Annotated in this window: 107 protein-coding genes and 4 tRNA genes; 24 read left to right on the top strand and 87 right to left on the bottom strand. The window is 60.4% G+C overall.

What is annotated here, in order from left to right; translation table 11 throughout:
- The first annotated feature begins 219 nt into the window (after positions 1–219).
- A complete protein-coding gene (locus AC1RME_RS22485) occupies positions 220–1,146 on the top strand; it encodes a GGDEF domain-containing protein (protein ID WP_096821014.1) in 927 nt (308 codons plus the stop codon).
- A 65-nt stretch (positions 1,147–1,211) separates the two neighbouring features.
- Here the strand turns inward: AC1RME_RS22485 and AC1RME_RS22480 are convergent, their stop codons facing one another.
- Complete coding sequence (locus AC1RME_RS22480; RefSeq protein WP_493073093.1) at positions 1,212–1,973, bottom strand: iron-containing redox enzyme family protein; 762 nt, start codon at positions 1,971–1,973, stop codon at positions 1,212–1,214.
- Positions 1,974–2,052: 79 nt separating this feature from the next.
- A complete protein-coding gene (locus AC1RME_RS22475; protein ID WP_096821012.1) occupies positions 2,053–4,515 on the bottom strand; it encodes an EAL domain-containing protein in 2,463 nt (820 codons plus the stop codon).
- A gap of 218 nt (positions 4,516–4,733) precedes the next feature.
- On the opposite strand from AC1RME_RS22475, the gene AC1RME_RS22470 reads away from it, so the two are divergent.
- Positions 4,734–8,885: a hypothetical protein gene (locus tag AC1RME_RS22470; RefSeq protein ID WP_493091757.1), complete on the top strand. Its 4,152-nt coding sequence runs from the start codon at positions 4,734–4,736 to the stop codon at positions 8,883–8,885.
- Position 8,886: 1 nt separating this feature from the next.
- Here the strand turns inward: AC1RME_RS22470 and AC1RME_RS22465 are convergent, their stop codons facing one another.
- The 5 genes from AC1RME_RS22465 to AC1RME_RS22445 all read right to left on the bottom strand — a co-directional run bounded on the left by AC1RME_RS22465 (position 8,887) and on the right by AC1RME_RS22445 (position 13,209).
- The gene (locus AC1RME_RS22465) at positions 8,887–10,704 is read right to left on the bottom strand and encodes an ABC transporter ATP-binding protein (RefSeq protein ID WP_096821011.1); all 1,818 of its coding nucleotides are present in this window, start codon (positions 10,702–10,704) and stop codon (positions 8,887–8,889) included.
- Positions 10,697–11,299 (bottom strand): DsbA family protein, encoded by a 603-nt coding sequence (locus tag AC1RME_RS22460; protein ID WP_176504858.1) that lies wholly within the window; start codon positions 11,297–11,299, stop codon positions 10,697–10,699. The genes AC1RME_RS22465 and AC1RME_RS22460 overlap by 8 nt, the downstream gene beginning before the upstream one ends.
- Positions 11,300–11,334: 35 nt before the next feature.
- Positions 11,335–12,276, bottom strand: a complete 942-nt coding sequence (trhO, locus tag AC1RME_RS22455; protein WP_096821010.1) for an oxygen-dependent tRNA uridine(34) hydroxylase TrhO — start codon at positions 12,274–12,276, stop codon at positions 11,335–11,337.
- 102 nt (positions 12,277–12,378) lie between these two features.
- Positions 12,379–12,678, bottom strand: coding sequence for a BolA family protein (locus tag AC1RME_RS22450; protein ID WP_096821009.1), 300 nt, complete (start codon positions 12,676–12,678; stop codon positions 12,379–12,381).
- A gap of 12 nt (positions 12,679–12,690) precedes the next feature.
- The gene (locus AC1RME_RS22445; protein WP_096821008.1) at positions 12,691–13,209 is read right to left on the bottom strand and encodes a DUF2059 domain-containing protein; all 519 of its coding nucleotides are present in this window, start codon (positions 13,207–13,209) and stop codon (positions 12,691–12,693) included.
- Positions 13,210–13,402: 193 nt separating this feature from the next.
- On the opposite strand from AC1RME_RS22445, the gene AC1RME_RS22440 reads away from it, so the two are divergent.
- Complete coding sequence (locus AC1RME_RS22440) at positions 13,403–14,797, top strand: class II fumarate hydratase (protein ID WP_096821007.1); 1,395 nt, start codon at positions 13,403–13,405, stop codon at positions 14,795–14,797.
- 37 nt (positions 14,798–14,834) lie between these two features.
- Here the strand turns inward: AC1RME_RS22440 and AC1RME_RS22435 are convergent, their stop codons facing one another.
- Positions 14,835–15,794: a DMT family transporter gene (locus AC1RME_RS22435; protein WP_096821006.1), complete on the bottom strand. Its 960-nt coding sequence runs from the start codon at positions 15,792–15,794 to the stop codon at positions 14,835–14,837.
- Between the two features lie 210 nt (positions 15,795–16,004).
- Between AC1RME_RS22435 and AC1RME_RS22430 the strand changes: the two genes are divergently transcribed.
- Positions 16,005–16,205 (top strand): DUF6316 family protein, encoded by a 201-nt coding sequence (locus AC1RME_RS22430; RefSeq protein WP_096821005.1) that lies wholly within the window; start codon positions 16,005–16,007, stop codon positions 16,203–16,205.
- Here AC1RME_RS22430 and AC1RME_RS22425 read toward each other — a convergent pair.
- Positions 16,202–17,386 carry a thiolase family protein gene (locus AC1RME_RS22425; protein ID WP_096821004.1) on the bottom strand — a complete coding sequence of 395 codons (1,185 nt, stop codon included), beginning with the start codon at positions 17,384–17,386 and terminating at the stop codon, positions 16,202–16,204. The two genes, AC1RME_RS22430 and AC1RME_RS22425, sit on opposite strands and share 4 nt — an antisense overlap.
- A gap of 101 nt (positions 17,387–17,487) precedes the next feature.
- Positions 17,488–19,002, bottom strand: coding sequence for a polyphosphate:AMP phosphotransferase (gene pap / locus AC1RME_RS22420; protein ID WP_096821003.1), 1,515 nt, complete (start codon positions 19,000–19,002; stop codon positions 17,488–17,490).
- Positions 19,003–19,175: 173 nt separating this feature from the next.
- Between pap and mnmC the strand changes: the two genes are divergently transcribed.
- Positions 19,176–21,155, top strand: coding sequence for a bifunctional tRNA (5-methylaminomethyl-2-thiouridine)(34)-methyltransferase MnmC2/FAD-dependent 5-carboxymethylaminomethyl-2-thiouridine(34) oxidoreductase MnmC1 (mnmC, locus tag AC1RME_RS22415; RefSeq protein WP_096821002.1), 1,980 nt, complete (start codon positions 19,176–19,178; stop codon positions 21,153–21,155).
- Positions 21,156–21,173: 18 nt separating this feature from the next.
- On the opposite strand, the gene AC1RME_RS22410 is transcribed toward mnmC, so the two are convergent.
- A complete protein-coding gene (locus tag AC1RME_RS22410; protein ID WP_493091756.1) occupies positions 21,174–26,006 on the bottom strand; it encodes an NEL-type E3 ubiquitin ligase domain-containing protein in 4,833 nt (1,610 codons plus the stop codon).
- Between the two features lie 296 nt (positions 26,007–26,302).
- On the opposite strand from AC1RME_RS22410, the gene AC1RME_RS22405 reads away from it, so the two are divergent.
- The 4 genes from AC1RME_RS22405 to AC1RME_RS22390 all read left to right on the top strand — a co-directional run bounded on the left by AC1RME_RS22405 (position 26,303) and on the right by AC1RME_RS22390 (position 31,363).
- On the top strand, positions 26,303–28,075 hold the full coding sequence (locus AC1RME_RS22405; RefSeq protein WP_096821000.1) for an N-acetylglutaminylglutamine amidotransferase: 1,773 nt from the start codon (positions 26,303–26,305) through the stop codon (positions 28,073–28,075).
- Between the two features lie 3 nt (positions 28,076–28,078).
- Positions 28,079–29,824 carry an N-acetylglutaminylglutamine synthetase gene (ngg, locus tag AC1RME_RS22400; RefSeq protein WP_096820999.1) on the top strand — a complete coding sequence of 582 codons (1,746 nt, stop codon included), beginning with the start codon at positions 28,079–28,081 and terminating at the stop codon, positions 29,822–29,824.
- A 61-nt stretch (positions 29,825–29,885) separates the two neighbouring features.
- Positions 29,886–31,076 (top strand): osmoprotectant NAGGN system M42 family peptidase, encoded by a 1,191-nt coding sequence (locus AC1RME_RS22395; RefSeq protein ID WP_096820998.1) that lies wholly within the window; start codon positions 29,886–29,888, stop codon positions 31,074–31,076.
- Positions 31,077–31,135: 59 nt separating this feature from the next.
- Positions 31,136–31,363, top strand: a complete 228-nt coding sequence (locus AC1RME_RS22390) for a YheU family protein (RefSeq protein WP_003236706.1) — start codon at positions 31,136–31,138, stop codon at positions 31,361–31,363.
- A gap of 5 nt (positions 31,364–31,368) precedes the next feature.
- On the opposite strand, the gene csrA is transcribed toward AC1RME_RS22390, so the two are convergent.
- The 3 genes from csrA to AC1RME_RS22375 all read right to left on the bottom strand — a co-directional run bounded on the left by csrA (position 31,369) and on the right by AC1RME_RS22375 (position 32,902).
- Positions 31,369–31,554, bottom strand: a complete 186-nt coding sequence (gene csrA, locus AC1RME_RS22385) for a carbon storage regulator CsrA (RefSeq protein ID WP_096820997.1) — start codon at positions 31,552–31,554, stop codon at positions 31,369–31,371.
- 136 nt (positions 31,555–31,690) lie between these two features.
- Positions 31,691–32,023 carry a YnfA family protein gene (locus AC1RME_RS22380; RefSeq protein WP_085710895.1) on the bottom strand — a complete coding sequence of 111 codons (333 nt, stop codon included), beginning with the start codon at positions 32,021–32,023 and terminating at the stop codon, positions 31,691–31,693.
- Between the two features lie 63 nt (positions 32,024–32,086).
- Positions 32,087–32,902, bottom strand: a complete 816-nt coding sequence (locus AC1RME_RS22375; protein WP_096820996.1) for an SDR family oxidoreductase — start codon at positions 32,900–32,902, stop codon at positions 32,087–32,089.
- A 256-nt stretch (positions 32,903–33,158) separates the two neighbouring features.
- On the opposite strand from AC1RME_RS22375, the gene AC1RME_RS22370 reads away from it, so the two are divergent.
- Positions 33,159–33,317: a DUF3309 family protein gene (locus AC1RME_RS22370; RefSeq protein ID WP_169432680.1), complete on the top strand. Its 159-nt coding sequence runs from the start codon at positions 33,159–33,161 to the stop codon at positions 33,315–33,317.
- Positions 33,318–33,376: 59 nt separating this feature from the next.
- On the opposite strand, the gene AC1RME_RS22365 is transcribed toward AC1RME_RS22370, so the two are convergent.
- The 10 genes from AC1RME_RS22365 to AC1RME_RS22320 all read right to left on the bottom strand — a co-directional run bounded on the left by AC1RME_RS22365 (position 33,377) and on the right by AC1RME_RS22320 (position 42,819).
- A complete protein-coding gene (locus AC1RME_RS22365) occupies positions 33,377–35,470 on the bottom strand; it encodes an LTA synthase family protein (protein ID WP_096820995.1) in 2,094 nt (697 codons plus the stop codon).
- Between the two features lie 314 nt (positions 35,471–35,784).
- Positions 35,785–36,390, bottom strand: coding sequence for an START domain-containing protein (locus AC1RME_RS22360; RefSeq protein ID WP_085704686.1), 606 nt, complete (start codon positions 36,388–36,390; stop codon positions 35,785–35,787).
- A gap of 41 nt (positions 36,391–36,431) precedes the next feature.
- The gene (locus tag AC1RME_RS22355) at positions 36,432–36,686 is read right to left on the bottom strand and encodes a YkgJ family cysteine cluster protein (protein ID WP_102620504.1); all 255 of its coding nucleotides are present in this window, start codon (positions 36,684–36,686) and stop codon (positions 36,432–36,434) included.
- 166 nt (positions 36,687–36,852) lie between these two features.
- A complete protein-coding gene (locus AC1RME_RS22350; protein ID WP_096820993.1) occupies positions 36,853–37,329 on the bottom strand; it encodes a translation initiation factor 2 in 477 nt (158 codons plus the stop codon).
- A gap of 78 nt (positions 37,330–37,407) precedes the next feature.
- Positions 37,408–38,847 carry an aminotransferase-like domain-containing protein gene (locus tag AC1RME_RS22345; protein ID WP_096820992.1) on the bottom strand — a complete coding sequence of 480 codons (1,440 nt, stop codon included), beginning with the start codon at positions 38,845–38,847 and terminating at the stop codon, positions 37,408–37,410.
- A 200-nt stretch (positions 38,848–39,047) separates the two neighbouring features.
- Positions 39,048–39,860, bottom strand: coding sequence for an OmpA family protein (locus AC1RME_RS22340; RefSeq protein WP_192558680.1), 813 nt, complete (start codon positions 39,858–39,860; stop codon positions 39,048–39,050).
- Complete coding sequence (locus tag AC1RME_RS22335) at positions 39,857–40,213, bottom strand: DUF4398 domain-containing protein (RefSeq protein WP_096820990.1); 357 nt, start codon at positions 40,211–40,213, stop codon at positions 39,857–39,859. The genes AC1RME_RS22340 and AC1RME_RS22335 overlap by 4 nt, the downstream gene beginning before the upstream one ends.
- Before the next feature lie 9 nt (positions 40,214–40,222).
- The gene (locus tag AC1RME_RS22330; RefSeq protein WP_096820989.1) at positions 40,223–41,059 is read right to left on the bottom strand and encodes a substrate-binding periplasmic protein; all 837 of its coding nucleotides are present in this window, start codon (positions 41,057–41,059) and stop codon (positions 40,223–40,225) included.
- Between the two features lie 80 nt (positions 41,060–41,139).
- Positions 41,140–42,069, bottom strand: a complete 930-nt coding sequence (locus AC1RME_RS22325; RefSeq protein ID WP_085710904.1) for an electron transfer flavoprotein subunit alpha/FixB family protein — start codon at positions 42,067–42,069, stop codon at positions 41,140–41,142.
- Positions 42,070–42,819 carry an electron transfer flavoprotein subunit beta/FixA family protein gene (locus AC1RME_RS22320; protein WP_003226982.1) on the bottom strand — a complete coding sequence of 250 codons (750 nt, stop codon included), beginning with the start codon at positions 42,817–42,819 and terminating at the stop codon, positions 42,070–42,072.
- 525 nt (positions 42,820–43,344) lie between these two features.
- Between AC1RME_RS22320 and AC1RME_RS22315 the strand changes: the two genes are divergently transcribed.
- Complete coding sequence (locus AC1RME_RS22315; RefSeq protein WP_096820988.1) at positions 43,345–45,009, top strand: electron transfer flavoprotein-ubiquinone oxidoreductase; 1,665 nt, start codon at positions 43,345–43,347, stop codon at positions 45,007–45,009.
- Positions 45,010–45,075: 66 nt separating this feature from the next.
- On the opposite strand, the gene AC1RME_RS22310 is transcribed toward AC1RME_RS22315, so the two are convergent.
- Positions 45,076–45,966, bottom strand: coding sequence for an AraC family transcriptional regulator (locus tag AC1RME_RS22310; protein WP_096820987.1), 891 nt, complete (start codon positions 45,964–45,966; stop codon positions 45,076–45,078).
- 191 nt (positions 45,967–46,157) lie between these two features.
- On the opposite strand from AC1RME_RS22310, the gene AC1RME_RS22305 reads away from it, so the two are divergent.
- A complete protein-coding gene (locus AC1RME_RS22305) occupies positions 46,158–47,210 on the top strand; it encodes an NAD(P)-dependent alcohol dehydrogenase (protein ID WP_096820986.1) in 1,053 nt (350 codons plus the stop codon).
- Here AC1RME_RS22305 and AC1RME_RS22300 read toward each other — a convergent pair.
- The 11 genes from AC1RME_RS22300 to AC1RME_RS22250 all read right to left on the bottom strand — a co-directional run bounded on the left by AC1RME_RS22300 (position 47,207) and on the right by AC1RME_RS22250 (position 55,858).
- On the bottom strand, positions 47,207–48,010 hold the full coding sequence (locus AC1RME_RS22300) for an IclR family transcriptional regulator (protein WP_493091754.1): 804 nt from the start codon (positions 48,008–48,010) through the stop codon (positions 47,207–47,209). The two genes, AC1RME_RS22305 and AC1RME_RS22300, sit on opposite strands and share 4 nt — an antisense overlap.
- Positions 48,011–48,070: 60 nt before the next feature.
- Complete coding sequence (locus AC1RME_RS22295) at positions 48,071–49,381, bottom strand: MFS transporter (protein ID WP_096820984.1); 1,311 nt, start codon at positions 49,379–49,381, stop codon at positions 48,071–48,073.
- Positions 49,382–49,478: 97 nt separating this feature from the next.
- Positions 49,479–50,627: a galactonate dehydratase gene (gene dgoD, locus AC1RME_RS22290; RefSeq protein WP_007908327.1), complete on the bottom strand. Its 1,149-nt coding sequence runs from the start codon at positions 50,625–50,627 to the stop codon at positions 49,479–49,481.
- Between the two features lie 46 nt (positions 50,628–50,673).
- Complete coding sequence (locus tag AC1RME_RS22285; protein ID WP_096820983.1) at positions 50,674–51,294, bottom strand: 2-dehydro-3-deoxy-6-phosphogalactonate aldolase; 621 nt, start codon at positions 51,292–51,294, stop codon at positions 50,674–50,676.
- A 19-nt stretch (positions 51,295–51,313) separates the two neighbouring features.
- Positions 51,314–52,303, bottom strand: coding sequence for a 2-dehydro-3-deoxygalactonokinase (locus tag AC1RME_RS22280; protein ID WP_096820982.1), 990 nt, complete (start codon positions 52,301–52,303; stop codon positions 51,314–51,316).
- 116 nt (positions 52,304–52,419) lie between these two features.
- A complete protein-coding gene (locus tag AC1RME_RS22275; protein WP_096820981.1) occupies positions 52,420–53,319 on the bottom strand; it encodes a hypothetical protein in 900 nt (299 codons plus the stop codon).
- On the bottom strand, positions 53,316–53,846 hold the full coding sequence (locus AC1RME_RS22270; RefSeq protein ID WP_096820980.1) for a hypothetical protein: 531 nt from the start codon (positions 53,844–53,846) through the stop codon (positions 53,316–53,318). Before AC1RME_RS22270 ends, AC1RME_RS22275 begins: the two co-directional genes overlap by 4 nt.
- 22 nt (positions 53,847–53,868) lie before the next feature.
- The gene (locus tag AC1RME_RS22265) at positions 53,869–54,363 is read right to left on the bottom strand and encodes a hypothetical protein (RefSeq protein WP_493073072.1); all 495 of its coding nucleotides are present in this window, start codon (positions 54,361–54,363) and stop codon (positions 53,869–53,871) included.
- A gap of 138 nt (positions 54,364–54,501) precedes the next feature.
- A complete protein-coding gene (locus AC1RME_RS22260; RefSeq protein ID WP_096820979.1) occupies positions 54,502–55,002 on the bottom strand; it encodes a hypothetical protein in 501 nt (166 codons plus the stop codon).
- Positions 54,999–55,220 carry a hypothetical protein gene (locus tag AC1RME_RS22255; protein ID WP_096820978.1) on the bottom strand — a complete coding sequence of 74 codons (222 nt, stop codon included), beginning with the start codon at positions 55,218–55,220 and terminating at the stop codon, positions 54,999–55,001. The genes AC1RME_RS22260 and AC1RME_RS22255 overlap by 4 nt, the downstream gene beginning before the upstream one ends.
- A 158-nt stretch (positions 55,221–55,378) precedes the next feature.
- A complete protein-coding gene (locus AC1RME_RS22250) occupies positions 55,379–55,858 on the bottom strand; it encodes a GNAT family N-acetyltransferase (protein WP_041475599.1) in 480 nt (159 codons plus the stop codon).
- 111 nt (positions 55,859–55,969) lie between these two features.
- Between AC1RME_RS22250 and AC1RME_RS22245 the strand changes: the two genes are divergently transcribed.
- The 3 genes from AC1RME_RS22245 to AC1RME_RS22235 all read left to right on the top strand — a co-directional run bounded on the left by AC1RME_RS22245 (position 55,970) and on the right by AC1RME_RS22235 (position 58,343).
- The gene (locus AC1RME_RS22245; protein ID WP_096820977.1) at positions 55,970–56,623 is read left to right on the top strand and encodes an HD domain-containing protein; all 654 of its coding nucleotides are present in this window, start codon (positions 55,970–55,972) and stop codon (positions 56,621–56,623) included.
- 111 nt (positions 56,624–56,734) lie between these two features.
- Complete coding sequence (locus AC1RME_RS22240; RefSeq protein WP_096820976.1) at positions 56,735–57,931, top strand: MFS transporter; 1,197 nt, start codon at positions 56,735–56,737, stop codon at positions 57,929–57,931.
- 82 nt (positions 57,932–58,013) lie between these two features.
- Complete coding sequence (locus AC1RME_RS22235) at positions 58,014–58,343, top strand: hypothetical protein (RefSeq protein ID WP_096820975.1); 330 nt, start codon at positions 58,014–58,016, stop codon at positions 58,341–58,343.
- On the opposite strand, the gene AC1RME_RS22230 is transcribed toward AC1RME_RS22235, so the two are convergent.
- The 27 genes from AC1RME_RS22230 to AC1RME_RS22100 form a co-directional block, all read right to left on the bottom strand.
- Positions 58,337–59,266, bottom strand: coding sequence for a PfkB family carbohydrate kinase (locus tag AC1RME_RS22230; protein ID WP_493091752.1), 930 nt, complete (start codon positions 59,264–59,266; stop codon positions 58,337–58,339). The genes AC1RME_RS22235 and AC1RME_RS22230 overlap by 7 nt on opposite strands.
- Positions 59,259–60,725 (bottom strand): purine-cytosine permease family protein, encoded by a 1,467-nt coding sequence (locus AC1RME_RS22225; protein WP_096820973.1) that lies wholly within the window; start codon positions 60,723–60,725, stop codon positions 59,259–59,261. Before AC1RME_RS22225 ends, AC1RME_RS22230 begins: the two co-directional genes overlap by 8 nt.
- A gap of 70 nt (positions 60,726–60,795) precedes the next feature.
- Positions 60,796–61,794 carry an ADP-ribosylglycohydrolase family protein gene (locus AC1RME_RS22220; RefSeq protein ID WP_273536325.1) on the bottom strand — a complete coding sequence of 333 codons (999 nt, stop codon included), beginning with the start codon at positions 61,792–61,794 and terminating at the stop codon, positions 60,796–60,798.
- Positions 61,791–62,504, bottom strand: coding sequence for a GntR family transcriptional regulator (locus tag AC1RME_RS22215; RefSeq protein WP_096820971.1), 714 nt, complete (start codon positions 62,502–62,504; stop codon positions 61,791–61,793). Before AC1RME_RS22215 ends, AC1RME_RS22220 begins: the two co-directional genes overlap by 4 nt.
- A 118-nt stretch (positions 62,505–62,622) precedes the next feature.
- Positions 62,623–63,591 carry an L-arabinose ABC transporter permease AraH gene (araH, locus tag AC1RME_RS22210; protein WP_085697229.1) on the bottom strand — a complete coding sequence of 323 codons (969 nt, stop codon included), beginning with the start codon at positions 63,589–63,591 and terminating at the stop codon, positions 62,623–62,625.
- A 12-nt stretch (positions 63,592–63,603) separates the two neighbouring features.
- Positions 63,604–65,145 carry an L-arabinose ABC transporter ATP-binding protein AraG gene (araG, locus tag AC1RME_RS22205; protein ID WP_096820970.1) on the bottom strand — a complete coding sequence of 514 codons (1,542 nt, stop codon included), beginning with the start codon at positions 65,143–65,145 and terminating at the stop codon, positions 63,604–63,606.
- A gap of 54 nt (positions 65,146–65,199) precedes the next feature.
- Positions 65,200–66,204 carry a substrate-binding domain-containing protein gene (locus AC1RME_RS22200; protein WP_096820969.1) on the bottom strand — a complete coding sequence of 335 codons (1,005 nt, stop codon included), beginning with the start codon at positions 66,202–66,204 and terminating at the stop codon, positions 65,200–65,202.
- A 144-nt stretch (positions 66,205–66,348) separates the two neighbouring features.
- Complete coding sequence (locus tag AC1RME_RS22195) at positions 66,349–67,167, bottom strand: SDR family oxidoreductase (RefSeq protein WP_096820968.1); 819 nt, start codon at positions 67,165–67,167, stop codon at positions 66,349–66,351.
- A gap of 270 nt (positions 67,168–67,437) precedes the next feature.
- Positions 67,438–68,313 (bottom strand): SMP-30/gluconolactonase/LRE family protein, encoded by an 876-nt coding sequence (locus AC1RME_RS22190; RefSeq protein WP_096820967.1) that lies wholly within the window; start codon positions 68,311–68,313, stop codon positions 67,438–67,440.
- A gap of 25 nt (positions 68,314–68,338) precedes the next feature.
- On the bottom strand, positions 68,339–69,055 hold the full coding sequence (locus AC1RME_RS22185; RefSeq protein WP_096820966.1) for a FadR/GntR family transcriptional regulator: 717 nt from the start codon (positions 69,053–69,055) through the stop codon (positions 68,339–68,341).
- 103 nt (positions 69,056–69,158) lie between these two features.
- Positions 69,159–69,719 (bottom strand): DUF1285 domain-containing protein, encoded by a 561-nt coding sequence (locus AC1RME_RS22180; protein WP_096820965.1) that lies wholly within the window; start codon positions 69,717–69,719, stop codon positions 69,159–69,161.
- Between the two features lie 15 nt (positions 69,720–69,734).
- Positions 69,735–70,340: a DUF4823 domain-containing protein gene (locus AC1RME_RS22175; RefSeq protein ID WP_007950810.1), complete on the bottom strand. Its 606-nt coding sequence runs from the start codon at positions 70,338–70,340 to the stop codon at positions 69,735–69,737.
- 120 nt (positions 70,341–70,460) lie between these two features.
- Positions 70,461–71,429: a GTP 3',8-cyclase MoaA gene (locus tag AC1RME_RS22170; RefSeq protein ID WP_096820964.1), complete on the bottom strand. Its 969-nt coding sequence runs from the start codon at positions 71,427–71,429 to the stop codon at positions 70,461–70,463.
- Between the two features lie 138 nt (positions 71,430–71,567).
- A complete protein-coding gene (locus AC1RME_RS22165; RefSeq protein WP_007950805.1) occupies positions 71,568–72,206 on the bottom strand; it encodes a TetR/AcrR family transcriptional regulator in 639 nt (212 codons plus the stop codon).
- Between the two features lie 341 nt (positions 72,207–72,547).
- Positions 72,548–73,333: a TatD family hydrolase gene (locus AC1RME_RS22160; protein WP_085730469.1), complete on the bottom strand. Its 786-nt coding sequence runs from the start codon at positions 73,331–73,333 to the stop codon at positions 72,548–72,550.
- A 15-nt stretch (positions 73,334–73,348) separates the two neighbouring features.
- Positions 73,349–73,705 (bottom strand): PilZ domain-containing protein, encoded by a 357-nt coding sequence (locus AC1RME_RS22155; protein ID WP_085710925.1) that lies wholly within the window; start codon positions 73,703–73,705, stop codon positions 73,349–73,351.
- Positions 73,706–73,747: 42 nt separating this feature from the next.
- Complete coding sequence (locus AC1RME_RS22150) at positions 73,748–74,731, bottom strand: DNA polymerase III subunit delta' (RefSeq protein WP_096820963.1); 984 nt, start codon at positions 74,729–74,731, stop codon at positions 73,748–73,750.
- A complete protein-coding gene (gene tmk, locus AC1RME_RS22145; protein WP_096820962.1) occupies positions 74,724–75,356 on the bottom strand; it encodes a dTMP kinase in 633 nt (210 codons plus the stop codon). The genes AC1RME_RS22150 and tmk overlap by 8 nt, the downstream gene beginning before the upstream one ends.
- A 19-nt stretch (positions 75,357–75,375) precedes the next feature.
- Positions 75,376–76,557, bottom strand: coding sequence for an endolytic transglycosylase MltG (mltG, locus tag AC1RME_RS22140; protein ID WP_096820961.1), 1,182 nt, complete (start codon positions 76,555–76,557; stop codon positions 75,376–75,378).
- 3 nt (positions 76,558–76,560) lie between these two features.
- Positions 76,561–77,376, bottom strand: coding sequence for an aminodeoxychorismate lyase (gene pabC, locus AC1RME_RS22135; protein ID WP_096820960.1), 816 nt, complete (start codon positions 77,374–77,376; stop codon positions 76,561–76,563).
- Entirely contained in the window at positions 77,376–78,620 is a 1,245-nt protein-coding gene (gene fabF / locus AC1RME_RS22130) for a beta-ketoacyl-ACP synthase II (RefSeq protein ID WP_007908259.1), read from the bottom strand. The genes pabC and fabF overlap by 1 nt, the downstream gene beginning before the upstream one ends.
- A 108-nt stretch (positions 78,621–78,728) precedes the next feature.
- A complete protein-coding gene (gene acpP, locus AC1RME_RS22125) occupies positions 78,729–78,965 on the bottom strand; it encodes an acyl carrier protein (RefSeq protein WP_003175607.1) in 237 nt (78 codons plus the stop codon).
- 196 nt (positions 78,966–79,161) lie between these two features.
- The gene (gene fabG, locus AC1RME_RS22120) at positions 79,162–79,905 is read right to left on the bottom strand and encodes a 3-oxoacyl-ACP reductase FabG (RefSeq protein WP_096820959.1); all 744 of its coding nucleotides are present in this window, start codon (positions 79,903–79,905) and stop codon (positions 79,162–79,164) included.
- A 16-nt stretch (positions 79,906–79,921) separates the two neighbouring features.
- Complete coding sequence (gene fabD, locus AC1RME_RS22115) at positions 79,922–80,860, bottom strand: ACP S-malonyltransferase (protein ID WP_096820958.1); 939 nt, start codon at positions 80,858–80,860, stop codon at positions 79,922–79,924.
- A 125-nt stretch (positions 80,861–80,985) separates the two neighbouring features.
- Positions 80,986–81,996 (bottom strand): phosphate acyltransferase PlsX, encoded by a 1,011-nt coding sequence (plsX, locus tag AC1RME_RS22110; RefSeq protein WP_096820957.1) that lies wholly within the window; start codon positions 81,994–81,996, stop codon positions 80,986–80,988.
- Positions 81,997–82,000: 4 nt separating this feature from the next.
- Positions 82,001–82,183 (bottom strand): 50S ribosomal protein L32, encoded by a 183-nt coding sequence (gene rpmF / locus AC1RME_RS22105; protein WP_003179396.1) that lies wholly within the window; start codon positions 82,181–82,183, stop codon positions 82,001–82,003.
- 13 nt (positions 82,184–82,196) lie between these two features.
- A complete protein-coding gene (locus tag AC1RME_RS22100; protein WP_003204262.1) occupies positions 82,197–82,724 on the bottom strand; it encodes a YceD family protein in 528 nt (175 codons plus the stop codon).
- 106 nt (positions 82,725–82,830) lie between these two features.
- Here AC1RME_RS22100 and AC1RME_RS22095 point away from each other — a divergent pair, with 106 nt between their 5' ends.
- Positions 82,831–83,409 (top strand): Maf family protein, encoded by a 579-nt coding sequence (locus tag AC1RME_RS22095; protein ID WP_096820956.1) that lies wholly within the window; start codon positions 82,831–82,833, stop codon positions 83,407–83,409.
- A gap of 48 nt (positions 83,410–83,457) precedes the next feature.
- Here the strand turns inward: AC1RME_RS22095 and sppA are convergent, their stop codons facing one another.
- From sppA to rluC, 3 genes are read right to left on the bottom strand one after another with little or no spacing between them, the layout of a single operon-like run.
- The gene (sppA, locus tag AC1RME_RS22090; protein WP_096820955.1) at positions 83,458–84,447 is read right to left on the bottom strand and encodes a signal peptide peptidase SppA; all 990 of its coding nucleotides are present in this window, start codon (positions 84,445–84,447) and stop codon (positions 83,458–83,460) included.
- Positions 84,448–84,471: 24 nt separating this feature from the next.
- Positions 84,472–85,134 carry an HAD-IA family hydrolase gene (locus AC1RME_RS22085; RefSeq protein WP_096820954.1) on the bottom strand — a complete coding sequence of 221 codons (663 nt, stop codon included), beginning with the start codon at positions 85,132–85,134 and terminating at the stop codon, positions 84,472–84,474.
- Positions 85,121–86,083, bottom strand: coding sequence for a 23S rRNA pseudouridine(955/2504/2580) synthase RluC (gene rluC / locus AC1RME_RS22080; RefSeq protein WP_025113008.1), 963 nt, complete (start codon positions 86,081–86,083; stop codon positions 85,121–85,123). Before rluC ends, AC1RME_RS22085 begins: the two co-directional genes overlap by 14 nt.
- A 697-nt stretch (positions 86,084–86,780) precedes the next feature.
- Here rluC and rne point away from each other — a divergent pair.
- The gene (gene rne / locus AC1RME_RS22075; protein WP_096820953.1) at positions 86,781–90,020 is read left to right on the top strand and encodes a ribonuclease E; all 3,240 of its coding nucleotides are present in this window, start codon (positions 86,781–86,783) and stop codon (positions 90,018–90,020) included.
- 68 nt (positions 90,021–90,088) lie between these two features.
- On the opposite strand, the gene AC1RME_RS22070 is transcribed toward rne, so the two are convergent.
- The 12 genes from AC1RME_RS22070 to AC1RME_RS22015 form a co-directional block, all read right to left on the bottom strand.
- Complete coding sequence (locus AC1RME_RS22070) at positions 90,089–90,685, bottom strand: nucleotidyltransferase family protein (RefSeq protein ID WP_096820952.1); 597 nt, start codon at positions 90,683–90,685, stop codon at positions 90,089–90,091.
- A complete protein-coding gene (locus tag AC1RME_RS22065) occupies positions 90,682–91,659 on the bottom strand; it encodes an XdhC family protein (RefSeq protein WP_096820951.1) in 978 nt (325 codons plus the stop codon). The genes AC1RME_RS22070 and AC1RME_RS22065 overlap by 4 nt, the downstream gene beginning before the upstream one ends.
- A complete protein-coding gene (locus tag AC1RME_RS22060; RefSeq protein ID WP_192558709.1) occupies positions 91,659–93,980 on the bottom strand; it encodes a xanthine dehydrogenase family protein molybdopterin-binding subunit in 2,322 nt (773 codons plus the stop codon). The genes AC1RME_RS22065 and AC1RME_RS22060 overlap by 1 nt, the downstream gene beginning before the upstream one ends.
- Positions 93,977–94,447 carry a (2Fe-2S)-binding protein gene (locus AC1RME_RS22055; protein WP_096820949.1) on the bottom strand — a complete coding sequence of 157 codons (471 nt, stop codon included), beginning with the start codon at positions 94,445–94,447 and terminating at the stop codon, positions 93,977–93,979. The genes AC1RME_RS22060 and AC1RME_RS22055 overlap by 4 nt, the downstream gene beginning before the upstream one ends.
- Positions 94,448–94,693: 246 nt before the next feature.
- Positions 94,694–95,713 carry a UDP-N-acetylmuramate dehydrogenase gene (gene murB, locus AC1RME_RS22050; protein ID WP_096820948.1) on the bottom strand — a complete coding sequence of 340 codons (1,020 nt, stop codon included), beginning with the start codon at positions 95,711–95,713 and terminating at the stop codon, positions 94,694–94,696.
- Positions 95,710–96,174: a low molecular weight protein-tyrosine-phosphatase gene (locus AC1RME_RS22045; protein WP_096820947.1), complete on the bottom strand. Its 465-nt coding sequence runs from the start codon at positions 96,172–96,174 to the stop codon at positions 95,710–95,712. Before AC1RME_RS22045 ends, murB begins: the two co-directional genes overlap by 4 nt.
- A complete protein-coding gene (kdsB, locus tag AC1RME_RS22040) occupies positions 96,174–96,938 on the bottom strand; it encodes a 3-deoxy-manno-octulosonate cytidylyltransferase (RefSeq protein ID WP_096820946.1) in 765 nt (254 codons plus the stop codon). The genes AC1RME_RS22045 and kdsB overlap by 1 nt, the downstream gene beginning before the upstream one ends.
- Positions 96,935–97,120: a Trm112 family protein gene (locus AC1RME_RS22035; RefSeq protein ID WP_003174668.1), complete on the bottom strand. Its 186-nt coding sequence runs from the start codon at positions 97,118–97,120 to the stop codon at positions 96,935–96,937. Before AC1RME_RS22035 ends, kdsB begins: the two co-directional genes overlap by 4 nt.
- Before the next feature lie 24 nt (positions 97,121–97,144).
- Positions 97,145–98,155, bottom strand: coding sequence for a tetraacyldisaccharide 4'-kinase (gene lpxK, locus AC1RME_RS22030; RefSeq protein WP_096820945.1), 1,011 nt, complete (start codon positions 98,153–98,155; stop codon positions 97,145–97,147).
- Positions 98,155–98,583 carry an ExbD/TolR family protein gene (locus tag AC1RME_RS22025; protein WP_007950767.1) on the bottom strand — a complete coding sequence of 143 codons (429 nt, stop codon included), beginning with the start codon at positions 98,581–98,583 and terminating at the stop codon, positions 98,155–98,157. The genes lpxK and AC1RME_RS22025 overlap by 1 nt, the downstream gene beginning before the upstream one ends.
- Entirely contained in the window at positions 98,580–99,215 is a 636-nt protein-coding gene (locus tag AC1RME_RS22020) for a MotA/TolQ/ExbB proton channel family protein (protein ID WP_162803506.1), read from the bottom strand. The genes AC1RME_RS22025 and AC1RME_RS22020 overlap by 4 nt, the downstream gene beginning before the upstream one ends.
- A gap of 78 nt (positions 99,216–99,293) precedes the next feature.
- The gene (locus AC1RME_RS22015) at positions 99,294–101,537 is read right to left on the bottom strand and encodes a DNA internalization-related competence protein ComEC/Rec2 (RefSeq protein WP_493091750.1); all 2,244 of its coding nucleotides are present in this window, start codon (positions 101,535–101,537) and stop codon (positions 99,294–99,296) included.
- 154 nt (positions 101,538–101,691) lie between these two features.
- On the opposite strand from AC1RME_RS22015, the gene AC1RME_RS22010 reads away from it, so the two are divergent.
- A complete protein-coding gene (locus tag AC1RME_RS22010) occupies positions 101,692–102,210 on the top strand; it encodes a DUF2062 domain-containing protein (protein ID WP_096820943.1) in 519 nt (172 codons plus the stop codon).
- A 55-nt stretch (positions 102,211–102,265) separates the two neighbouring features.
- Here the strand turns inward: AC1RME_RS22010 and AC1RME_RS22005 are convergent, their stop codons facing one another.
- The 4 genes from AC1RME_RS22005 to AC1RME_RS21990 all read right to left on the bottom strand — a co-directional run bounded on the left by AC1RME_RS22005 (position 102,266) and on the right by AC1RME_RS21990 (position 105,433).
- The gene (locus AC1RME_RS22005; protein WP_096820942.1) at positions 102,266–103,045 is read right to left on the bottom strand and encodes an ABC transporter permease; all 780 of its coding nucleotides are present in this window, start codon (positions 103,043–103,045) and stop codon (positions 102,266–102,268) included.
- Positions 103,042–103,974: an ABC transporter ATP-binding protein gene (locus AC1RME_RS22000; protein ID WP_085612257.1), complete on the bottom strand. Its 933-nt coding sequence runs from the start codon at positions 103,972–103,974 to the stop codon at positions 103,042–103,044. The genes AC1RME_RS22005 and AC1RME_RS22000 overlap by 4 nt, the downstream gene beginning before the upstream one ends.
- 132 nt (positions 103,975–104,106) lie before the next feature.
- Positions 104,107–104,730, bottom strand: coding sequence for a glutathione S-transferase family protein (locus tag AC1RME_RS21995; RefSeq protein WP_096820941.1), 624 nt, complete (start codon positions 104,728–104,730; stop codon positions 104,107–104,109).
- Positions 104,731–104,773: 43 nt separating this feature from the next.
- Positions 104,774–105,433, bottom strand: coding sequence for a transglutaminase-like domain-containing protein (locus tag AC1RME_RS21990; RefSeq protein WP_096820940.1), 660 nt, complete (start codon positions 105,431–105,433; stop codon positions 104,774–104,776).
- A gap of 247 nt (positions 105,434–105,680) precedes the next feature.
- On the opposite strand from AC1RME_RS21990, the gene AC1RME_RS21985 reads away from it, so the two are divergent.
- A complete protein-coding gene (locus AC1RME_RS21985; RefSeq protein ID WP_096820939.1) occupies positions 105,681–108,128 on the top strand; it encodes an acyl-CoA dehydrogenase in 2,448 nt (815 codons plus the stop codon).
- Between the two features lie 74 nt (positions 108,129–108,202).
- Positions 108,203–108,610 (top strand): PA2817 family protein, encoded by a 408-nt coding sequence (locus tag AC1RME_RS21980; protein WP_007950758.1) that lies wholly within the window; start codon positions 108,203–108,205, stop codon positions 108,608–108,610.
- Between the two features lie 59 nt (positions 108,611–108,669).
- On the opposite strand, the gene AC1RME_RS21975 is transcribed toward AC1RME_RS21980, so the two are convergent.
- A complete protein-coding gene (locus AC1RME_RS21975; RefSeq protein WP_096820938.1) occupies positions 108,670–109,665 on the bottom strand; it encodes a LysR family transcriptional regulator in 996 nt (331 codons plus the stop codon).
- A 90-nt stretch (positions 109,666–109,755) separates the two neighbouring features.
- Between AC1RME_RS21975 and AC1RME_RS21970 the strand changes: the two genes are divergently transcribed.
- The 4 genes from AC1RME_RS21970 (at position 109,756) to AC1RME_RS21955 (ending at position 113,818) form a co-directional block, all read left to right on the top strand.
- Positions 109,756–110,382, top strand: coding sequence for an alanyl-tRNA editing protein (locus AC1RME_RS21970; RefSeq protein WP_096820937.1), 627 nt, complete (start codon positions 109,756–109,758; stop codon positions 110,380–110,382).
- Positions 110,383–110,472: 90 nt separating this feature from the next.
- Positions 110,473–111,243, top strand: coding sequence for a 2OG-Fe(II) oxygenase (locus tag AC1RME_RS21965; RefSeq protein ID WP_096820936.1), 771 nt, complete (start codon positions 110,473–110,475; stop codon positions 111,241–111,243).
- 1 nt (position 111,244) lies between these two features.
- On the top strand, positions 111,245–111,883 hold the full coding sequence (locus AC1RME_RS21960) for a LysE family translocator (RefSeq protein WP_096820935.1): 639 nt from the start codon (positions 111,245–111,247) through the stop codon (positions 111,881–111,883).
- A 195-nt stretch (positions 111,884–112,078) separates the two neighbouring features.
- Complete coding sequence (locus AC1RME_RS21955; RefSeq protein ID WP_096820934.1) at positions 112,079–113,818, top strand: dipeptidase; 1,740 nt, start codon at positions 112,079–112,081, stop codon at positions 113,816–113,818.
- Positions 113,819–113,943: 125 nt separating this feature from the next.
- Here the strand turns inward: AC1RME_RS21955 and AC1RME_RS21950 are convergent.
- The 4 genes from AC1RME_RS21950 to AC1RME_RS21935 form a co-directional block, all read right to left on the bottom strand.
- A tRNA-Gly gene (locus AC1RME_RS21950) sits at positions 113,944–114,019 on the bottom strand.
- Between the two features lie 2 nt (positions 114,020–114,021).
- Positions 114,022–114,097: transfer RNA gene (locus AC1RME_RS21945), tRNA-Glu, on the bottom strand.
- A gap of 58 nt (positions 114,098–114,155) precedes the next feature.
- A tRNA-Gly gene (locus AC1RME_RS21940) sits at positions 114,156–114,231 on the bottom strand.
- 3 nt (positions 114,232–114,234) lie between these two features.
- Positions 114,235–114,310, bottom strand: a tRNA-Glu gene (locus AC1RME_RS21935).
- Between the last annotated feature and the right edge of the window lies 1 nt (position 114,311).

Below are 114,311 nucleotides of genomic sequence, written 5' to 3'. Positions count from 1 at the left end.
ACCTGAACTGAATGGCACGACTTTCGCTCTACATTCCCTGAAAGCACGCCGAGTGAAGGCAGTCGGGCAAGGCCTGATTCGATAGCTGACTAATCGTCATCGGGCAGACTAAACTTACGCCAAATGTCCTACGGGACTGATGGATCAGTATGACGCGCAGCCCATAGCCGCTCTCACCCAGCCTGTAAGACAGACTTACTGCTTAGGGGCTCACGCCATATGAAATCACCCTCCCAGACCACTGCAATTGACTTCGACAGTGCCAAATTGCAACGCCTGGGCTTTGGTCAGTTGCCTCCGCTTCTGGAGCGACCTGTCAGCCTGGCGCAATTGCGCCAGCAAATGAGCCTGCAACTGCAAACCAGCCTTGAGCCCCAACGTATCCTGGGTCTGTTCTTCCGCGAAGTTCAGCGTCTGGTGCCGCTCGATGCCTTGAGCTATGTGCACAGCGGCAGTGACTTGCGCCTGGAATTCGGCGCCCGTGGTCATCATTCCGCCAGCTACAGCCTCAGCCACGACGGCGAACACATGGGCGAACTGGTGTTTCGCCGCAACCAGCGTTTCAGCGAGCAGGAACTGGGCAATCTGGAGTCACTCCTGTCGTCCCTGCTGTACCCGATGCGCAATGCGCTGCTCTATCGTGTCGCGACGCAAACCGCGCTGCGCGATCCATTGACCGGCGCTGGCAACCGCATCGCCATGGAGCAGACCCTGCAGCGGGAAATCGAGATGTCGCGTCGACACCTGCAACCGTTGTCGCTGCTGATGCTGGACATCGACCATTTCAAACAGGTCAACGACAGCCATGGCCACACGGCCGGCGATGAAGTGCTCAAAGCCGTCGCGGCATCGATCAAGGATCAGTTGCGCAACGTCGACATGGTATTTCGCTATGGCGGGGAAGAGTTCCTGATCCTGCTGTCCAACACCAGCCGCGAAGCCGCCGCAATGGTTGGCGAACGCCTGCGCTATGCAGCACAAGCCCAGGACTACTACGCCGATGGCCAGTTGATCGAACTGACCGTGAGCCTCGGTTGTTCGACCCTGCTGCCGGGCGAATCCGCTGACAGCCTGCTGCGCCGCGCCGACAGCGCGCTGTACGTCGCCAAGCGCGAGGGACGCAATCGCCTGACAATGGCCGGCTGAACCTTATCAGGCCAATAAAAAACGGGAGCACACAGGCTCCCGTTTTTTTATGGATGTCGCCGAAACTAGCTCTCGACCAGCGCCCGTCGCTCGCGCCCGACCAGCACCCGCTCCGTCAACTCCAGCTGCATGCAGCGCTCGAGGAACAGGTACATGTAGTCATAGCTCTTGCACACGGCCTGGCGCAGTTCCACCTGCAAGGCCCGACTCGGGTTCATCCCGGCCAGGGTGCAGATGATTTCCAGCGCTTCCCACGGGTGGGCATCATCGTACTGGGCGTGCATCTTCAGCCACTTCATGGCCCGCTTGCGGTCTTCTTCAGGGAAAGCGGCGGCGTACACACCGGTCGAACAGACCAGCGCCGACCACTCCCCGGTCGCGCCCTCGATCGCATAGTTGGTGGCGGCAATGGCCACGATCAGCGAATCCGCCGAACTGGTGTGCCAGCACCAGTGACTCAGGGCATGCAATTCCGGCGGCACTTGCTGGGCCTGCAGGTCTTCCAGGCTCACGCCGTGGGCCCGACTCCAGTTCACCCAGTAATCGGCATGGTTGAGTTCGACGCGGATGTTGCGCATCAGCCAGCGCCGCGCCATGTCTTCACCCGGGTGACGGGCGAACTTGGTCTTGGTGAGATTCTGCGCCATGTACAACGCGAACTGCTCAACGACGGGCCAGCCCCCGATCAGGTACTGGCGCATGGTCTTGGCGCTGAGCTTGTTATCACGCATGCGCAGGTAAAGTTCATGTTCGACAACCCGGCGTTTGCTCTCGCTGCAATCCTGAATCAACTGTTGTGCCCAGGCAGGATAACTTGCAGCTTCCATGAGTGGTCCGGTTCGGTTGAATGTGTCGATCACTGTTCGGCTCCTTTTGATTTGTGATTGTAAGGATCGGCGAGAGACTTCAACGGAACGTGCCAGGCGCCTTGAACAACAGCGGCTGCGGTCTGGCGGGCCGACTTTGCAAACTGTCGCAGGTAAACAATTGCGGGCGTTCGATGACATAACCCTGAGCGTAATCCACGCCGATTTCAAGCAATGCCTGCTCGATCTGGGCTGTTTCGACAAACTCGGCAATTGTCTGCTTACCCATGACATGCCCGATGTGGTTGATCACTTCGACCATAGCGCGGTTAATCGGGTCGTCCAGCATATCCTTTACGAAACTCCCGTCGATCTTCAGGAAGTCTACAGGCAAATGTTTCAAATAAGCGAATGAAGACATTCCGGCGCAAAAGTCGTCCAGCGAGAAGTAACAACCCAAGCCTTTGAGTTCATTAATAAATCGGATTGCACTGCCAAGATTTGCAATGGCACTGGTTTCTGTAATTTCAAAACAAATCATTTCAGGAGGAACGGAATAGTTATCAAACTGTTCTCGCAGAAAGTGCAAGAACGCGTCATCTCCGATAGTAATGCCTGAAAGATTAATCGCACACATTGCCAGAGGCCGTTCGCACTCTTCGTTAATACATTGAGCAATTACCTTAAATACATTCTGCACAACCCAGCGATCGAGTGACGTCATCAAACCGTAACGCTCGGCCGCCGGTATGAAACTGTCCGGCAGAATCATCCGACCCGCCTCGTCATGCAGGCGCAACAGAATTTCAATGTGCCCGCCCGCGCCACCGGCCACCGAACCCAACGGGGCGATTTCCTGGGCATAGAGACAGAAGCGGTTTTCCTCCAGGGCCATGTGCAGGCGCTGTACCCAGGCCATCTCGCCGAAACGCAGGGACAGTTCCGAGTCGTCGGCATGGTAGACCTGCACCCGGTTGCGGCCCTTTTCCTTGGCCATGTAGCAGGCCATGTCGGCCGCCCGCAGCGAGGCTTCAAGGGTGGTTGGCGTTTGCGCGACATGCACCAGACCAATGCTGACGGTGGTCAGGAACGGCCGCCCCTTCCAGACGAAATGCAGGTTCTGCACCGTCTGACGCAACCCCTCGGCGATCTTCTCGGCCGCCTCCGGTGCGCAGTTCTCCAGCAGGATGCCGAACTCGTCGCCGCCCAGCCGCGCCAGCGTGTCGCCCTCGCGCAGGCCTGATTGCAGCAACGCACAGATATGCCGCAGCAACTCATCGCCCGCCGCATGCCCGCAGGTGTCATTAACCAGTTTGAACTGATCGAGATCGAGGAACATCAGCGCATGTCGCCCGGGCTGCCGCGTCAGATTGTGCAAGGCCTGCTCGAGGCGGTATTCGAACTCGCGTCGGTTGGCCAGCCCAGTCAGTGCATCGTGAGTCGCCTGCCACGACAGATTGGCGATGTATTGCCGCTCCTGCGTCATGTCGTGCAACACCAGCACTGTCCCGCTGACCTTGCCCGCATTGCGGATCGGCGCGCCGACCAGAGTCACCGAAACGGTGCTGCCGTCCAGTCGCTGGATCAGCTTCGAGTGTTCGCTGCCGCCGGTGAGCTTGCCACTGAGAATGTGCTCGATCAGGGTCAGCCCTTCGGTCTGGGCATTGTCATCCAGCAAATTGAACAACGCCGCCAGCGGCAGACCGGCAGCCTGCTCGGCCTTCCAGTGTGTCAACGCCTCGGCGGCCGGGTTCATGTAGTCGATCGCACCGCTCACATCGGTGGTGATTACCCCATCGCCAATCGAATGCAGCGTGACATGCGCGCGATCCTTTTCCAGTTGCAGTGCTTCGGCGAAGGCATGCCGCTGCTTCAGCAGTTTGCGGGTGCGCAGCAGCGCCAGCACGATCAGGCCCAGCGCGGTGGCGAGGTTGGTGAACAGCAGCAGGCGCAGAATCACCCGTGACCCCTCACCAAGCGCATCACTGAAAGCCTTGGCGGCAGGCGTCACGCCATCGTTGATCGCAAAGATCCGGTCTTTCCAGCGCCGGATATCGGCATCAGTGGCGGCATTGGCGGTGATGCGTCGGTGCATCTCCTGCGCCACGTCATCGAGCTCCACCAAGTAGGCATCGCCCAGCGTCCAGCGGTCGATGGCGGTTTCCAGATAACTGAAGTGACGGAAATTCAGGTACAGCCAGATCAGGCTGGAGACATCGTCCGGGTGGTTGCCGCCCTTGAGGATGCCCTCGCGCGCCGCTTGCAGGTCGGGCGGTTGCTTGTCCAGTGCCAGGCGCAACTGATGGCCGCCCTGAGGCACGGCGATTGCGTTCTGGTATTTGAGATAAATCGCCTCGTCTCGGCTGTCGGCATACAGATTGAGGTAATAGATCGCGTCTTTCTGACCCTTGGACCAGAGGCTCTCGCCCGCGACATAGCCGCGAACGGCCGACAGGACGTAAAGGCTCACGCCCCCCAGCAAGGCTTGAAACAACACGACGGCGATAAATGGCCAGACGATGCCCAGCAACCGAGGCGTTCCGAGAGTCCGCTTTTGTTTCATTGGATTCCTTGCGTGGTCACTGCCTGATCGTCCGTCTCTATCAGACCAACCTCCAAAGACTAGGAGGCGTTCGAGGTTCCGGCAAGCGGCGGATCAGCCCTGATTCAGTACAAACGCAGGGTTATATATATGTAACGCCATACAAGTTGCTGACGGCGTTTTATTGGCACTCCAGTTCCCCCCTCTCAGGGCAGGAAATCGTTCTCGCGGAGTGCAGCATGACATCGACCCCTCTCGCTACAACCGACGCACCGGACACCCAGGAGTTTCGTGCCAGACAGGCATTGGGACTTGATCAGGGCCCCGACATCGAAGACCTGGTTCCCACGCCCGACACACGGGACCAGAAACACTACAAGGCTCTAAAACGCGCATCGCCTCAGCTTGCGCTGTCCATGCCCATGCAAATGTACATGGCAAAAATCACCGATAACCGTATCGTCGACACCGTAACGAGCGTTATGAGCGGCCAGTCCACGTTGATAAAGCATCTGGGCGCAGACGTCCTTTCGAGCGCGTCCGTCGAGCAACTGCGCGCGACACCGTCGGTATGGCTGCAGAAAATACTCGACTCGACTCAAGCAACGGCACTGACCGAGCAGCTGTTGAAACAACTCAAGTGGTACGGTGCAGACCCCGGCGAACAGACTCCAGCGTCCATCCGCTACCAACTCTTGTGTAAAGCCATCCGCCTCTATGTGCGGGCGCCTTCGGTCGATCACCCACACGCACTCGAAGGCTTCAGTTGGCAAGACCCGGCACACTGGGGCAAAAGCTACCAGACCCTGCGCAGTGCTTTCGAACAGCACCTGCTGAAAGCTCGGCGCGCTGCCGATAGCAAAGAAGCAATAGTGCTGGCCCATGTGCTGTACACCCGCGAGGCAAAAGATTTCACCGTGGGCGACATACCGTCCGATCTTCACTACAAGAGCTCGGTGGTGTGGGTCAATTTCATGCATGGCGTGTTGCTGGCTGACGAACTTGGCCTTGATGGACCGCAGCCGCTTTCTTTTCAACAGCTCGTCAATCTGCCTCTGGAGCGCAGCACGAACGCTTCAACCGAGGAATTTGAAAAAATTACGCGACTGAGACTGAGCCCGGCACTCGACTGGGCAGTCTGCATGGGCATCGTTCAGTCACGAGAAGCATCCGACTACACCGAGGAGGAAATCAAACGAGCAATGGCGGCGCTGGAAAACCAGAGTGAAAGCCTGAACAAGGCCGTGCAATCACTGGAACTACGCCCGCCGGACAGATTGCAGATGGCCAAGCAAATGAAAGACGACGCCCTGGGTAGCCATGTACTGGAGACGGACGGACGCAAACTCCTGCGAGACGATCCGCCGGCCGCTCTGGGGCACAGAGACATGCCGTCACTGAAACTGGAAGGGTACGGGTTTCTGGATCTCTATGCCGACGGACAGCTCGATGATGGAAAGCGATGGTTTTTCACCGAGCCAGATGGAAAAACTCGAACCCTCGAAACCTTTCGAATGGACAAAGATCGGTACTTTTACTCGGAACGCAAAGTACACGAAATCTATCGGCCGATGTTTACCGGAGGGATCGTTCGCAACCTTTCCGGCAAACCGCTGCCGGATGTCAATGCGGAGTTTGCATCGGCGTTCGACAAGCACCTGACCACCATCAGATCTGCGTACAAGACCTTGATTCTCAGTCTGCTGGTATCCCTGCCGCTGGCTGATCGCCGGACGCTGGAACAAGGTGATATAGAGGTGCTGGGCCTGCGTGCAAAAACAAGACCGGGCATTCATACAGAACCTCTGGCGAGAAAAGGTTTCGTACTGAAGGTGCTACTGGACGGCCAGTTCAGCTATTACGAGGTCATCCCGAGCGCAGGTTTCATTCGTCAGAGAACCGGACTGAGGTTTTCGACCATGAATGGAGTGTTCACCGAGTTTCCGTTGCACGCGGTCATCCCCGGACAAACCTTTTCAAGCAAGGACAGCATGTCGCTACTGCTTGACTGGGATGCTCATGCCAAAGGTTCCATCCCCGCCGCTCGGCATTACTACATAGGATTTCTCGATGTCGTGGCCCGAGTATCGCGGGGCTCGGCCGTTAAAGACGCAGCGGGAACAGGGCTGGAATCCTCCCGACTGATTGCACTGGCAGACCACATCGCCACGCATTTTCTTTACGTCGATGAACAGCATCTGCGCATTCAGGCCCGCGGCGTGACGACCTTCGATACCATCCGGGCAAAAATCGAGAACCGGCTTGCAGTGTTCGAGGCGATCGTTAAGAGCTTTATACCGTTCTGGGGCAGCATTGATGATCTCTCCTCGGAGGGAACCGGGAACAAAGTCATGGGCGGTCTGGGATTACTGCTCGATCTGGCGTCCTTCCTCTTCCCTGTGGGCAAGTTCATCTCGGGTTCGGTACGACTGGCCCGGGCCGGCGCCAGCGTCACAGGCATGGTGGTCAAAGCCAGCCTGCCATCTTTCTCAACCCTGTCGCGCAAGTTGATAACCTCCACACTGAAAAACCTCAACCCGCTGGATGGCATCCCGACACTGGCAAAGTCACTTGCACTCGGCACCGGCAAAGGGTTGCTTGCCGCAGGCCGGCTGGGTCTCGGGGGCATCCGTCGACTGACCGGGCAGGTCGACAACTACCGTCTGATTCACAACCTGCCACAGGCCATGGACCCCGGCCACTGGAAACCACTGACCCAGGGCGATCAACTGGCGAGCATCAATGGCGTAGACGACATCCTCGTACGCAACACCAGTCCAACAGACCTGAGCCGATTCCACCTTGTTGATCCTGCCACGTCCTTGCCCTATGGCCCGCGCCTGAGCAACAACCCTGGTCACCTGATCCACGGCCAATCCACCTTCAAAACCTTGCCACCCTCTGAATCCCACGTGCTCGCCGAACTCCCGGAAAGCGCCCACATTCGTGAAGTGCTGGAGGTCGATGGTCGAACCACGCTATTGATTGATGACATCCCTTATCGACTGAATGGTGATCAATTGCGCCGCGCCGACCTGATCGATGAAACGTCGATGTTCAAATCCATACCTTGCCGGGCGCGACGAGCACCGGGCAGCGATGTATGCAAAACGAGTTATGTCACCCGGACTCCAGCGCCGACGCCTCCCCCGAACAGTCAAGACACAAGCAAGGGATGGGCGCCGTGGTTCGGCGATACCATTTACACACCGGCCATCTCATCTCAGCCATTACTGACAAGCGCCATCAAGACCTACAAGCAACTCAATGCATCATTGGAGTTTCAAAAGGGAATCTATGCGCGCATCAAGGTTCGCCTGCCCTACGATCGCTCAAAAAGGTTCGATACTCTTGAAGTCGGAGCGATCATCGTTCCCGCGAAAGATGACTCGAAACACTATGTATTCACCCGCCTCAACGCCGGGGATTTTTACGTCGCCGAACGCTTGCCCGGACAGACTCTTTCCGATCCTCTGGTTTTACGCAAGGCACAAACCCTGCCTGTAGAACTGGCGGAGGAACTGAAGACGGTTTATACCGGGTCGCTCAATGCCAACAACACGGCACGGATCCACACGGTTACAGAGGTCGAGCGCGCCCTGAAAACCATGGATGAGATCGCTATTCCACTCGGCACGACCGCTAATCCGTCTGCTGGCATGAAATGGCTGAAGGTGGACACCAGCCCCGGTGAAGCACTGATGTTCGACCATTCGACGCGAATGATCGTAGCAAAGCGCGCCGAAGGTGCCACCACGTGGGCACGAAGCAAGGACGCTCCAGAGGCTTTGCGGCAGCGAACGGCGGAAATTTTCGACACCCTGTTTCTGTCACCGGCGATCAAGCCACCCGTTGCCAACGTGTCGCTGCGCATCGAAGACACAATGCAAAGACTGCAAAACCTGCTGAGCCGATTCGACCGTACAGACAATGCCCGAAACATTGCCTATGTCGAGGTCATCAACGCTAAGGGCGCACGCGAAATTTACGTGAGTGTTTCTGGCGCTAATGGCACAACCAAACACCTGCCCATCTTTCGCCACTTGGGTACCAGCCACGTAAAAATCGGCGACACCACGTACATCAACGTCGATTACAACCTGACTGTCGGCAAGACGAACCTGGAGTTGACCGACAAAGGGCGCCTGACTGCTGTGCCACTGACCATCAAGGACATCGACACCTACACACCAGCACTGGCAGCACGACCGACCTCACTGGACAGTGAAAGCAAATTGATTCGTGTGATACGTGATAAGTACCCTGATCCACTAGAGCTGAGATCGGTTGACATCGCTACCACGATGCCACCCTGCGGGTCTTGCTCACTGGTCATGAAGGAGTTCGGTCACAGAGGCGAAGCAGACGCACTGCAGGTTCTCTGGAAATGACTTACATCCGCTGCAAATGCCCATACAGCTTGGCGTACAACCCGCCATCGGCAATCAGTTGCTGATGGTCGCCATCCTCGGCCACTTGCCCGCCGTCGAACACCAGCACCCGGTCCGCCTGCTTCACCGCCGACAAGCGGTGGGCGATGATCAGCGTGGTGCGGCCATGGAGAAAGCGCGCCATGGCCTGGTGCAGGTTGTATTCGGTGGCGGCGTCGAGGGCCGAGGTGGCTTCGTCGAGGATCACCACTTTCGGCTCGGCGAGGATCATCCGCGCAATCGCCAGACGCTGCCGCTGGCCGCCGGACAGGCGCACGCCGGAGCGGCCGACGATGCTGTCGAGTCCATCCGGCAAGGCGCGGATAGTCGCTTCAAGCTGGGCGATTTCCAGTGCCTGCCAGCACGCTTCGTCACTGCGGGTACGGCCCATGGTCAGGTTGGCGCGTACGGTGTCGTTGAACAGCGCCGGATGCTGCAGCACCACCGCGACATTTTCCCGAACTGTTTCCAGGCCGATTTCCTGCTGGGTCGATCCGCCGAAACGAATGGTGCCGGCCAGCGGTGTGTACAGACCCAGCAGCAGTTGCACTAGGGTGCTTTTGCCGCCGCCGCTGGCGCCGACAATCGCCACTTTTTCGCCCGGTGCGATGGACAGGTTCATCTGATCCAGCACCAGTTCATCGCCGTAACCAAAGCTCAGACCCTGCACCTCGATGCCAACGGTATCGCGGCCCTTGAACGGATCGACGCCGCCCGGGTATTGCGGCTCGTCGGCGCGAGCCAGCAGTTCGTTGATCCGGGTCAGCGCACCGCCGGCGGCGTAATAGGCGTATTGCAGGTTCAGCAGTTGTTCGACCGGGCCGATCATGAACCACAGGTAGCTGAACACCGCGAGCATCTGGCCGATCGACAGGTCGGAGAACAGCACCGTGAGCATCGCCGCTGCGCGGAAAATGTCGATGCCGAACTGGAACAGCAGACCGCTGGCCCGGTTGGAGGCGTCGGTCTTCCATTGCGAATTGACCGCGTAATTGCGCACTTCCTGGGCTCGCAGGCCGAGGCGCCCGAGGAAAAAGCCCTGTCGGTTGCCGGCGCGCACTTCCTGGATCGCATCGAGGGTTTCGCTCAGCGCCTGGGTGAAACGCGAGGTGCTGTCGTTCTCCAGCTTCTTCAGGTGCTTGACCCGTTTGCCCAACTGCACCGTGGCGTAGATCACCAGCGGGTTGAACAACAGGATCAGCAGCGCCAGTTTCCAGTGCATCCACATCAGGATGCTGGCCGTGCCGACCAGCGTCAGCATCGCCACCAGGAAACGACTGAGGGTTTCGCCGACAAACTTGTCGAGGGTGTCGAGGTCGGTGACCAGGTGCGTGGTGACCGTACCGCTGCCCAAGCTTTCGTATTCACCCAGGGAGATCCGTTTCAGACGCTCGATCAGCCGCACGCGGATGCGATAAACGATGTCCTTGGCCAGTCGCGCAAACAACCGCGCCTGCAACACGCCAAAACACAGGGCACTGCAGCGCAGGGTCAACGTCACCACCAGCATCAGGCCGATGTAGCCTGCCGCCTGCTGCCACATCGTCGGCAGCGCATGGTTCATGACTTTCAGTGCGGCATCGCCATGGCCAAGCAGGACTTCGTCCACCAGCAACGGCAGCAGCAACGGAATCGGCACGCTGCACAGCGTCGCCAGTACGGCCACGCCGTTGGCGATCCACAGGGATTTTTTGTGATGAAGAGCCAGACGCCGGACTTCAGCCCAGCTCAGCCGGTCGACACGCTTGACGGCTGGCGTGTCATCGGCCGGGTCAGACACAGGCGGCGCGCTCCAGCCATCGGCCGAGCAGCGGCGACAGTTCACTGAGCGGCTGGTAACCGTTGGTCAGCAACGCCAGCTGGCCATTGCGCTCGGCGAGCAGGGTCGGAAATCCGGCGATTCCCAGGTCCTGAACCCAACTGAAATCGGCCTGGGTCGCCTTGTGTTGATCGGCATGATCAAACAGGGCAGCAAATTCGATGCGGGGGACGCCGGCCTTCTCTGCCAGCTCCACCAGAACGCTGGCCTGGGTGACATCGCGACCTTCAGCGTAAAACGCGTGCTGGATCAACCCGACCAGTTTCCACGCGCAATCCGGCGCCAGGCTGCGCGCGGTGACAATGGCCCGGCAGGCTGGCTCGGTGTCGTAGACAAAGCCGTCCGGCAACGCGCCTTCCAGCTTGAACGGCTGGCCGGTGGCCTCGGTGACCGCCTGCCAGTGCTCGAGAATGTAGCGCCGGGTGGTCGGCTCCAGCGCCGCACCGCTGCCGGTGCGCAACCCGCCGACCACCAGGTGCAGCTCCACCCCGGCTGCCTGCGCCTGCTCCACCAATGCCTTGGCCACCGGGGCAAATCCCCAGCACCACGAACACATCGGATCCATCACATAGAGCAGGCGTGCAGACATGATTAAGCCTCGGTGGATGCTTGCTTATAGTTGTAGCCGATCGGGTGCGGCATGTTGCGCGCTTTTGCCAGTTCGATCTGTTTCTGACGGTCGATGGCGCTGCGGCGAGTCTTCTCGCTCAGGGTGTCCCAGCAGTGCGGGCAGCTGATGCCAGCCACGTAATGCTCAGAAGCGCGATCTTCAACGCTGACCGGGGTACGGCAGGCATGGCACTGATCGTAGTCGCCTTCGCTCAGGTCATGGCGCACGGTCACGCGGTTGTCGAACACAAAGCAGTCGCCCTGCCATTTGGTCTCTTCCTGCGGCACCTCTTCGAGGTACTTCAGGATGCCGCCCTTGAGGTGGTAAACCTCTTCAAAGCCTTCGCCCAGCATGTAGCTCGAGGCTTTCTCGCAGCGGATGCCACCGGTGCAGAACATCGCGACCTTCTTGTGCACGGCCGGGTCGAAGTGTTCTTTGATGTAGTCGGGGAATTCGCGAAAACTGGTGGTTTTCGGATCGATGGCGCCTTCGAAGGTGCCGATCGAGACTTCGTAATCGTTGCGGGTGTCGATCAGCAGCACTTCCGGATCGCTGATCAGCGCGTTCCAGTCCTGCGGCTCGACGTAGGTGCCGACCTTCTTGTTCGGATCGACGCCTTCGACGCCCAGGGTCACGATCTCTTTCTTGAGCTTGACCTTGGTGCGATAGAACGGCTGCTCGTCGCAATACGATTCCTTGTGATCGATATCGATCATGCGCGGATCGTTGCGCAGCCAGGCCAGCAGCCCGTCGATGCCTTCACGGCTGCCGGACACCGTGCCGTTGATGCCTTCTTCGGCGATCAGCAGGGTGCCTTTGATGCCGTTGTCGACCATCGCTTGCAGCAAGGGCTCGCGCAGGTTGACGTAATCTTCGAGGGTGACGAACTTGTACAGTGCCGCCACGACAATCGGTTGTGTCATGGGTATTTCTCCAGGTGGCTACCCTCGTAAAGGGTGAACCGGATGCGAAAAAAAACGCGCCGGGTGAGCGGCGCGTTGCGGATTCTAGCAAAAAACCGACGTTTAATGCTTGCTGCCGCCGGCACAGGTCGGCGACGCCGGAGCGGCGCCCACCTCTGACCATTCCTGCGGGGTGTAGGTGTGCAGCGCCAACGCATGGAACTCGCCCATCAGCTCGCCGAGCGTGCCGTAGACTTTCTGGTGGCGCTTGACCCGGTTCAGACCTTCGAACTGCGCGCTGACCACCACTGCCTTGAAGTGGGTCTGCAACCCGCGACTGTGCATGTGGCTTTCGTCCAGCACTTGCAGATGCTCAGGCTGAAGCAGCGCCAGCGTCGATTCGATGCGTTGTTGCATGGTCATCACGAACTCCGCTTACTTCTTCTTGGCCGGAGCAGCGCCTTTCGGTGCCAGCTCGTTGGTCATGTCGTCCAGCAATTTGTTGACGACCGGTACTGCGCTTTCCAGTTTGGCCTGGGTCATCTGGGCCGATTGCTGAGTCAGCTGCGGCATTTTTTCCAGGACTTTCTTGCCCAGTGGCGACTGGTAGAACGCGACCAGGTCTTTCAATTCCTGTTCGCTGAAGGTGCTGGTGTAGAGCTTGACCATGTCCGGCTTCAGCTTGTTCCAGCCGATGGCCTGGTCCAGGGCGGCGTTGGCCTTGGCCTGGTAGGTATCCAGTACGGTTTTCTTGGATTCCGGCGCCTTGGTCTGTTCAAAACGCTGGGCAAACATCTGCTGCACTTGCATGTACACCGGAGTGCCCAGCTTGTCAGCGTGCGCCAGGGTCAGGAAAGTTTCGGCACTGGCGTTGTGGCTGGCGGTATCGGCGAACACCTGGCCGCTGGCGCAAACCAGGGCAACCGCGGTGCAGATGGCACGAAGACGAGTCATCGAGTTTCCTTTTCAGCTAGGCGAGGTAAAACCCCAAGGGCGACCATTCTGCGCCTGAATAACGCTGCGGCTCAACCCCCGAGCCTTGCCGCGCTTGATTGGCGGGGCCTGGCGGGGCAACAATCGAGCGGATGGAACCACTTGGGCCACACCGGGCCTAAACTGCGCAAACAGACCAACAGGAGTGTGCACGATGAGCCGTATCGAAACCGACAGCCTGGGCCAGATCGAAGTCCCGGACGACGCTTACTGGGGCGCTCAGACGCAACGCTCGCTGATCAACTTTGCCATCGGTCAGGAACGCATGCCCCTGCCGGTGCTGCACGCCCTGGCACTGATCAAGAAAGCCGCGGCCCGGGTCAATGACCGCAATGGCGATCTGCCCGCCGACATCGCCCGCCTGATCGAACAGGCCGCCGACGAAGTGCTCGAAGGCCAGCACGACGACCAGTTCCCGCTGGTGGTCTGGCAGACCGGCAGCGGCACCCAGAGCAACATGAACGCCAACGAAGTGATTGCCGGCCGCGCCAACGAACTGGCCGGCAACCCGCGCGGCGGCAAGTCGCCGGTGCATCCCAACGATCACGTCAACCGCTCGCAGAGCTCCAACGACTGCTTCCCCACCGCCATGAGCATTGCCACCGCGCAGGCGGTGCAGACCCAACTGCTGCCGGCCATCGCCGAGCTGTCGGGTGGCCTGGCCGAACTGTCGGCGCGGCACATGAAACTGGTGAAGACCGGTCGCACTCATATGATGGACGCCACGCCGATCACCTTCGGCCAGGAGATCTCCGGCTTCATCGCGCAGCTGGATTACGCCGAACGGGCGATTCGCGCGGCGTTGCCGGCGGTCTGCGAACTGGCTCAAGGCGGCACCGCCGTCGGTACCGGGCTCAACTCGCCCCACGGTTTCGGCGAAGCGATTGCCGCGGAACTGGCGGCGTTATCCGGCCTGCCGTTCGTCACCGCGCCGAACAAGTTCGCCGCCCTCGCCGGCCATGAGCCACTGACCACGCTTTCCGGCGCCCTGAAAACCCTCGCCGTGGCGCTGATGAAAATCGCCAACGACCTGCGTCTGCTCGGCTCCGGCCCACGTGCAGGTTTTGCCGAAGTGCGGCTGCCGGCCAACGAACCGGGCAGCTCGATCATGCCCGGCAAGGTCAACCCGACCCAGTGCGAGGCGCTGTCGATGCTCGCCTGCCAGGTGCTGGGCAACGATGTGACGATCGGTATCGCCGCCAGTCAGGGTCACTTGCAGTTGAACGTGTTCAAACCGGTGATCATCCACAACCTGCTGCAATCGATCCGCCTGCTGGCCGATGGCTGCAGCAACTTCCAGCAGCACTGCGTCGCCGGACTGGAGCCGGATGCCAAGGTCATGGCGCAACATCTGGAACGCGGCCTGATGCTGGTGACGGCGCTGAACCCGCACATCGGTTACGACAAGTCGGCAGAAATCGCCAAGAAGGCCTACAGCGAAGGGAAAACCTTGCGCGAGGCCGCGCTGGAACTGGGGTATCTGACCGATGAAGAGTTCGATGCCTGGGTGCGGCCGGAGAACATGATCGAGGCCGGCGCCAAGGGCTGAGTCATGCCGATCCTTTCCACGCCTGGCGTGGGAAGGATCATCCGACCAACAGTTTCGCCCGCCGGGCCTTGAGCCCGGCAATCAGCGAAGGCCCGAGCGCCACCAGCGCCGACCCCAGCACCACCAGCACCGCCCCGCCATACGCCAGCAAATTGATTTGCTCGGCATGCACATATTCCGGCCACACCCCGGCCGCCACCGCCACCGCGCCAAACGTCACCAACGGCGTGATCGCAAGCGTCGCACTGACCCGCGAGGCCTCCCAATGCGCCAGCGCCTCGGCAAACGCGCCGTAGGCGATCAGGGTGTTCATGCAGCACGCCAGCAGCAACCAGCCCTGCAACGGGCTCAGCTCCAGCGCTTCGAGCGGATGAACCCACGGCGTCAGCAACAAGGCGCAGAACAGGTAGATCACCATCATCACCTGCAACGAATTCCATACCGTCAGCAATTGCTTCTGGCCCAGCGCATAGAACGTCCAGACCGTCGATGCCAGCAGCACCAGCAACACACCGGCGGTGTAGTCAGACAACGATGTGAGCAACTCCGCCAGACGCTGATTGAAGAACAGCGCGAAGCCGATCAGTAGCACCGCCAGCCCCATGCCCTGACCCATACTGAAGCGTTCCTTGAACACGAACAGACTGGCGATCAACAACATGATCGGCCCCATCTGCACCACCAACTGAGCGGTGCCGGGGCTGAGCAGGTTCAGGCCCATCAGGTACAGCACGTAATTGCCCACCAGCCCGAGCACCGCCATCAGCACCAGCCAGCCGCCCTTGGGCCCGAGCACCTTGCGACTCGGCAACCGCTTGGTCGCCGCCAGATAAATGAACAGACAGCCGCCGGACACCGTCAGGCGAAACCAGGTCACGGTGATCGGGTCCATCACCTGCAGCACCTGCTTGAGCTTGATCGGCAGGATTCCCCACAGAAACGCGGTCAACAAGGCCAGGAACATGCCGTACACCCAGCGACCCGACGAAACGTGCATGAGAACCCCGAAAGCCAATGACAGGAGCGCTCATTCTAGGCGCAGAGCCCCGGCCGACACAGGAACAGTTGCGCTCAAGCCGCTAATGAAACTGTGCAGGTCGCAGCATTAAATTGACGCGTTGCCGTTGATCGGCTGACGAAGCGCTGCAAGTGGTTCAGGCATAAGCTCTTTGGATCCCATTCAGCGCAGCGCTCAAGGAGATCGATCATGTTCGGAATGCGCGCCCAGGACACCGCCCCCGCCACGCACTTTCGCAGCGACCGGGTGTGCCGGGTCAACGGCGAACTGTTTTTCAGCACCCGGGAGAACACCCTCGAAGGGCCGTTCGACAGCCCCGAGAAAGCCGAGCAGGAAATCCGCGCGTACATCGCGCGGATGCAAATGATGGATTCCGGCAGACCGTTTTAGCGCACCGCTTCAAACAACCCGGTCGCGCCCATCCCACCGCCCACGCACATGGTCACAATCCCGTAACGCAGGTTGCGTCGCTGCAACTCGCGCACCAGATGCCCGACCTGCCGCGATCCGGTCATGCCGAACGGATGGCCGATGGAAATCGATCCGCCGTTGACGTTGTACTTCTCGTTGTCGATTTCCAGCCGATCACGGGCGCACAGGCACTGCGAGGCAAACGCTTCGTTCAGTTCCCACAGATCGATATCGGCTACCTGCAGCCCCTTGGCCTTGAGCAGCTTCGGTACGGAGAACACCGGGCCGATGCCCATTTCGTCCGGCTCGCAACCGGCCACGGTGAAACCGCGGAAAAACGCCTTCGGCTTGAGCCCCAGTTGCAGGGCTTTTTCCAGGCTCATCACCAGCGTCATCGAAGCGCCATCGGACAACTGCGACGAGTTGCCGGCGGTCACTGAACCGTCCTCGGCAAACACCGGCTTCAACCCGGCGAGGCTTTCATAGGTGGTGTCCGGGCGGTTGCAATCATCGTGATCGACGATGCCGTCGAAGATCTGCACCTCGCCACTGTTCTTGTCTTCAACCCGGTACTTCACCGCCATCGGCACGATTTCATCGTTGAACAGGCCGGCTGCCTGCGCCTGGGCGGTGCGGATCTGACTTTGCAGCGAGTAGCGATCCTGGGCCTCGCGGCTGACGCCATAACGACGCGCCACCACTTCGGCGGTCTGGCCCATGGTGTAGTAGATGCCGGGCGTCTGCTGCTTGAGCAACGGGTTGATCAGGTGATCGGTATTGACGCTTTTCAGGGTCAGGCTGATCGACTCGACACCACCGGCGACGATGATGTCGCTGCAACCCGAAGCAATCTGGTTGGCGGCAATCGCAATCGCCTGCAAGCCCGAAGAGCAGAAACGGTTGAGGGTCATGCCCGCCGTGCCGGTGCCCAGTCGCGAAAGCACCGCCACGTTACGGCCGATGTTGTAGCCCTGGGCGCCTTCGTTGGAGCCGGCACCGACGATGCAATCCTCGACGCTGGCCGGGTCGACGTCGTTGCGCGACAGCAAGGCGTTTACACAATGGGCCGCCATGTCATCGGGACGGGTCTGGTTGAACTTGCCGCGAAAGGACTTGGCCAGGCCGGTCCGCACGCTGTCGACGATCACCACTTCACGCATGGCATACCTCATTGTTGTAGTCGGTTGAGAGTGGACCGAGCATAAGTCCACCCAATCGCCGACTGCGACAATCATTCACCTCGCGTATGCGTGCCCATCGGTCAGTCCTTGTGTTTCTTGGCGTGCCTGTCGGACTTCTCGAAGGCCTCTTCCAGTGCACGGTTGATCGTGCGCAGCACCTTGACCCGGGCCCAGCGCTTGTCGTTGGCCTCGACCAGCGTCCACGGCGAGATTTCGGTACTGGTGCGGTCGACCATGTCGCCCACGGCCCCACGGTACGCGTCCCACTTGTCGCGGTTGCGCCAGTCGTCTTCGGTGATCTTGAAGCGCTTGAACGGGATCTCTTCGCGCTCCTGGAAACGCTCCATCTGCGTGTCCTTGTCGATCGCCAGCCAGAACTTGACCACGATCACGCCGGCGTCGGCGAGTTGCTCCTCGAAGTCGTTGATTTCGCCGTAGGCGCGCATCCAGTCGGCGGTGCTGCAAAAACCCTCGACCCGCTCCACCAGCACCCGGCCGTACCAGGATCGGTCGAACACAGTGAACTTGCCCCGGGCCGGAATGTGCCGCCAGAAGCGCCACAGATACGGCTGTGCCCGTTCCTCTTCGGTCGGTGCGGCAATCGGCACGATGTTGTACTGACGCGGGTCGAGCGCCGCCGCGACCCGACGGATCGCCCCGCCCTTGCCCGCCGCATCGTTGCCTTCGAACACCGCCACCAGCGCGTGACGGCGCATGCGTTTGTCACGCATCAGCCCGGACAGTCGCGCCTGCTCGGTGATCAGTTGTTCTTCATAGTCTTTCTTTTCCAGGCGCTGGGTCAGGTTGAGGCTGTCGAGCAGGTTCAACTGATCCACCGATGTACCCAGCGGCTGGGCGTTGACATCGTGCGGGTGGACGTCGGGGCGCTTCAGCGCATTCTGCAGGCCTTCGAGCAGAATCTTGCCGACCGTCAGGCTGCGGTAATGCGCGTCCATCCCTTCGATGACATGCCACGGCGCGTAATCGCGGCTGGTGCGACGCAACACGCGCTCACCGTATTTGACGAACTTGTCGTAGGTCTCCGATTGCTGCCAGTCCAGCGGGCTGATCCGCCAACTGTGCAATGGGTCGTCGGCCAGGGCCTTGAGGCGCGCTTTCATCTGTTTCTTGGACAGGTGGAACCAGAACTTGAAGATCAGCGCGCCTTCATCGCACAGCATCTTTTCCAGACGCTCGGCGCCGGCAATCGCCTGATCCAGTCGCGGGTCCTTGAACAAGCCATGCACCCTGCCCTGCAGCATCTGGCTGTACCAGTTGCCGAAGAAAATCCCCATCCGCCCCTTGGCCGGCAGCATCCGCCAGTAACGCCAGGCCGGTGGTCGTGCCAGTTCTTCGTCGGTCTGCTGGTCGAACGTGCGCACTTCGATCAGGCGCGGGTCCATCCATTCGTTAAGCAGCTTCACTGTCTCGCCCTTGCCGGCGCCTTCGATGCCGTTGATCAAAATGATCACCGGAAAGCGCTTTTGCTGCTGCAATTCGAACTGGACTTCAAGCAGTGCTTCGCGCAGGGCGGGCACGGCGGCTTCGTAGGTTTCTTTGTCGATGGCGTGACCGATTTCAGCGGATTCGAACATAGGGACGGCTCCTTCCAGGATTCAGCAAGACTAGCGGATTGGGCACAGACACGGCACAGAAATTCCCGCCGGCGGCGGATTGTCCTTGAGTCATCAGCGGCAAGGCTTGCCATGGATCAAGCGCCGCCCGCGTGATCGGCTAGAATGGCCGCCTTGCCGTTGCCGAGCCTGCCATGAAACCTGTAATGCCCCACGCCCAACTCGACTGGGATGACCAGGGACGCCCGCGTTCGCGAGTGTTCGACGATGTGTATTTTTCCGATCAGTCAGGGCTGGATGAAACCCGCTACGTGTTCCTCGAACAGAACCGTCTGGCCGAGCGCTTTGCCGCGTTGCCGGCGGGCGGGCGACTGGTGATCGGTGAAACCGGGTTTGGCACCGGGCTGAATTTTCTCTGCGCCTGGCAGTTGTTCGAACAGCACGCGGTGGCCGGTGCGCGGCTGCATTTCGTCAGCGTCGAAAAGTTTCCGCTGAGCCCCGCCGATCTGCAGCGGGCGCTGGCGCTGTGGCCGGATCTCAAGCCACTGTCCGATCAACTGCTCAAGCATTACGTGGCAATCCATCAGGGTTTCCAGCGCATTGTTCTGGATCACGGTCGAGTGACCCTGACGCTGTTGATCGGCGATGCGCTGGAGCAGTTGCCGCAACTGGACGGCCAGATCGACGCGTGGTTTCTCGACGGTTTCGCCCCGGCGAAAAACCCCGAGATGTGGACTGCCGAACTGTTCGCCGAACTGGCCCGGCTGGCGGCGCCCGGCTCGACCATCAGTACCTTCACCAGCACCGGTTGGGTGCGACGACTGCTCAACGCCGCCGGCTTCAAAATGAAGCGCACGCCGGGCATCGGTCACAAATGGGAAATTTTACGCGGCGAGTTTCTCGGCTGGCCGCAAGATGTTCCGTTGCCCGCAGCGGAAAAACCATGGTTCGCTCGCCCGGCGCCATTGAGCAGTGAGCGTCGCGCCTTGGTGATCGGTGCCGGTCTGGCGGGTTGCGCCACGGCGACCAGCCTCGCGGCGCGGGGTTGGCAGGTCAGTCTGCTGGAACGGCATGCGGCGGTGGCGCAGGAAGCCTCGGGCAATCCCCAAGGCGTGCTGTATCTGAAATTGTCTGCACACGGCACAGCGCTGTCGCAGTTGATCGTCAGCGGTTTCGGCTACACCCGCCGCCTGCTGGAAACCCTGCAACGTGGCACCGACTGGGATGACTGCGGCGTGCTGCAACTGGCGTTCAATGAAAAGGAACGCGAGCGGCAGGCGCAACTGGCGGCCGCGTTTCCCGAAGACCTTCTGCAATGGCTCGATCAACCCGAGGCTCAGGCCCGCGCCGGGATCGGTCTGGCGCACGGCGGTTTGTATTATCCCGAGGGCGGCTGGGTGCATCCGCCGGCCCTGTGTCAGGCACAATCCGCACAGCCTGGCGTCACGCTGCTCACCCATCAGGAAGCCGTGGAGCTGCGCAAGGTCGAAGGTCTGTGGCAAGCCTTCGACGGTGAACGACTGATCGCAACAGCGCCCGTCGTGGTACTGGCCGGTGCCGCCGAGATCAAGCGTTTCCCCCAGAGTGCCGACCTGCCCCTCAAGCGTATTCGCGGGCAGATCACCCGACTGGTGCAGACCGCGCAAAGCCAGGCGCTGGCCACGGTGGTCTGCGCCGAAGGCTATGTGGCACCGGCACGGTTGGGCGAACACACCCTCGGTGCCAGTTTCGATTTCAACAGCGACGACCTGACCCCGACCACCGCCGAACATCTGGGCAATCTGGCGATGCTCGAAGAGATCTCCACGGATCTGGTCAGCCGTCTGCACCTCAGCGAGCTCGATGCTGACAGCCTTCAGGGCCGCGCAGCCTTCCGGTGCACCAGCCCTGACTACCTGCCGATTGTCGGTCCACTGGCCGACCGCGAAGCCTTCACCGAGGCTTATCGCGCCTTGAGCAAGGATGCCCGGCAAGTGCCGGACACTCCCTGCCCGTGGCTGGACGGTCTGTACGTCAACAGTGGCCATGGTTCACGCGGTTTGATCACCGCGCCATTGTCTGGCGAGTTGCTCGCGGCATGGCTGGACAACGAACCGCTGCCGCTGCCCAGAGCCGTGGCCGAAGCCTGTCATCCCAACCGCTTTGCCCTGCGCCGACTGATTCGTGGCAAATGACGCCCTCTGCGAAGGCAATCAGTCACCGGGCGCAATGCAGGTTCCCCTCTCGATCAACTCCGTCACCTGCAGGGTCAACCGTTGCAGCAAGGCATTTTCGGTCTGTTCCAGCCGGGTGGCGCAGAGGTTCATTTCACTGAGGTAATCGGCAGAGCTGAGTTCTTCAGCCCTGTCGAACAATGCCTGGACCTCTACTTGATGAGGCACCCGGGCATCGTCGAACTGCTGCGCAAAACTGTTCTTCACGTAGTCGCTCCAGAACGGCTGGCGAACCAGAAAATCCAGCCATTTGGGGGACAGTTCAGCCGTCTGGATTCGATTGATAGCCGTTACCAGATCATCACTCGTCACATCGGCGAGTTCAGCGTAACGCATGTGCGAGGGCTGCCCCGGCAGATCGAATGCCCGCGCCAGCCCCGTGCGATAGGCAAGGGTCACTTCCAGCGGGTCGGGTGATCCTTGATCCCGGGCGTGCTCCGCGGCGATCAGGTCGATTTGCTCAAGCTGGAACAAGCCTCGCGCAAGCCTCATCAGCACTGCCGCCGACACCTGCCGCCCCCCGGAAACGCGCAACACATTGCGCACATGCACAGCGACCTCCAGATGACTGAAGTTCAGCGCCGCGTTATCCGTGCAATTGATCGGGTTGGCTGCCAGATCGAAAATCTGCTCGCGCAATTCGGCATCGGCCTGCGTCGCCTCCAGTACCGTCCAGACCCGCCGGGACATATCCTCGCGCACATATTCGGAGTCGGCGGTATTGCCCAGCTCTGCCAGCAAATGAAACAAGCCTTCGGCCATCGGGTCGTCGTTGATCGCGGTCCATGTTTGCAGGCGTCTGGCGCCTACGGTTCCTCCCGTTTCGGTCAGCCAGATCGTACGTGCCTGATGCTCGTCAAGGCGCGCGATATCATTTTCCAGATACCCCATGCCAATGCCGACCTTCTTGCGGTAGTTGTCCAGGTGAGTGCTGCTGAGATCGGAAATCGGGTTGTTGCGCAGGTTGATCGTTTCACTGAAGCGCCGGGGTGTTTCAAACAGCCACTGCGGCAAATCACGAATGTCGTTGTCACGCAGGTCCACCCGATCCAGATGGGGCAAGCGGTCAAGTCCTTTGGGTAACTCCGTGGTGCGGGTATTGCGCACGCTGAGGTCAGTCAGCTCAAACATCTCGCTGACATCCAGCGTAGCCCCAAGAGGATTTTCGCTCAGGTCCAGGCTTTGCAGATTGCGCATACGCGACAGTTTTGCCAGGGCCTGCTCAGTCAACTGAATCCGGTTTTGCCCCAGACCCAGACGCCTGAGGTTCGGCATGAGCGAGACCACCTCCGGCAATTGCGTGAGCCTGTTGCGACCCAGTTCAAGCGTCTCGAGGTTCTTGAAGGCTTTGAGGAAATAGGCGACATCGTTGTCCAGATGCATGTTTTGCAGAGACAGATGCCTGACATGGTCAAAGGTCAGCCCGGGTGGCAGGATCGGCAGTTTTCCGAACCGCATGCCATCGAGCTTCAGGCCATACGCCGAACGATAGAATTCGTCGGGCAGGAAGATCAGTCGGCGAAAACTGTCCTCGATCTCGTACGCCACAAGATGCCGACATTCGCGCACCTCGCTCAGTACCCCGCCCTCTGCCCTGATGGCCGCCACATCGTCCATCCAGGTATCGAGCACCTCGCGCAGTCGCTCCAGATCATCCTGCAACTGCCTGACCCGGAGTGCCCGAGTCAGATGGTCGCTGCCCAACTGGTCAAGAAACTCCCGGGCCTGCATATCGGAAAACAGCGGGAAGAGTTTTTTCACCTTGCGTAACAAACGCTGTGGATGATGCGTCGCCTCGCCGGGTGGATTGGCGAGCGTACATACCGACTCCCGAATCGCCGGCTCGAACCGGTCACCGTTCAACAACCGGTTACATCCCTCACGCTCATCCAGTGCGCTGCTGAGCAATTGGCTTCGCAGACGCCAGCCGTCTTCAGGCCTGGCCTCTGCCAATCCAATGGCCTTGATCTGGCGAGGTGAAAGGCCTTTGAGGATGACCTGATAAAGGCTGTCGGGCCCGAAAACCTGACCGAGCGATTTTGCCTGGCTGTCGAATCCTTCGTAGCCGTTTTCGAGCCTGACCAGCGTGAGCGAGTTCCCGGGAGTGAGGGGTTTCTTGCCAAGGGTCTGCAGCAGGTTGCCCCTGAGTGACTGAGCACGCAGTTCAAGGTAGAGCTGCGGATCCCAGCCGCTGAGTTGCGGCAACAGACCGATGGCCAGTTTCTCGGTATCGGCATTGGCAACCTCAGCCAGGTAGAACCCTGTCAGCGCCCGATCCAGGCGAATAGTGCTCGTTGCCTCACTCAACCGTTGCGCAAGGCCCATGGGCACTCGTCCGGTGGTACGCAGAAGCGAGCGCTCGACACTTGAAGCCTGTCGGATCAGTTCCTGAGCGTAACGCGCCGGCACATCGGGAAATGCTTGCCTTGCCTTGAGCACCTCACTGTCCAGGGTCTGGTCATAGCGCCGGTACAGGTGGTCGAACATCGAGCGACGATCAGCCTTGACCGCGGCACCGAGTACCTTTGCCAACGCCACCCCTTGGTCAGTCGGCGCAACGTTCGCGCCGACCAAAGCTTCCACTTCTTTGGGATACAGGCCGTCGATGACGGTCTGCAGCAATTCGCCTTTTTCCAGCTGGGCGTTGCTGACAATAACGCTCAGGGTGTCATCGTCAATCGAACCGGGTGGAAAGGTCGCAGCAATACCGCCGTCCTCATCCACGACCTTGATGTAGCGATCCTGTGGCCAGTTCGCAAGTCTGGGCAGCACATGCATCTGTTCCTGGACATGGCGGGGATCAGTCGCCTCACCACGCTCCATGGCAGCAATGAAGTCACGGCCCCGGCGCTCAAGGCCGAACCGTTCGATCATGTCTCGCAAACGGGGGGGCAGCGGCAGGCTGTCGTCGCTCAGCCGATGCAGTTCATCGAAGCGAGTGTCGGACAGGCGCCGGATCATCTCCAGACGACTGTCATCGAGTCGCGCCAACGGCGGATCGATGCGTTTGAGTGTGTAAGCCCCGGACCATTGCTCGCTCGGCTCCGAGGCATGACGCCAGCCCCCGTGCTGATTGCGCTTGAGTATCGGGGCATAAGCCTCCGGGCGGACAGGATGCTGAATGCGCCAGCTCCTGGAAACCGGATCCCGGACCACGGCGTAGGCTCGATCGTCGACACGGGCAAAAACCTTGCCGTCAGCCTGATACAGGCCTGTCGCGTCAGATTCAGCCTCCGCCCCTGCCGGTAAAGGTTGTTCATAGGCACTCAGTTGCGGCTTCCACAATCGGGACTGTCCATTGCGGTCAAGAATGGCGGTGAAAGGCTGGAAGAAGTCCGGGTGTTTTTGAACCGTCTTGATCGCCAGGGATTTCAGGACCTTGACGCCGGCACCCACGGCGGCCATCAAGGCAAGGTTTTCCGCCACGCTGAGCAGGTGTGAAAAGGCTTCCTGACAGTCACCCCGATTCCAGTCCTCAATCCCTTCGTACACCTCGGCGAGCATTTGTCCGATCGCGACGCCCATCATCAATTGCCCCAGTACCGGCACGACGAACCCCGCCACGTTGGCGATCGTCATGCCGATTTCCAGGTACTGGATCAATCGTTTCTTGCGCTCTTCTTCATCGACATCGGCCGTCGGCACGGCGAGCGCACGGGCATCGAGTTGCAACTTGCCGACATGGCTCTTGAGCATGAATTCGAACAGCGGACCGGTCATCTCCAATTGTTTGATATGCCCCAGGCTCTCGGTATCGGCAAACGTCTTGAAAAAGTCGACCTTATCGACCTCTCCAATGCAGTGGGTGAAGTAACTTTTGTAACTGCCCACCCCCAGTTTGAACTCCAGGTACGCAACGAACGCCGTGACGCTGGTGTACTCGTAGAGTGGCTGGCCGGGTTCGCCGGGCATGTACACCAGACACCATTGATCGGGATCCAGCTCGATCGATTTTTCGGAGAACACCACGACACCCCAGAGACAGCTGTCGAGCGCTTCAATGCCCTGCATGATCAGCGGCCGGCCCTTGAACTGAAGGCTTTTGGCGTCGACGACGCCACCGGCATCGATCAAGCGCTGAACCGTCTGGAAGCCTTCCCGGGAAACATGTTCCTTCATCAGCGCCAGGTGCAGATCCAGTTGCAGCATCTGCTTTTTCATCACCGAGATATTGCGAACCATCGGGCCAGTGGCGACCTGACTGCCATTGACCTTCTTGACTCCAAACACCTGCTGGAAATGTTCCTGGTATAGCCGGCCCAGATCCAGCTCCCGGCAGAGTGCGGCAAACGCCGTCGGTGTCAGACCGGGAACGCCATCAGGTTTGCTGGCAATCCGCACGACGCTGCCTTCAGGGAAATAATCGGCTTGCGCCTCGTCTTCCGTGAAGTTCTGCATGGCCGCTTCGAGCAGCGTCGGGGTCGCCGGCGGAATGACTTTCTCCCCACCTCCAGACGGGGTCACCGCTTCACAACCGCAATAGCTTCCCGGCAACTCCAGATGGTCTTTCTCGACATCGAACACAGCCAGCCAGCGCGCAGTCAGGGCGCGATTCAACTGTTCGATGCAAAAATGCTTGAGCGATTGCAGCCGGCTCAGGTCTGTCTCGACTTGAGCCTGGGTTGTGTGCAAGTCACGCGCGGTCTTGTCCAGTGCCGCCAAGGTGTCGGCACTGGCCTTGAGCAGCACAGGGGGGAAGCTTTTCTGCAACGCCCTGGCGGTGTCCAGATCGCCTGTGGCCTCCAGCAAAAAGCTCAGTTTCTGTTTTTCCGTGAGGGTGATCGGTGTGACCGACACTGGTGTAGTGGACATGGGCAATATTCCTTTATTGCTGTTGAGTCCCTTCACCCTAGCGATCCCGTCATCAAATAAAAAACACGAATAACTGCCCGTTCGGGCCCGCAAACAAGCAGCAATCCGTATGTTTCGAATACTTATCTACTACCTGACACTTCAGCCAGACTGGTAACGGCCCACCGGTCAGGCCAACGCACTTATAACTGATCGTTCTAAAACTCCCACATCCGAGCCGGGTCAGTTTCTGGGTACCGGCCATTTCGGCGCGGTTCAGCGACACCCTCCCCAACGGAAAAACCGGTAAGGACTTTATGTGCGGATTAGCTGGCGAGTTACGCTTTGATCACCAACCTGCAGACCTTGCAGCCATCGAGCGAATCACCCATCACCTGGCGCCTCGCGGCCCTGATGCGTGGGGTTTCCATGCCCAGGGACCAATTGCCCTAGGCCATCGACGCCTGAAAATCATGGACCTGTCGGACGGCTCGGCGCAGCCGATGATCGACAGCCAACTGGGTTTATCCCTGGCCTTCAATGGCGCGATCTACAACTTCCCGGAACTGCGCGCCGAACTCGAAGCGCTGGGTTATGCGTTCTACTCCGGCGGCGACACCGAAGTGCTGCTCAAGGGCTATCACGCCTGGGGCGAAGCGCTGCTGCCGAAACTCAACGGCATGTTCGCCTTCGCCATCTGGGAGCGCGATGCCCAGCGCCTGTTCATCGCCCGCGACCGCCTCGGCGTCAAACCGCTGTACCTGTCGCGCACCGGCCTGCGCCTGCGCTTTGCCTCGGCCCTGCCGGCGTTGCTCAAGGGCGGTGACATCAACCCGATCCTCGACCCGGTGGCGCTCAACCATTACCTGAATTTTCACGCTGTGGTGCCAGCGCCGCGCACCTTGCTGGCCGGCATCGAAAAGCTGCCGCCAGCAAGCTGGATGCGCATTGAAGCGGACGGCACCACCGAACAGAAAACCTGGTGGACGCTGCCCTACGGCCCACACGACGACGAGAAAAATCTGACTCTCGAAGACTGGCGTGATCGGGTACTCGACAGCACCCGCGAAGCCGTGGCGATCCGCCAACGGGCGGCGGTGGATGTTGGCGTGCTGCTTTCCGGCGGTGTCGATTCGAGCATGCTCGTCGGTCTGTTGCGCGAAGTCGGCGTGGAAAACCTGTCGACCTTTTCCATCGGTTTTCAGGATGCCGGCGGCGAACGCGGTGATGAATTTCAATATTCGGATTTGATCGCCAGACACTACGGCACCCAGCACCATCAACTGCGCATCGACGAAAAAGAGATCATCGAGCAACTGCCCGCCGCCTTCCGCGCCATGAGCGAGCCGATGGTCAGCCACGACTGCATCGCCTTCTATCTGCTGTCCCGCGAAGTGGCCAAGCATTGCAAAGTGGTACAGAGCGGCCAGGGCGCCGACGAGTTGTTTGCCGGCTATCACTGGTATCCGCAAGTGGACGGCGCGGCCGATCCGTACGCGGCCTATCGCGAGGCGTTTTTCGACCGCAGCTACGACGATTACGCCGCCACGGTGCAGCCTAAATGGCTGACCGCCAATGACGCTGCCGGCGACTTCGTGAAGGAACATTTCGCACAGCCCGGCGCCGATGCGGCGGTCGACAAGGCCCTGCGTCTGGACAGCACGGTGATGCTGGTGGACGACCCGGTCAAACGCGTCGACAACATGACCATGGCCTGGGGCCTGGAAGCGCGCACGCCGTTTCTCGACTATCGCCTGGTGGAATTGTCGGCCCGTGTTCCGGGCAAATTCAAACTGCCCGACGGCGGTAAACAGGTCTTGAAAGAAGCTGCGCGACTGGTCATTCCGAGCGAAGTGATCGACCGCAAGAAAGGCTATTTCCCGGTACCGGGCCTCAAGCATCTGCAAGGCGACACCCTGAACTGGGTGCGCGAACTGCTGCTGGATCCGGCCCAGGATCGCGGCCTGTTCAACCCCGCCATGCTCGACAAATTGCTGACCGATCCACAAGGCCAATTGACCCCGCTGCGCGGCTCCAAGCTGTGGCAACTGGCGGCTCTGAATCTGTGGCTCAGCGAACAAGGAATCTGATCGATGAAACCTCACGCCACGGCTTACAGCCAGCGGCTGCTGCGCGGTCAGACACCGTCCTACGAACGCTTGCAGGCGCGTCTGGCCGAGGATGGCAATCAACCGAGCGCCGAGCCGATTGCCGTGCATTGCGGCTGGGGCCGCTTGCTGATCGGCCACACCTTTCCCGACCCGGCCAGCCTTGCCCAGGAGTTGCTCAACGAGCAGCCGGGCGAACGCGATATTGCGCTGTACGTGGCCGCGCCGCAGCAGGTTCTCGGCCTGGAGCCGACTCAACTGTTTCTCGATCCGTCCGACACGTTGCGCCTGTGGTTCAGCGATTACCGTCAGGCAACACGGGTGTTTCGCGGCTTCCGCATCCGTCGTGCGCAAAGCGAAGAGGACTGGCAGTCGATCAATCAGCTGTATCAGGCGCGCGGCATGCTACCGATCGATGCCACCCTGCTCACTCCGCATCATCAGGGCGGCCCGGTGTACTGGCTGGCCGAAGACGAGGACAGCGGCGCGGTGATCGGCAGCGTGATGGGCCTCAATCATCAGAAGGCTTACAACGACCCGGAAAACGGCAGCAGCCTGTGGTGCCTGGCGGTCGATCCGCAGTGCTCGCGTCCCGGAGTCGGTGAAGTGCTGGTGCGACATCTGATCGAGCACTTCATGAGTCGCGGTCTCAGCTACCTCGACCTGTCGGTGTTACACGATAACCGCCAGGCGAAAAACCTCTATGCGAAGCTCGGTTTTCGCAACCTCTCGACCTTTGCGATCAAGCGCAAGAACGGCATCAACCAGCCACTGTTCCTCGGGCCGGGGCCGGAGGCCGCGTTCAATCCCTATGCACGGATCATTGTCGAGGAAGCCCATCGGCGTGGCATCGATGTGCAAGTGGACGATGCCGATGCCGGGCTGTTCACCCTCAGCCATGGCGGTCGCCGGGTGCGTTGCCGCGAGTCGCTGAGCGACCTGACCAGCGCCATCAGCATGAATCTGTGCCAGGACAAGAGCCTGACCCATAAAGTGCTGAAAAGCGCCGGGTTGAATGTACCGGCACAGCAACTGGCAGCGAATGCGGACGACAATCTGGCGTTTCTCGACGAGCATCAGCGGGTGGTGGTCAAACCGCTCGACGGTGAACAAGGCCAGGGTGTGGCGGTGGATCTGCAAAGCATCGAAGAGGTGCAGCAAGCCATCGAAACGGCGAAGCAGTTTGACAGCCGCGTGTTGCTCGAAAGCTTCCACGAAGGCCTCGACCTGCGGATTCTGGTAATCGGTTTCGATGTGGTCGCGGCGGCGATCCGGCGTCCTGCCGAAGTGGTCGGCGACGGCCATCACTCCATCGGCGCGCTGATCGAAGCCCAGAGCCGACGCCGGCAAGCGGCCACCGGCGGCGAAAGCAAAATCCCGCTGGACCACGAAACCCAACGCACCTTGCACGCGGCAGGTTACGACTACAGCAGCATCCTGCCGGCCGGCGAGCATCTGTTCGTGCGGCGTACGGCGAACCTTCACACCGGCGGCACCCTGGAAGACGTCACGGCGATTCTGCATCCGACTCTGGTCGATGCCGCCGTGCGTGCGGCGCGAGCACTGGACATTCCGATGGTCGGGCTCGACCTGATGGTGCCCGCCGCCGATCAGCCGGAGTACGTGTTCATCGAAGCCAACGAACGGGCGGGCCTGGCCAACCATGAACCGCAGCCGACGGCCGAGCGGTTTGTCGATCTGCTGTTTCCGCACAGTCAGCCGGCCGTTTGATCTCTCTTCAGCGTCATTCCCGTGTCGAACGCGGGAATGACGCCCCGCAACAGGAGTTTCCATGACCACCCACATTCCCGAACCGGATCTGAACTACCTGCAAAAAGTCCTGCTGGAGATGCTCGCCATTCCCAGCCCTACCGGGTTCACCGACACCATCGTGCGTTATGTCGCCGAGCGGCTGGAAGAGCTCGGCATCCCCTTCGAAATGACCCGTCGCGGCACCATCCGCGCCACACTGAAGGGCAAAAAAAACAGCCCCGACCGTGCAGTGTCAGCGCACCTGGACACCATCGGTGCCGCCGTGCGCGCGGTGAAAGACAACGGGCGCCTGACCCTGGCGCCGGTCGGTTGCTGGTCGAGCCGTTTCGCCGAAGGCAGCCGCGTCAGCCTGTTCACCGACAACGGCGTGATTCGAGGCAGCGTGTTGCCGCTGATGGCTTCCGGGCACGCCTTCAACACCGCCGTCGACGAAATGCCGATCAGTTGGGATCACGTCGAACTGCGCCTGGACGCCTACTGCGCGACCCGCGCCGATTGCGATTCGCTGGGCATCAGTGTTGGCGATGTGGTGGCGTTCGATCCACTGCCGGAGTTCACCGAAAGCGGCCATATCAGCGCCCGACATCTGGACGACAAGGCTGGGGTCGCCGCACTGCTCGCAGCGCTGAAAGCCATCGTCGACAGCGGTCAGGAGTTGATGATCGATTGCCATCCGCTGTTCACCATCACCGAGGAAACCGGCAGCGGCGCGGCGGCGGCGTTGCCGTGGGACGTCAGCGAATTTGTCGGGATCGATATCGCGCCGGTCGCGCCCGGCCAGCATTCCAGCGAACACGCAGTCAGCGTGGCGATGCAGGATTCCGGCGGGCCTTACGACTATCACTTGTCGCGACACCTGTTGCGTCTGGCCGGTGAGCATGAGTTGCCGGTGCGCCGCGACCTGTTTCGCTATTACTTCAGCGACGCCCATTCGGCCGTCACCGCCGGCCACGACATTCGTACCGCCCTGCTCGCCTTTGGTTGCGATGCGACCCACGGCTACGAACGCACGCACATCGACAGCCTCGCCGCGCTGAGTCGTCTGCTGGGGGCGTACATCCTGAGTCCGCCGGTGTTCGCCAGCGATGCGCAACCGGCCAACGCGTCACTGGATCGCTTCAGTCACCAGATCGAGCACGAGACGCAGATGGAAAGCGACACCCGGGTACCCTCGGTGGACAGCCTGGTGGGGCAACGCTCGGACAGTTGAGTCTGGCCCTCGGCGGTCATTCGCCGTAGCATCCCGACATTGATTTAGCCGAGGTGCCCATGCTGATTCCCTACGACGCGCTCGAAGTCGACACCCTCACCCGCCTGATCGAGGACTTCGTCACTCGCGACGGCACCGACAACGGTGACGACACCCCACTGGAAACCCGCGTATTGCGGGTTCGCCAGGCCCTGACCAAGGGTCAGGCGCTGATCGTCTTCGATCCGGACAGCGAGCAGTGCCAGTTGATGCTCAAGCACGACGTGCCCAAGCACCTGTTCGACTGAAACGGTCAGCGGCCCTTGCCGTTGGCCTGTTTGCGCTGGATCCGCTCATAGACTTCGGCACGGTGCACGTTGACCTGCTTTGGCGCCTCGACGCCGAACCGCACGCTGGAGCCGTTGACCGCCAGAACGCGCAAAGTGATGTTATCGCCGATGGAAATCAGCTCACCGACAACACGGCTGAGTACAAGCATGAGGGTTGTCCTTCAAGGTTTTCGAGCCTTGAAGATGCGCGGCTTTCGAGCGCCCTACAATGCGCTGCGGGCAAATCAGTCAAACCCTACGCGCCCGGGTGCTTTGGCCTTCAGACGTTTCCTTCAAGCCGGTGTTTCAGGTCGCCGAAAACCGTGGCCCGAACAGAATCACGCTGGCACCGATCACGCACAAGGCGACACCGATCCAGTCCGACCCCAGCGGACGGATGCGCTCGACCACCGCCAGCCAGCCAATCGACGCAATGATGTAGATGCCGCCGTAAGCGGCGTAGGCGCGACCCGCATAGGTCGCTTCAACGCGCGTCAACAACAGTGCAAACAAGGTCAGGCTGAGCAGCGCCGGGATCACCCACAGGGCGCTCTTGCCCTGGCGCAACCACATCCAGAATGCGAAACAACCGGCGATTTCGAACAGCGCGGCGAGGAAAAACCACAAGTAGTTGAGCATGCAGATGACTCGTCAGGGTGACTATGGCGGTCACCCTAACGACGGGGCTTTGGCGGCGCAAGTTCAGCCGTTGTTCTGTTTGGCCTTGGCGCGCATCTTTTCGGCCATCGCGGTCATTTCGTTGTACAGCAGCTGCGGGTTCTTCTGCTTGATCGCCCAGGCCATGCGACCTTGTTCGTGGGGCAGGATCATGAACTCGCCGGCGGCGACCTGTTTGTAGATGTAGTCGGCAATATCGGTGGCAGTGATCGGCGAACTTTCCAGCAACTTGCCGACCTGCGCTTTCATCGCCGGCGTCGGGCCACGGAAGGAGTCCAGCAGATTGGTCTGGAAGAACGACGGGCACACCACGTGGACACCGACTTCCTGTTGGGCCAGTTCGATCAGCAGGCTTTCGGACAATGCCACCACACCGGCCTTCGCCACGTTGTAGTTGCTCATCGCCGGGCCTTGCATCAGTGCCGCCATCGAGGCGATGTTGATGATCTTGCCTTTGCTTTGCTCCAGCAGCGGCAGGAACGCCTTGCAACCCTTGACCACGCCCATCAGGTTGATCGCGATCTGCCAGTCCCAGTCTTCCAGCGACAACTCGCTGAAGAATCCGCCCGACGCCACGCCCGCGTTGTTGACGATGATGTCGATACCTCCGAATTTCACTTCACAGGCCTGGGCGAACGCGGTGAGCTGGCTGTAATCGCGCACGTCGCAACGCTGGATGAAGCCGTCGCCGCCAGCCTCGCGGACGAGTTTGAGGGTTTCCTGCAGGCCGGGCTCGCTGACGTCCGACAAGGCCAGCTGCCAGCCTTCACGCGCCCAGCGCAGCGCGATTTCGCGACCCAGGCCGGAGCCCGCGCCAGTGATCATCATGCGATTTTGCATAGCAAACAGCCTTGTTGTTCCGGGGAAGATGCGCGGAGTGTAGCGAAGGATCCGGAGCGACCCACGCTCCATCAGATTGCTGAATGGCGGGAGCAAACCGTGGCATCAAACGAAATAAGACCGTGAACCAAATACACTGAAAAAACATTGAATTTTCTTTCACGCGCGCCAGTCGGAATTTGTAAGCCGACTGGATTTAGTTCAACTTCCAGCCGCCCTTGAACACCAAGACTTCCCAGACACTATCAACAAGGAAATCGACATGGGCACAATTCTTATCATTATCCTGATCCTGTTGCTGATCGGTGGTCTGCCGGTCTTCCCACACTCCAGAAGTTGGGGTTACGGTCCTTCGGGCATTATCGGTGTGGTGCTGGTTGTACTGTTGGTGCTGCTGTTGCTCGGCCGCATATGACGTTTTGACCGACAAAAAAAGAGGCCCTGAAAAGGGCCTCTTTTTATTGCGCGGAAGGATCAGTCCGGCTTGCCGTTAATCACACCGGCGGTGTTGTCGAGCAGGCTCTTGGTGGCCGTCTGCAGGAACGCTTCGAGTTTGAGTTTCAACTCGGCGGTGCGCGGTGCGTCCGGAATGATTTCGGCGGAAGGATTTGCGCCCAGTTGGTACTGGTAGATCTTCGGCGCCATTTCCTTCTCTTTCGGCAGTACCAGGATCTGGTCAGCGGTGACGATGGCGGTGGTCTGCTCGCTGCCCGACGGCTTGATCACACCGAAACCGGTGTCGCCTGCCGGCAGGTTCAGCAAGTCACGGCCCCAGCACTGATGACGCACTTCGCCACCCAGGCGACCCATGATGGTCGGCACGATGTCGATCTGCGTACCCACGGTGTGGTCACGAGTACCGAATTTCTCCTGGATGCCCGGTGCGATCATCAGCATCGGCACGTTGAAGCGGCCCAGGTCCATTTCGGTGATCTGACGCTCGTTGCCAAAGCCATGGTCGCCGACGATGACAAACAGGGTTTCCTTGAAGTAAGGCTCCTTGCGGGCCTTTTCAAAGAACTGGCCCAGTGCCCAGTCCGCATAACGCATGGCGGTCAGGTGTTCGTTGAGCGTGCCACGATCCGTCACGCGCTCGACCGGCAATGGCGTCGGCAAGGCGTAAGGCGTGTGGTTGGACAGGGTCTGCAGCAGCGCGTAGAACGGCTTGCCGTTTTCACGTGCCTTGAGCTCCACCAGACCACGGTCGAACATGTCCTGGTCGGACACGCCCCAGGTCGGATCGGAGAACACCGGGTTGACGAAGTCATTGCGGCCAACGAAGTTGGTCATGCCCTGGTTGCTGAAGAAACCGGACTGGTTGTCCCAGGCGAAGTCGCCGTTGTAGACATAGACGTCGTCATACTTGCGCGCGCTGAGCAGCTGCGGCAGGCCGGACAGTTTGTGGCTGCCTTCCGGGGTCTGCATCAGGTATTCGAAACCCGGCAGGTTCGGGAAGCAGGCCATGGTGGCGAACATACCCTGGTGGGTGTGGGTGCCGTTGGAGAAGAAGCGGTCGAACAGCAGGCCTTCCTTCGACAGTTTGTCGAGGTACGGCGTGATGTTGCCCGGTGCACCGAGAGCGCCTACCGAGTGACCGGCCATGCTTTCCATGAGGATCACGACAACGTTCTTGATCGGCAGGGTCTTGTCGGCTGGCGGCGTGTAGTCACGACGCACGGCGGCGATGTCGGCATCGACCAGTTTGTCGTCCGGCATGACCAGCATCTCGCGCACGACTTTCTGCGCCTGATCCTGCGGCAGCGTGGCTTTCCAGATGTTGTTGCGGTCTTCGCCCATGCGGTCCTTGGCGGCCGCGATCAGCGACAGGGTGCCATTGAGGCCGAGCTGGTTGGCGAAGTTCGATTCGGTGGTGTACACGTCACCCCAACGCAGCGGCGGGCCTTGACGCAGGGTGCCACGCACGGCGACCACACAGATCAGCAGGCACACCACGAACACCGCCAGACGCGCATACCATGGCGCTACCTGACGAGTGCCGACGTTGCCGCCACTGAACGGGCCACGCGGACGGGTCAGACGGTCGGCGCCCTTGAACGCCAGGGTCAGGATCAGCGTGCCCACGGCCCACGCCAGCAGGTAGCGCACCACCGGGAAACCGTACCAGAGCATGCTCATCACGGTTTTCGGGTCTTCCTTCACGTACTGGAACACCAGGCCGTTGAGGCGCTGGTGGAACTCGCGGTAGAAGTCCATTTCCATCAGGCCGAGGAACAGCGCGATGCTGGAGGTCACCGTCAGCCATAGACGGAAGAACCCGCGCGCGGCCATGGCCCGGGCACTGAACAGCGCCAGCACCATCGGAACGCAGAGGTAGACCACCAGGCGCAGATCGAAACGCAGGCCGTTGGCGAAGGCTTCGAGGAACGTCGAAGCCGGGGTGTCGAGGATCATCTCGCGGTTGTAGACCAGCAGCGCGAGGCGCAGCACGGAAAACATCACCATCATGACCAGCGCGCACAAGAGCGTGTAGGCCAGATGCGATTTGACGGTCGGTTGCAGCAGGCGACTGGAAGATCGCTGCTGATTCAGGGCGTCCGGGTTTGCCATGTCGTTTTAGGACCCATTGGAAGTTGAAGTTGCAAAAATACAGCTGCGCCCTGCCCTCTGTTGGCCATTCCAGGCCCCGGGGCTTGCGCGGTGCGCAAATGTTGCACGATCACCGGCGGCATTGCCATTGATTACTGCCCCGCTGCCGGACTCTTTCATTAAAGGCACGGCATACCCGGACAGCTGCAAACAGCGCGGGCGAATTGTCTTGAAGACTTTGTGAAAATTTTGTTCAACGCATATCCGGAAACACAATAAACCTACAAAACAAAACGCCCCGAGTTCTTCGGGGCGTTTGCAGAGGAACGCGATACTTACTTCTCGGCGCGCTCTTTCAGGGCTTTCAAGGTATTGAACGGTGCATCGACCACGAACTTGTTGGCAATCATCGACGGCACGCTGCCGCCTGGTTCGGTGTGGACCTGATAGGTCACTTCGACCTGATCGCCTTTTGGCACGAACTTCCAGAAGCCTTTGACCTGAGCTACGCGCACAAAGCCTTTTTCTTCCGGCAGGTACTTCGGCAGGCCTTCGAGGTTGCGGGTCAGGCTGCCATCGGCGCCTTCAACGGTGGTGACATGCAGGATCGAGTCGCGCGGGGTCACTGGCCACGGCGTGTTGAACTGGGTGTAGGTCCAGCTCTGGTCGCCTTCGTGCTTGAGCAGTTTCTGGGTCTTGCACTCGTGAATCCAGGCACAGGCACCGGAGACGTCCTCCTGCAATGCGCGCAGTTTGGCGACGGTGGTCTTCATCAAGGTCACGCCCTGATAGGACTTGTAGTCCGAACCCGGCACTTCGCTCAGGGAGACCTTGATGCCATCTTCGTTCTTGGCCACTTTCCAGTCTTCAGCCTGGGCAGCCGAAGTGGCCAGCACGGCAGTCAAACCACACAACACAGCGATACGATGCAGCGAACCCATAGTCTTATTCCTTATTGTTGAAGTTCCGTTCGTTTGACACATCACGCCGCCGTCATCTGCTCCCACCAGCCGAGCAGTCTGATCGCGTCTTCCTGACTGCTTCCGCAGACTTCGACATCGGCCTTGAACCCTGAACAGACCGCTGGACGCTCCGGTTGGCCGAAAATGCTGCACAGGTTTTCGACCGAGAGCTGAACGCAACGTTCGCCGGCAGGTTTGCCATCGGGCATGCCCGGAATCGGCGAGCTGATGGAAGGGGCAATGCAACAGGCGCCACAACCTTCACGGCAGTTCATGACGACGAGTTCCTCGCGACGGGCAATGTGTTAAAGGGACGCGGAACAGGGTAACCGCTAAAACGGCTGTTTAAAATTCCCTGAACCGGGGTTTTTACGCAGAAACGAAAGTGACTGACCAGTCTCCGACAAAGCGTCTGGTCTGCGGGTCACGGATCGATTGAATTTACTGCTTGAATTCGAAATCCAGCGCAGCGCCTTCGACTTCGCGGCGCTCTTCATTGCGCAGCTGCAACTGCATTTCGTTGCTCAGCAGACGACCGTTGAGCTGGAAGCCGCTGTTCTTCTCGCCAAACATCTGCGGCAGGATCGCTTCGCGCTTGGGCAGCGGCACGGTGCCAACCGGTTTCAACTGCTGAACCATGTCCTTGGGCAGGCTCAAGTCGAGTCTGGCCGGAGGTAATGGCGTCTTGGCCACTTCACTGGCGGATTTCGACTTGGAAGCGATCGGTGCACGTTTCTTGGCGGGGGCGGCTTTCTGCTGCTTTTCTTTCGCAGGAGCGGCTTTCTTGCTGGCAACCGGCTTTTTCACCGTGGACGCTGCTGTCGGTTTTTCCGAAACGGCAGCGGCCATGACAGCTGGCGCGTGACCGATCATCAACAGACAAAGCAAAACCCAGGCAGCAGGAAAAATCGCTTTCATGGAACCTACAACGCTAACGGCAGAGGGCCATATGCTCGCTTGTTGAACGCCACATGACAAGCGCGCCGCGCTGTCTGTTCAGAAACCGCCGGCCATTTCCTGACACAGTTGAGTCGCCAGCAGACCAAGCGTCATCAGCGCCCGCTCCGCCTCGCGATTCCACGGCGTGCCGCAGTTCAGCCGGATACAGTGGTTGAACTGCTCGGTATTACTGAAAATCAGCCCCGGCGCGATACTGATGCCCTGCTGTAATGCGCGGACATGCAATTCCTGCGTGTTGACCCGCCCCGGCAGGCTCACCCACAGGATGAAACCGCCCGTGGGTCGGGTCATTTGCGTGCCTTCGGGGAAGTACTGCTGCACCGCCAGCTGGAATGCGCTGAGGTTTTTTCGGTATTCCTGGCGGATGTACCGCAAATGCCGGTCATAACCGCCATTTTCCAGATAAGCAGCGATCGCCATTTGCGTGACGCTGCAAGCCGAATGCGTGGTGAAGGTCTGCAGACGCTGGATTTCCTGTTGATACTTGCCGGCAATCATCCAGCCGACGCGCACACCGGGTGACAAGGTCTTGGAAAAACTCGAACAGTAAATGACCCGATCCAGCCGGTCGTAGGCCTTGAGCGCCTTGGTGCGACCTTGCTCGAACATCAATTCGCCATAGATGTCGTCTTCGACGATCTGGATATCGAAGTCCGAGGCCAGGCGCAGCAATTGTTTTTGCCGCTCTTCGGGCATGGTGCCACCCAGCGGGTTACTCAGCCGGGTCGTCAGCACCAGCGCTTTGATCGACCATTGGTTGGCCGCCAGTTGCAGGGCTTCCAGACTCATGCCGGTGGCCGGGTCGCTGGGAATTTCGATGACTTTCAGGCCCAGCAGGTCGGCCAGTTGCAGCAATCCGTAATAGGTCGGTGATTCGGCGGCGATCAGATCGCCCGGGCGCGTCAGCACCCGCAGCGACATCTGCAAGGCATCCACACAACCGTGGGTGATCACCACTTCCGACGGGTCGACCACCACACCGGCGTCGCGCATGCGGATCGCCACTTGTCGGCGCAACGGCTCGAAACCGGGGCTGAACATGTAGCTGAAGGCGCGCGGGCTATGGAATCGGGTGACCTTGGCCAATTGCTGATGCAGTGCGCGCACCGGCAAATAATCAACACTGGGCACCGCTGCACCCAGCGGGAACACGCCTTCGCGGCGCGACTCGACCAACACTTGCTGAATGATGCTCGCGCGGGTGACCAGGCCAGGTCGTTCGACCCGGGCAATGTCCGGGGTCGGTGCGGTCAGTGCCGGGGTCTGGTGCACGTAGTAGCCAGACTGCGGCCGTGCACGGATCAGCCCCTGATCCTCGAGGTTGGCGTAAGCCTGCAACACCGTGGCATGGCTGACGTTGAGCTGCGAACTCATCTTGCGCACCGAGGGCACGCGCTCGCCCGGCTGATAGACGCCGCGGCGGATGTCTTCGGCCAGTTGTTGAGCAATACGTTGGTAGAGCAAGAGATTGGTCATGACGCAGCACTCGATATCACGGGCGTTTTATTTTTGTGTGAACAATACCGGAACAGTCTGGAAGTGTACTGGGACAGTTGCCATATTAGTCAACCATACAGTGCAGTGTCGGATAAATCTGTACTGCTTTGTGAGGTAATCGACAGACGTAAAAAAGCCCGGCGCTGCATGAGAGGCCGGGCTTTCCAGTAACGCCACCCTCAGCGGGCGGCGCCGAGCTGGCCTTTTTCGTCGGAGAACACGATTTCCACGCGACGGTTCTGCGCACGCCCACGCTCGGAAGCGTTGGCGTCCACCGGGTATTCGTCGCCGTAGCCTTCGACCTGAATGCGTTTTTCGTCGATGCCCAGGTCCGTCAGCACATCGGCAACCGACTGTGCGCGGTCGCGGGACAGTTTGAGGTTGTCCTGCTTGCCGCCGGTGCTGTCGGTGTAACCCTCGATACGCACCACGCGTTTCGGATTGAGTTGCAGGAACTGCACAATCTTCAAGACCACGCGATTCGCCGAATTCTTCAGCTCGGCTTCGCCGGTGTCGAACAGCACGTCACCGAGGGTCATCACCAAACCTCGATCGGTCTGGGTGGTGGCCAGTGCGACAATCTGCTCTTCCAGCCATTTGCCCTGCTGCTGCACGCTCAACAGTTTGGACTCGCGCAGTGCCAGTTGCAGGCGTTGGCGCTCCAGCTCCAGCTTCGCCGCGCGCTCTTCGTTGAGCACCAGATTGGTGTGCTCGCGGGCGATCTGGCTGTAACGCTGGCTCAGATAGGAGTAATGCGCCACGTCCGAGCCACTTCCCCAGTAAGTGGAGAGACGATCGGCGCGGGCCAGGGATTCACCGGCACGAATCACGTCTTTCGGCGCGATACGCAGCACATTGGAATCTTCCTTGACCTTCTGGAAGTCAGCGCTGGCTTCCTGCAAGGCGGTTTCGCTGTGTTGGCCGGCGCAGCCATAAAGGCTGGCGCAACCCACGAGGATCAGAGTGCCGAAGGCTTTTGAAGTCAGGCTCATTGGGCATCCCCCAGTTGCTTGCGCAGACGGACAATGCGGGTATTGAGCACGTTCAGTTGCTCTTCGCTCTTCTGGGTCAGCACCTTGGCTTCGGCCAGGCGTGCATCCAGTTCGGCCTGTTCGGCGCGCATCCGCGCGTTCTTGAAGGATTCGCCGGCCATGCTGCCTTTGGCCCGGTTGAACTTGTCTTCCGCCAGTTTCATTTCCGGCACTTCGTCGGCGGTGGCGCCGACGGCCTTGGCCTGCTCCAGCGCCTGTTCGGTCAGGCGCATTTGTTCATTGGGTGCCGGATCGCTGGCGCAACCGGCCAGGGCCAGAACGGCCAGGGCCGTGAAAAGAACTCGATTACTCACTAAGAATCCCTACTGTTTTGGGGCGCTGACAGGTGGTTGCGGCGGCTGTTGCTGCTGCGCCTTCCAGCGCTCGATGTTGCGTTGCAGCGCGGCTTCCGTCAGGCCGGACGCGGGCAATTCTGTCATCTTTTTGGCCAGCTGTCCGCGCAACCACGGATCGTTGCAAGCCGAGTTGTGGGAAAGCGCAAGGAACAGACCCGGCCGGTCAATCGGTTGCTCGAAGGCCAGCAGATCATTGGCCATGCCCAGGGCCTGCGCGGCCGCCATCCCCGAGTAACGGCCGGCGAGTACATATTCCACTTCGCCCAGCAGCAGTTTCTGCAGGGCCTGAGTGAGGTTTGCCGTACGGGTCAGGGTCAAATGCTGCTCGGCAAAAGTGCCAAATGCCTGGGTCATTCGAGACTTTTCCGACAATCCTCCTTGATGGCCCTGGAGATCCTTCGCTTCGCTGTAGACCAGGGTCGAGCCTTTGCGGGTCCACACCAGATAGTCGTTTTCCAGCATAGGGGGATGGATGTAGTCGAGGTTTTCCAGCTCGTTGAAGGTCATGGGCGCGTCGGCCAGCATGTCCATGCGCCCGCTGCGCACTTCGTCGAGGGCCTGTGAGCGCTTACCGGCATAAAGCAATTCGACCTTGATGCCCAGGTCCTTCGCCACTTGCTGCAACAGGTCGGCACTGGCACCGATCAACTGTTTTGGATTCTGCGGATCCTGCCAGAGATACGGCGGTGCATCCGGGCTGCCGGTGACGACCAGTCGCTCGCATTTGCCCGCTGCCATGGACAACCCCGGCAACAGGCTGGAACACAGCAATAACGAGAAGCCCAACCGGCGATGCAGATCCATGGCGAAACGCTCCCACTCAAATCCGAGACAAAAAAAAGCCCGACCAACAGGCCGGGCTCTTTATAAGTGAAGCCGCCGGATTAGACCAGCTTCTCCAACTCAGGTACGGCTTCGAACAGATCCGCCACCAGGCCGTAATCGGCCACCTGGAAGATCGGCGCTTCTTCGTCCTTGTTGATCGCAACGATCACTTTGGAGTCTTTCATGCCGGCCAGGTGCTGGATCGCGCCGGAGATACCGACGGCGATATACAGCTGAGGCGCAACGATCTTGCCGGTCTGACCGACCTGCATGTCGTTCGGTACGAAACCTGCGTCGACTGCGGCGCGGGAAGCACCCACGGCAGCGCCCAGCTTGTCGGCCAGCGCGTACAGGTGTTTGAAGTTGTCGCCGTTCTGCATGCCGCGGCCGCCGGAAACGACGATCTTGGCAGCGGTCAGCTCAGGACGATCAGATTTCGCAAGCTCTTCGCTGACGAAGCTGGAAGTACCGGCGTTGTGAGCAGCGGCAACCGCTTCAACGGCAGCCGAACCACCTTCAGCGGCAACCGGGTCGAAACCGGTGGCACGCACGGTGATCACTTTGATCGCAGCGGTCGATTGCACGGTAGCGATGGCGTTACCGGCGTAGATCGGACGCTTGAAGGTGTCAGCGCTTTCTACCGAGATGATCTCGGAGATCTGGTCAACGTCCAGCTGGGCGGCAACGCGCGGCAGGATGTTTTTACCGTTGGAGGTGGCGGCAGCCAGGATGTGGCTGTAGCCCTTGCCCAGTTCGGCGACCAGCGGAGCAACGTTTTCCGGCAGCTGATGCGCGTAGGCAGCATTGTCAGCGTTCAGGACTTTGCTCACGCCTGCGATTTTCGCGGCGGCTTCAGCCACGGCGCCAGCGCCCTGGCCTGCGACCAGAACGTGGATGTCGCCACCGATTTTGGCAGCGGCAGCAACGGTGTTCAGAGTGGCCGGGGCCAGCACTTTGTTGTCGTGTTCAGCAATAACCAAGATAGTCATTTAGATTACCTTCGCTTCGTTTTTCAGTTTCTCGACCAGTTCAGCCACCGACTTGACCTTGATGCCAGCGCTGCGTGCAGCCGGCGCTTCGACTTTCAGGGTCTTGTTGGTGGAGGCGGTGGAAACGCCCAAAGCGTCCGGAGTCAGCACTTCGAGAGGCTTCTTCTTGGCTTTCATGATGTTTGGCAGGGACGCGTAGCGCGGCTCGTTCAAACGCAGGTCGGTGGTGACGATCGCTGGCAGTTTCAGGGAAACGGTCTGCGCGCCGCCGTCGATTTCGCGGGTCACGGCAACGCTGTCGCCGGAAACTTCGACTTTCGAGGCAAAAGTGCCCTGACCGTAGCCGCTCAGTGCTGCGAGCATCTGGCCGGTCTGGTTGTTGTCGCTGTCGATGGCCTGTTTGCCCAGGATCACCAGCTGAGGCTGTTCCTTGTCGACCACGGCCTTGAGCAGCTTGGCCACGGCCAGGGAAGTCAGGTCTTCAGCGGATTCGACGAGGATGGCGCGGTCGGCACCCAGAGCCAGTGCGGTACGCAGCTGTTCCTGAGCGGTGGACGGGCCGATGGAGACGACGACGATTTCAGTCGCAACGCCTTTCTCTTTCAGGCGTACGGCTTCTTCCACTGCGATTTCGCAGAATGGGTTCATCGACATCTTGACGTTGGCGAGGTCTACGCCGGAATTGTCCGCCTTGACGCGAACCTTGACGTTGTAATCCACAACGCGTTTGACAGCTACAAGAACCTTCATGGATTCCTCGTTACTCTCCGGTGAAAAGAAAGTCGCCTAGGCGAACCTGGCGGTTGATGCTCATCGGGCACAAGGGCACCTCTAAAAACGCCGGCTGAGCGGGATGACCGTTCGTCAGTCGTGACCGACGAGTCATGCCGCTTCGCGGTGTGTAAACTGCGCGCCGAACCTGCGCTGCGCATCACCGGTTACCGCCTACGCCCTGTCTTTAGAGGTGCTCTTGAAACCACCATTCAGCCTACGGCGAGCGCAAAACCGCCCGTATCTTGACCGGAACGCCCATTCTGGTCAATACGCCAAAATGCCCTGTCATAAGCCGCGCTTCTTTGATTTCTCTGGGCTGGAGCCGATTCAAACAAACGTTTGTATTGGACGCTAAGAGTGGTGTAGATATAATGCGCCGCCTAGAGAGAAAGGTGGTTTGCCCATTATTAGCCTTGACGTTAACGTAAAGGCAATAACGGATACGACACCGAACCTCCAAATTAGAAAAAAAACTGTTGAGCCTTGAGTAGGAGATAGCCTGTGGAACGCGAATACATGGAATTCGACGTGGTCATCGTCGGTGCCGGCCCCGCTGGCCTGTCCGCCGCCTGCCGTCTGAAGCAGAAGGCCGCCGAAGCCGGTAAGGAAATCAGCGTCTGCGTGGTCGAAAAAGGCTCCGAAGTCGGCGCACACATCCTTTCCGGTGCCGTATTCGAACCACGGGCCCTGAACGAACTGTTCCCTGACTGGAAAGAACTCGGCGCCCCGCTGAACACGCCAGTCACCCGCGATGACATTTTCGTGCTGAAAAACGCCGAAAGCGCGCAGAAAATCCCTGACTTCTTTGTGCCCAAGACCATGCACAACGAAGGCAACTACATTATTTCCCTCGGCAATCTGTGCCGCTGGCTCGCTCAGCAGGCCGAGAACCTGGGCGTGGAAATCTACCCGGGCTTCGCCGCTCAGGAAGCACTGATCGATGAAAACGGCATCGTGCGCGGGATCATCACCGGTGACCTCGGCGTCGACCGCGAAGGCCATCCGAAAGAAGGCCTGTACACCCCGGGCATGGAACTGCGTGGCAAATACACGCTGTTCGCCGAAGGCTGCCGTGGCCACATCGGCAAGCAACTGATCAAGCGCTACAACCTCGACAGCGATGCCGATGCCCAGCACTACGGCATCGGCTTGAAGGAAATCTGGGAAATCGACCCGGCCAAACACCAGCCAGGCCTGGTGGTGCACACCGCCGGTTGGCCGATGGACATCATGGGCACCGAGAACACCGGCGGCTCCTTCCTCTATCACCTGGAAAACAACCAGGTGGTGGTCGGCCTGATCGTCGATCTGTCCTACAGCAACACCTACCTGTCGCCGTTCGACGAATTCCAGCGCCTCAAGCATCACCCGGTGCTCAAGCAGTACCTGGAAGGCGGCAAGCGCATCAGCTACGGCGCCCGCGCCATCTGCAAGGGCGGCCTGAACTCGCTGCCGAAAATGGTCTTCAAGGGCGGCGCGCTGATCGGTTGCGACCTCGGCACCCTGAACTTCGCCAAGATCAAAGGCAGTCACACCGCGATGAAGTCCGGCATGCTCGCCGCTGAATCCGTGGCCGACGCACTGTTCGCTGACAAGGATGGCACCGAAGAGCTGACCACCTACGTCGACGCCTTCAAGAAAAGCTGGCTCTACGAAGAACTGTTCGCCAGCCGCAACTTCGGCCCGGCGATCCACAAATTCGGCGCCATCGTCGGCGGCGGTTTCAACTGGCTGGACCAGAACATCTTCGGCGGCAAACTGCCGTTCACCCTGCACGACACCAAGCCGGACTACGCCTGCCTCAAGCTCGCGGCCGACTGCAAGAAGATCGACTACCCGAAACCCGACGGCAAGATCAGCTTCGACAAGCTGAGCTCGGTGTTCATCTCCGGTACCAACCATGAAGAAGAACAGCCGTGCCACCTGAAACTGACCGACCCGACCATCCCGTTGAGCCGCAACCTGCCGATGTACGACGAACCGGCGCAGCGTTACTGCCCGGCCGGCGTGTATGAAGTGATCACCAAGGAAGACGGCGAGAAGCGCTTCCAGATCAACGCCCAGAACTGCGTGCACTGCAAGACCTGTGACATCAAGGACCCTTCGCAGAACATCACCTGGGTGACGCCGGAAGGCGCCGGCGGCCCGACTTACCCGAACATGTAAGTCGATCTGCAGAACATCAAGGCTCCCTTTATGGGGGCCTTTTTGTTGCCCGCGATTTGTCGGGAATCAAGCCGCGCGCTCATCCCCCGGGCTGCGTTCGAAATAGCGTTTGTACTCGCGACTGAACTGCGACGTGCTCTGATACCCCACCCGATGCGCCACCTGCGCGACACCCAGCCCCTCGGCGATCAACAACGTCTGCGCCTTCAACAAACGCAAACGCTTCAGATACTGCACCGGCGACAGCAACGTGCTGCGTTTGAAGTGTTCGTGAAAGGTCGAAACGCTCATGTTCGCGCAACTGGCCAATGTCTCGACGTTCAACGGTTCGGTGTAGTGCGAATGCAAATGGCTGATCGAAGCCGCCACCCGGGCAAACTGCCCCTGCTGCTCCACCAGCGCCCGCAATACATCAGCCTGTGGACCGCGCAACGCGACGAACAACAACTCCCGCACCCGCGCAGGCCCGAGAATCTGGCACTCCAGCGGATCGTGCAGACAGCGCAGCAAGCGTTCGACGCAGCCGCGCATGTCATCATCGAGCACCACCGAGGTCATCGACTCCGGTGTCTGCGCCGGAATATGCCGCCCCGGCGCCAGCCCCATGGCCAGCACCAGCTCACCGAGCAACACCCGGTCGATCGCCACCGAGACCCCAAGCAACGGCGCATCCGGCAACGCATAGGTTTCGCACTCGAACGGCACCGGCAACGCCTGGATCAAGTAATGCCCGGCACCGTATTCCATGGTGCGCGGCCCCAGATACGCCAGTTTGCTGCCCTGGGCGATGATCATCAGGCTCGGCTCATAAATGTGCGGACCACGGGCAACGTCACAACTGGCGCGCAGCACCTGGACGCCCGGCAGCCCGGTCGGGCTGTAACCATCGCGCAGCGCCAGCGGTTCGATCAGCGAAACCAGCGTGGCGTTGGCATCAAGGTGACGGGTCAATTGCATCGGGTGGCTCTTCAGAAAAAATCACGGAAAAAGGGATAAAAGCATCATCGCAGATCCTTTTGCCAATGCGACCGATCAACCCCGCATGCCGGAGGATTAGGCATGACACCCGGAGGAATCGCCATGGCCGGACGACCGGACGGCGCCCAGAATGCGCCGCCTCACTTGTCACTGCTTTTGCGAGGTTTCACATGTACACCGCCATCGGCTATGCCGCTCAAACGGCCACCACCCCCCTCGCCCCGATGAAATTCGAACGCCGCAGCCCTCGTGCCGACGATGTCGCCATCGAGATTCTGTACTGCGGCGTCTGCCACTCCGACATCCATCAGGCGCGCAACGAATGGGGCATCGCCGTTTACCCGTTGATGCCCGGCCACGAGATCGTCGGAAAAGTCACCGCTGTCGGTGCGAACGTCACCAAACACAAAGTAGGAGATCTGGTCGGTGTCGGCTGCATGGTCGATTCCTGCCGCACCTGCGAAGCCTGCCAGTCGAACCTTGAGCAATACTGCCTCGAAGGCCCGACCATGACCTATGCCACACCCGACCGGGTCGATGGCAGCAACACCATGGGCGGCTATTCGGACAGCATCGTGGTCAGCGAACACTTCGTGGTGCGCATCCCCGAGAAGCTGGATCTGGCGGCCGCCGCACCGATTCTCTGCGCCGGCATCACCACTTACTCGCCGCTCAAGCACTACGGCGTGAAGGCCGGCGACAAGGTCGGGATTCTCGGCATGGGCGGCCTTGGTCACATGGGCATCAAGTTCGCCAAGGCCATGGGCGCTGAAGTCACACTGTTCACCCGTTCGGCGAGCAAGGCCGAGGAAGGTCGTCGTCAGGGCGCCGATCATGTGATCGTCTCCACCGACGAAGAACAGATGAAAGCAGCGGCCGGTCGCTTCGATTTCCTGCTCGACACCATTCCAGTGCAGCACGACCTCAACCCGTACCTCGACACCCTGCGCTTCGACGGCGTGCATATTCTGGTGGGTCTGATCGAACCGATCGATCCGCCGGTTCACGCCGCCAAACTGGTATTGGGCCGTCGCGTATTGGCCGGCTCGCTCATCGGTGGCGTCGCCGAAACCCAGGAAGTGCTGGATTTCTGTGCCGAGCACAACATCACTTGCGACATCGAAATGCTCGACATCCGCCAGATCAACGAGGCCTACGCCCGCATGATCGCCGGTGATGTGAAGTACCGTTTCGTGATCGACATGGCGACCCTGAAGCTTTAAACCTTCAGGCCAAGCTCCGCCGAAAGCCGGGTTGTGACCCCTTTGATCAGGGGAATCAGCTCGGCCATTTTCTCCAGCGGCATATACGGCACGGTGCTGGCGATGCTGATCGCCGCGACGATGCGCTTGCTCGCGTCGCGGATCGGCGCCGCCACGCAACGGATCGACGGTTCGTTGTCTTCCAGATCGAACGCGTAGCCGCCGGCCACGTACTCGGTCATCCGCTGCTCAAGCTGCTCCCACGACTGCTGGGGATGCTGCGGCCAGAACTGACTTTTCCCACCCGCCGGCAGGCTGATGTCGTACAGACGCTGCCAATCCTGCGGCGCGTCATCCAGCATCAAGGCCTTGCCGATCCCGGTCCGCGCCAGCGGCATGCGATGGCCGACCCGCGAGCGCATTTCCGGGCCGTTGCGCCCCGGATTCTTCAACAGGTACAACACTTCGTCGCCTTCGCGAATCCCCAGGTGCACGGTGTCACCGGTCAGCGCCGACAACTCGTCCAGATACGGCCCGGCCAGGGTCACCAGCGGCAACTCTTCACGCGCCTGGAAACCCAGTTCGATCAGCTTCGGCCCCAGCAGATAACCGACTTGCGGCACGACGCGCAGGTAACGCTCGTCCACCAGGCAACTGGCCAGACGATGGGTGGTGCTGCGCGTGGTACCGATCAGGCGGGCAATCTCTTTGAGATCGCGGGCGCCACTGGCGACGGCCTGCACCACACCCAACCCGCGAAGCAGGGTCTGGGTGCCGGTCGACGCGGCGTCCTTGGCGGTTTTTGGGGCGTCTTCCTGCATATCCAGCCTTTAGCGTTGAGCGAGGGAACGGGCGGCATTATGGTCGCCCGACAGGGACGACTACAACTCGATGCGCTCGACCTTGCCCACCAGCAGCACGTAGGACAAAGCGCCGATCAATGCCAGAACCGCGATGTAGGTGATCGCCGGGGCGAACGAATCGCCGCTGGCCAGGAAGCCGATGACAATCGGCGTGGCAATCGCCGACAGGTTGCCGATGAAATTGAACACCCCGCCGGTCAAGCCCAGCAGCCGCGCCGGCGCCAGTGTCGAGACCAGCGACCACGTGATCGACGCCAGCCCGTTGCCGAAAAACGCCAGGGCCAGGAAGGCAATCACCAGCGGCGTCGATTCGACGAAGTTGGCGCCGATGATCGAGGTGGAAATCAGCAGGCCACCAATGATCGGCAATTTGCGCGCAAACCCGACGGTACAGCCACGGCGAATCAGGAAGTCGGAAAAGAACCCGGAGCACAGCACGCCGATGAACGCAGCGAGAAACGGCAGAGACGCCAGCAGTCCGGACTTGATGAAGTCCATGCCGCGATATTTCACCAGATAGGTCGGGAACCATGTCAGGAAAAACCACAGCGTCGAGTTCAGGCAGAACTGGCCGAGGTAAATCCCCCACAACTTGCGTTTGCTGAGGACGATGCCGAGATCGGTCCAACTGAATTTCGCTTTCACTTTGGCGGCTTCGGCGGCGATGTCCACCAGCCCTCCGCCCTCACGGATCAGGTCGATTTCGCCTTCGTTGGCGCCTTTGAAATCACGCGGTTCGCGATACACCGCGTACCAGATCGCGGCCCACACGATGCCCACCGCCCCCGTCACGACAAACACCATGTGCCAGCCAAACTCATGTTGCAGCCACGCGAGCACCGGGGTCAGGAACGCCAGCCCGACAAACTGCCCGGAGGTGTAGAAACCGATGGCCGTGGCACGTTCGCGCTCGGGAAACCAGGTCGTCACCACGCGGCTGTTGATCGGATACGCCGGCGCTTCCAGCGCACCGACCGCCATGCGCAGCACGAACAGGGCGATGAAACTGGCGGCGAACCCGAGCATCACCGTGGCCAGCGACCACAACAGCAGCGCGACGCTGTACAGGATGCGCGGTGGCACCCGATCCACCAGCCAGCCGCCGGGAATCTGCATGGCGGCGTAGGTCCAGCCGAACGCGGAGAAGATCAGTCCGACATGCACCGGGTCGATGCCCAGCTCGGTGGTGAGCGCCGGGGCGGCAATCGACAGATTGCTGCGGTCGAGGTAGTTGATGACCACGGTGATGAACAGCAGCACCATGATAAAAAACCGCTTGCGGCTGGGCGTGACTAACGTCGCTTGCCCGGTGAGGGTTTGCGGTTGCATGGGGAGAACCTCTTCTTATGTTTATTGAGGTTGGCCTGAGGCCTTGAGTCGTTCCCGCGCTCGGCACGGGAACGACCAGATGTGCTGAATCAGCCACTCACCACTCGGCAAAACTGCCATCGGCATGGCGCCAGATCGGGTTGCGCCAGCGATGGCCGACCGCCGCGCGTTCGATCACGTATTCCTCGTTGATCTCGATCCCCAGGCCCGGGCCATTGGGGATTTTCACGAAGCCCTTGTCGTAGTCGAACACCCGCGGATCCTTCACATAATCGAGCAGGTCATTGCTCTCGTTGTAATGGATGCCCAGGCTCTGTTCCTGGATAAACGCGTTGTAACAAGCGGCGTCCAGTTGCAAACACGCCGCCAGTGCGATCGGCCCCAGCGGGCAGTGCAGTGCCAGCGCCACGTCGTAGGCTTCGGCCATGTTGGCGATCTTGCGGGTCTCGGTGATGCCGCCGGCGTGGGATGCGTCCGGCTGGATGATGTCGACGTAACCTTCGCTCAACACCCGTTTAAAGTCCCAACGCGAAAACAACCGCTCGCCGAGGGCAATCGGCGTGCTGGTCAGCGGAGCCAGTTCTTTCAGCGCTTCGTAGTTTTCGCTGAGCACCGGCTCTTCGATGAACATCAATTTGTACGGGTCGAGTTCCTTCATCAGCACCTTGGCCATGGGCTTGTGCACGCGGCCATGGAAGTCGACGCCGATGCCGACGTTGGGCCCGACCGCATCGCGCACTGCCGCGACATTGGCCAGCGCCAGATCGACTTTCTCGAAGGTATCGAGGAATTGCAGTTCCTCGGTGCCGTTCATTTTCACCGCGGTAAAACCGCGACTCACCGCCTCTTTCGCGGCCCGCGCGGTGTCCGCAGGACGGTCGCCGCCGATCCACGAATAAACACGGATCTTGTCCCGCACCTGACCACCAAGCAGATCACTCACCGACACACCAAGCGCCTTACCCTTGATGTCCCACAACGCCTGGTCGATGCCGGCCAGTGCGCTCATGTGGATCGCCCCACCCCGGTAGAAGCCGCCGCGATACAGCACGGTCCAGATGTCTTCGATGTTGCGTGGGTCTTTGCCGATCAGGTAGTCGGACAATTCCTCGACCGCTGCCGCGACGGTGTGGGCGCGGCCCTCGACCACGGGCTCGCCCCAACCAGTCACGCCCTCGTCGGTTTCGACTTTCAGGAAGCACCAGCGTGGCGGGACGATGAAGGTGGTCAGTTTGGTGATTTTCATCTTTTTGTCTCTCTTATAGATGCAGCGCACGCAGCGCCAAAAAGTCTTAGCGAAGGGCTTTCCAGGCCGCCACGTAGGCCTTGGCATTGGCCGCCACTTGCTCAGTCGTCATGCCCGGTTTGAACAGCCCGGAACCAAGACCGAAGCCTTTGACGCCGGCGTCGATGAACGCCTGCATGTTGTCCGGGGTAATGCCGCCGACCGGCGCCAGAATCGTCCCGACCGGCAGCACCGCCAGCCACGCTTTCACCACTGCCGGCCCCATCTGCTCGGCCGGGAACAGCTTGAGAATGTCCGCGCCCTCCTCCAGCGCCGCAAAGGCTTCGGTCGGCGTGGCGACGCCCGGCGACAGGTACAGCCCCGCCGCTTTCGCCGCTCGCAATACCTTGGCATCGCTGTGGGGCATGACGATGACCTGGCCGCCGGCCTCCTTCACCAGTTCGACCTGTTCCGGGGTCAGCACCGTGCCGGCACCGATCAGGCAATCAGCGGGCAGGGTCTTACGCAGGATGCGAATGCTTTCGTACGGTGCGGGGGAATTGAGCGGTACTTCGATGACGCGAAATCCGGCGGCATACAGGACTTCTCCGACAGCGGCGGCTTCCTGCGGATGCAGGCCGCGCAGGATCGCGATCAGACCGTTTTGCGCCAGTGCTTGCTTGAGCATGTCAGGCCTCCAGTCAGGGTTAACGGGGTGAGGAATCGATCAGTCCGGCGGCAAGCGCCAATTGCCACAGCCCACGCTCGGTGGCCTGCTCGGCCAGGGTCACCCGGGCGAAACCACAGGCGTCGAGCGCTCGGCTGTAGCGGGCGCACAACTTCGCGTTGCCGATGAGGATGATCGAAGGAAGCTGCGCGCTGTTGCGACGGCGCCGTTGCACGGTGGCCAACGCTGTCAGCTCGTGGCCGATCAGCAGGCCGGACAGATAGTCCGGTTGCGCGGTGGTGCTGAGTTCACCGGTCAGGCCCAGGCTGCGGGCGCTGAACAGGGTCGAGAGCACGCCGATTTCGCCCTCGGCCGACAACGCCACCTGCACGCCGCGATCAAACGCCTCGGCATCGAACGTCGCGCTGTGCTGTTGGGTACGGCCGAGAATGCTGTGTTCACTGAGCACGGCGAACACTTCGCCGGTCATGAAGGTGTCGAAACGGGTGATGCAGCCGTCGGCCACTTCCACCCATTTCGAATGACTGCCCGGCAGGCCGATCAACAGATCGTTGCCCGCCTCGACCGGCAGATTCTGCAGGACGCCGAGGACCTGGGTTTCTTCGCCGCGCATTACGTTCGGCAGCGTCGAGCGCTGAATCACACCCGGCACGATGTGCACATCGACACCGCGAAGACTGCGAACGGTTTGCAGGGATTTTCCGAGATCGGCGACGTTGGCCGGCGTATCGCGGTAGGACGCTTCGCGCCAGCCCTGAGCGCTGCCGACCATGCCGCAGGCGATCACCGGCAAGTCGGGTTGCGCATCGAGCCAGTCGCCGCACGCCTCATCGAATGCCAACTCAAAACCGTCGGCGCATTCGCGACCGTTGATGACCCGCGGCGTCCTCGGCAACTGCATGATCCCGAACGACAGCGACCGCTGCGCCAGCACCTGCCCGCCCGCCGCGAGTTTGTAAGCACGTAGGGAGGTCGTCCCCCAATCGAGCGCGATCAATTGCGCCAGCATCGCTTCACCTGTTTTGTTATTGGCAGTGAGTGAGCTGGACTATAGACCTCTCAAGTGGAAAATCTCAATATGTAATTTTACATCCCATATTTTGGGACGAATTCAATCCAAGGCGTCTATCGCTCGACAGGATCCAGGTGCTTGTTGAGGATGACGCTCAAAGATTCATGCTCACTCGCTCCCACCTCATGTGTACGCCCCTTCTCGTCGGCTATGCCTGGCTCCTGACGCCCGTCTCCTCGAATGATGATGTACGCCGCCTGGGGTGCAGGCGTTCCCTCTGCTCCGGCAACAATCCGCAATTTCGTATTGTTCGGCGCAAAGGAGGCCAACATTCCGGCATAGGGCACATCACTGCATAGCCCGAGACTGTCGATCCGGTCATATCCTGCTGCCAACTCATAACGCCAACGCACGATGCACACCGACGCAAGTGGCAGCAATGAACGCGGCTGGTCAGAGGGTTTAAGCGAGACACGCGACGGTGCCACCCGAGGGTTTTCCAACTGGGCAATGAATCGCGACGTGGGGATGTACATGACTCTTGAGTAGTAGGCGACATACGGAAACGCGGTGATCACCACCTTGCACGGAATGTATTCCTGCGGCTTGAGGATCTGCACCAACTCAACGGGCCTGACCCACTCCCGGCCGTCGTTGAGGGCGTGATTCTTCAGGTTGATCCTTGCAAACATCTCATACCGGCGGTCGCCTTCGATCAAACGCATTTCACTGACCGTCCCCGAAGCTTCCAGAGCGATCTGATGTTCGACGGAAAAATTCAGGTCACCCTTCAGCGAGCAATGAATCGAGGTTCCAATCTGGCCGCTCTGTCCATGCACTTCATACAAATCGATGAGGTTTCGGTCAGAGGTGAAACGCAGATCGTACAAGGAAGAAAATGCGTGATTGATCGAGACAAATTCAAGCCTGGCAGGTGGAACGTCGAGATGCAGGCAGGACGAACACATCAAGAAACTGCTCAACAGCAACCATTTGCAAATACGAAAGTTCAACGTTCCTCCTCCTTGGTCAGAACGCGAACAAAATCGGAGGCTGGAACACCCATTGGTCTTGAGTAGTAAACTCCATAGCCATAAGCGGAGGCATAAAACCGGCATGCCAAAGCATTGCGAGCATTCAACAACGCCAAAAGATCTTTCGAAGAAATGAAAGTATTCGAGCCGGTCTCATGGTCGGTATGAATCGCATTCAGTTCCGCCGAGTACTGATGCCTGGTCTGTGAGTCCGTACGATCAACTTCAACCATCATGCCATCCAGATAGTCTGACTCACCCTGCCTTTCAAAGAGTTCCACTTTTGCGCCCAGATAGCACGCAAACCCTTCATAGGTTTGGTTTCTACCTGCATGGGTATCGAAGAATTTCAGCAAATCCTTATCCGAAGAAAACCGGACATCAAAGCGTGCGTAATCAGGCACATAGCTTACAGACTCAAACTGTATATCAATGGGCGGCACCGGTGGATTTTGCGTGCAAGCACCGCACAAAAATAACAAACCTACAACTATATATTTCTTCAAGGGAAAATCCTGTTAATTACAATCAGTACTCAGCGTTAGCTTTCAGCAATTCCTTGCTAGGCACTTTCATCACGTTAGAGAAGTAAGTCGTGTACGTCGTGGAATGAACCCGAAACAAACAAGCGATCGAGTCTTTTTTCATCAAGAAAGGGGCCAAAGTATCTCCTTGCAGATATCGCTCACCACCACTACTTTTTTCAGACTCACTAAAAATGACGTCAGCCCTGTAAAGCCCCGGCTCGGCCGATACTTCCTCAACCAGACCAAATCCCGATTGCTTTATATGATGTGCTTGAGAAAAATCCAGATCATCGCTCAGCGAGCAAATCAGGCCTTGACCAATGGACGACTTGAACAAACCGAGAAGATCGATATCCGACGCAAAGTAAATCTGATAAATCCCGGTATTGCGGAGTTGCTCAACCTTTGAAATTTGCAGAGTTGCAATAGGTCGACCATGATTCAGGGAGCAGGCTGAAAGCACTAACATCAAAGCGAGAAAACATACCCATCTCATAAAAATTCAACCTTTTTGTGCGTTTCTGAATTTGCGTGCAACAGGCGCTTGATGGGCTACTCCGTGGTCACCGGAAAACGACAGAGGCGCGAGAAAGTGACTGAGGCATTGCGCGGGAATACTCAGCCAGCAAGGTTTTTAATGTGCATCAATCGCTTGCACTAGATCGGAAGCTGGAACATGCATGACGTTAGAAACATACGTTCTATTGCCGGTAGTGTTAACTCTAAAAGCACATACTATAAATTTCCTCTTGACCAATACATCACGCAACGCCTTGCCCCCCAGAATATTTTCCTGCCCTTGCAACTCTCCTGCCTCGCGAAAAATAACCTTTGATTCGTAATGCCCTCCCGTAGTGTCATCGATAAGTCTCACACTACCGCGTCCGGAGCGCTTCAAATAATGCCCAATTGAAAAATCCTGATCATCTTCCAGCGCACATACGAGACCTTCCCCAATGGCGGGACCGAACAAGGCCAAAAGATCGATATCGCTGGTAAAAGTCATCAGAAAGCCGAAGCCACTCGGCGTTATCTCAACAGTTCCAAAATGCAGCGTGGCGGTGGGTCGCCCATGATTGGTGGAACATGAAACAGAAAAAATCGTTGCAAATAAAATGACAAAAAAACGTTTCATTTATTGCTCTCAAAAAAACTGAGTATCAACTCTGCCAACAGTTGGCGCGCCGATTTTCCGCCAGCGACATCGAGGCACGAGACAAACGCACGGATGGCTTTGCCACCGAGGGGATTGATGGTGCAGAGAATGTCCACCGGTGGGCGGTGCGGGTTATCGGAGGAACCGAGGTTTCTGACCAGACCGAACAGGCGGATCGACGCCCGTAGTCCGCTCAACGCCGGTCACTCGTTGACGCAGCGAGGGCTCCACGGGCGTGGAGAAAGAGTGCCAGAGGCATTGCAGGTGTCGTCCGTGAGCGCGCAAAAATGGCGCGTAGAATGCCGGACTAGAGCGGTGATAACAATCGAATCAGCATCGGATTGCCATCACTCCCTCAGCCCTCGGCAAATTCGCGCAATACCTTGCCATCCATGCGATAGCGCACCCACTCTTCCTGCGGCTGGGCGCCGAGGGATTTGTAGAATTCGATGGCCGGGGTGTTCCAGTCCAGCACGCTCCATTCGAAGCGGCCGCAGTCGTTGGCGCAGGCGATTTTTGCGAGGTGGCGCAGCAACGTTTTACCGGCGCCGCCGCCCCGTTGTTCCGGGGTGATGTAGAGGTCTTCGAGGTACAGGCAGTTGCTGCCCAGCCAGGTCGAATAACTGAAGAAGAACACCGCAAAACCGATCGGCAGACCATCGCGCAGGCAGATCAGGCCGTGGGCGGTGGCGCCTTCGCTGAACAGGCTGCGCTCGATGTCGGCGACGCTGGCGATGACTTCGTGACGGGCCTTTTCGAAGTCTGCAAGTTCAGTGATGAACGCGAGGATTTGCGGTGCATCGCTGGGGGTCGCCGGGCGGATTTCGATCGTCATGGACGGGCCTTGTCGGAAAAAGGAAAACGCCATACTAAGGCGGCGCGCGGCGCTCGTCACATGGCAATCCACAGATTAGGCTAGCGCCGCCGAACACTCGAAAGGACGCCCATGAAAAACTTCGCTTTCTCGCCCCTCGCGGAACTCGCCGCCGAACTGCTGCCCCACGCCCTGGAACCGTCGGAGGACGGCGCTCATGACCTGTCACATCTGCAACGGGTCTGGCATAACGCGCGCACCTTGCAGGCCGAGGAAGGCGGCGATCTTGAAGTCCTTCTGGCAGCGGTGCTGCTGCACGATTGTGTGGCCGTGGAAAAGAACTCGCCACTGCGTTCACAGGCATCGCGCCTGGCGGCGGAAAAAGCATCAACGGTGCTGGCAAACCTGAACTGGCCCGAAGAAAAAATCAGTGCAGTGATCCACGCCATCGAAGCCCACAGCTTTTCCGCCAACATCACCCCGCTAACCCTCGAAGCACGTCTGATGCAGGACGCCGACCGCCTCGACTCCCTCGGTATGCTTGGTGTCGCCCGCACCTTCTACATCGCCGGGCGCATGGGCAGCTCGCTGTACGACCCGCACGATCCCGAGGCTCGGGAAAGGGACTACGACGACAAGCGATTCTGCCTCGATCATTTCCAGACCAAACTGCTGCACCTCGCCGACGGTTTCCAGACTACTGCCGGTCAACATCTGGCACGGATTCGTCATCAACGTCTGAAGGGTTTCATGGAGCAGTTCAAGGAAGAGATCGGCGTCGTCTGAAAGCGTTACTCCGGTCATTCACGATCCTGAGTTCGCCAAGCTCAGACCTAAGCCACGGACCTGCCGTGTTAGATAGATGACGCTCAATTTTTCCGGTCAAGGAACCGCGTCATGCCTCAAGCAACACCCCAGGTCTCGGGCAAACTGTTCGGCCTGTTTTGCCTCGCCAGTTATCTGCTGTCGCTGTCCTACGGCGCGACGTTTCTGCTCTCGCTGCTGATCGGTTCTCGCGGCGGCAACGAGCACGACGCCGGCAGCGTGATCAGTGCGGCGATGCTCAGCACATTCGTTGCGGTGCTGGTGTCAGGGCATTTGTCCGACTGGCTGGGCGCGGCGCGTTCGATTGCGCTGTTCGGGCTGTTGCTGGTGGCGGCGAGCCTGGGGTTTGCGATGACGCCGGGCTTCGGTTATTGGCTGCTGTTTTTCGGTTTGCTGCTGGGGCTGGGCTGGGGCGTTTTCTATACGCTGGGCCCGATCATCGTCGCCAGCCTGGTGAGCCCGGCACAGCGGGCGAAATACTTTGCGCTGCTCTCCGGCAGCATGATGACCGGGATCGGCAGCGGCCCGCTGCTCGGGCGTGCAGCGAGTGCGCTGGGCTTGCCGGTGACGTCGGCGTTCTATCTGGCAGCCGGGGCGAGCCTGATCGGCGTGCTGCTGTTCTGGCGTCTCGGCGCTCGATTGAAAGGCACACAGGCGACATCGGCAGCGCGAATTTCCTGGCAGGCGACTACTCAGGTGCTCGGCTCTCGCGCGGTGTTTCCGATCATCATGGTCGGCCTCGGCGGTTGCGTGTTCGGCGGGCTGTCGAGTTTCCAGACCAGCTATGCCGCCGCCCGTTCGCTGGATTATTCGCTGTTCTTCCTAGGCTTCATGAGCGCTGCGATCAGCAGCCGGATGTTGATCGCAGGTTATGTGGTCAAGCGTGATCCGCTGCGCGCGTCGTGTCTGTTGTCGGGGTTGATGCTGGGCTCGATCGTGCTCTTCGCGTTCGGCGTCCAGAACGGGATCAGCTATCTGCTGGCGGCGGTGATGCTCGGTGTCGGTTACGGCCTTACCTACTCGGTGATCAATGGGCTGGCGGCCAACGAGGCACCGGCCGGTACCACGTCGCAGGCGTTGCTGCTGTTCAGTCTGGCGTACTTCATCGGTGTATTCGGCTTCCCGCTGCTGGCCGGGAAAATCATTGTCGAGCACGGCATGGCGACGCTGTTGCTGACCGTTCTGGCGGTGGCGGCGTTGAACTGGTCGATCACCCTCGGCCGTTTGCTTTGGCGCCGAATGTCAGTAGAAAGCGCACTGACGAACTGAACCGTTCGTCATTCAATCGGCACCTATGCCACGCGAGGGCGGACCAAGATCAGGTAAGGATTCCAATCACTGGAGACACACCATGATCTCGTCAAGGTTGACTGCTTTCGTGTTTGCCACGCTGCTCTGCCCCGTGGCATTCGCCGCGACCGCCACGGGCACCGGCCCCACCGATCCGGTCGAGCGCCCGAAGGCCCCGGCCATCCAGAGTGCCCCCGGCATGAACACCGATGGCTCGGGCGTCGAGAACGCCCTGCCGCCCGCCACCGGCACTGACCCACGCACCCAGGGCAATGATCCAGGGCGTCAGGGCGGCACTCAGGGTAATCCCGTTCCGCCGGACAATTCCGGCTCCGGTATGGGCTCGAAAACCACTACCGGTGGTTCGGGTTCAGAAGGTGCCGGTCAGTAGGCGGAAGATTCGCGGATCAGCGCATCGACTTCGGCTGTGCCCGGTGCAGTCGCCGGCCCCCAACGGGTCACGGCCAACGCCGCTGCAGCATTGGCGCGCCTCGCGGCTTCATCAGCCGCCAGACCTTGCGCCAGGCCGGCAACGAACACGCCGGCATGGGCATCGCCCGCGCCGTTGCTGTCCACCGCCTGCACCTTGAAACCCGGCACATGCCGGCGTTCGCCGTGCTGATGAATCCAGCAACCCTGCGGCCCGTCGCGCACCACCATCAGCACACCCTGCGGCAGGTGCACGGCCAACCGGTCCAACGCGGTTTCGATGTCCGCCGCGCCCGTGAAACGCAAGGCTTCGACACTGTTGCTGGTCCACACATCGATGCGCGGCAGCAACGCCTGCATCATCGGAGAGTCCGGCGATTCCACCAGCGGGCCCGGATCGAACACCACGTTGATCGTCTTCGGCAACGCCAGCGTCCAGTCCAGCAACGCCTGGGCCTTGCCGCTGTGCAGCAGGCTGTAGCCGCTGACGTAGACATAGTCGCCCGCCTCGGCTGCAACGCTGCTCAGCTCCGCCGCCGTCACTTCACCTTCGGCGCCGATGTAGGAAATGAAACTGCGCTCGGCCGACGCATCGGTCAGCGCCACGCAGATGCCGGTGTCGCGTTCTGCAGGCTGCTCGATGCCGACGCGGATGCCCTCGGCGTGCATCGCCTGCCGCGCCAGATCACCGAAACGACCATTGCCGTGGCGACCGAGATAGACCACCGGCAAGCCGTTGCGCGCAGCGGCGGCCATCACATTGAAGCCGCCGCCGGCTTCGAAACTGGCGGATTGCGCCAGCACGTCACCGCCGATTTGCGGCAGCGCATCCACGGCCATGACCAGGTCGATGATGACCTGGCCGGTGTGCAACATCTTAGGCATGAGCGTTCTCGACTTGCGCGGCGCGGCGGTCTTTCGCCCCGCCGAGTACGAAGTACAGGCCACCGGCGACCACAAACGTCACGATCCAGCCGAGGCCGTTGTGGCCCAGCCATGAGTCGGACAGGAAGCCCTTGAACCAGACATTTTCGGCGGTCGTACCGATGGTGGTGAAACTGAAACCCAGCACGATGGCAATCGCCCACGCACCGAATGCGCGCCACTCGATGCCGCCGCTGTACCAGTAGGCGCTGCTCGGGCTGACGTCGAGCAGGTCTTTCGGGCTGTAGTAGTGACGGTGAATCAGGTCGACCACGAAGATCCCGACCCACGCGGTGATCGGCACCGCCAGCAGGGAAATAAAGGTAATGAACGGGCCGTAGAAACTGTCGGCGATCAGCATGAAGTAGATCGAACCGGCGAAGATCGCGACGATGTCGACCACCACCGCGTACACGCGCTTGACCTTCAGGCCGAGGGTCAGCGTGGTCAGACCGGCGGAGTACACCGACAGGTTGTTCGACAGCAGCAGGCCACCGAATGCGGTGATCAGGTACGGCACGGCCATCCAGGTCGGCAGCATGTCGCGGATCGCCACGATCGGGTCGGTCGCCGATGCCAGATCGTTGTTGCCCACCGACAGCAGGCCACCGAGGGTGATCAGCAACACCAGCGGAATCCCCGCACCGAACGCCGCCGAAGCCACCAGGCGCACGGCTTTGACGCTGCGATGCTGATAGCGCGACATGTCGGCGCCGGCGTTGGCCCAGCCGATCCCGGTGCCGGCCGCCATGGTGCCGATACCGATGATCATCGCGCTCATTGGCGCCGGGGTGGCGTTGAACACCGCGCTCCAGTCGATGGTCGCGCAGAGGAAGCCGCCGACCAGAATGTTCAGCGCGCCGAACACGTAGGTCGCCCACTTCTGGATCACCAGCAACGTGGCGTGGCCGAGGCCGGACACCGACAGGGTCAGCAGCACGAAAATCGCGATGAAGACCAGGGTCAACACCGGCGCGCTTTTGGCTTCTACCGGCGAGCCGAACAGGATCGAGCACAACGACAACAGCACGAACGCAGCGGTAGTGGTGTTGACGGTTTCCCAGCCCAGGCGCGACATCAGCGACACCAGCGTCGGGCCGATATTGCCGCGCACACCGAAGATCGCCCGGGACAGGGTCAGGCTCGGCGCACGACCGCGACGGCCGGCAATCGAGATGATCCCCACCACCGCGAACGAACCGGCAGCACCGAGAATCGCAACGATGATCGCCTGCCAGATCGCCAGGCCGCGAAACGCAACCAGCGTGGCGCCCAGCGGCAGGCCGAGGATGGAAATGTTGGCCGCAAACCAGACCCAGAACAGTTGCAGCGGATGACCGTTGCACTCGCCTTCCGGCACCGGCTCGATGCCACGGGTTTCCAGTTGCCCGGCGCTTTGCCCGGCGTTCGATGAACTCATGAGAAATGCTCCTGTTGCCATTGTTGTGGTTGTCGGCAAGACAGATGGTTGACGTGTGGCGGGCGGCGTTTCAGCGCAGCGCGAGGAGTCCTTTCACCAACGGTTCCAGCTCCAGGTCATTGACGGTTTTGACGGTTTCAATCATCGCCGCCGGCCAGCTCTGAAGGCCCAGGCAGGCCCCGAGCATGGCGCCGAGAATCGCGGCGATGGTGTCGGTGTCGCCACCGAGGCTGGCGGCCATGCACAGCGCGTCGAACGGCGTCATTTCACCGACCGCGACTTGCTGCGCGAGGGCGAACGACACCACCACCGATTCCTGCGAGGCCACCGATGTACCGATCACGTCGTACAGCAGATCCGCGAGCAGCACCGGGTCGCTTTCAACGCTGATGCTGCGCGCCCAACTGATCCGCGACGCGATGCGCCCACCGGCCACCCAGTGCCCGTGCGCTTCCGCTTGCTGGGCGATCTGCTGGCCGAGGTTCAGCGCCTCGCCCAGATCCAGGCCGTTGATGCCGGCCGAAACCACCGCCGCCACCGCTGCCGCGCTGGAAATCCCCAGCGTGGTGTTGTGGGTGACCTGACAGGCCTGCACCACCGCCGCAATAAAACGCTCGGGGTCGGCGACATCGGCGGCGATTCCCACCGGGGTGATGCGCATCGCCGCACCGTTGGTGGTGCCGTAGCGCCCGGCCTCTTCCGGCGAATGGCCGGCGAGGATCATTTCGATCGCACGTTTGGTCGACGGACCGAGCAAGTCCTGCGAGCCCTTGGCCTGCATCTCGGCTTCCCATTCGATCAGCCGTTGCGCGAGTACCGCCGGCTCGATCCGGCCCTTGCCTTCGACCAGCAACTCGCCCACCAGAATCGCCTGTTCAGTGTCATCGGTGATCGAGCCTTTGGGCATGTTCGCGGCAATCGGTTGCAAGGGGCCGGCGTCTTGCAGGTCGGTGATCTGGCCGAAGCGCTGCCTGATCGTTTCGCGGTTCAGGGATTGCGTCGGCATGCCCAGCGCATCGCCGAGGGCCAGGCCATAAAACGCGCCCAGGGCACGGTCGAGGGCGGTCATTTCGATTCTCCAAATTGCAGGTGCAGACGGAAATGCACCGGATCGAGCAGGCTTTCGACCAGTTCCATGAAGCGGTTCTGCCGGTCGTAGGTGGTGCGCAGTGCCTTGAGGAACACCGTGCCTTCCGGACGGCCGAGCAGCTCGGCGTCTACAGCGTTGAGCGGTTCGGCGCCGATCCACTGATCGCCGCGCTCGCCGATGTAGCCGTAGGCCGCCAGGGTAACGGTCAGCGAATTGTCGATCAGGCCGACACGCGGCAGGCTTTCCAGGCCTCCGGTGGCGGGCATCAATGAGCGTTCGAGCGACACCAGCGTGCCATCGTTGGAACGGCGACGACGATCGAGAGTGATGAATTGGTCGGTGCCGAAGCGCGGCAGCAGATCGGGCCGGGTCACGGCTTCCAGGCGCAGCACTTCGGTGTTGATGAACGCCCCGCTGTCGGCCAGGGCCTGGGCCCAGCCACTGCGCTGATCGAGCACCACACCGTCGAACGTGACGATGGAACCGACCCCGCTTTGCGTGGCGATGTAATTGCGCCGTTTCAGTTCGGCCAGCGCTTCGCGCAACGTGCCACGGCTGACGTTGAATTCCTGAGCCAACTGATGCTCGCCGGGCAACAGAAAGCCGTCCTCCATGAGGCCGCTTTCGATGCGTCGGACGAGCTCGTCGACCACCCGTTGTTTCTTGTCAAATCGTACCTGTCTAATCATGTACAAAGTGATAACCGAAACGGGTTGAGACGAGCAAGGTAATTTTTGGGGAAGGTGACAAAAGGCGCATTACTGGAGACACCCTCTCCCAAAGGAGAGGGTCAGCAGAATATTGATCTCAGCGCTGTTTCAGACGGTCGATCACAACAGCCAACAACAAAATCGACCCTCGAATCACATACTGATAAAACGTGTCGATATTCTTCAGGTTCATCGCATTCTCGATAATCGCCAGAATCAACACCCCGGCAATCACATGCCGAATCATCCCGATCCCGCCGCTCAGCGACACACCACCCAGCACGCAAGCCGAAATCACCGTCAGCTCAAAACCCTGCCCGATCATCGGCTGCCCGGACGTCATCCGCGACGCCAGAATCACCCCCGCCAGCGCACCGATCACCCCATGCACGGCGAAGATGATGATCTTCGTGCGATCGACATTCACCCCCGCCAGCAACGCCGCTTCCTGGTTGCCGCCGATGGCCATGGTGTTGCGCCCGTAGGTCGTGTAGTTCAGCAACCAGCCGAAAAACAGGAAGCAGACAATGGTGATCAGGATCGGCACCGGCACGCCGAACAACTGACCGTTGCCGAACACGAAGAACGATTCCTGCGATACGCCCACCGCTTTGCCGTTGGCAAAAATGTAGGCCAGGCCACGGACAATCTGCATGGTCGCCAGCGTCGTGATCAACGCGTTGACCCGCAACTTGGCGATCACGATGCCGTTGATCAAACCGACGATCAGCCCCATTACCAGCGCGGCGCTGACGCCGAGAAACACGCTGTTGGTATCGCGCATCACCACCGCCGCAACCACCCCGGCGCAGGCAATCACCGAACCCACCGACAAGTCGAAATGCCCCGACGCCAGGCAATACAACATGGTGCACGCGGCAATCCCGGTGGTGGAAATCGCCAGGCCCAGGCCACGCATGTTCAGCGGCGAGAGGAAGTTGTCGATCAGCAAGGTGCAGGCGAGGAAGATCCCGACCGCCGCCAGCAACATGACCCAGTCATCGAGGAAGCGCCGCATATCCAGCGGTTTGCGCGCGGTCGGCAGGGTTTCGTTTTGGGTTGTCATCATAGTCACCTCTCAGTTCGCCACGCCGTCAGCGCGGTGGCGCGGCAAAGCCAGTTGCAGCAGGTTGGATTCATTGGCCTGGTCGCGGCTGACTTCGCCACGCAGGGCGCCCTCGCACAACACCAGAATGCGGTCGGAAATGCCCATCACTTCCATCAGATCGCTGGACACCACGATCACCGAAATGCCGTCGGCGGCCAGGTTATGGATGATCTGATAGATCTCGGCCTTGGCGCCGATATCGATGCCCCGGGTCGGCTCGTCGAGCAGAAGGACTTTCATCGGCATCGACAGCCAGCGGCCGAGAATCGCCTTCTGCTGGTTGCCGCCGGAGAGGAACTTGATCTGTTGTCCGGCGTGGGGCGTTTTCACTTTCAGGGCCTTGATCTGTTTGTCGGCGTTGCCCTTTTCCCAGATCCCGCGCAGCAGGCAACCGAGCCCTGAGTTCGCGCCGCGCGCACTGATGTTGATGTTCTCGGCGACGCTGGCGAGCGGGATAATGCCTTCCTTCTTGCGGTCCTCCGGGCACAGCAGAATCCCGGCGGCAATCGCATCGCGGGGCGAACGCAGCTTCAGTTCATGGCCGCGCAATTCCAGGCGCCCGGCGGTGTTGCGTTCCAGGCCACTGAGCAACCGGAACAGCTCGGTGCGCCCTGCCCCGACCAGTCCGAACAGGCCAAGGATTTCGCCTTTGTGCGCATCGAAACTGATCGGCTCACGCAGGCCCGGGCCGAGCAATCCATCGACTCTCAGCGCCACCGCACCGCGCGGGCGACCGCGATAATCGTAGATGTCCTGAATGTCACGCCCGACCATGCAGGTCACCAGTTGATCGTGGGTCAACTGACTCATGTCCTCGAAGGTACGTACGTAGCGACCGTCCTTGAACACCGTCACCGCGTCGCAGATGCGGAACACTTCTTCCATGCGATGGGAGACGTAGAGCACCACTTTGCCCTCGTCGCGCAGCCGGCCGATGATCGCCATCAACCGGTCGATTTCCCGGGCCGAGAGGCTGCTGGTCGGTTCGTCGAACGCAATCACATGGGCGCCACGGGACAACGCCTTGGCGATTTCCACCAGTTGCCGCTGGCCGAGGGACAAGCGCCCGACCTTGGTCTGCGGATCGATTTCATCGGCCAGACCTTTGAGACAAGCCAAGGCTTGCTGACGCAGCGCACCGCGATTGATCAGACCGAAACTGGCCGGCAGGTGACCGAGGAACAGGTTCTCGGCCACGGTCATTTCCGGCACCAGGTGCAGCTCCTGGTGAATCACCGCCACGCCGTTGCCGATGCTGTCGGCGGTGGACTTGAAGGCCATCGTCCGCTCGCCGATCTGCAACTGGCCGCTGCTGGGAATGTAGGCGCCACCGAGGATTTTCAGCAGCGTCGATTTGCCGGCGCCGTTCTCGCCCATCAAGGCGTGCACCTGCCCGGGATGGGCGACGAAGCTGATGCCGTCCAGCGCCTTCACCCCGGGGAAGGTCTTGCCGATCCCGTTGAAGCGCAGACTGCCGGCACCGTGTTGTTGTGTTTGTACTTGCGCGTGCATTTAAGCCACCTCTTCACACCGATGACAGCCCGGTTGCCCGGGCCGCCGCTGCCGTCAGTTCCACAGGCCGATCTTTTCCAGCTCTTGCTTGAAGTTCTCGCGGGTGATCAGGGTGACGTCGTCCATCGCGGTGTACTTCGGCGGCTCTTTGCCGGTGGTGACCCACTCGTACATCATGCTCGCGGTGTTGTAGCCCTCGATGTGCGGGCTCGGCAGCATCGAACCGTAGAAGCCGCTGTTGGGCTTTTTCAGTTCGCCGATCGCATCGGTGCCGTTGATGCCGATGCCGATCACGTTGGCCGCGGCAAACCCGGCGGCTTCGGTGGCGCGCACGCCGCCGAGCACGGTGTTGTCGTTCATGCCGCCGATGATCAGGTTCTTCGCCGCGCCCGGCAGCTTGACCAGCGCCGAGTTGGTGGCGTCCATGCTGCCCGGTACGTCGAGGGTTTTCAGGGCGGCGGTCAGGATGTGCTCTTTCGGCAGGCCGGCATCTTCAAGCGCTTTCATCGAGCCGTCGGTGCGCTTCTTGCCGGTGTCGAGTTCGTTGTAGGTGTTCACAACGGCGTAGGTGTCTTTCCAGTCCCAGTTGCGTTTTTTCGCTTCGGCGGCCATGGCGGCGCCCTGCTTCTGGCCGACTTCGAACGCGGCCATGCCGAGGTACGGCACCTCTTCCATGAACTTGCCGTTGGCGTCGACGAAACGGTCGTCCACGGCAATCACTTTCAGGTCATTGAGTTTGGCCTTGGCCATGATCGCAGGGCCGAGGGATACGTCCGGCGGGCAGATCACAAAGCCCTTGGCACCGTTGGCCGCGAGGCTGTCGATGGCCGAGAGGGTTTTCTCGCCGTCCGGCACGGCGATCTTGATCAGCTCGAAGCCTTTGTCCTTGGCCGCTTTTTCTGCGAAGGCCCATTCGGTCTGGAACCACGGCTCTTCGGCCTGCTTGACCAGAAAACCGATTTTCACCGGATCGGCGGCCAGCAGCGAACCGCTCAGGCTGAACGCAGTGACCGCCAGCGCGGCACTGCACAGGGTACGAATCCCGAAACGACGTTTCATAAGCAGACTCCTTGTTATTTTTCTTGAGCGTTATTTGAAAAGCGTTGAAGCGGTCGAAGCATGTTTCTGTCAATCATCAGGACAATAGTCATATCGTATGATGATTGGATTTCAGGCGGACCTTGCCACCTGGAATCCGGTTTTTCAGTCGTGGTACATCACCGAGCGACCACCATCGATGGTGATGCACGAGGCGTTGATGAACGGCGCTTCGTCGCTGGCCAGGAACACGGCCGTCATCGCCACTTCGATCGGTTGGCCGATGCGTTTGGGCGGATGCAGGTCAAAGGCGCGCTGGCGTTCGGCATGAGGGTCGGCGAACCCGTTCCAGTAATCGACGTTGAGCTGGGTTTCGATGTAGCCCGGGGCGATGGCGTTGACGCGAACGCCCTTCGGCGCGTACTCGATGCCCAACGCGCGGGTCAGCCCGAGCAGGCCATGCTTGGCCACCGGGTATGGGAAACAACCGGGAATGATGTTCGTGGAATGGGTCGAGGCAATGTTGATGATGCTGCCGATGCCTTGCTCGATCATCTGCGGCAACACGGCCTTGCAGCCATACCAGGCGCCGTCGAGGTCGATGGCGAAGCAGCGGCGCCAGTCTTCTTCGGTCATTTCCAGCGGATCGCGAAACACGTTGACCCCGGCGCAATTGACCAGCACGTCGATGCGCCCGTGCAGCTCAATGGCCAGTTTGGCCATGGCGTGCAGATCCTGTTGGCGCGATACGTCGGCCTTGATCGCTTGCACATCGGCGCCCTGCTCGCGCCAGTGCGCAGCGACTTTCTCGACCTTTTCGGCCTGGATATCGCTGATCACCAGCTTTGCCTGCTGGGAGGCGAAGGTCGCGACGATGGCTTCGCCGATGCCTTGAGCGGCGCCGGTCAGCAACACAACCTTGTTTTTCAGACGCTCGCCTTTGGGTGGCTCGGGCACTGGCGGCAAGGAAAGGGGTTCAGCCATGAATCAGGACTCCTGTTCGAAAGCATAAAAAAACCGGGCATCTGACGATGTCCGGTCTGGAAGGCTTTTGGAACGCAACAGGCGAGCGCCGCTGACGGCATCGGGCCGTTGCGGGACGCTGACTCCGCTGGGGAGTGCGATAGAGATTCGCTGCATCACTTCACCTGTTTTGTTCTTTTTAAGTGTGAGTGCGTGTTACTGCTGGAGCCGACTATAAACCCGACCGCCAAATAATCTCAATATATAATTTTGCATCCCATATTTTGGGATTTAACTGGCGAATCGCGTACAGAGCTTTCCTGCGACGTCCACTCGTAGCGACAGCACGGCGCCGTCCAGCGGGTGGTTCAGCGGACTTTTGGCGCTGGTGATGTACAGGGTTTTCAGGTCGGCGCCGCCGAATACGCAACTGGTCGGGCGGCTGATCGGCAGGTCGATCTTGCGGTCGATCTGGCCATCCGGTGTCAGGCGCAGCAGGCAGCTGCCGTCCCAGCGGGCGTTCCAGATGTAGCCTTCGGCGTCCATCGCCGAACCGTCCGGGCCACCGTTCTGATCGGCGCCGTACCAAGACAGGGCCGTGTCGAGGTTGCCGTCGGTGTGGATGAAATAGCGATACAACGTGCCATCGAGGCTGTCGCCGAACAACAGCGTGGTGCCGTCGTCACTCCAGAGCAGCGTGTTGGGAATCCCCAGGCCACGCAGCAACGGCGTGACTCGTTTATCCGGATCAATCCGGAACAGCCCGCCGGAACGGCGCGTGATCGGCAGATCCTCGCCCTGCTCGCCAATATTGTTTTGCATGGTGCCGAGCCACAAGCGGCCCTGGCCATCGCAACGTGCTTCGTTGGCGCGGTTACCCGGTTGCGGGTCGGCGACGCAGAACAGCGTCAGCCGCGGCTCAAGTCCGGGGGAATCCAGGTCGAGTCGGTAGACGCCGCTGCTTAGGGTCACCAGCGCGTCGCCGCTGGCGCAGGGGATGAACGCCGAGACGTGTTCCGGCATCTGCCAGATCTGCACGTTCTGCCCGATCAGGCGCAGCGCCTGCTTGCCGGCGATGTCGACCCAGTACAGCGCCTGGGTCGGTGCGTCCCAGAACGGGCCTTCGCCCAGTTGCGCCCGATGCTCTGTCACCGCAGTCCACGTCATGCAACCTCCTGTCTTGTTGTTTTTGTCAGCTGGCTTTTTTGTCGGCCATCACCTGCGGGTAGAACCGCTTGATGGCCAGGTCGGCATTGTCGATCAGGGTCATGCAGGCCCACACCCCGCGCGCGGCATCCCGGGCGGCGATGGCGTCGGCCATGTCTTTGTGGATGGGCAAGGTGCGGCGCAATTCGTCGGGGTCTGCCGCGGACACTTCGAAGGACACCGCGAGCAGCGCGCCAAGGGCTGGCACCATTTGCTCGATGAATTGATTGTGGCTGGCGGCCAGAATGCACTCGTGGAAGAACTGGTCGGCACGGTTGTAATCAATGCCGCTGTCCACCGCCCGCTCCAAGGCATTGTAGGCCTGCTGCACGGCTTGCACCTGTTCGACGGTCGCCCGCTCGCAGGCCCAGCGCACCGCCATCGGTTCGATGGTGCGGCGCAGGTCGAGCAGGTCATCGACGAAGTTTTCCGGCAGGCCGCTGCGCGACAGCCAGCCCACGACTTGCGGATCGAACAGGTTCCAGCGCTTGATCGGCAACACCCGCGTGCCGACTTTGGGCCCGACTTCGAGCATGCCTTTGGCGACGAGGGTCTTGATCGCCTCGCGGATCACGGTGCGGCTGACCCCGAGTTGCTCGCCCAGATCGGCCTCAACCTTGATCGCTTGCCCCGGCTTCACGTGGCCGGCGGCAATCCAGGCGCCCAGCCAGTCAACCGTTGATGCGTGAAAACTGCTCGACATGGACACCCCGAAGCCGTTCGCTGTGGTTGCCCAAGCTAATCATCATACGATTGAGAGTCAACGACAAAAAAACCGCAGCCTGCTTTCACAGACTGCGGTTTTTTTACGGTTCGAGGCCGATGCGGAAGAACTCGCCGCCACTCCAGACGCCGAGCCAGCGTTGGCCATCGATTTCACGACTGACTGCGAGCTCCACCAATTGGTAGAACACGTTGCGGTGGATCAGCGCTTCGAGGTTGGTGCGCACATGCACATAGGGGGCAGGTTCTTGCGTTGTCGGATCGATCTCCACCCGGATCGGATGTTCCGGGCCGGCCTCGGTGGTTTCATCGACGTTAGTGGTAAAGCGCAGCAGTTGCGCCTCACCCTCGCCTTCCACCTCGACGGCAATCGCCACGAATGGTGCATCGTCGACCTTGATCCCGACTTTCTCCACCGGAGTAATCAGGAAATAATCATCGCCATCGCGGCGGATGATGGTGGAGAACAGCTTGACCATCGGCTTGCGCCCGATCGGTGTACCCAGGTAATACCAGGTGCCGTCGCGGGCGATACGCATGTCGATGTCGCCGCAGAAATCCGGGTTCCACAAGTGCACCGGCGGCAAGCCTTTGGTTTTGGGGATTTGTCCCAACAGGTCATTGGCTTTTTGCGGGCCACTCATGGCGTACTCCTTGAATTACTGGTCCCCGACGCCCAGCAAGCTGCGCGCGTATTGCGCAAGCGGCGGGCCGATCAGGTCTTCGGGCTTGTTATCGTGGAACGTCAGTAAACCGCCACGACTCTTGATCCGTGCAGTATCAATCAAATACTGGGTGCTGGTCTCGATCAACATGATCTGAATCACGCCGCCGTCGATACCGAGGCGATCCACGGCTTCCTGATCCAGCCATTCATCGGAGTTGCCGATGCGGTCGTCAGCCTTGGCGAAACGGGTGTAAAGCAAGTAATGAGCACCGGCGTCGCGGGCTTCGCCCATCGCCTGGTCGAGGCCTTCCGGCGCACGGGCGCGACGGACCATCGGGAAGTATTCGACGAAGCCTTTGAAGGCCTCTTCGGCGACGACGTTGGGACGCGGGTAGGAACCACCCGGCGGCGCGAACGAACCCTGCGCGATGTAGATGAACGAATCCGGCTGAATGCGGAAATTGTTTACGCGGCGGCTGTCGCTGTGATCCAGCAGACCTGCGTCGCTCATCTGGTAGCGAGTCCCTTCGGCCATGTCACTGACAGTCATACAGCCGCCCAGCGCCAAAACGGCCAGCAGCAAAACCAGGCTACGCATCCTAATCCTCCAGAAGCCGGTGACGGAAAACCGGCGAATGGCCGTAGGATGCAGCTTTTGCGCCAGTCCTTGGAAATGTGCAGGTATCCGGTTTGAAATAGATTTTTGGTGGCGAGAGATTTAGCCGCCAATGATCTTCATGACGGTGGCGCCGCCGGAGAACGCGACTTCCTGCTTGTCGCCCAAGGCTTTGACCAGCAATCGTTGCAACGCTGGCAGCGCCTCGTGGCGCGGCTTGTCGAGCAGGTCACCGACGTAGTGACGGTTGCTCGATGACAGGCAACCATGCAGCCATCCGGTGGATGACAAGCGCAGTCGCGAGCAGGTTCGGCAGAACGGTACGCTTTCGTTGGCGATCACACCAAAGTTGCCGAGACCGGGAATCGCATAGCGAACAGCGGTGGCGTCCACCGGCGCGTCGGTTTGCGCGTACTCGTAATGTTCGCCGATCAGGCTCAGCAACTGTTGCAGGCTGACGAACTGTTGCAGGAAGGCGTTGGAATCAGTGGCCAGGTGGCCCATGCGCATCAGCTCGATGAAGCGCAGTTCAAAGCCACGCTCGAGGCAGTAATCGAGCAGCGGCATCACCTGGTCGAGGTTCTGCCCGCGCAACGGCACCATGTTGACCTTGATCTTCATTCCCGCCGCTGCAGCCTGATCCATGCCGTCGAGCACGGTGGCCAGATCGCCGCCACGGGCAATGCTTCGGAACGCGCCGGCGTCCAGGGTATCGAGGGAAACGTTGATGCGTCGCAGGCCGGCATCGACCAGCAGCGGGAGTTTTTTCGCCAGGAGCTGGCCGTTGGTGGTCAGGCTGATGTCTTCCAGGCCCATCTTGCCGACGGCGCTCATGAAGGATTCGAGCTTGGGACTGACCAGCGGCTCGCCGCCAGTGATGCGCAGGCGCTCGATGCCGGCGGCTTCGATCAGATAGGCAACGCCGCGTGCCATGGCCTCGGCCGACAGTTCATCCTGCGCAGCCACCAGCCGCTTGCCGTTGGGCACGCAGTAGGTACAGGCGTAATTGCAGGCGGAGGTCAGACTGATCCGCAAATTGCGAAAACGCCTGCCTTGACGGTCAACGATCATGAAGCACTCCGGCGATGGAAAATCGAGCGGCTAAAACTTGACTCACAATTCAAGTTTTAGCAAGCCCTATGCCTGAGTATATTCCTGCGGTACTGCGCCATGTAGCGAAAAACACGGCGCATAAGGCGACTGAATGATTCAGCTGCTTGGCGTTTCAGGGTCGCGCTTGCGCTTGTTGCCCATGCGCACGCCGATGTCCATCAGGAACTGGAAGAAACCTTCCTGATCTTCCAGCACGTTGCTCCAGAACGGCGAGTGATACAGCGCCACAGCGCCGTGCACCAGCGCCCAGGATGCGCAGTAGTGGAAGTACGGCGGCACGTCTTCGAGCTTGCCTTCGCTGATGCGGCCCTTGATGAGCAGGGTCAGACGTTCGAAGTTCGAGGCACGGATCTTGTGCAGCTCCTCGACCATCTCCGGGACCTGATTGCCCTTGACCACCTTCTCTTCCAGGCGATCGAACAGGCGATAGCGCTGCGGATCGCGCATGCGGAATTCAAAGTAGGCACGGGACAGGGCTTCCTTGTCCTTGTCGACATCGGCCGAATGCAACAGCTCGTTCAAGTCGCGCTCGTAATCGAGCATCAGGCGCAGATAGATTTCCGCCTTGGACTTGAAGTGCTTGTAGATCGTGCCTTTGCCGATACCCACGGCATCAGCAATCATCTCGACGGTGACACTGTCTTCACCTTGTTCGAGGAACAGCTTGAGCGCGGTATCGAGAATTTCTTGCTCGCGGCGACGAAACTCACGGACCTTACGAGGTTCTTTGTGCATAAGAAAAGGTCTGTAGGGGTCAAAATTCGAAGCCGCGTATTATGCCTAACTTGCGCAAAAATGCACGGATCATCCGACCATATCTGTGTTTCTTGTTCATTTCACGAACGTTTCGGGGGGAATGAGAACATAACCGAAGCGAACGTATTCCAAATTTGTTTAAAAACCCCGACCGGCCAACTGGACTGAACGCCAGACTGATCAATACTTGAACTGTCGGGCGACATCTCCCCCAAGTGTCGCGCCGGTAAAGGTACCAAGGGACCGCGTGCCTTTGTTTTACTCCTAATGGTCTTAACCCGGATTCACCCCCCAGAACCCGGGTTTTTTTTGCCTGTGATTCAGGCTTTTACGTGCGCCAGCGGAAACAGTCGCTTGAAGTTCTCCGTGGTCTGTTCGGCAAAGCGCTCGTAGTTCTCGCCCCGCAGCATCGCCAGAAACTCTGCCACTTCCCGCACGTATTGCGGCAGGTTCGGCTTGCCGCGATAAGGGATCGGCGCCAGGTACGGCGAATCGGTTTCCACCAGCAGGCGATCCGCCGGGACCTTGCTTGCCACATCGCGCAGCGCATCGGCATTGCGGAAGGTGACGATGCCCGACAGGGAAATGTAATAACCCATGTCCAGCGCCGCCTTGGCCATGTCCCAGTCTTCGGTGAAGCAATGCAGCACACCGGCCTGGGGCAGCGCAGCTTCGCGCAACAATTCAAGCGTGTCGGCGCGGGCGCCACGGGTGTGGATGATCACCGGTTTGCCGGTCTGCTGTGCGGCTTGCAGGTGCAGACGGAAAGACTCCTGCTGCAATTCGGCGGCTTCCGGCTCGTAGTGGTAGTCCAGACCGGTTTCGCCGATCGCCACCACTTTCGGGTGATTCAGTTCATGCAGCAGCCAGTCCAGTGCCGGCGCCGCGCCGGGCTGCACATCCAGCGGATGCACGCCAACCGAGCAATCGACGTCGTCGTAACGCTCGGCCAGGGCTTTGACGTCGGCGGCGTTATCGGCGCTGACGCCAATGCACAGGAAATGCCCGACGCCGCGCTGGCGGGCTGCATCCAGCGCAGCATCCAAGGAACCGTCGTGAACGGCGAGGTCGAGTCGATCAAGGTGACAATGGGAATCTACGAGCATAAAAAGGACTGCAACTTACATCGTATGAGTGGGACGGTCGGATTTCAGGGCTCCGGCCAGATGAGTTTCGATGCGACTGCGCGCGGTGTTGTCGCCATCGTTGAATTGCACGCCGACGCCGGCAGCGCGGTTGCCCTGAGCGCCTTTTGGGGTGATCCAGGCGACCTTGCCGGCCACCGGAATCTTTTCCGCTTCGTCCATCAGGTGCAGCAGCATGAACACCTCGTCACCCAACTTGTAGCTCTTGTTGGTCGGGATGAACAAGCCACCGTTCCTGATGAACGGCATGTAAGCGGCGTAAAGGACAGACTTGTCCTTGATGGTCAGGGACAAGATGCCGTTGCGCGGCCCCGGGCTGACGGGTTCATTCATGTTGACCTCCACTGCTGATGTTCAGAGTCTAGGTACACATTCTTATCTTTGGCCAGGCAGACTCGCCCATTGCACCAACAACGCTTCCAGCAGCAACGCGGCATTGAGGTTGGCCTTGCTCAGGACTTTCTGGCGCTGGGCGAGAATCCAGTCCTGGATATCGAGGACTTTACGCTGGGCGCTTTTCTGCGCCAGGTACTGCACGACCTTGCGCATGTCGGTCAGGCCGAGGCCCGCTTCATCCTGGGTCAATTGATAGCGCAGGATCAGGCTCGACCAGTCGCAGAACCAGTCGAACAGGCGCAGCATCGGAATGTTTTTCCACTCCTCGGCCAGTTGCGTCGGCGATTGCTGCTGTTTGAGCAGCTTCTTCACGCCTTCGACCACTTGCGCCCGCTGTTCACGCACGCCCTGCCCCTGCAACGTGACGGCGGCCAACGGCGAGCCGGCGGCCAGGGTCAACAGCTCGACCCGTTCGTCTTCGGAGCATTCCGGCAATGCCTGAGCCAGCCATTGCAGGCTCATGGCCTCGCTCGGCAGCGGACAGGCCTGTTGCACGCAGCGGCTCTTGATGGTCGGCAATAGACGGCTCGGCTGGTGACTGACCAGCAACAACACGGTATTGCCCGACGGCTCTTCGAGACTCTTGAGCAAGGCGTTGGCAGCGTTGATGTTCATCGACTCCACCGGCTCGATCAGCACCACCTTGCGACCGCCCAGTTGCGCGGTCTGCACCACGAAACTGACCAGATCGCGCACCTGGTCGACCTTGATCGCCTTGTCCGCTTCTTCCGGTTCGAGGATGTAATTGTCCGGGTGGCTGCCGGCCTTGAGCAGCAGGCAGGATTTGCACTCGCCGCAGGCTTCAGGCGTCGGACGCTGGCACAGCAGACTGGCCATCAGCCGCTCGGCCAACGCGCGCTTGCCGATCCCGGCGGGACCGTGCAGCAGATACGCGTGGGCGTGCTGAGTGCGTCCGGCCAGTTGCTGCCAGAGACTGTCCTGCCACGGATAGGCCTCAGCCACGGCACAGCTCCAGCAAGTTCGGAATCAGGGTATCCAGCGATTGTTGAACCTTGGCCAACGGCTGACCGGCGTCGATCCGCACATAGCGCGCAGGATCGGCTTCGGCACGCTTGAGGAACGCACTGCGCACCGCCTCGAAAAACGCCCGGCCTTCCAGCTCGAAGCGATCCAGACGCCCCCGGGCGCTGGCGCGGGCCAAGCCGATTTCCACCGGCAGATCGAAAATCAGCGTCAGGTCGGGCCGCAGGTCGCCCTGAACGAAAGTCTCCAGCGCAGCGATACGTTCCAGCGACAGACCGCGACCGCCACCCTGATAGGCGTAAGTCGAATCGGTGAACCGGTCGCACAAGACGACGGCACCACGGGCCAGCGCCGGGCGAATGACTTCAGCCAGATGCTGGGCACGGGCGGCGAACACCAGCAGCAGCTCTGTGTCCGGGTTCATCACTTCGTCGACCGGGGCCAGCAACACCTCACGAATACGCTCGGCCAGCGGCGTACCGCCGGGCTCGCGGGTCAGCACCACTTCGATACCGGCGGCGCGCAGGCGCTCGGCGAGGTATTCGCGGTTGGTGCTCTTGCCGGCGCCTTCCGGGCCTTCCAGGGTAATAAACAAGCCAGTCACAGGCAGTCCTTAATCAAAGTCATTGCACGGTTTGCGGTGCGGCCGCTTCGGTTTCCGGAGTCGGCGCGGGCTCCTGGGCAGGAACCTGCGGCAACGATTCTGGCGCAGTTTCGGGTGATGCGGCAGGAACGGCTTCCCCGGTTGTCGGAGCGGCTTCCGGTGTCGAAGCCGGCGCCGGGCTCGAACGGTAATCCGAGCGCCGTTTGAGCTGGAACTCACGCACCGCACTGTTGTGCGCATCGAGGTCGTCAGAGAACACATGGCTGCCATCGCCACGAGCTACAAAGTAGAGGCTGGTGCCTTCCACCGGGTTCAACGCGGCGTGAATCGCCTCGCGGCCAACCATCGCAATCGGCGTCGGCGGCAGCCCCGGAATCACATAAGTGTTGTACGGCGTGGCTTCCTTGAGATGCGCACGAGTCAGCTTGCCGTTGTAGCGATCACCCAGACCGTAGATCACCGTCGGATCAGTCTGCAACTGCATACCCAGCGCCATGCGACGCACGAACACGCCGGCAATCTGCCCACGCTCCTGCGGAACGCCGGTTTCCTTCTCCACCAGTGACGCCATGATCAGCGCCTGGTAAGGCTCGGTGTAGGGAGCATCAGTGGAGCGGTTTTCCCATTCCTTGGCCAGTACTTCGTCGAGGCGGTCGAACGCCTTTTTCAGCAGCTCGGTATCGGAGACCCCGCGCACGAATCGGTAGGTATCTGGGAAGAACCGACCTTCGGGAAACAAGCCTTTGTGGCCGATTTTGGCCATCACATCGCTGTCGCTCAGACCGGTCAGGGTCTGCTCGATCTTTTCGTCTTTCGACAAAGCGGCGCGCACCTGATGGAAGTTCCAGCCTTCGACGAGGGTCAGGCTGTACTGAACCACTTCGCCACGCTTCCACAGATCGATCAGACCCTTGACGGTCATGCCCGGCTGCATGCGGTACTCGCCCGTGTGAATCGGGGTGCCCGTCAGATTGAAACGCCAATATATGCGTAGCCAGAAAGCGTCCTTGATCACGCCATCGGCTTCAAGTCCGAGAAGGGTGCGGGTCGGCGTGGAACCCTTGGGCACATCCAGCAGTTCTTCCTGCGTGATATTCAGAGGCTGTTCCAGTGCCGAATGAATCTTCCAGGCGCTGGCGCCCAGCAGCAGCCCTGCCAGAACCAGTCCGGTTTCCAGCAGCAGCAAAAGTTTACGTCTCACGAATCAGGCATCCAGTAGCGTGCGGGCAATGGTTTGCAGTTTACGGGTGAGCGGCCCAACCGGCCAGCTCAGTGCAGCGTACGCGCGTACCGGCCAGACGCCATACACGCTGTTGCAGACAAAGACTTCATCAGCCCATTGCAGCTGATCAAGGCTGATATCGGTGATTTGCGTGGAGATACCCGCTGACGCTGCCTGAAACAATAGTTCGGCGCGCATCACACCGGCCACGCCGCAGCGTTTCAGATCCGCCGTGACCAGCACGCCATCGCGCACCAGAAACAGGTTGCTGAACACGCCCTCGATCACACGACCCGCCTGGTCGAGCATCAAGCCTTCGGCGTGCTCGCTGTCTTGCCATTCGGCGCGAGCGAGGACTTGTTCCAGACGATTGAGATGCTTGAGACCTGCCAGCAAGGGCTGGACAGATAAACGCGTCGTACACGGAAACAGGCGAACGCCTTGCTCGCCATGGACGGCAGGATAAGCAACGGGAGGATTGCCTTGCAGAATGCGTCGGCCCGGCGCCGAAGGATCCGGCGCATAACCGCGCAAACCGTCGCCACGGGTGAGGATGAGCTTGAGCACACCCTCGCCCATGGCCGCTGCATAGGCTTGCAGCTCGCTACGGATCAGCTCGATGTCGGCCGCGATGGCCAGGCGTGAGCAGCCTTCGGCCAGTCGCGCCACGTGACGCTCCAGCAGCAAAGGCTGGCCGTTACGCACGGCGATGGTCTCGAACAGACCGTCGCCGTAAGCCAGGCCGCGATCTTTCAGCGACAGAGTGTCAGCCGGTTGACCGTCGACCCAGCAGTCCATCAGCCGGCGAACCGACGGAACGCCAACGTGCCGTTGGTGCCGCCAAACCCGAACGAGTTGGACAGCACGACATCGATGTCCATGTTGCGCGCCGTGTGCGGCACGAAGTCGAGATCGCAGCCTTCATCCGGCTCATCGAGGTTGATGGTCGGCGGCGCCACCTGGCTGTTGATCGCCAGCACGCTGAAGATCGCCTCGACCGCGCCCGCTGCACCCAACAGGTGACCGGTCATGGACTTGGTGGAGCTGACCGCCAGTTTGTAGGCGTGATCACCGAACACCGACTTGATCGCATTGGCTTCGGCGAGGTCGCCGGCCGGCGTCGAAGTACCGTGAGCGTTGATGTATTGCACTTGATCGACGTTGATCTTCGCGTCACGCAGCGCATTGGTGATGCAACGCGCAGCACCGGCACCGTCGGCAGGTGGCGATGTCATGTGGAACGCATCGCCACTGGTGCCGAAACCGATCAGCTCGGCGTAGATGGTCGCGCCACGGGCCTTGGCGTGTTCGAGTTCTTCGAGCACCAGGGCGCCGGCACCGTCGGACAGGACGAAACCGTCACGGCCCTTGTCCCACGGACGGCTGGCACGGGTCGGTTCGTCGTTGCGGGTCGACAGTGCGCGGGAGGCGCCAAAGCCGCCCATGCCCAGACCGCACGCGGCCATCTCGGCACCACCGGCAATCATCACGTCGGCTTCGTCGTACATGATGTTGCGGGCTGCCATGCCGATGCAGTGCGTACCGGTGGTACACGCTGTGGCGATGGCGTAGTTAGGCCCCTGTGCACCCAGGTGGATGGACAGGAAACCGGAAATCATATTGATGATCGAGCCAGGCACAAAGAACGGAGAAATCCGGCGCGGGCCGGTTTCGTGCAGGGTGCGACTGGTTTCTTCGATGTTGGTCAGACCGCCGATACCCGAACCCATGGCTACGCCAATGCGTTCACGGTTGGCATCGGTGACTTCCAGACCGGCATTGCGTACGGCTTGAAAGCCGGCCGCCAGACCGTACTGAATGAACAGGTCGAGCTTGCGCGCTTCCTTGACCGACAGGTATTCCTCGACATTGAAGCCCTTTACCGAGCCGCCAAAGCGGGTGGAATAGGCAGAAAGGTCGGTGTGTTCGATCAGACCAATGCCACTGCGGCCAGCCAGAATGCCCTGCCAACTGCTCGGCACATCCGTGCCCAGTGGCGACAACATACCCATACCGGTGACTACGACGCGTCTACGCGACACAGCACTCTCCTTTTTCAAATGACGACTTTGCATCAGGCCTAAAGAAAAAACCGCACGCCATGATGGCAGTGCGGTTTTTCCATGACAGCAAGCAACGATTACAAACTATTACGCCTGGTGGCTAGTAACGTAGTCGATTGCAGCTTGTACAGTAGTGATCTTCTCAGCTTCTTCGTCAGGGATTTCGGTCTCGAATTCCTCTTCCAGAGCCATCACCAGCTCAACGGTGTCAAGGGAGTCGGCACCCAGGTCTTCTACGAAGGAAGCGGTGTTTACCACTTCTTCTTCTTTAACACCCAGTTGCTCGGCAACGATTTTCTTGACGCGCTCTTCGATGGTGCTCATACCTTGTTTTCACTCCTAATGGACAAATTCAGGCAGCTGGCCAGTGGGTAAGTGTATAGAAAGACTTTTCAGCTTTTCAACTGAAAGCTTCACTCCTCAAACCCTGCGACCCTCTGCCTATAAATAGATTGCAGCTTTATAACGGATTTTAGACAGCTCGTATGACATTTTTTTGAAGCAATCCGTCACATTTGAATTACATGTACATCCCGCCGTTAACCGGGATTGTAGCCCCGGTCACGTATGCCGCACCGTCGGATGCAAGAAAAGCGACCACGGACGCGATCTCTTGAGCTTGTCCCAGACGGCCCAGCGGAATCTGCGTCTGCAAGGCTTCACGCTGTGCTTCAGGCAGCTCGCGGGTCATATCGGTGTCGATGAACCCTGGGGTCACCGAGTTGACCGTAATCGAACGCGAACCGACTTCACGCGCCATGGCACGGCTGAAACCTTCCAGACCGGCCTTGGCGGCTGCATAGTTTACTTGGCCTGCGTTGCCCATGGCACCCACCACCGAGCCAATACTGATAATTCGACCCCAACGCGCCTTGGTCATGCCGCGCAGAACGCCCTTGGACAGGCGATACAGACTGTTCAGGTTGGTATCGATCACGTCGTACCACTCGTCGTCTTTCATGCGCATCATCAGGTTATCGCGGGTGATGCCGGCATTGTTGACCAGGATCGCGACCGGAGCACCGAACTGCTCCTGGATGCTTGCAAGCACCTTGGTGACCGATTCGTCGCTGGTGACGTTCAGTTCGAAACCTGCGCCCTGAATGCCGCTTTCCTTCAGGGTCGCAGCAATGCGCTCGGCGCCGGAAGCGGAAGTCGCGGTGCCAACAACGATGGCGCCCTGACGACCCAGTTCCAGTGCGATAGCCTGGCCGATACCACGGCTTGCGCCGGTGACCAGTGCAACTTTACCTTGCAGACTCATGCAAGTTTCTCCTGATTCAGACAATCGCTGCACGAGCGGCAGCGAAAGCGTCTGGGGTATTGAGGTTGGAAGTCGAAACGCCTTCGGCGCAACGTTTGTTCAGACCGGCAAGCACTTTGCCAGGGCCGCACTCGACCAGATTGGTCGCGCCTTTCGCTGCCAGAGTCTGTACGGACTCGACCCAGCGAACCGGCTTGTAGAGTTGTTCCAGCAGATCACGCTTGAGGGTTTCCAGATCCGCCGGCACCTGAGCGCTGACGTTCTGCACCACAGGGATCTGCGGCGCCTGCCAGTCGATGGCAGCGATGGACTCGGCAAAGCGCTCGGCAGCCGGACGCATCAGTTCGCAGTGCGACGGCACGCTGACCGGCAGCGGCATGGCACGCTTGGCGCCACGAGCCTTGCAGCCTTCGATGGCGCGCTCAACTGCGGCCTTGGCACCGGCGATCACCACCTGGCCCGGGGAGTTGAAGTTCACCGCGCTGACCACGTCGCCTTGCGCCGCTTCGGCACAGGCTGCCAGCACGTCGGCATCTTCCAGACCGAGGATGGCAGCCATGCCGCCCTGCCCGGCCGGAACGGCTTCCTGCATCAGCTGGCCACGGCGCTCGACGAGCTTCACCGCGTCCGCCAGGCTCAGGCTGCCCGCAGCGACCAGCGCGCTGTACTCACCCAGGCTGTGACCGGCAACGAACGCCGGGCGCGCACCACCTTCCGCCAGCCACAGACGCCACAGGGCGATCGAAGCGGTCAGAATGGCCGGTTGGGTTTTATCGGTTTGATTGAGCAGCTCTTCCGGACCCTGCTGGGTCAGCGCCCACAGGTCGTAGCCCAGAGCATCGGATGCTTCTTTGAAAGTTTCGAGGATCAACGGATGTTGCGCGCCCAGCTCGGCCAGCATGCCGAGGGACTGCGAACCCTGTCCTGGAAAGACGAATGCGAGGGAAGCAGACATGTAACAAGCCCCTAATGATCTTGTCGTCGGAAAAATGGCATCCCGCTAGAGGGACGCAAGAAACTGACAGTTGGATGGCCCTTTGAACCGGGCGGTCACATTTAAGCATTGTCCGACGAAAACGCCTAAGACAACAAATCCTCCAGACGGCCGTGCAGGCGCTCGGGAAGGTTCTCCTGAATCTCGATCAATGCCCGCTGAATGGCGCTCTGAAACCCCTGAACCCCGGCCGACCCGTGACTTTTCACCACGATCCCCTGCAAGCCCAGAAAGCTTGCACCGTTGTGTCTCGCAGGCGCCAGATCAGCCTGCAGACGCTTCATCAAGGGCAGCGCCAGAGCGCCGACAGCGCGGGAGGCGAGGTTTTTCCTGAACAAGGCTTCGATGCGCGCAGCGATCATCGTCGCCAGGCCTTCGCTGGACTTGAGCAGGATGTTGCCGACAAAACCGTCGCAAACCACCACATCCGCCTCGCCGCGATACAAGCCGTCGCCTTCGATGAAACCGATGTAGTTAATGCCCCGGGCCGTCTGCAACAACGTCGCAGCCAGCTTGACCTGCTGATTGCCCTTGATGTCCTCGGTGCCAATGTTCAGCAACGCGACACGCGGGCGGGCAATGCCCAGCGTTTGTGCGGCCACAGACCCCATTACAGCGAACTGCAACAGATGCTCGGCACTGCAATCGACGTTGGCGCCCAGATCGAGCAACTGGCAATAGCCCTTCTGCGTAGGGATCGCCGCGACCATGGCCGGACGATCAATCCCCGGCAGGGTCTTGAGCACAAATCGCGACAGCGCCATCAGCGCACCGGTATTGCCGGCACTGACGCAGGCCTGAACCTTGCCATCACGCAGCAATTCGAGGGCGACACGCATCGACGAGTCCGGCTTGCCACGCAGAGCCTGGGCAGGTTTTTCGTCCATGGTGATGACTTCGGACGCCGGAACAATCGTCAGGCGCGCGCGATCGGCAGCCGATTGGCCAGTGATCAATTCTTCAAGAAGGGAGGGTTGACCGACGAGGGTCAGGTGCAGCGAGGGTGTAGCAGAAAGGCAAGCAAGGCTGGCCTGAACAATGCTGCGGGGACCGAAGTCCCCGCCCATTGCGTCAATCGCGATGACTTGAGCGGACAAGTGATTACTCGTCAGCGCCCTTGTCGATCACTTTACGGCCACGGTATACGCCTTCTGGCGATACGTGGTGACGCAGGTGAACTTCACCAGTGGTTTTTTCTACAGACAGGGTGCTAGCCTCGAGAGCGTCGTGCGAACGGCGCATGTCACGGGCAGAGCGGGATTTTTTGTTCTGCTGAACAGCCATAATTGATTAACTCCTAAACGTTTGGGTCACGCTTTAACTGCGCCAATACACTGAACGGGTTGGACCGCGTTACCTCGTCCTCGCTCGGTTCGGGCTCATCTGCTCCCGCCGGCTGCTGGCATTCTTCCGGATGATGAGCAGGCACAATGGGCAAGGCGAGCAGAAGCTCCTCCTCGATCAGTGACTGCAGATCCAATGGATCTTCGCCCAGTTCCAGCACGTCATAACCTTTCGGTAACGACTGGGTATTCGCACCCTCCTTCACTACAGCGTAACTGCATTCGCTGTGGATCGGCAGGGTGACCAGCTCAAGACAACGCTGGCAAACCATTTTGACTTCGGTGTCGATAAAGCTGTGGATCACCACAGATTTACGTTCATCTCGTTCAAAAACGAATTTAGCCTGCACCGTACCGACATCGTCGGAAAGCGGGTCGCAGAGTCTCTTCAAATCGGCCAGCAGCAGCTCACCTTGAAGGGTGGTGCCACGGTCAGCCAATTTGCGCGGGTCAACGTGAGGTGGAATCGGGTCATTCAACATAGGCGCAGCATTATAGGGATGCACCCGCCCATGTCAAAGGAAATTGCGCCCTGTCCGTCACTTACGCGGCTCCGCTAGAATCTGCCACCTGCCTCTGGAGATGCGAATGCTGCCTTTATTACTCGCTTCAAGCTCGACCTATCGTCGGGAATTGCTCAATCGCCTGCGCTTACCGTTCGTCTGCAGCTCACCGGATATCGACGAAAGCCATCGCCCGGACGAGTCGGCAATCGACCTGGTCAAACGCCTCGCCGAACAGAAAGCCCGGGCACTGGCCGACAGCCACCCTGCCCATTTGATCATCGGCTCCGACCAGGTTGCCGTACTCGGCGAACGCATCATCGGCAAACCACACACCTTTGAAAACGCCCGCGAACAACTGATGGCCGCCAGCGGCGCCAGCGTGACCTTCCTCACCGGCCTGGCCCTGCTCAACAGCCAGACAGGCCACTGCCAGGTCGACTGCGTGCCTTTCACCGTGCACATGCGCGTACTGGATCAGGCCCGCGTCGAGCGCTACCTGCACGCTGAGCAACCCTACGACTGCGCCGGCAGCTTCAAGGCCGAAGGACTGGGCGTGAGCCTGTTCAAGTCCACCGAAGGCCCCGACGCCACCAGCCTGATCGGCCTGCCGCTGATTCGCCTGATCGACATGCTGCTGGCGGAAGGCGTACAAATTCCCTGACCCATAAAAAACCGGCCACGAAGGCCGGTTTTTTTATGCATCAAGCGATCAACGCAACGATGGCCCGTGGAAACCCATCCACATTGCCAACTGCTCGGCCACACTGGCGCCCAGCTTTTTCGAGAAACGATCGAACGGCGATTCCTGAACGGTGAAATCCACCAGCTCCTTTTCGCCAATCACGTCACGCGCCACCGAACTGGCATTGCCCAGACCATCGATCAACCCCAGCGGCAACGCCTGCTCGCCAGACCAGACCAGACCGGAGAACAGCTCCGGATGCTCCTTGTCTTTCAGGCGATCACCACGCCCCTGCTTCACGCTGTTGATGAACTGCTTGTGCGTGGTATCCAGCACACTTTGCCAGAACGCCGTCTCTTCCGGCTTCTGCGGCTGGAACGGGTCGAGGAACGACTTGTGCTCACCGGAGGTGTAAGTGCGACGTTCGACGCCCAGCTTCTCCATGGTGCCAACAAAGCCGTAACCGGCCGCTGTCACACCGATAGAACCCACCAGGCTCGCCTTGTCGGCGTAGATCTGATCTGCGGCGCTGGCGATGTAATAAGCACCGGAAGCGCCCAGGTCAGAAATTACCGCATACAGCTTGGTTTCCGGATGCAGGCCGCGCAGGCGCTTGATCTCGTCATACACATAACCCGACTGCACCGGACTGCCGCCAGGGCTGTTGATGCGCAGGATCACGCCCTTGACCTTCTTGTCCTCGAACGCCGCCCGCAGACTGCCGACGATATTATCGGCACTGGCCGGCTCTTTGTCGGCAATCATGCCGGTGACGTCGATCAGCGCGGTGTAGTTCGGGCCACGAGTGGCGCTTTTTTCCATGTCCATCAACGGCGTGAACAGGATCAGCGCAACAAATAGATAAACAAACGTCAGCAGCTTGAAGAAGATCCCCCAACGCCTGGAACGACGCTGCTCTTGCACACCGGCCAGCAGAGTCTTTTCCAGCAGCTTCCAGCTTTTCGCATCACCGTCGTCGGCAGTTGCCTTGGCCGGTGCTTTCCATTCGTCGGTCATGCCATCCACCCCAGCAAAAACGTATTAAGCCTGCTGCGCGAGCCAGGCATGCAATTCACAAAATCGGTCAATCGACAGACGCGGCTCGAACTGCTGCAGCGATTCGATCGATTGCGCGCCATAACTGACCGCCACCGAATCCATCCCCGCATTGCGCGCCATCAACAGATCGAAGGACGAATCACCGACCATCAGCGCTTGCTCGGCACGCACACCGCAATGCGCAAGGATCTGCTCCAGCATCAGCGGATGCGGCTTGCTCGCCGTTTCATCGGCGGCGCGAGTTATATCGAAATAATCTTCCCAGCCATTGGCCTTGAGCACCCGATCCAGCCCGCGACGATTCTTGCCGGTCGCGACAGCCAGGTGATAGCCCTGCTCGCGAAAAGACGCCATCGACTCGACTACGCCCTCGAACAACGGCGAAGGCACGGCCTCCGCGGCGATGTAGTGATCCGCGTAATACTCGCGAAACAAGGTCATTTCGGCATCGCTGATGTCCGGATACAAGGTGCGGATCGCCTCGGGCAAGCCCAGACCGATGATGCCTTTGACGGCAAAATCATCACGCAACTCGAAACCTGAACGCCCGGATGCCGAGTGCATTGCCTCGACAATCCGATGAATGGAATCGGCCAGCGTACCGTCCCAATCAAAAATCAGCAGCTTGTAATCAGATGGGCGCACTCAATCGCTCCACAGTCTTGGCCCACATTTCATCGACCGGTGCCTGCAACTTGAGTTCACCGCCATCGGGCAGCGGCACGGTCAGCATGTAGGCGTGCAGGAACAGGCGCTTGCCGCCCAGATCACGGATTTCCTTGCTGAAACTGTCATCGCCGTATTTGGTGTCACCCGCAATGCAGTGCCCGGCGTGCAATGTGTGGACGCGGATCTGGTGCGTACGACCAGTGATCGGCTTGGCTTCGATCAGAGTGGCAAAATCGCCAAAGCGACGCAGGACCTTGAACACGGTCACAGACTCTTTGCCCTCCTCCTCGTCGACCTCGACCATGCGCTCACCGGAGCGCAGATTGCTCTTGCCGAGCGCCGCACGGACTTGCTTGATCGAGGTCGCCCAGTTGCCGCGAACCAGTGCCATGTAGCGCTTATCGACACCGTCACCGCGCAACGCGGCATGCAAATGACGCAACATGCTGCGTTTCTTGGCGATCATCAGCAGGCCGGAGGTGTCGCGATCGAGACGGTGAACCAGCTCGAGCTCCTTGGCGTCGGGGCGCAACTGACGAAAGGCTTCGATAACGCCGTAATTCAAGCCGCTGCCACCGTGAACCGCAATGCCGGCGGGCTTGTTGATCACGATCAGGGCTTTGTCTTCGTAGACAATCGAGGCTTCCAGGCGCTGCAACAGACCTTGGGCCAAAGGCACCGGTTCGTCACGCTCAGGCACGCGAACCGGTGGCACGCGCACGATATCGCCGGCCTGCAGCTTGTATTCGGGCTTGATCCGACCTTTGTTAACTCGCACTTCGCCTTTGCGCAAAATGCGGTAAATCAAGGTCTTGGGCACGCCTTTGAGCCGGGCGAGGAGGAAATTGTCGATTCGTTGGCCGGCATATTCCGGCGAGACCTCAAGCAATTGAACGCCTGGAGTCGAAGGGGCAGTAGTCGTCATGGCGCGGATGATAACAATTTTTATGGAATTGAAGCACTTAATCATTGCTGCTATAGTCGCGAACGCCGCCAAAAGCGGCCTGGACAGCGGAACCACGGTCAAAAACCGGCCCTGACCAACGCAATTCACTAGGACGCGAGGCCGTCCTACGGGGCTTTCGCTACGTAACGGTGGAGTTTGCAGCTGTAACAAGCGCAGGTGACATGAGGCCTGAATCACGCCGCAAAGCAGAGTTTTGACTCGCCACGCGAGCCATATTCACGGCCAGTTCACAAAGTGCAGTCAGCCGCGGATGACCCCGAGCGAAAGCGCCGGAAACACCGCCTGAATTAGCCATGATGCGTGACCTCCCCTTTCGGAGCTCACGGTAAATGCCAACCCGCTGCGGATTCTGCGCGCGGCAGCACCCGAATTATCAGGGATACGTGTAGGGTGGAGATGCACAACCGCTGGACTGTGTAGCAACAGGCTTTATCAAGACGCTTCATCTCGTCCACAGCCGCGGTTGATTCCTCCTCCTGACTGAGTGCTTAAGTAGCCACAGCAAGCAGGACGCGTACGTCGCGATAACGGCCCAATTGGCCGGACATCGCTGGACACGGGAATGGCCAACCACTCCCGACGCACCTGACACCGACCGTGAGAAGTCGTGTGTGCCGAACGCCGTTTCCGGCAGCCCGGAAACCGACGGTACTACATGAAAAGAATGCTGATTAACGCAACTCAACCCGAAGAGTTGCGTGTTGCACTGGTAGATGGCCAGCGCCTCTACGACCTGGACATCGAATCCGGTGCACGCGAGCAGAAAAAGGCCAACATCTATAAAGGCCGTATCACTCGCATCGAACCAAGCCTTGAGGCTGCCTTTGTCGATTTCGGCTCCGAGCGCCACGGCTTCCTGCCCCTCAAAGAAATCTCCCGCGAATACTTCAAGAAAGCCCCCGAAGGCCGCGTCAACATCAAGGACGTCCTGAGCGAAGGCCAGGAAGTCATCGTTCAGGTCGAAAAAGAAGAACGTGGCAACAAGGGCGCAGCCCTGACCACCTTCATCAGCCTGGCCGGTCGTTACCTCGTTCTGATGCCGAACAACCCGCGTGCCGGCGGCATCTCCCGTCGCATCGAAGGCGAAGAGCGCAACGAACTGCGTGAAGCGCTGAACGGTCTGGTTGCTCCAGCCGACATGGGTCTGATCGTGCGCACTGCCGGCCTTGGCCGCAGCAGCGAAGAAATGCAGTGGGACCTCGATTACCTGCTGCAACTCTGGACCGCTATCAAGGAAGCGTCGCTGGATCGTTCCGCGCCGTTCCTGATCTACCAGGAAAGCAACGTCATCATCCGCGCCATCCGCGATTACCTGCGCCAGGACATCGGCGAAGTGCTGATCGACAGCGTTGAAGCCCAGGACGAAGCCCTGACCTTCATCCGCCAGGTGATGCCGCAATACGCCAGCAAGATCAAGCTGTACGAAGACAGCGTTCCGCTGTTCAACCGTTTCCAGATCGAAAGCCAGATCGAAACCGCTTTCCAGCGCGTCGTCGAACTGCCTTCCGGCGGCTCCATCGTCATCGATCCGACCGAAGCCCTGGTGTCCATCGACATCAACTCGGCGCGCGCCACCAAAGGCAGCGACATCGAAGAAACCGCCCTGCAGACCAACCTTGAAGCGGCTGAAGAAATCGCCCGTCAGTTGCGCCTGCGCGACATCGGCGGCCTGATCGTCATCGACTTCATCGACATGACCCCTGCCAAGAACCAGCGCGCCGTGGAAGAGAAAGTCCGCGAATGCCTGGAAGCCGACCGCGCCCGTGTGCAGATCGGCCGCATCTCGCGCTTCGGCCTGCTGGAAATGTCCCGTCAGCGCCTGCGTCCTTCGCTCGGCGAAAGCAGCGGCATCGTCTGCCCGCGTTGCAGCGGCACCGGCATCATCCGTGACGTCGAATCGCTGTCTCTGGCGATCCTGCGCCTGATCGAAGAAGAAGCCCTGAAAGACCGCACCGCCGAAGTTCGCGCTCAAGTGCCGATCCCGGTGGCTGCGTTCCTGCTCAACGAAAAACGCAACTCGATCACCAAGATCGAACTGCGCACCCGCGCTCGCATCGTCATCCTGCCGAACGATCACCTCGAAACCCCGCATTTCGAAGTTCAGCGTCTGCGTGACGACAGCCCGGAAGCCGCGACCAACCAGTCCAGCTACGAAATCGCTGCCGCTGCCGCCGATGTCGAAGACGTTCAGCCAGCCGCCGCGACCCGCACCCTGGTTCGCCAGGAAGCCGCGGTCAAGACCGCTCCGGCCCGCGCCAACGCTCCGGTTCCGACCGAAGTCGCCGCTCCGGCCCCAGCCCCTGCTCCGGTTGCCGCACCAGAGCCAAGCCTGTTCAAAGGCCTGGTGAAGTCGCTGGTCAGCCTGTTCGCTACCAAAGAAGAGCCAGTTGCTCCGGTTGTGGTTGAAAAACCTGCCGCCGAGCGTCCGGCCCGCAATGAAGAGCGTCGCAACGGTCGTCAGCAGAGCCGCAACCGTAACGGTCGCCGCGATGAAGAACGCAAGCCGCGCGAAGAACGTGCCCCACGTGAAGAGCGCGCACCGCGCGAGCCGCGTGAAGAGCGTCAGCCTCGTGAAGCCCGTGAAGTCCGCGAGCCACGCGAGTCCCGTGACGAAGCACCGGTAGCCCGCGAAGAACGCGCACCACGCGCCCCTCGTGAAGAACGTGCACCACGTGCTCCGCGTGAAGATCGCAAGCCGCGTGGCGAGCGCGAAGAGCGCGTACGTGAACTGCGTGAACCTCTGGATACCGCACCAGCCGCTGCTGCCGCTGTTGCTGTAGCCGCCACTGAAGAGCGCCCGGCTCGTCAGCCGCGTGAAGAGCGTGCACCACGTCCACCGCGTGAAGAGCGTCAACCGCGTGCCGAACAAGCCGCTGCTGCCGTAGCTGAAGAAGAAATCACCACCAACGAAGAGCAACTGCCGGAAGACGGTTCGGAGAACGCCGAAGGCGATCGTCCACGTCGCCGCTCCCGTGGTCAGCGTCGTCGCAGCAACCGTCGCGAGCGTCAGCGTGATGCCAACGGTAACGTGATCGAAGGTTCGGAAGAATCCGAAACCGGCGAAAACGCCGAAGCACCAAGCACTGCCGACCTGGCTGCTGGCCTGGCTGTGACTGCCGCTGTTGCCAGCACCGTGATCAGCGCTCCGGCCGAAGCTCAGGCCCACGAGCAAGCTGAACGCGCCACCGCTGCAACGCTGGAAACCGCTCCAGTAGAAGCGCCGGTTGTTGAAGCAACCACTCCAGTAGAAGTGGCTGCTGCTCCGGAAGTCGAAGTGGCTCCGGTTCGCGAAGCTCAGCCTCAGGTTGAAGTCGCTGCCGAACCTGCCGTGACCTTCGAAGCACCGGTCGTTGTTGAAGCATCGGTTGTCGAAACCGTCGCTGAAACCGTGACCGAAACCGTGCGTGAAGTTCGCGAAGAACAGACCGCTTTCAACTGGGTGGCCGAGCCGGTTGTCGCTGAAACACCAGCGCCAGTGGTTGAAGCGCCTGTTGTTGAAGAAGCCAAGGCTGCCGAGCCAGTGGTGGTTGCTGAACCGGCACCGGTCGTTGAAGCTCCGGTCGTAGAAGCGCCAGTCGTAGCCGAAGCACCAGCCCCTGTGGTTGAAGCGGCTCCGGTCAGCGCCCTGACGCCAAGTGGCCGCGCGCCGAACGACCCACGTGAAGTGCGTCGCCGCAAGCGCGAAGAAGAGCGTCTGCAGAAGGAAGCCGAACTGGCTGCCGCTGCCGCCGCTGCTACTCCAGCTGCCGAAGTGGTCGAGGCAGCCCCTGCCCCGGTCGCTGAAGAAGTTGCCGTTGAAGCCGTGATTGCCGAAGCACCACGTTCCGTTCAGGACGCGGTCGAGCATCACGAACAGGCCCAGGAAAAAGAACACGAGCCTAAACCTCTCGTCTGATTCCGACCGCCAATGAAAAGCCCCGCCTGGTCATCCAGGCGGGGCTTTTTTATGCCTTGCGGTTTGTATCAGGCCGGCGGAAAAACCAACGCCTGGGGCACATCGATATCCCACAGGACGCCAGGATCATCCACGACTACCTCAACCACCCGCCCCTGCTTGAACAAAGGCCTGGCCCCACGATCACCGGACAACGCCATCAACCCGGACCCAAATGTTCGACCAAATCCAACCGGATGCCCGTATTCACCGTTGAGCACCGGCACACTGACCGCATCGTCGGCAATCGCCGCCACCACCCGCTCAATGCTCGACGGCAGGATGAACGGCATATCGCCCAGCACAATCAGCCAGCCATCCAGATCCGGGCAAGCCGCGACACCCGCCGCAATGCTGTCACCCATCCCCGTGGACTCGATCGAGACAACATCACACCCGTAAGCCTGCGCCATGCGCATCGCCTGCGGCCGTGCCTCGGTCGTCACCAGCACTCGCTTGTCGAGACTCGCCGGCAGGTTCACCAGCGTCTGCTCGATCACCGAACGCACAGCCCCGTCGCGCCCCGTGCAATCGGCCAGAAGCTTGTCTTTGTCGGCACCCGCCACCTCGCGGAAACGGCTGCCCTCGCCTGCCGCCAGCACAATCACTCCGATGGATCGACTCATGCGCGCTCTGCCTTCTTCTGCTTCAACTCGACACCATTCTTGATCGCGACGATTTCCGCCAGCAACGACAACGCGATTTCCGCCGGGGAATGACTGCCGATCGGCAGACCGATCGGCCCGTGCAATCTTGCAATGGCCGCTGGCGACAAGCCTAGCTCAGCCAGATATTCCCGGCGCTTGAGGCTGTTGACGCGCGAGCCAAGGGCACCAACGTAAAACGCCTTGGAATCGAGCGCCGTCAGCAGCGCCATGTCGTCCAGGCGCGGGTCGTGGGTCAGGGCAACGATGGCAGTGCGTTCGTCGGTCTGAATATTCAGCACCGCCTCATCCGGCATGCCCGGGACAAAGCGGCCATGCTGCTCTTCCCAGTCATAAACGAATTCGGTGCGGGGATCGCAGATCAGCACTTCGAAATCCAGCAGCCGCGCCATTTCTGCCACATAACGCGACAACTGTCCGGCACCGATCAGCAGCAGACGCCAACGCGGGCCGTAGATGGCGCGCAAGGTCTTGCCGTCGAAAACCAATGCATCCGTTTTGCTCGCCGGCGAAAGAATCACTTCACCGCTTTCAAGATTCAGCTCGCGGGCAACGATTTCGTGAGCCTCACAACGAGCCAACAACTCGGCGACCCATGCAGGATCGCCGACTCGCTCTTCGGTCAGGCGCAAGGTGCCGCCACAAGGCAGGCCGAACCGCGCCGCCTCCTCCCGCGTCACGCCATAGGTGATCAACTGCACCGGCGGCCCGTCGGCGGGAATCCGCCCGTCATGCAACCGGGCAATCAGATCGTCCTCGACACAACCGCCAGACACAGAACCGATGACCACGCCATCCTCGCGCAACGCCAGCATCGCGCCGGGCGCCCGGGGCGCAGTACCCCAGGTCTGCACCACCGAAAACAACACCACCCGCTGCCCGGCGCGGCGCCATTCCAGGACGCTGCGCAGGACATTGAGATCGGCGCTGTCCATCACGCTTGCGCCTTTTGCCAGCCCTGCAACTGGTAACGCACCGGCAGGCTGCGGATGCGCTGGCCGGTCGCGGCGAAGATCGCATTGCACAGTGCCGGCGCAATCGGCGGCACGCCCGGCTCACCGACACCGCCCAGCGGCACTTCGCCCGGCGGCGTCACCAGATGCACCGCGACTTCCTTCGGTGCCAGCGACATGCGCGCCACTTCATACATATGGAAGTTGTCTTGCTGCACCTTGCCGTCCTTGAAGCTGATTTCACCCCACACGGCATTGCCCAGGCCCATCACACAGGCGCCTTCGAACTGCGAACGGATCCGCTCCGGGTTGATCTGCGGCCCGCAATCCACCGCGATATCAGCCTTATGCACGATCAGCGTGCCGTCGTCCTTGACCTCGACTTCGATCACCGCTGCCACATAAGTCACGAAGCTGTAATGCACGGCTAATCCGAGACCACGGCCCTTGGGCAATTTCCGCCCCCAACCGGCGGCCTTGGCCGCGGTTTCCAGCACGGTGCGCATACGCCCGGTGTCGATCGGATAACGCTCGGGGGATTCGCCGTAGTTCCATTCTTCACTGAGCGTGCGCGGGTCGATCTGCCGATCCGGGCCGAGCAATTTGATCTGGTACTTGAGCGGATCTTCCTTGGCCTTGTGCGCCAGTTCGTCGACGAAGCTCTGGATCGCGAAGCCATGGGGAATGTTCGACACCGAGCGATACCAACCCACACGCGTATGAACCGTGGCTTCAGGGTTTTCCAGACGCACATTGGGAATCGCATAAGCCATGTTGGTGAAGCCCATGCCCAGCTCGAACGCGGCTTCATGATTCATGCCCGGCGCGAACAGTGCCGTGATGCTCGGCGCCACCGTGCGGTGCAGCCAGGCGGACGGCAAGCCATCCTTGCCCACGCCGGCCTTGAGGTATTCGGCGGACACAGTGTGGAAATACGAGTTGTGGATGTCATCTTCCCGGGTCCACTGCACGCGCACAGCCTTGCCGGGGAATTCCTTGGCGAGGATCGCGGCTTCGACAACGAAGTCCGGTTTGGACTTGCGGCCAAAACCACCGCCGAGCAGTGTCACGTTGAAGGTCACGTTATCGAACGGCAGGCCAAGGCGTTCGGCGATTCGCTCACGGGTGACCTGCGGTGCCTGACTCGGCGCCCAGGCCTCGCACACGCCCTCTTTATAGCGAGCGATGGCCACCATCGGCTCCATCGGCGCCTGTGCCAGATGTGGCAAGTAGTAAGAAGCTTCCAGGGTGCTGGCAGCGCTGCCGATGGCCTTTTCGATGTCGCCGGTGTTACGCACTACCTTGCCCGGTTTCAGTGAAGCGGCTTCGATCTCCTTGCGATAGGCAACCGAGTCGTAACTGGCGTTCGGGCCGTCGTCCCATTCGATCTTCAGCGCCTCGCGGCCCTTGAGCGCCGCCCAGGTGTTGCTGGCCACGACGGCCACGCCGCCCAATGGCTGGAATTCCGACGGCAGCGGACGCGGTTCGATCTGAATGACTTTCAGCACACCCGGTACTTTCAGCGCGGCGCTGTCATCCACCGACTTGACCTTGCCGCCGTACACCGCAGGTCGAGCAATCACGGCGTACAGCATGCCGTCGAAATGCACGTCGGCTCCGTACACGGCGCGACCATTGACGATGTCATCGCCATCGATGGCCTTGGTACCTTCCTTGCCGATGTAGCGGAATTCCGACGGCTGCTTGAGCCGCAGGCTGTCACGGCCCGGAACCGGCAACGCACTGGCCGCTGCAGCCAGCTCGCCGTAGCCCAACTCGCGCCCGGACGGTGTGTGAATGACTTTGTGCAGTTGCGCGCGGCACTCGCCGACCGGCACCTTCCACTGCGCGGCCGCAGCCTGCTCAAGCATGGTCCGGGCAGCGGCGCCGCAACGACGCATCGGTTCGTACCAATGGCGCATGCTGCGCGAGCCGTCGGTATCCTGGTTGCCGAAACGCACTTCGTCGCCCGGCGCCTGTTGAACCTTGACGTGGGCCCAGTCGGCCTCAAGTTCATCGGCGACCACCATGGTCAGGCTCGTGCGCACGCCCTGGCCCATCTCCGAGCGGTTGCAGACCACGGTCACCGTGCCGTCGGCGGCAATGCTGACATAGACCTTCGGATCGTCGATCCAGCCGTTGGGCATGCCATCGGCACCGAATTTCTTCGGTTTGTCTTCGGCCAGCGCATCCTGCCAGCCCCAACTCGCGGCCAGCACCAGCGCACCGGTAGCGCCCACACCCTTGAGGAAGCCCCGACGACTCAGGTTGCTCAGGGCGAAATCGTTCGGTAAGCGGCTCATGCCTTGGCCTCCTTCAAGTGAGTGGAAGCCTGACGAATGGCGGTCTTGATCCGGTTGTAGGTGCCGCAGCGGCAAATGTTGCCGACCATCGCCTCTTCGATCTGCTCGTCGCTCGGGTTCGGGTTGGTCTTGAGCAACGCGGTGGCGGACATGATCTGCCCACCCTGACAGAAACCGCACTGGGCCACGGCGGTGTCGAGCCAGGCTTGCTGGACGATCTGGCCAATCGGATCGGCGTGCAGGTTGTCGATGGTGGTCACATTCTGCCCAGCCACCGAGCCGATCGGCGTGATGCAACTGCGCGCCGGCGAGCCGTCGATATGAATGGTGCAGGCGCCACACAGGCCCATGCCGCAGCCGAACTTGGTGCCGTTGTAACCGGCGACGTCACGGATCGCCCACAACAGGGGCATGTCCTCGGTGACATCGAGTGGATGATCTTGACCATTGAGTTTCAGGGTAATCATGGGCACGCCCGCATATTCGTGGAGGTTATGGGGTCGAGCAATCTGCCGCCGGAAAATCAGCGGTGGGTTCACGCAGATCGACTCAGGCTAATGAGGCTCTCTTGTGCCGACAGGAACGTCTGCACCGGGCCTTTGGTGGAGCAAAGGGTTGTATCGTTAGCTCGCTAAGTTAACCCGGGATTAACAAAAAAGCCCTGCACTTTTTAAATAGTGCAGGGCTTTGGATTCAGCCTTGAAAGCGTAGCCTCAATAACGGTTGGGCTCCATTTCCAGCTCGACATTGAAACGTTCTGCAATGTCTTTCTGGATACGTTGCGCCAGATCGAGCAGTTGCAGCCCGGTCGCCGCGCCGTAGTTGACCAGCACCAGCGCCTGCAATTTATGCACGCCAGCATCGGCTTCACGGAAACCTTTCCAGCCCGCTCGCTCGATCAACCAGCCCGCCGCCAGTTTCATCTGCCCGTCCGGTTGCGCGTAGGCCACCAGATCCGGGTGCTGCCCCTTGATCTGCGCGACCACCGCCGCTGACACCAACGGGTTCTTGAAGAAGCTGCCGGCATTGCCGAGCACCGCCGGGTCCGGCAGTTTCTCGCTGCGGATGCTGCAAATGGCGCGGCTGACATCCGTCGGCGTCGGCTGCTCGATGCCCTGCTCGGTCAGGCGCTGACGCACCGGGCCGTATTCCAGGTGCAGATGCGCGACTCGATTCAGTTCGAATCGCACCCGCAGGATCAACCAACGACCCGGCTGCTGCTTGAACACGCTGTCGCGGTAGGCGAAGTTGCATTCATCCAGCCTGAAGTCGCGCAACTCGCCGGTCTGGCGATCCAGCGCTGTCAGGCCGGCGAACACGTCCTTGATCTCGACACCGTAGGCACCAATATTCTGCATCGGCGCGGCGCCGACGGTGCCGGGGATCAGGCTGAGGTTTTCCAGCCCCGAAAAACCCTGCGCCAGCGTGTGCTGGACAAACGGATGCCACGGCTCGCCAGCCTCGGCCTCGATCACCACGCGGTTGCCGTCATCATTGATGACGCGAATGCCACGGCTGGCCATGCGCAGCACCAGTGCCGGAATGTCCGCCGTCAGCAGCAGATTGCTGCCGCCCCCGATGACCAGCAACGGCACATCGTGGGCGGTCGCATAAGCCAGGGCTTCGCGCACATCGGCGTCATTGTGGGCTTCGGCAAACAGTTGCGCGCGAACGTCCACACCAAAGGTGTTGAACGGCTTCATGGAAACCTGGGGGTGTACCTGCAAACTCATAACCGGCCCTTCACTTCGATCAGCAACCGGTCGCAGGCGCGCTCGATCAAATCCAATACCTGCTCGAAACCCTGATCGCCGTCGTAATACGGATCCGGCACTTCATCGACTTCGCCTTCATAGCGACGCAGGAACAAGTCCAGCTCAGCCTTGCCGGTAGACGGTTGCAAGGCCTTGAGGTTGCGCAGGTTGCTGTTGTCCATGGCGAGGATCAGGTCGTAGCTGGCGAAATCGGCGCGGCTGACCTGCTGAGCGCGTTGCGCCGACAAGTCGTAACCACGCAGTTTGGCCGCTGCCTGACTGCGCTTGTCCGGCGGATTGCCGACGTGCCAGTCGCCGGTACCAGCAGAGGCCACTTCGACCTGAGCCGCCAATCCGGCATCACGCAGTTTGGCGCGCATCACGCCTTCGGCGGTGGGCGAGCGGCAGATGTTGCCCAGGCACACGAACAGAACGCGCATCAGGCCTCCAGCAGGCGACGGACGCGCTCGAGGTCTTCGGCGGTGTCGACCCCGGTCGGCGGCGCGATCAACGCGTCAGCCACATGAATCCGCACGCCGTGCCACAGGGCACGCAACTGTTCGAGGGATTCGGTGTTTTCCAGCCAGCACGGGCCCCAGCTCACGAAGTCCTGGAGGAAGCCTGCACGGTAGGCATAGATGCCGATGTGGCGGCGATACGGCACGCCTTCCGGCAGCACGTCGCGGTTCTTGGCGAACGCATCGCGGGCCCACGGCAACGTCGCACGACTGAACGTCAGCGCCAGACCGTTGAGGTCGCTGACGACCTTGACCACGTTCGGATTGAACAGGGTTTCCACGTCCTCGATCGGCTCGGCCAGGGTGGCCATGCGCGCTTCGGTGTGGGCCGCAAGGTTGGCGGCAACCTGGTCGATCACGCTTGGCGGGATCAGCGGTTCGTCACCCTGCACGTTGACCACGATGGCATCCGGCTCAAGGCCCAGTTTCGCAGCCACTTCGGCCAGGCGGTCGGTGCCGGAGTTGTGATCTTCACGGGTCAGCACCACTTCGGCGCCGAAAGCCTTGCAGGCCTCGACGATGCGCGCATCGTCGGTGGCCACGACCACGCGACTGGCGCTGCTTTTGCTGGCCTGTTCCCAGACGTGCTGGATCATCGGCTTGCCGGCGATATCCAGCAGCGGTTTGCCCGGCAGACGGGTCGAGGCGTAGCGCGACGGGATGACAACGGTGAAGGCTGTGGTCATTTATCCAGACGCTCATCGGTGGTCAGGGTGCGGGCTTCGCTTTCCAGCATGACCGGGATGCCATCACGGATCGGGTACGCCAGGCCGGCGCCCTTGCTGATCAGTTCGGTCTTGTCGGCGCTGAGCTTGAGCGGGCCTTTGCAGATCGGGCAGGCGAGGATGTCGAGCAATTTGGTGTCCATGAACATTCCCTGGATAAAAACGGTTTAAGGCAAAAGACGATCCGGCAACAGGCGCATCAGTTGCGTGTCGAACCAGGCCACGAAGGCCGGCGACGGCACGGCATCGACCGCCAGGTACCACCAGTCGGCGGCAGCGAAGGCACGGCACTTCACCGCGTCCTTTTCAGTCATCACCACTGGCAATGACGGCGTGAAACTCAAGGCCTGCACGCTGTATTCGGCGTGGTCGGCAAACGCGTGGGGCACTGGCCGCCAGTCTAGCGCTTCGAGGGTATTGAAGAAACGTTGCGGATTGCCGATCCCGGCGACTGCGTGCAGTGCCTGACCGGGCGAAAAGTGATCGAGGGGCCGGCGTTCGCCGCTGAGTAGATTGACCAGTGCGGTGGGTTGCAGACGGAATGCGAAACCGTCCTCGCGGTCCGACGCCGCGCCGTTGAACAGTACGCCATCGACGCTTTGCAGGCGTTCGATCGGTTCACGCAAGGGGCCGGCGGGCAGACAGCGCTTGTTGCCCAATCCTCGGGCGGCATCGATCAGCACCAGCTCAAGGTCACGCGCCAGACGATAATGCTGCATGCCGTCATCGGACAGGATCAGGTCCAGCGGCTCGCTGGCCAGCAAGGCTTTGACGGCGGCACCGCGATTCGGGTCGATCATCAGCGGTACACCGGTGCGCTGCACGATCAACAATGGCTCGTCACCAGCGATTTCGGCGCCTTGATCGGCTTCGACCCGCCAGGGCAACTGCGGAGGCTTGGCGCCATAGCCGCGACTGACCACTCCGACCCGCAACCCGCTGCGCCGACAGTGTTCGATCAGCCACAGAATCATCGGCGTCTTGCCGGTGCCGCCAACGGTGATGTTGCCGACCACGATCACCGGCACCGGCGACTGATAGATTTCGCCTTCGCCGTCGAGAAAACGCTGACGCTTGCCGGCCACGACGCGGCGGTACAGCCACTCCAGCGGCCGCAACAGCGTCAGGGCCGGATGCCCCTGATACCACGCGGCGAGCAGACGATCGGACATGGCCATCAGGATTTGGGCGCCGCCTCGACCGTGGTCATGCGCAAATGGCTGAAACCGAGCTTGCCGGCCGCGTCCATGGCGGTGATCACGGATTGGTGCTGAGTCTTGCCATCGGCACTGATCGACAACGGCATGTTGGTGTCACCGTTGGCTTCTTTCTGCATGGCTTCCATCAGGGTCGCCAGGTCGTTCTTCGGCAGAATCTTGTTGTTCACCGAAAACACGCCTTCAGCGCTGATGGCGACGTCCAGTTGCTTGACCTGCTGATCTTCGGCCGGCGAGCCGCTGACCGCTTCCGGCAGGTCGACACGCAACTGGGTTTCGCGGGTGAAGGTGGTGGTCACGACGAAAAACAGCAACAGAATGAACACCACGTCGATCAGCGACGCGAGGTTGATGTCGATCGTTTCCCGGGGTTTGCGACGGAATTTCACGCTTTGCCCCCGGCCAGATCGACGTCACGGTCGCCCTGCACCACTTCCACCAGTTTGATCGCTTCCTGCTCCATGCCCACCACCAGCTCATCGATGCGGCGTTGCAGGAAACGGTGGAAGAACACCGACGGAATACCGACCATCAGGCCCGCTGCCGTGGTGATCAGCGCCTTGGAGATACCACCGGCCAATACCGAAGCGTTGGTGGTCATGCCGGAACCGGTGAAGGCACTGAAGATGTCGATCATGCCCAGCACCGTACCCAGCAGACCGAGCAGCGGCGACATGGCGGCGATGGTGCCCAGCGCGTTGACGTAGCGCTCCAGCTCGTGGATGACCCGGGCGGCGGCCTCTTCGATGCACTCTTTCATGATCTCGCGACCATGCTTGGAGTTGGCCAGGCCTGCGGCGAGAATTTCACCCAGCGGCGAGTTGGCGCGCAATTCCTTGAGTTTTTCCTTGTTGAGCTGCTTGTCCTTGATCCAGACCCAGACCTGACCCAGCAGATGCTCGGGGGTGACGCGACTGGCGCGCAGGGTCCACAGGCGCTCGGCGACGATCGCCATGGCGGCGATGGAACTCAGAATGATCGGCAACATCATCCAGCCGCCGGATTTGACCAATTCCCACACAGTGACAGCCCCCTCGAAAAAGTGCGCCACTTTACCATACCGGTTCGTGATAAAGACCCGTCCCCCCGACGACCGTGCTCAACGGTACGCCGCCCCCGGCAGTGGCGGGTCGCGCCAGAACCGGCGCTGCTGACGCATCGGCCGGGCCGGCTGGAATCTGCCCAGTTGCAGATGAATGGCACCCTGTTCGGCGCTGTCATGGATGCGCAGGCCCAGCTTGCGGTAACGAGCGATGACCGTCGGATGCGGATGCCCGAACGAGTTGCCTTGCCCCCGGGAGATGAGCACGTCCCGAGGCTGCAAAACCTTGAGCAACGCCATTGATGAGGAGCTGCGACTGCCATGGTGCGGGGCTTGCAGCCACCGGGTCGGAACCGCCAGTGCGCTGTTGAGCAAATCCCGTTCGGCAGCGGTGTCGATATCGCCGGTCAGCAGCAACCGCTCGCCGTTGGCTTCGATCTGCAGGACGCAGGAACGCTGGTTGCTGTCATGGGCGTCGGCCCACTGCCATAGATGAAAGGCGACGCCATCCCATTGCCATTGCCGACCGCTGTCACAGGTCTCAGCGCTCAGCGCTTCGGGGAGGCCCGGCGGATCGCCGCTGATCACCCGGCTGACCGGCAAGCCGTTTGCCACCGCCAACGCGCCACCGGCGTGGTCGGCGTCGGCATGGCTGAGCAGCATCAGGTCGAGCCGCTCCACGCCCAGCTTGTACAAGGCAGGCAGCACCACCCGCTCGCCTACATCGAAGTCACCGAAACGCGGGCCGCTGTCGTATAGCAATGTGTGATGGCGAGTGCGGATCAGAATCGCCAGACCCTGACCGACGTCGAGCTGCCAGACATCCGCCACGCCTTCGGCCAGCCGCTCCCGGGGCGGTAATGCCAGCACCAGCAGTAACGGCCAACCCAAGGGGCGCAATGGAACGCCTCGGGGCAGCAATAACAGCAGTGCACCGATGCAGCCCAGTGCCAGAACCCAACCCGGCATCGATGCTGCAACCCACGCTGGCCAACGCCCTGCGATCTGGGCCAGAGCCCGGAACAATCCATCGACCAGCCCGCCGGCCAGCCACAACAGACCTTCGCCGACATAGGGAATCGGCAACAACAAAGTGCCCAGCAATGCCGGCGGCAGCACCGCAAAACTGATCCACGGCACCGCCAGCAGATTGGCCAATGGCCCGCTGAGGCTGATCGGCAAGCCCAGGGTCAGCAACACCGGGCACAGGCCGATAGCGATCAGCCATTGCGCTCGCGTCCAGGTCTGCCACCAGCGCCAGGGTCCCAGTCGACCGCCGAAGGTGAAAATCAGCACCGCCACCGCCGCGAAGGACAACCACAATCCCGGACGCAGACTGGCCAGCGGGTCCATCAACAACACCCCATTGAAGGCCAGCAACAACGGCCACCAGGCACCGAGATGGCGAAATCGCAATCGCCACAGCAACACCAGCGCAACCATCACGCAGGCCCGTCGCACCGGCACATCGAACCCGGCCAGCAGCCCGTAACCCAGCGCCGCCGCGAACGCCAGACCGCACGCCCACGGCAACCATGGCCAACGCAATGGCCACACACCGAATCGCGCCAGCCCGGCGACCAGCCCATACATCACCGCCGCCAACAGACCGATGTGCTGCCCGGAAATCACCAGCAGATGCACGGTGCCGGTGTCCTGCAGAATCTGCCAGTCCTCGTGACTGAGTCCCGAGCCATCACCCAGCACCAACGCCGCCAGCGCTGCGCCTCGACCCTGGGTGTCCACTTCCAGCAGACGCCGACGAATGCTGTCCCGCCAGGCCCATTGCGCCGCCGCCAGCCGACTGCCGTCCTTTACCGTGCCGGTGGCGCCGATGCGTTGCGCCAACAGCCAGGCCTCGTAATCGAAGGCATCGGGATTGAGCAGCCCACCGGGACGTTTGAGCTTGACCGCCAGGCGCCAGCGCTCACCGCTGTTGACCGATGGCCCGTCGTACCACGCCAGACGCATCAGCGACGGCAGTTTCTCGTGGCGCGAACGGGCATCGGCCAGTTCGAAGCGCACAACGCCGTCGCCTTTTTGCGGCAGACCGACCACCTGCCCTTCGACCCAGCGCGTCTCACCGTCCAGCTTCGATGGCAATCGATCATCCAGCGCCCACTGCGCACCGATGCACGACCAGGCGAAGCCGAACAGCAAAAAGGCCAGCGGGTAACTGCGAAACGGCAGCAGCATCAGCGCCACGACCGGCAGCAAAACCATCCACCCGACCGGCGGCAACGCCGGCAAAAAAACCGGAACCAGCAGACCGACCGCCAGCGCCATCATCCCTGTGCGCATACGCTCGTCCTTGATTGCGACTTTCCAGAAAAGTCTCCCCTCACCAGGCATAGCGGGTGTTGGTCACAGCCGTCGTTATCAATTGTCACAAAGTCTGAATGGGCGGTTCGTAGAATCCAGACATACTTGCCGCCTTAACCGACCGAGAAGCCTTATGCCCCGGCGCTTATTCAAACGTTACATGCCCGATCCGACGAGCATCAGGGAACACAAATCCTTACGCTTTCTCGGCACGTTGCTGCATGACCCGAACCTCTGGCACCTCAATCGTCACTCGGTGGCCCGGGCCATGGCCGTTGGCCTGTTCGCGGCGTTTCTGCCGATTCCCGCGCAGATGCTGGTGGCAGCGGCACTGGCCATCACGGTGCGCGGCAACATGCCGATTGCCGTCAGCCTGGTCTGGCTGACCAATCCGATCACCATGCCGGCCGTGTTCTTCTGCACCTATCAGGCCGGTGCGTGGTTGATGGATGTTCCCGCCCGCACACTCCCCGACGAATTGACCTGGGAATGGATCAGCGGAGAACTCTCGACCCTGTGGCAACCCTTCCTGCTGGGCTCGGTGGTGGTCGGGCTGGCGCTGGGCGCCCTCGCCTATTGCGTGGTGATGATGTACTGGCGCTGGTGGGTGGCCCGGCAATGGGCGCGGCGCAAGAAAAGTCGCCAGTCGTGAATGCAAAACGGCCTCCATTGTGGGAGGCCGTTTTTTTATTGCAACACCGGGTGAATCAGGTACGCATGCCGCGTCCGCTTACCAGCAACCGTGCGCAACCGACATACAGCACCACAGTGGCGACCAGCATGAAGGTGATCGCGATACCGATGCGAATGTCCGAAACGCCCAGGATGCCGTAACGGAAGGCATTGACCATGTGCAGCACCGGGTTGGCCAGCGACACGGTCTGCCAGAACGGCGGCAGCAAGGTGATCGAGTAGAACACGCCACCGAGGTAAGTCAGCGGGGTCAGCACGAAGGTCGGGATGATCGAGATGTCATCGAAGTTACGTGCGAACACGGCGTTGATGAACCCCAGCAGCGAGAAGATCGTCGCCGTCAGCACCACCACCAGAACGGTGACGCCCAGGTGATGCACCTGCAGGCTGGTGAAGAACATCGACAGGATCGTCACGATGACGCCGACCATCAGGCCGCGCAGCACGCCGCCGAGGGTGTAGCCGATCAGAATCGTGTGCGGCGACACCGGCGACACCATCAGTTCTTCGATGGAGCGCTGGAACTTGCTGCCGAAGAAACTCGACACCACGTTGCCGTAGGAGTTGGTGATCACCGACATCATGATCAGCCCCGGCACGATGTACTCCATGTAGGTGAAGCCACCCATGCCGCCAATCTGCTTGCCGATCAGGTTGCCGAAGATCACGAAGTACAGAACCATAGTGATCGCCGGCGGCAGCAGAGTCTGCGGCCAGATCCGGGTGAAGCGTTTGACCTCGCGGTAAACGATGGTGTTGAGGGCGACGAGGTTGGGGCGCAGCTCGGAACTCATACCGCCACCTTCGACAGATTTTTCTCCACCAGGGACACGAACAGCTCCTCGAGGCGATTGGTTTTATTGCGCAGGCTCAGCACTTCGATGTTCTGCAGGGCCAGTTGGCCGAACAGCGCAGTGATGCCCATGGACTTGTCGACCTGGACTTCCAGGGTATGCGCATCCACCAGACGGGCCGGATAGCCGACCAGTTGCGGCGCCACCGCCAGATCGCTCTTCAGATCGAGCAGGAAGGTTTCCACATGCAGCTGCCCGAGCAACTGACGCATGCTGGTGTTCTCGACAATGGTGCCGTGGTCGATGATGCCGATGTTGCGGCACAACTGCTCAGCCTCTTCCAGGTAATGCGTGGTGAGGATAATGGTGATGCCTTTCTGGTTCAGTTCGGTGAGGAACGTCCACATCGAACGGCGCAGCTCGATATCCACCCCGGCTGTCGGTTCGTCGAGGATCAGCAGGCGCGGCTCATGCACCAGTGCGCGGGCGATCATCAAGCGCCGCTTCATGCCGCCGGACAACGAACGCGACGGCACATCGCGCTTGTCCCACAGGCCGAGCTGGGTCAGGTACTGTTCGGCGCGTTCCTTGGCGATCTTCGCCGGAATGCCGTAGTAACCCGCCTGGGTCACGACGATGTCGAACGTCTTTTCGAACTGGTTGAAGTTGAATTCCTGGGGCACCACGCCAATCGAGCGCTTGAGCGCCGCGGGGTTCTTGTCCAGGTCGTGACCGAAGATATTCACCGTGCCGCTGGTCTTGTTCACCAGGGTCGAGAGAATGCCGATGGTCGTGGATTTGCCTGCGCCGTTAGGGCCGAGCAAGGCAAAGAAGTCACCTTCTGCGACGTCCAGATCGATACCACTCAAGGCCTGGAACCCGTTGCCGTAGGTTTTGGTTAGCTGCCGGATGGACAGAGCGGAACTCATATCGGATTTACGCACCAAGAAGAGAAAAAGGACTGAATGACGGCGGGCGGCGAGGAAGACAACCGCGGCGCACAAGCGCAATGGTGCTTGCCGCCGCCGCACAAGTACAGTCAAGTGTGTCGATAGTAGGTATTAAGTCAACGCGGTCATGACGGCTTTTTGATACGCCGGACGCAGCTTCAGTCGCGCATACCAGGCCTCCAGATGAGGCATCGGCGCACGCTCGATCGGCATCTCGAACCAGGCATAAATGAAACTGCCGAGCGGAATATCGCCCATGCCGATTTCACCGCCGGACAGGTAAGGCTGGTTTTTCAGGGCCTGATCGGCCATCGCCAGCAACCCTTCGCATTCCTTGATCGCGGCATGAATCGCCGGCCAGTCCTGCTTGTCCGCCGGGGTGCGCAGAACGCCCCAGAACACCGTACGGAAAGGGCCTGCGAAACTGGAGGTGGTCCAGTCCATCCACTTGTCGGCGACAGCACGGGTTTGCAGATCTGCCGGATACCACGAAGTGTTCGCCGCGTGTCTGGCCAACAGGTAGCGGACGATGGCGTTGGATTCCCACAACACGAAACCGTCGTCTTCGATCACCGGCACTCGACCGTTCGGGTTCATCGCCCGATACTCCGCCGTGTCGACCACACCGAACGCGCCACCGGCATCGATCGCCTCGTAGGCCAGCCCGAGCTCTTCGGCAGCCCACAACGGTTTTCTGACATTCGACGAATTCTTGCGACCCCAGATCTTCAGCATGACCGCCTCTTTTCCATTGAGTGGGCGAGCAGCATACGCCGGATCAGCGGCTGCCGACATCACCGCGCATGTCACTGGACAGTGGCGTCTGCTGGTCGTTGAACAGGTGCGGATAACACTTCTGCAGATATTCGAAGAAAAAGGATTCCGGTACATCGGCGAACTGGCCGTGATCGACCAGGTACTCCATCAGCAGCGCGCCATCGCTGTTGTACGGGTGGAAAACGCTGTCGTTTATGCCGTCGAATTCCAGCGGCGCAACGTTGAACATTTCGCAGAGCTTCTGGTTGAACGCGGGTGTGGCTTTGACCCAACGATCATTGAGAAACAGCTCGGTATAACCATGCATGGCGAACACTTCGCTTCTCAGCAGTTCAAGCAGACGCGGCGTCGACAGATGATTTTTCACATCCGCCAGACCGATGCGTGCGGGGATCCCGCAATGGCGCGCGCAACCGGCGAGCAACGTGGCCTTGGGCACGCAATAACTTTCACCCGCCGCCAGCGCGTAGCTGCCGCGCAAGGTCTGCGGGTCGCGACTGAAGGTGTACATGTTGTAACGCACCGCCTCGCGCACGGCGTAATAAAGACTGATCGCCTGCGCGCGCGGGTCGCGGCTGGCACCACGGTGCTGTTCTGCGAACTCCACCACCGAGGGGTGGTCACTATCGATGAAGCGGCCGGGGCTCAGATACTCGCGCATGACGACATTCTCCTGGATGAACCCGGAGTCTAGCGAGAGGATCAGCACAGAGATAACGACGTTTCGGCCAAACATGGACGCAAAGCCGCGGAGTCTGCGAACGATTTCCCACGGGTGTTGCCCACCGAACCTACAAAAGACATCCAGGGATTCCCACGATTCAGATCAGCTTGCTCTGACCGCCCCGTTTTGCAGATGCCGTCTAAGCTCTGGAGGGTCGTTCGCCCTGGTTCACGGAGGATTGAATATGCTGTTGTTGTGGATACTGGTTCTGATCGTCGGCGTGGCGTATCTGGCCCACCGGCGCATCGCCCCGCTGCCAGCACTGGGCATCGTCGCGGCTTACCTGCTGGCGATGGGGATTTTCAGCCACGCGCCAGGCTGGTTGCTGCTGATCTTCTGGGTCGTACTGGCTATCGTTGCGGCTCCGCTGCTGTTGCCGGATCTGCGCCGCAAACACTTCAGCGCGCCGCTGTTCAACTGGTTCCAGAAAACCCTGCCGCCCATGTCGCAGACCGAGCGCGATGCGATCGATGCCGGCACGGTGTGGTGGGACGGCGAACTCTTCAGCGGCCGTCCGGACTGGGAAAAACTGCTGTCCTATCCCAAAGCGCAACTGAGCGACGAGGAACAGGCATTCATCGACGGCCCGACCGAAGAACTCTGCGCCATGGTCACCGACTGGCAGATCGGCCAGTCGATGGACCTTCCACCCGAAGCCTGGACCCACATCAAGGAACACGGTTTCTTCGCCCTGATCATCCCCAAGGAATTCGGCGGTAAAGGTTTCTCTGCCTACGCCCACTCTCAAGTGGCGATGAAACTGGCAACCCGCAGCGGCGACCTCGCCTCCACCGTGATGGTGCCCAACTCCCTCGGCCCGGCCGAACTGCTGCTGCATTACGGCACCGACGAACAACGTAATCATTACCTGCCACGACTGGCCCGGGGCGACGATATTCCATGCTTTGCGCTGACCGGCCCGCTCGCCGGTTCCGATGCCGGAGCGATGCCCGACACCGGGATCATCTGCAAAGGCCAGTGGGAAGGACAGGAAACCCTCGGCCTGCGCCTGAACTGGGAAAAACGCTACATCACCCTCGGCCCGGTCGCGACCTTGCTCGGCCTGGCCTTCAAGGCCTACGACCCGGATCACCTGCTCGGCGATAAAGAAGACCTGGGCATCAGCCTCGCGCTGATTCCGACCGATACCGCCGGCGTTGAGATTGGCCGTCGCCACTTGCCATTGGGCGCCGCATTCATGAACGGCCCCAACTCCGGCAAGGACGTGTTCATCCCGCTGGACTTCCTGATCGGCGGCCAGGACATGCTTGGCAAGGGCTGGATGATGCTGATGAACTGCCTGTCGGTCGGGCGTTCGATTTCCTTGCCGGCAGTGGGCACTGGCGCGGCCAAGTTCACCAGTCTGGTGACCGGGCAATACGCGCAGATCCGTGAACAGTTCAACGTCCCGCTGTCGGCATTCGAAGGTATCCAGGAAGCGATGGCGCGCATTGGCGGCAACGCCTGGATGATGGACGCTGCGCGGATGCTGACCGCCAATGCGGTGGATCTGGGCGAGAAGCCCTCGGTGCTGTCGGCGATTCTCAAGTATCACCTCACCGAACGTGGTCGCGAGTGCATCAGCCACGCCATGGACGTGCATGGCGGCAAGGCGATCATCATGGGCCCGAACAACTACCTGGGTCGCAGCTGGAACGGCGCGCCGATCTTCATCACGGTGGAAGGCGCCAACATTCTTTCGCGCAACCTGATGATCTTTGGTCAGGGCGCAATCCGCTGTCATCCGTTCGTGCTCAAGGAAATGGCCCTCGCCGGTCGCGAGGACAAGGATCAGGCACTCAAGGAGTTCGATGGCCTGCTGCTCAAGCACATCGGGTTTGCCGTGAGCAACGCCGCCAGCACGCTGGTGTTGAATCTTGGTTTCGGCCATTTCGAACATGCACCGGGAGACAAGCTCAGCCAGGGTTATTTCCGCGCGCTCAACCGTCAGGCTGCCGCGTTTGCCATGCTCGCCGACCTGAGCATGATGCTGCTGGGCGGCGAACTGAAACGCCGTGAGCGTCTGTCGGCGCGCCTGGGCGATGTGCTGAGCAACCTGTATCTGGCCTCGGCGGCGCTCAAGCGGTATCACGACCTCGATTCCCCGGCGTACATGGAGCCGTTGTTCAGATGGGCCATGGAGGAAAGCCTCGGCCAGTCGGAAAAAGCGCTGGATGAACTGCTGACCAACTTCCCGAACCGGGTCTTCGGCTGCCTGTTGCGAGTGATCGTGTTCCCGTTTGGTCGTCGCCACAAAGGCCCGTCGGACAAGCTCGGTGCCGAAGTGGCCGGCGTCATCGGTCGGGCCAAGGGCGATCCGGCACTGGAAGAACTGCTTGCCGGCTGCTACCGCCCACAATCGGCGGACGATGCGGTCGGCGCGCTGCAACATGCCTGCGATCAGTTGAACGCTGCGCAACCGCTGCACAAGAAACTGCACACCTCGCTCAAAAGCGGTCAGGTCAAACCGGTCGCAGGGGAACACGCCATCGATGCAGCACTGGAGGCCGGAGTGCTACAGGCAGTGGAAGCCCAGACCCTGCGTGATGCCGAAGCGGCGCGGCGCAAGGTGATCGATGTCGATGATTTCGACAAAGAGGAGCTGAAACCGGCGGACGGCAAAATCCGCTGATCCCTTCAATCAGTGAAAAAGCGGCGCGGGGGCTTTATACTCCCGCGCCCGTTTTGCTCTTGAGGACTTATCTCGTGTCCAACGTCGTTGCCGATCATCTGGTTTTGCTCGACCACCTGCGCAGTATCCTGGTCGCCGTAGGTGAGGCCGATCAGGTTCCCGAAGAAAGCCATGCCCTGTTCCTGGAGCGTTTCGACGAACTGCTGGCGTCACTGCCGATCGAGCCGATCGAAAGCCAATACCTGGGCCAGGACATCCTGACTCAAGTGATTACCCGCTATCCGCAAATTGCCCACCTGATCCCGCGGGATCTGCTGTGGTTCTTCGCTGGCGACTGCCTGCACTACCTGTCCGATGAAGAAATCGACATGTATCAGGCACTGGAAGAGCGCCGTTACGAAGCTGAACAGAACGACGAACCGTTCGACTGGAATCAGGAAAAACAACTGCTGGCGATGTCCGCCCAGGACAGCAAGCACTGATTTTCGCCCGGTAAAGAAAAGGCCCGCATGGTGATCCATGCGGGCCTTTTTTTGATTGATTAAAGCAGCCCTTCACTCTCGGGCAATTCGTACTCGGCCAAGGCTTTTGAACCGCCGGCTTTTCCGGGTTTGCTCAATGTCGGTTCTTTCTCCAGGCACTCCACCAGATAGTCGATGAACACCCGCAACTTCGGTGGCAGATAGCGCGTCGGCGAGTGCAACAACCATAGTCCACCGTGGTAGGACGCCAGGAATGTCCAGTCCGGCAGGACCTGCACGATCAGCCCTTGTTCCAGGGCATAACGAGCGGTGAAATACGGCAAGCTGCCAATACCGATGTGCTGCAACACCGCGCCCAGACGCACGCCCGTGTGATTGGCGGCATACCGCCCTCGAACGCCGACCGTCACCGCTTTGCTGCCTTTCTTGAATTTCCAGCGCGCATCGCTCGGGGTTTCGCCCAGGTAGATGCAGCTGTGATTGAGCAAGTCATGGGGATGCGTCGGCGTGCCATGTTCGGCCAGGTATTGCGGCGTCGCGCAGAGCAAATGGTCGATGGTCAACAACTGCCGCCCAACCAACCCCGCCGGTGGTCGCTCCGTGATGCGAATCGCCAGGTCAACATGATCGTCGATCAAATCCACTTGCCGGTCTTCCAGCAGCAACTCCACATCAACCTTGGGATAGCGGCGCAGAAACTCCGGCATATGCGGATGAATTACGAAGCGTCCGACCGCTTTTGGCACGCTGACCCGCACCAGTCCCTCGGCTTCGTGAGTGAACTGGCCGCTGATCTCCATCACTGACCTGGCGGCGCTGACCATCTCCTGACAGCGCTTGAATACCTCTTCCCCGCCATCGCTCAGGCGCAATTTGCGCGTGGTGCGTTGCAGCAGCCGCGTGGCCAAAGCCTTCTCCAGCCGAGAAATACTGCGGCTGATCGCCGAGGGCGACGAACCCAGTTGGCGCGCGGCTTCGGAGAAGCTGCCGGTCTCCACGACCTTGACGAAAATCGCCATTTCACCGAGCAGCGGCAGGGGGAGATTTATGCTCACAGCGCAACAGTCCTTTGATGTTTGAACGGATTATCACGTTATTGCACGATTCATATAATTAAAAAAGAAACTTTAATAAGGGCATGGAATATGACGCTTCGCCTCTTTTTCCATAGTGATGACCTCAAGGCCAATGTGGAAGTCCTCGACTGCACGCCCCACGAGAACGAGTTCGCCGTGGTGCTGCGCGCCACTCTGTTTCACCCGCAAGGTGGCGGACAGCCTTGCGATACCGGCTGGATCGGCGACAGTCAGGTCCTGCGCGTCGTGCAGGAGCCGGATCGAATCATCCATTTCGTCGATCAGCCCGTCCCGCTCGGCATGACCCAGATTCGTGTCGATGAAGACCGCCGTCGCTTCAACACCCGCATGCACTCTGCCGGGCATTTGATCGGCCACTTTGTCCAGGCCATGGGCTGGATGCCGATCAAGGCACACCACTGGCCGGACGAAGGCCGGGTGCAATTCAAGCCCGGGGATTCGGCTCAGGAAGTCGATGCGCAAACCGTTCAATACGGCATCGGGCAATGGATCGAACACGATCTGCCCCGCCTGACGTCTCTGCGCGAAGGTGCGCGGGAAATCGGCTTCGGTGAACTGCCAGCCTACGGCTGTGGCGGCACCCATGTACGCAGCCTGAAGGATCTGGGCACAGTCACGATCGCGTCCCTTTCGCAGAAGAAGGGCACGTTGTCCGTCCACTACAACGTGGATTGAGGATTTCGGGCGCTGCCAGGCGCAGCGTCCGTCGCCGGGGGAACCGCGTTCGCTGGTTCCGTTGACTACTCGTTAGATGGACCTGAAACCATGATGCTTGACGTCGAGCGTCTCGATGAGACGTGCATAAAAAAACTGGCCAACGAAGAAGTCCTCGCCATCCGCGTCAAAGGCTTTTTGCCTGAAGACCAGGCGATCCGGATTGGCGACAAGATCCTCGCCCCCGGATTCGAGGGTTACATCAACGCCCCCAGCATCGGCCGCATCGGCATGGCGTTCTACGAGGCGGAAAACCAGCCGTTGCTGATCGAGGACTACTTCGAACGCGCCACCAGCAACATTGCCGAACTGCGTAACCGCTGCGCGCCCTACTCCTCGCCGATCGACACCCTGCGCTGCATGCTCGACGAATCCTGGCCGGCAGGCGCCCATCTGGAGAACCTGTACGGACGCAAGATGTATGTCGGTCTGTCACGGGTGGTCAAACCCGGCGTCTGCTTCCTGGCCCACCACGACATCTTCGCCAAGGACGCGCCGGAGAGCTTCCAGGCTCACAGCCTGGAGGCGCAATTCGCCTGCAACGTCTACCTGAACATGCCGACCGAGGGCGGCGCGTTGCAGATGTGGGAAGACGACATTTCACCGGACCGGTTCGACGAGATGCGTGGCGACAGCTACGGCATCGACCCGGCGCTGCTCGGCCCGCCAGCCCTCGAAGTTCGCCCGGAACCGGGGGATTTCATCATGTTCAATTCGCGTCGCATGCACTCGGTGACGCCGGGCGTGGCAGATCCGCGCTTGAGCCTTTCGTTTTTTGTCGGCTATCGCGGCAATGCTTCACCCCTGACTTTCTGGAGTTGAAATGACATCGAATTACCTGGGCGAGTTTCTGGCGCTGGCCACCATCCACTTTCTCGCCGTGGTCGCTCCCGGCCCGGACTTCGCCGTGACCATTCGCCAGAGTGTGCGATTCGGTCGACTGGTCGGCATCTGCACGGCACTGGGCATCGGCGCGGGGATTTCCGTACACGTGCTGTACACCCTGCTGGGCGTCGGCGCCTTGATGCACACCACGCCCTGGCTGCTGACGGTGGCCAAGGTCGTGGGCGGCGCCTACATCTTTTACCTCGGTATCAGCCTGATCCGCAGCAAACCCAAGACAACACTGGAAGGCGAAAAGACCAGCGACGAACCGCTGGTCGAGCAATCGTTGTTCAAGGCGTTTTCCACCGGTTTCCTGACCAACGCCACCAACCCCAAGGCCACGCTGTTTTTCCTGGCGATCTTCACCACGATCATCAGCGCCAGCACGCCGCTGGAAATCCAGGCCCTGTACGGACTGTGGATGTGCGGCGTGAATGCGTTGTGGTTTGTGATCGTTGCGCTGTTCTTTTCAAGCAGCAAAGTGCGCGTGCTGTTCATGCGCATGGGGCACTGGTTCGAGCGCAGCATGGGAGTGATTCTGATCCTGTTTGCCGGGCGACTGGTGTTGTCGATGTAAACACGTTGAACGGAGAAGCCCGGTCCAGACAGATTGGACGGGCTTTTTCGATTCTGCGCCGCTTTTGCATTTCTGTGCGACGCGTCCCACTTCGGGGGCTCCCCTATCACGCGCTTGTGGTGTTAGTTTGCGAAACCGTCTGACCTATCGATCAGACACTTCCTACTCACTGCCTGCAAAGGAATGCCCCCAGCAATGGATTTTTCCCTCAAGCAACTGGCCGCGTCGACCCTGATTCTGGCCAGCCTTTCGTCCGTGACACTGCCCGCACACGCCAACATCACACCGCAGCAAAGCGCGACCATCCTCAAGACATTCAGCGATGCAAAGGTCAGTGACTTCCGCCAGTTCCTCGGCGAACTGGCCAAGAGCGACCTGAGCAAGACCGACGACCTGCGCCCCTCCATCAGCGCGTTTCTCGACAACAAGACGCTGACCGCTGAGCAGCAAAACGAAATCTATCGCCTGCTCGGCCTCTACACTCGGGCGAAATACGGCAAGGCCGCTCTCGAAACCCTGCGCGAACTGGTGGAGATCCCGACCGATCGCAAGGAAGGTGTTGCCCAGCACGAGAACCCTGAATTCATCAAGATTGCCGCCAAGATCAAGAGCCTGGCCGAATCCTTTGGCCTGAACTACCGAAACGTCGACAACCGCGTCTACGAGATCTCCCTCGACGGCAGCGGCAAGGAAGTCGTGGGCATTCATGCTCACGCCGACGTGGTCCCAGTGACTCCGGAAAACTGGGTGCTGAAGGACGGCACCAAACTCGACCCGTTCAAGGTCACGCTGATCGGCGACCGCATGTACGGCCGCGGCACCGAAGACGACAAGAACGGCATCGTGGTGACGCTGTATGCCATGAAGGTCATCAAGGAAGAAAAGCTGCCGCTGGCACGCAACTTCAAATTGCTGGTGGACACCACCGAAGAAACCACCGGCGACGCGATTCCTTACTACTTCGAGCGCAACCCGACACCCGAATACAACCTGGCGCTGGATGGCGGCTACCCGGTGGTGATTGCCGAGAAAGGCTACGGCACGGTCATGGCCAAATTTTCCAAGCGCAAGGCCGAGGGCAAAGGTGCGGAAATCATTTCGATGACCGGTGGTATGGCAACCAACCAGATTCCATCGGTTTCGCTCGCCACCCTGGTGACAGACAAACCGGCCGAACTGGCCGCCAGCCTGCAAAAGGCCGGTAACGAATACGCCAAACAACATGGCGGCGATTTCGAAGTGAATGCCAAGGTCGATGGCAAAGACGTGAAACTCAGCGTTACTGGCGTTTCCGCGCACTCTTCCGAACCGGAATCCGGCGTCAACCCGGTCGCCCGCATGCTGGACTTCATCCACAGTGTGGATGGCAAAATCGCGCTCAAACACAACCACATCACCGACGCCGCCCGCTACGCCGCCGACAACTGGGGCCTGGACTACAAGGGTGGCAAGTTGGGTGTCGGTTTCGCCGATGACTTCATGGGCCCGCTGACCACCTCGCTGACCTATGTCGGGATGGACGACAAAACCTTCAAACTCGCGGTCAACCTGCGCGTGCCGAAGGGCAAGTCGCCGGAAGTGCTCAAAACCGAAATCGCCGACAAACTGGCAGCCTGGAGCAAGAAAACCCACGTTGCGGTCAACTTCGATTACTCGATCGCCGAGCCGATGTACCGCAATCCAGAGGGCGAGTGGGTCAAGGCGCTGTTGGCCGTCTCCACCGAAAACCTGGGCATGAAACACGAATTCGGCACCTCTGCCGGCGCCACCTCGGTGCATGAACTGCCTAACGGCGTGCAATTTGGCCTGGCTCGACCTGAGGTCAAGTACACCGGTCACACCGACGGCGAGTTCAAGACGGTTGACCAGTTCCTGCTGGACCTGCAGATCGTTACCGAAATGATGGGGCGGATCGGGCAACTGCCGAAGCTTTGATCGCGACACTGGCCCGCCAAGGTGATGGGCCCACAAAAAAGGACCGCAAGGTCCTTTTTTGTTGCGCTACAAATAACGCACAAACAAAAACGCCGCTCATCACTGAGCGGCGTTTTTGTTGAATATGGAGCGGGAAACGAGACTCGAACTCGCGACCCCGACCTTGGCAAGGTCGTGCTCTACCAACTGAGCTATTCCCGCAATGGCGTCCCCTAGGGGACTCGAACCCCTGTTACCGCCGTGAAAGGGCGGTGTCCTAGGCCACTAGACGAAGGGGACAGGCTACAACTTTCACTAATAAAAACGCCGCTCTTTGCGGAGCGGCGCTTCTTGAATTTGGAGCGGGAAACGAGACTCGAACTCGCGACCCCGACCTTGGCAAGGTCGTGCTCTACCAACTGAGCTATTCCCGCAAATGGCGTCCCCTAGGGGACTCGAACCCCTGTTACCGCCGTGAAAGGGCGGTGTCCTAGGCCACTAGACGAAGGGGACA

The organism is Pseudomonas sp. GW822-FHT03F08 (assembly GCF_058801265.1).
The sequence above is the reverse complement of the archived record's forward strand: the minus strand, read 5'-3'. Positions and strand labels throughout refer to the sequence as shown.

What these genes read in the sequence shown, in the direction of transcription:
- AC1RME_RS22485 (WP_096821014.1), top strand. Translation starts at nt 220, where the DNA reads ATGAAATCACCCTCCCAGACCACTGCAATTGACTTCGACAGTGCCAAA.
- AC1RME_RS22480 (WP_493073093.1), bottom strand. Translation starts at nt 1,973, where the DNA reads ATGGAAGCTGCAAGTTATCCTGCCTGGGCACAACAGTTGATTCAGGAT.
- AC1RME_RS22475 (WP_096821012.1), bottom strand. Translation starts at nt 4,515, where the DNA reads ATGAAACAAAAGCGGACTCTCGGAACGCCTCGGTTGCTGGGCATCGTC.
- AC1RME_RS22470 (WP_493091757.1), top strand. Translation starts at nt 4,734, where the DNA reads ATGACATCGACCCCTCTCGCTACAACCGACGCACCGGACACCCAGGAG.
- AC1RME_RS22460 (WP_176504858.1), bottom strand. Translation starts at nt 11,299, where the DNA reads ATGTGTTCGTGGTGCTGGGGATTTGCCCCGGTGGCCAAGGCATTGGTG.
- trhO (WP_096821010.1), bottom strand. Translation starts at nt 12,276, where the DNA reads ATGACACAACCGATTGTCGTGGCGGCACTGTACAAGTTCGTCACCCTC.
- AC1RME_RS22450 (WP_096821009.1), bottom strand. Translation starts at nt 12,678, where the DNA reads ATGACCATGCAACAACGCATCGAATCGACGCTGGCGCTGCTTCAGCCT.
- AC1RME_RS22445 (WP_096821008.1), bottom strand. Translation starts at nt 13,209, where the DNA reads ATGACTCGTCTTCGTGCCATCTGCACCGCGGTTGCCCTGGTTTGCGCC.
- AC1RME_RS22440 (WP_096821007.1), top strand. Translation starts at nt 13,403, where the DNA reads ATGAGCCGTATCGAAACCGACAGCCTGGGCCAGATCGAAGTCCCGGAC.
- AC1RME_RS22435 (WP_096821006.1), bottom strand. Translation starts at nt 15,794, where the DNA reads ATGCACGTTTCGTCGGGTCGCTGGGTGTACGGCATGTTCCTGGCCTTG.
- AC1RME_RS22430 (WP_096821005.1), top strand. Translation starts at nt 16,005, where the DNA reads ATGTTCGGAATGCGCGCCCAGGACACCGCCCCCGCCACGCACTTTCGC.
- AC1RME_RS22425 (WP_096821004.1), bottom strand. Translation starts at nt 17,386, where the DNA reads ATGCGTGAAGTGGTGATCGTCGACAGCGTGCGGACCGGCCTGGCCAAG.
- pap (WP_096821003.1), bottom strand. Translation starts at nt 19,002, where the DNA reads ATGTTCGAATCCGCTGAAATCGGTCACGCCATCGACAAAGAAACCTAC.
- mnmC (WP_096821002.1), top strand. Translation starts at nt 19,176, where the DNA reads ATGAAACCTGTAATGCCCCACGCCCAACTCGACTGGGATGACCAGGGA.
- AC1RME_RS22410 (WP_493091756.1), bottom strand. Translation starts at nt 26,006, where the DNA reads ATGTCCACTACACCAGTGTCGGTCACACCGATCACCCTCACGGAAAAA.
- AC1RME_RS22405 (WP_096821000.1), top strand. Translation starts at nt 26,303, where the DNA reads ATGTGCGGATTAGCTGGCGAGTTACGCTTTGATCACCAACCTGCAGAC.
- ngg (WP_096820999.1), top strand. Translation starts at nt 28,079, where the DNA reads ATGAAACCTCACGCCACGGCTTACAGCCAGCGGCTGCTGCGCGGTCAG.
- AC1RME_RS22395 (WP_096820998.1), top strand. Translation starts at nt 29,886, where the DNA reads ATGACCACCCACATTCCCGAACCGGATCTGAACTACCTGCAAAAAGTC.
- AC1RME_RS22390 (WP_003236706.1), top strand. Translation starts at nt 31,136, where the DNA reads ATGCTGATTCCCTACGACGCGCTCGAAGTCGACACCCTCACCCGCCTG.
- csrA (WP_096820997.1), bottom strand. Translation starts at nt 31,554, where the DNA reads ATGCTTGTACTCAGCCGTGTTGTCGGTGAGCTGATTTCCATCGGCGAT.
- AC1RME_RS22380 (WP_085710895.1), bottom strand. Translation starts at nt 32,023, where the DNA reads ATGCTCAACTACTTGTGGTTTTTCCTCGCCGCGCTGTTCGAAATCGCC.
- AC1RME_RS22375 (WP_096820996.1), bottom strand. Translation starts at nt 32,902, where the DNA reads ATGCAAAATCGCATGATGATCACTGGCGCGGGCTCCGGCCTGGGTCGC.
- AC1RME_RS22365 (WP_096820995.1), bottom strand. Translation starts at nt 35,470, where the DNA reads ATGGCAAACCCGGACGCCCTGAATCAGCAGCGATCTTCCAGTCGCCTG.
- AC1RME_RS22360 (WP_085704686.1), bottom strand. Translation starts at nt 36,390, where the DNA reads ATGGGTTCGCTGCATCGTATCGCTGTGTTGTGTGGTTTGACTGCCGTG.
- AC1RME_RS22355 (WP_102620504.1), bottom strand. Translation starts at nt 36,686, where the DNA reads ATGAACTGCCGTGAAGGTTGTGGCGCCTGTTGCATTGCCCCTTCCATC.
- AC1RME_RS22350 (WP_096820993.1), bottom strand. Translation starts at nt 37,329, where the DNA reads ATGAAAGCGATTTTTCCTGCTGCCTGGGTTTTGCTTTGTCTGTTGATG.
- AC1RME_RS22345 (WP_096820992.1), bottom strand. Translation starts at nt 38,847, where the DNA reads ATGACCAATCTCTTGCTCTACCAACGTATTGCTCAACAACTGGCCGAA.
- AC1RME_RS22340 (WP_192558680.1), bottom strand. Translation starts at nt 39,860, where the DNA reads ATGAGCCTGACTTCAAAAGCCTTCGGCACTCTGATCCTCGTGGGTTGC.
- AC1RME_RS22330 (WP_096820989.1), bottom strand. Translation starts at nt 41,059, where the DNA reads ATGGATCTGCATCGCCGGTTGGGCTTCTCGTTATTGCTGTGTTCCAGC.
- AC1RME_RS22325 (WP_085710904.1), bottom strand. Translation starts at nt 42,069, where the DNA reads ATGACTATCTTGGTTATTGCTGAACACGACAACAAAGTGCTGGCCCCG.
- AC1RME_RS22320 (WP_003226982.1), bottom strand. Translation starts at nt 42,819, where the DNA reads ATGAAGGTTCTTGTAGCTGTCAAACGCGTTGTGGATTACAACGTCAAG.
- AC1RME_RS22310 (WP_096820987.1), bottom strand. Translation starts at nt 45,966, where the DNA reads ATGCAATTGACCCGTCACCTTGATGCCAACGCCACGCTGGTTTCGCTG.
- AC1RME_RS22305 (WP_096820986.1), top strand. Translation starts at nt 46,158, where the DNA reads ATGTACACCGCCATCGGCTATGCCGCTCAAACGGCCACCACCCCCCTC.
- AC1RME_RS22300 (WP_493091754.1), bottom strand. Translation starts at nt 48,010, where the DNA reads ATGCAGGAAGACGCCCCAAAAACCGCCAAGGACGCCGCGTCGACCGGC.
- AC1RME_RS22295 (WP_096820984.1), bottom strand. Translation starts at nt 49,381, where the DNA reads ATGCAACCGCAAACCCTCACCGGGCAAGCGACGTTAGTCACGCCCAGC.
- dgoD (WP_007908327.1), bottom strand. Translation starts at nt 50,627, where the DNA reads ATGAAAATCACCAAACTGACCACCTTCATCGTCCCGCCACGCTGGTGC.
- AC1RME_RS22285 (WP_096820983.1), bottom strand. Translation starts at nt 51,294, where the DNA reads ATGCTCAAGCAAGCACTGGCGCAAAACGGTCTGATCGCGATCCTGCGC.
- AC1RME_RS22280 (WP_096820982.1), bottom strand. Translation starts at nt 52,303, where the DNA reads ATGCTGGCGCAATTGATCGCGCTCGATTGGGGGACGACCTCCCTACGT.
- AC1RME_RS22265 (WP_493073072.1), bottom strand. Translation starts at nt 54,363, where the DNA reads ATGAGATGGGTATGTTTTCTCGCTTTGATGTTAGTGCTTTCAGCCTGC.
- AC1RME_RS22260 (WP_096820979.1), bottom strand. Translation starts at nt 55,002, where the DNA reads ATGAAACGTTTTTTTGTCATTTTATTTGCAACGATTTTTTCTGTTTCA.
- AC1RME_RS22250 (WP_041475599.1), bottom strand. Translation starts at nt 55,858, where the DNA reads ATGACGATCGAAATCCGCCCGGCGACCCCCAGCGATGCACCGCAAATC.
- AC1RME_RS22245 (WP_096820977.1), top strand. Translation starts at nt 55,970, where the DNA reads ATGAAAAACTTCGCTTTCTCGCCCCTCGCGGAACTCGCCGCCGAACTG.
- AC1RME_RS22240 (WP_096820976.1), top strand. Translation starts at nt 56,735, where the DNA reads ATGCCTCAAGCAACACCCCAGGTCTCGGGCAAACTGTTCGGCCTGTTT.
- AC1RME_RS22235 (WP_096820975.1), top strand. Translation starts at nt 58,014, where the DNA reads ATGATCTCGTCAAGGTTGACTGCTTTCGTGTTTGCCACGCTGCTCTGC.
- AC1RME_RS22230 (WP_493091752.1), bottom strand. Translation starts at nt 59,266, where the DNA reads ATGCCTAAGATGTTGCACACCGGCCAGGTCATCATCGACCTGGTCATG.
- AC1RME_RS22225 (WP_096820973.1), bottom strand. Translation starts at nt 60,725, where the DNA reads ATGAGTTCATCGAACGCCGGGCAAAGCGCCGGGCAACTGGAAACCCGT.
- AC1RME_RS22220 (WP_273536325.1), bottom strand. Translation starts at nt 61,794, where the DNA reads ATGACCGCCCTCGACCGTGCCCTGGGCGCGTTTTATGGCCTGGCCCTC.
- AC1RME_RS22215 (WP_096820971.1), bottom strand. Translation starts at nt 62,504, where the DNA reads ATGATTAGACAGGTACGATTTGACAAGAAACAACGGGTGGTCGACGAG.
- araH (WP_085697229.1), bottom strand. Translation starts at nt 63,591, where the DNA reads ATGACAACCCAAAACGAAACCCTGCCGACCGCGCGCAAACCGCTGGAT.
- araG (WP_096820970.1), bottom strand. Translation starts at nt 65,145, where the DNA reads ATGCACGCGCAAGTACAAACACAACAACACGGTGCCGGCAGTCTGCGC.
- AC1RME_RS22200 (WP_096820969.1), bottom strand. Translation starts at nt 66,204, where the DNA reads ATGAAACGTCGTTTCGGGATTCGTACCCTGTGCAGTGCCGCGCTGGCG.
- AC1RME_RS22195 (WP_096820968.1), bottom strand. Translation starts at nt 67,167, where the DNA reads ATGGCTGAACCCCTTTCCTTGCCGCCAGTGCCCGAGCCACCCAAAGGC.
- AC1RME_RS22190 (WP_096820967.1), bottom strand. Translation starts at nt 68,313, where the DNA reads ATGACGTGGACTGCGGTGACAGAGCATCGGGCGCAACTGGGCGAAGGC.
- AC1RME_RS22185 (WP_096820966.1), bottom strand. Translation starts at nt 69,055, where the DNA reads ATGTCGAGCAGTTTTCACGCATCAACGGTTGACTGGCTGGGCGCCTGG.
- AC1RME_RS22180 (WP_096820965.1), bottom strand. Translation starts at nt 69,719, where the DNA reads ATGAGTGGCCCGCAAAAAGCCAATGACCTGTTGGGACAAATCCCCAAA.
- AC1RME_RS22175 (WP_007950810.1), bottom strand. Translation starts at nt 70,340, where the DNA reads ATGCGTAGCCTGGTTTTGCTGCTGGCCGTTTTGGCGCTGGGCGGCTGT.
- AC1RME_RS22170 (WP_096820964.1), bottom strand. Translation starts at nt 71,429, where the DNA reads ATGATCGTTGACCGTCAAGGCAGGCGTTTTCGCAATTTGCGGATCAGT.
- AC1RME_RS22165 (WP_007950805.1), bottom strand. Translation starts at nt 72,206, where the DNA reads ATGCACAAAGAACCTCGTAAGGTCCGTGAGTTTCGTCGCCGCGAGCAA.
- AC1RME_RS22160 (WP_085730469.1), bottom strand. Translation starts at nt 73,333, where the DNA reads ATGCTCGTAGATTCCCATTGTCACCTTGATCGACTCGACCTCGCCGTT.
- AC1RME_RS22155 (WP_085710925.1), bottom strand. Translation starts at nt 73,705, where the DNA reads ATGAATGAACCCGTCAGCCCGGGGCCGCGCAACGGCATCTTGTCCCTG.
- pabC (WP_096820960.1), bottom strand. Translation starts at nt 77,376, where the DNA reads ATGGACTGCTGGGTCGACGGTCAACCGGCTGACACTCTGTCGCTGAAA.
- acpP (WP_003175607.1), bottom strand. Translation starts at nt 78,965, where the DNA reads ATGAGCACCATCGAAGAGCGCGTCAAGAAAATCGTTGCCGAGCAACTG.
- fabG (WP_096820959.1), bottom strand. Translation starts at nt 79,905, where the DNA reads ATGAGTCTGCAAGGTAAAGTTGCACTGGTCACCGGCGCAAGCCGTGGT.
- fabD (WP_096820958.1), bottom strand. Translation starts at nt 80,860, where the DNA reads ATGTCTGCTTCCCTCGCATTCGTCTTTCCAGGACAGGGTTCGCAGTCC.
- rpmF (WP_003179396.1), bottom strand. Translation starts at nt 82,183, where the DNA reads ATGGCTGTTCAGCAGAACAAAAAATCCCGCTCTGCCCGTGACATGCGC.
- AC1RME_RS22100 (WP_003204262.1), bottom strand. Translation starts at nt 82,724, where the DNA reads ATGTTGAATGACCCGATTCCACCTCACGTTGACCCGCGCAAATTGGCT.
- AC1RME_RS22095 (WP_096820956.1), top strand. Translation starts at nt 82,831, where the DNA reads ATGCTGCCTTTATTACTCGCTTCAAGCTCGACCTATCGTCGGGAATTG.
- sppA (WP_096820955.1), bottom strand. Translation starts at nt 84,447, where the DNA reads ATGACCGACGAATGGAAAGCACCGGCCAAGGCAACTGCCGACGACGGT.
- rluC (WP_025113008.1), bottom strand. Translation starts at nt 86,083, where the DNA reads ATGACGACTACTGCCCCTTCGACTCCAGGCGTTCAATTGCTTGAGGTC.
- rne (WP_096820953.1), top strand. Translation starts at nt 86,781, where the DNA reads ATGAAAAGAATGCTGATTAACGCAACTCAACCCGAAGAGTTGCGTGTT.
- AC1RME_RS22070 (WP_096820952.1), bottom strand. Translation starts at nt 90,685, where the DNA reads ATGAGTCGATCCATCGGAGTGATTGTGCTGGCGGCAGGCGAGGGCAGC.
- AC1RME_RS22065 (WP_096820951.1), bottom strand. Translation starts at nt 91,659, where the DNA reads ATGGACAGCGCCGATCTCAATGTCCTGCGCAGCGTCCTGGAATGGCGC.
- AC1RME_RS22060 (WP_192558709.1), bottom strand. Translation starts at nt 93,980, where the DNA reads ATGAGCCGCTTACCGAACGATTTCGCCCTGAGCAACCTGAGTCGTCGG.
- AC1RME_RS22055 (WP_096820949.1), bottom strand. Translation starts at nt 94,447, where the DNA reads ATGATTACCCTGAAACTCAATGGTCAAGATCATCCACTCGATGTCACC.
- murB (WP_096820948.1), bottom strand. Translation starts at nt 95,713, where the DNA reads ATGAGTTTGCAGGTACACCCCCAGGTTTCCATGAAGCCGTTCAACACC.
- AC1RME_RS22045 (WP_096820947.1), bottom strand. Translation starts at nt 96,174, where the DNA reads ATGCGCGTTCTGTTCGTGTGCCTGGGCAACATCTGCCGCTCGCCCACC.
- kdsB (WP_096820946.1), bottom strand. Translation starts at nt 96,938, where the DNA reads ATGACCACAGCCTTCACCGTTGTCATCCCGTCGCGCTACGCCTCGACC.
- AC1RME_RS22035 (WP_003174668.1), bottom strand. Translation starts at nt 97,120, where the DNA reads ATGGACACCAAATTGCTCGACATCCTCGCCTGCCCGATCTGCAAAGGC.
- lpxK (WP_096820945.1), bottom strand. Translation starts at nt 98,155, where the DNA reads ATGGCCATGTCCGATCGTCTGCTCGCCGCGTGGTATCAGGGGCATCCG.
- AC1RME_RS22015 (WP_493091750.1), bottom strand. Translation starts at nt 101,537, where the DNA reads ATGCGCACAGGGATGATGGCGCTGGCGGTCGGTCTGCTGGTTCCGGTT.
- AC1RME_RS22010 (WP_096820943.1), top strand. Translation starts at nt 101,692, where the DNA reads ATGCCCCGGCGCTTATTCAAACGTTACATGCCCGATCCGACGAGCATC.
- AC1RME_RS22005 (WP_096820942.1), bottom strand. Translation starts at nt 103,045, where the DNA reads ATGAGTTCCGAGCTGCGCCCCAACCTCGTCGCCCTCAACACCATCGTT.
- AC1RME_RS22000 (WP_085612257.1), bottom strand. Translation starts at nt 103,974, where the DNA reads ATGAGTTCCGCTCTGTCCATCCGGCAGCTAACCAAAACCTACGGCAAC.
- AC1RME_RS21995 (WP_096820941.1), bottom strand. Translation starts at nt 104,730, where the DNA reads ATGCTGAAGATCTGGGGTCGCAAGAATTCGTCGAATGTCAGAAAACCG.
- AC1RME_RS21990 (WP_096820940.1), bottom strand. Translation starts at nt 105,433, where the DNA reads ATGCGCGAGTATCTGAGCCCCGGCCGCTTCATCGATAGTGACCACCCC.
- AC1RME_RS21985 (WP_096820939.1), top strand. Translation starts at nt 105,681, where the DNA reads ATGCTGTTGTTGTGGATACTGGTTCTGATCGTCGGCGTGGCGTATCTG.
- AC1RME_RS21970 (WP_096820937.1), top strand. Translation starts at nt 109,756, where the DNA reads ATGACGCTTCGCCTCTTTTTCCATAGTGATGACCTCAAGGCCAATGTG.
- AC1RME_RS21965 (WP_096820936.1), top strand. Translation starts at nt 110,473, where the DNA reads ATGATGCTTGACGTCGAGCGTCTCGATGAGACGTGCATAAAAAAACTG.
- AC1RME_RS21960 (WP_096820935.1), top strand. Translation starts at nt 111,245, where the DNA reads ATGACATCGAATTACCTGGGCGAGTTTCTGGCGCTGGCCACCATCCAC.
- AC1RME_RS21955 (WP_096820934.1), top strand. Translation starts at nt 112,079, where the DNA reads ATGGATTTTTCCCTCAAGCAACTGGCCGCGTCGACCCTGATTCTGGCC.